The organism is Microbispora rosea (genome assembly GCF_900156315.1).
GTDB lineage: Bacteria > Actinomycetota > Actinomycetes > Streptosporangiales > Streptosporangiaceae > Microbispora > Microbispora rosea.
Genome location: NZ_FTNI01000006.1, coordinates 227,273 through 333,805 on the forward strand (window position 1 = coordinate 227,273; position 106,533 = coordinate 333,805).

Genomic DNA, 106,533 nt, shown 5'->3' on the forward strand with positions numbered 1-106,533 from the left:
CCGGGCAGGGCCCGCCGGGCCAGGCCCGTCAGCGTGCCGCCGGGCAGCAACTCGATCATGGCGGTGACGCCGCGCTCGGCCATCGTCGCCATGCAGGAGTCCCAGCGGACCGGGTTGGCCACCTGGTTCACCAGCCGGTCGAGGAACTCGCCTCCTCCGGAGACGGCCGCGCCGTCGGAGTTGGACAGCAGCGTGACCGACGGGTCCGCGGGGGCGAGAGCCTCGGCCTCCGCGCGCAGGTGGTCGACGGCGGGGGCCATGTGGACGGTGTGGAAGGCTCCGGCGACCGCCAGCGGGCGCACCCGCGCCTTCTCCGGCGGCTCGGCCGCGAAGGCCTCCAGCTGTTCCCGCGTGCCGCCCGCGACGATCTGGCCCGCGCCGTTCATGTTGGCGGGGGTCAGCCCGTGCTTGGAGATCGCGGCGAGGACGTCCTCCTCCGCGCCGCCGAGCACCGCGCTCATGCCGGTCTCGGTGACGGCGGCGGCCTTGGCCATCGCCCGGCCGCGCTCGCGCACCAGGGCGAGGGCCTGCTCGGGGGTCAGCACCCCGGCGATGGCGGCGGCGGCGAGCTCGCCCACACTGTGTCCCGCGACCATGCCGGGCCGGACCCCGAGCGTCTCGAACGACGCCAGGGCGGCCGCCACGAGCAGGGGCTGGGCCACAGCGGTGTCGCGGATCTCGTCGGCGCCTGCGGTCGTCCCGTACGCCACGAGATCGAGCTCCACGATCTCCGACCACGCGGAGATCCGCTCGCGGAACTCGGGTATCTCGAGCCACGGACTGAGGAATCCTGGGGTTTGGGCGCCTTGGCCCGGAGCGACGATGACGAGCACGTACTCAACCCTGCCCTGTAGAGGTTCACCACACTGATGGAGATCCGAACGAACTTTGTGGCCGCCGCGTTGTGGGGTACCTACAGTTTCGGTGTCGAGCTGATTAAGGCACCCGGCTCAGGTTACGGACAGGCGTCCGAGTATGAGACCCACCTGGAGGGTGAATGCGGACCGCCCCTCCGTGGGCTGGTACCCGGTCAGTTCCGTGATCTTACGTAGACGGTACCGCACGGTGTTGGGATGGACGAACAGCAGCCGGGCCGTCGCCTCAAGGGAGGTCCCCTGCTCCAGATATGTCGCGAGCGTGTCGAGCAGCGGGGTTCCGGCGAGCGGCTTGTAGACGTTCTCCACCAGCTGGGCCCTGGCGTCCTCGTCGCCGTCCAGCGCGCGCTCGGCGAGCAGGTCCTCGGCGAGGACCGGGCGCGGGGCGTCGGGCCAGCCGGCGGCGGCGCGCAAGCCGGCGATGGCGGCCCGGGCCGAGCTGGCCGCCGCGTGCAGGTCGGGCACCTCCGGCCCGATCACGACGGGCCCGGGGCCGAAGCGCGCCACCACGCCGCGCGCCGCGTCCTTGACGCCGTCCGCGCCGCCGACGATGACGATGAGCCGGTCGCCCTGTACCCCGGCGAGCAGCTCGTGGCCGAGGCGCCGCCCCTTGTCGCGCAGCCCGTCGATGACGCTCTGCGGGTCCTCGTCGGGGGCGCACCCGGCGAAGACGACGACCGGCGCGGAGGTCCAGCCGAGCGCGGCGGCCCACGAGTGCAGCCCGTCGTCGACCTGGCCGCGCACCAGCGCGTCCACGATCAGCGCCTCCAGCCGCGCGTCCCACGAGCCGCGCGCCTCGGCCTCCCTGGCGTACACCTGGGCGGCGGCGAAGGCGACGTCGCGCGTGTAACGCAGCATCGCGTGCCGCAGCAGCTCCGCGCCGCCGGGCGCGGCCAGCTCCTCGACCTGGGCCTCGACGACCTCGACGACGATGCGGACCAGGTCGACCGTCTGCTGGAGCGACACGCTGCGCTTGAGCTCGCGCGGCGCGGTGCCGAAGAACTCGATGCTCGGCGTCGGCCGCCCCTCGCCCGCGTGGCCGAACCACTCGACGAAGGCCGCGATACCGGCCTGCGCCACCAGGCCGACCCACGATCTGTCCTCGGCCGACAGCGCGCGATACCAGGCCAGCCGCTCCTCCATCCGGGCCATGGCGGCCGTCCCGAGGCTGCCCATGGCCCGGTCGAGCCGCCGCGCCGTATCCTCCCGGATCCTGTCGTCCTCCCGGGTTCCGGCGTCCTCCCAGGTCCCGGCGCCCTCCCGGACCCCGTCGCTCATCGGCACACCGTCTCCGGCCACCCGGACGACGTCGTCGCTCTGCCCGTCCGTACGCACCTGTCCGCCGTTCCACGCGCCCCGCTCGCTCACGCCCTCTAGCGTGCCAGGTCATGCCGTTGATCGTGCCGTACGGGGGTGTGGACGGCGTCTCCGCAGGTCGGAGCCGCGGCTCGCGGCCTCAGGCGCCGATGCGGTGCAGGACGACGATGTCGTCCCTGTCGAGGCGCAGCTCGTAGCCCTCGGTCAGGTAGCTGTCCACCACGCCGCGCAGGTCGTTGTTGACCGAGGCCACGATCCAGGGCGTGCCGCGCTTCTGGTAATCCCACCACAGCACGGTCGTCCGGCCGGACAGCCGTGCGCCGAAGTCGTCGGTCGCCTCCACCACCACGCCGTCGGGGACCATGCTCATGGCCTGCTCCCTGGCCTCCGTGCGGGGGTCGGGGTGGTAGAAGTCCGGGCTCATCAGGTTGTCGAACGGCCGGTAGGGGACCGTGGTGACCGCGACCGCGAAGACCGCGGCGGCGTAGGCCAGCCGCAGGCCGTGTCCGGGACGTGGCACCCCGCGCCGCTCCAGCCAGCGGATGAGCCGGGCGGCGCCGTCCACCCCGGCCATCAGCAGGATCACCACCACGAACGCGTCGTAGTGCCAGCCGGTCGACCACCAGTTGTCGGAGTCGGCGAGCAGCCGCTCCAGGATCAGCGGCAGCGCCGCCAGGAACAGCGGGGACAGCAGGCACACGAACAGCGCCGGCCACAGCAGCAGGCCCCAGGTGTCCCACTTCGAGTGGTCGTCGAAGAGCATGGCCACGAACTGGTGCGGGTGCGTGACGGCGCTCCACACCATCTGCGGCAGGTCCGCGCCGAGCTTGGAGTAGCGCGTGTAGTACGCCGGGTTGCCCCCCGCCAGGGGGATCACGAACTTGCGCACCACCTCGAACACGGCCACGCCGGTGAACACCAGCCCGGCGCCGAGCCTGCGCTGCCCGGTGAAGAACAGCCAGACGCCGAGGCCCGCCACCATGAGGCCCAGGTCCTCCTTGGTGAGCAGCAGGCCGAGCACCGCGAGCAGCCCGGGCAGTCGCCGCCCTGCGTGCAGCCGCTCGACGGCGATCGCGCTCAGCAGCGGCACGAAGGCCACCTCGTGGAACTCCACCGCCGTCGCCTGCGCGATGGGCCAGGAGATCGCGTACGCCACGGAGACGAGGTAGGCGTGCGGCGTGCCCAGCACGCGGCGGGTGAACATCCACACGAACGGGATCGCCAGGGCGAACAGCACGGCCTGCGCGACGAGCAGCGTCTCGGGCCCGTCGTGGAGCCAGTAGAGGGGCGCCAGCACGGCCAGGATCGGCGAGAAGTGGTCGGCGAGCTGCATGTAGTCCATGCCGAAGCCGCCGGTGACTCCGCGCAGCGGCACGGTGGGCGCCGAGAAGTGCGAGTATCCGCGCACCGCCTGGTCGAAGATGACCAGGTCGTAGGTGGCCACCTGGAAGTGGGCGAACCTGAGCAGTGAAAGAGTCCAGTTCAGGGCCGACGACAGCGCGCAGAGCACGGACAGCGCGATCAGGTGCCGGTGGGACCTCAGGAACCGCGCGGCGGGGCCTCGCGCGTCCGCCTCGCCGGTCGGCCGCTCCTGCGGTTCGGCGGCGGCCGTGGCGGCGGCGGTGTCCGCGGGCTCCGCCTCGCCGCTCGGCCTGGTGCCTGCGGCGTCTCCGGGCTCCGCGACGGCCGTTCCGTCCACGGCGGCTGCCTCCAGGGTGTCGTCGGGGTCGTTGCCTTTCCGGGGCGGCTCCTCCGCCGGTTGCCCGGACGTCGTGGTCCCCGTGATCACGAGGAGGAGAGTAGGCCCTTCGGGAGGGAACGGTCTATACGGGCGTATCTCCGGAAACCCCTCGGCGGGACGCCCGGCGCTCCCACCTGGGCCTCCTCGTGCGCGCCCATGAATCTTTCAGCGGCGCGGGACGACGACGTCCGTACGGGTCAGATGACGGCGACGGCCGTGATGAGGCCGATGAAGAAGTGCGTCACGCCGAGGAGGACGGCGGCGGGCTGCAGCGTGGTCTCCCGGACGAGCTCGCGCACCGAGATGCCGGCGACCTTGTCGAAGGCCACCATGCCGAGCGTCTGCACGGCGATGCCTACCAGGCCGAACACGAGCGTCGCCAGCAGCCCCTCCTGCAGGGCGCCGCCCGACGACCAGATGGAGGCCGCCACGACGAGCCCGACGCCGGCGACGCTGGAGGCGGCCAGCGCCGTGGCGTTGGGATTGCGGTCGGTGCGGATGATCTTGCTGAGCCGTCCGGGCGTCGCCAGGTCGATGACGTAGAACCCGGCGACGAGCAGCAGCACGCCCAGGATGGCGTACGCGAGGATCGCCAGGGCGCCGTGCGCGAGCACGTCGGCGATGGAGGTTGTCGTGTTCACGGGGGCCTTCGCTTTCAGCCGTGGATACGGTGGGGGATTTCAGCCGCGGATGCGGTGGGGGACGAAAGAGGACGTGTCGTCGGTGACGAGGCCGGAGGTCTCCCGGATGCCGAGCCCGGCCGACTCGTCGTCGACCACCCACGCCCCGAGCACCGGACGCCAGCCGTCGAAATCCGGCAGCGGCAGGAACTCCTGGTGGACGAAGCCCTCCCTGCCGTAGTCGCCGTCCGTCTCCACCTCGACGCCCGGCGCGGCGATCCGCATCGAGGCGCCCTCGCGGCCGAGCAGCGGCTTGCGCACGTAGCCGGGGCCGGCGGCCAGCTCGCGGGGACCGTCGAGGTAGGCGGGCAGCAGGTTCGGGTGGCCCGGGTAGAGCTCCCACAGGATCGCCAGCAGGGCCTTGTTGGACAGCAGCATCTTCCACAGCGGCTCGATCCATGTCATGGAGACCTGCTGGGCGAGCGCGTGCGGCGCGAACGGCTCGGCGACGATCCACTCCCAGGGGTACAGCTTGCACAGTGTCCGGACGACCCGGTGCTCCATGTCGACGAACCTGTGGTTGAGCGCGTCCCAGCCGATGTCCTCCATGGCGATCGCCGCCGTGACCAGCCCGGCCTGCTCCGCGGTCTCCTGGAGGTAGCCGATGGTCATCGCCTCCTCGCCCGTCTCGTCGGCGCTGGTCCACGCGAAGTGGGCCGGGCCCGTCTGGAGCGTGAGGGACTTCCAGCGGTCGACCAGGCGCTCGTGGATCGAGTTCCACTGGTCGTCTTCCGGATACACGTCCTTCAGCCAGAACCACTGCACGACGGAGCTCTCGACCAAGCTCGTCGGGGTGTCGGCGTTGTATTCCAGCAGCTTGGCCGGCCCTGTGCCGTCGTAACGCAGGTCGAACCGGCCGAAGACGTGCGGGTCGCGCCGCCGCCACGACTCCGCGACGGCCGCGCGGCAGTGCGGGGGGATGCCGAGGTCGGCGAACCGGCCGGAGGTCACGATGTGGTCGGCCGCGGCCAGGCACATCCGGTGCAGCTCCTCGACCTGCTCCTCCAGGGCCAGGACCTCGTCCATGGTGAAGACGTAGTGGACGCTCTCGTCCCAGTAGGGCCGGGTGAGGCCCTCGGGGTGGGCGGAGCGGTGGAACGCGAGCCCCTGTGACTCGACGAGGGCGGCCCAGTCCTCCCTGGGCGCCGAGCTCAGCCTGCGCATGTGCCGGCCCCGCTCAGCCGCCGCCGCGGGAGTGGAAGCCGAAGCCGCCCCGCTGCACGACCCGCCCCGACCGGGTCGAGATGTGGGCGTCGGCCGGCCGGACCGTCGTGCCGTGGTAGACCCGGCCGCCGTTCCGGGTGCCGCCGTAGTACCAGCGGTACGCGCCGTGCGAGCCGTAGTAGTGGCTGCCACTGCCGCCGTCGTCGTCGCAGAGGTCGTCGTCGACGACCAGATACGACCCGTCCGGGTTGAGCGTCGAGGTGTCCACGCAGTCCGCGCCGACCTCCTCGTAGTCGTCCTGCGCCGCGCAGAAACCGACGACGAGGACGGACAGCACACCCAGGGTGCCCAGTTTGATCGCCGTGGAGGACTTGATGCCGCGCGACGGCGGCGGCGTTCCCGGCGGTGGCGTGCCCATGGCCATGGGGTGCGGGGGCACGGAGGAGCCGCCGGGTGGCGTCGTCGGTGGGGGGCTCTCCCCGGGCTCTGCCAATCGGGCTCCTGCTGTCGAGATCGGCACACATTATCGTCTGGTTGGACGAACGGGACAGGCAGGCGCGGGGTTCCTGATGACTCTGTTATCCGCGTTCCCGGCTGAGATTCCGTACGCCGGGTAGCGTGCGCATGTGGATCCCGTCGAGGCGCTGAAGCGCATCGCCTTCCTGCTGGAACGGGCCGGCGAGCCGACCTACCGCGTGCGCGCCTTCCGGGGCGCCGCCGCCGCGATCGAGGACCTGCCCAGGGGGGAGCTCGTACGGCTCGCGCGCACCGGCGGCCTGACCGAGCTGCGGGGCATCGGCAAGGTCACGGCTCTGGCCGTCACCGAGGCGCTGGACGGCGCCGTGCCGACCTACCTGCGGCGGCTGGAGGACACCAAGGACGTCGACCTGGACGAGGCCGCGCAGGCGCTGCGGTCCGCGCTGCGCGGCGACTTCCACAGCCACTCCGACTGGTCGGACGGCGGTTCGCCCATCGAGGAGATGGCCGACGCCGCCCGCTCGCTCGGTCACGAGTACCTGGCGCTGACCGACCACTCGCCCCGGCTGACCGTCGCGCACGGCCTGTCCGCCGACCGGTTGCGGCGGCAGCTCGACGTGGTCGCCGAGCTCAACGAGCGGTACGCGGGGGACGGCGGCCCGCCGTTCCGGATCCTGACCGGCATCGAGGTGGACATCACCGCGGACGGCTCGCTCGACCAGGAGCCGGAGCTGCTCGAACGGCTCGATGTCGTGGTGGCGAGCGTCCACTCGCTGCTGCGGATGGAGGCCGCGGACATGACCCGGCGGATGGTCGCGGCGGTGGCAGACCCCGACGTGGACGTCCTCGGGCACTGCACCGGCCGCGTCGTACGCGGGCGCGGGCGGCCGGAGTCCCGGTTCGACGCCGAGATCGTCTTCGAGGCGTGCCGGAGGTTCGGGGTCGCGGTGGAGATCAACTCCAGGCCCGACCGGCTCGACCCGCCCAAGCGCCTGATGCGGCTGGCGTACGAGATGGGCTGCGAGTTCGCGATCGACTCCGACGCCCACGCACCCGGCCAGCTCGACTGGCAGCGGTTCGGGTGCGAGCGCGCGGCCCTGTGCGGGATACCGCCCGAGCGCATCCGCAACACCCGCCCCTGGGGGATTGCCGCGGACGTGGGGTGATAGTGCTGTGGCGTCCGAGTGAGGCGTGTTGTGTGGGTTTCGCCGGACTGATCGACGTAGCGTCGAATCATGAAACGCCGCGACGCGCTGGTGAAGGAGCTGGAATCCGCCGGATGCCTGCCGGCCCGCGAGCTCGCCTCGCGTCTCGGGGTCAGCAAGAGCACCGTCGTGCGCGACGTCGCGAAGCTTCGGGAGGCCGGCGTCCCGATCCGGCTCGACCAGGGCGGGTACGCGCTCGCGGGCCCCGACTCCGTGAAGCGCGCCATCGACAGGGCGCTGCGCGGGCGGCACGTGCTGCGCCTGGAGTACGTCAACAGCAAGGGCGTGCCCACCGTCAGGGACGTCGAGCCGAGCATCTGCCTCGGAGGCAGGGGCGGGCACTGGTATCTGGTGGCCTGGTGCCGGTTACGCGACGACGTGCGCGTCTTCCGGCTCGACCGCATCTCCTGGGCCGAGGTCATGGACGAGCGTTTCCCCGAGCCGGGCCGCGACCGTCTCGCCGAGCTCGCCGAGGCCGTCGGCGGCTGACCCTGCCGTCCGCCGACCGGTCCGCGCGCCGTGCCGCGGGTTCGTCCGGCCGAACCCCGGCCGAACCCCGGCCGAACCCCGGGAGGCGCCGCCGGGAGCGGCGGAGTCGTGCCGGCCCGCGAATCCACGCGCCGCTGTGACGTCTGCGCCGACCTGCGCCGACGGGATGTAGTCGAACGCGTCAGCGAGAAATGTCGGTGGGGTGGCCTACCCTCTGCGGCGTGAACCGTACCGACCGGCTCTACGCGATCGTCGAGGACCTGCGGGCGATCTCCCCGCGCTGCCGGTCCGCGCGTGAGCTCGCCCTGCGCTTCGAGGTGAGCTCGCGGACCATAGAGCGGGACATCTCCGCGCTGCAGCAGGCAGGCGTGCCGATCTACGCGGAGGTCGGGCGCAGGGGAGGGTACGCGCTGGACAAGAGCATGTCCCTGCCCCCGCTCAACTTCACCCCCGCCGAGGCCGTGGCGGTGGCGATCGCCCTCAGCCGCACAGAACAGCAGCCCTTCGCCGACGAGGCGCGCAGCGCGCTGCGCAAGCTCGTCGCCGCCATGCCCGGCCCAGAGGGGGACCGGGCCCGGCAACTGGCCGCCCGCGTGCAGATCCTCACCGACGACAAGCCGGAGTCCCGATACACCGGGTCGATCGGCAGGGTCATCGAGGAGGCCCTGCTCAAGGGGGTCGTCTTACGCATCCACTACGGCGACGCTCAGAGCGTGCTGACGACCAGGGAGGTGGAGCCCGGGGCGTTCGTCGGCGGGCGGAGCGGGTGGTGGTATCTGGTGGCCTGGTGCCGGCTGCGCGACGCCGTCCGCGTCTTCCGGCTCGACCGCATCGTCGAGGCCGTCCTCACCGAGGACCCGGTGCCCGGCCGGCCCCTGGAGGCGTTCGACGCCTGCGTGCCGGACATGATCGCGCGCACACCGGTGCTCGACTGACCGTTGTTTCGAAAAAATGTTCGTGAGTTTCTGGAAACGCCGACAGGGGGGTGTCGCCGGAGAGCGGGAGGCTCTACTCACACGACGAGGAACCGGCCGTGGCCCACCGAGCACCTTCCCCGCTCGTCACGCCGCCGCCGGAGCCGTCGCCCAGGAGAGCAACGCCCGCAGAGGCAACAGAGAAAGAGACCGATGATGACCACTCCCGCCGCCCCCGCCGTCAACACCGTCGCGTGGTTCGAGATCGCGAGCGACGACCCCGAGGGTGTCCAGCGCTTCTACGGCGACCTGTTCGGCTGGCGGTTCCGCACGGACGAGGGCTCGGCCGCCATGGGCATGGACTACCGGCTCATCAGCTACGGCGGTGACGACGGGGTGCGCGGCGGCGTGTTCGGCACCCGCGGCGACATGCCCGGTCACGCCGTCTTCACGGTGCTCGTGCGGGATGTGGCCGAGACCTGCCGCACGGTGGAGGCCCTGGGCGGGAAGGTGCTCAGCCAGGTCGTGGGCAACGAGGGCGGCCCCGACTTCGCCTACCTCCACGACACGTCCGGCAACCTCTTCGGCGTCTTCGCTCCCGCCGGTTCCTGACCGGCCGGAGCGCACCCAGGCCGTCCGAACGCCCGCCGGGATCCCCCGTGCTTCCCCTGCGGCGCCTTTCCCTCCGGGCCCTTCCCCTCCGGGCCGTCAGGGCGCTCGGACGGCCGTACCCCGCCCCCGCCGGCCGGGTGGGGTCCGCCGGCCGCCCGTTCGAGGTGCCGAACGGGCGGCCGGCGGCGGCGCGTCGCCACGCCTGCGGTGGCGGTGCCTGCGAGAAAGGCCGGCGGCGGTTGCGTCGTGCCCGGTTGCTCCGTCTGCGGTTGCTTCGTCTGTCCGGTGGAGACACGCGGACCGATACCGACGGGCGCCGAGGCGGGCCTCGTCACGCCTCCGGCTGCCGGTGCTGCAACTGGCGGCGCAGCTCGGCGATCTCCCGCTCCAGGTCGGCGACGTCCGGAGCGCCGGACTCGCCCGGGCCCTGTCCCGCCGCGGCCTGCGACCGCTGCTGCCCGTAGGGCGAGGGAGCGGGACGCACGTACTGCGTCGCGCCGTCGGGCCGCTGGGGATCGTAGCCCCCGCCCGGCCGCTGGGGATCGTGGTCGTGCGCGCGTGCGGCCTCGTAGCCTCCGCCCGCCCGCCCGGGCTGGTGGCCGTTGGCCGGCGGCAGGCTCTGCGGCTGCCAGCCCTGCGGCAGCCCGGGCAGCTCGTGGAGCACCTGGCCGTTCACCGCCTGCCGGTCGTAGCCGCCGCCCGCCTGCGCCGGGAAGCCGCCGCCGTTCACGCCGGGATACGGCCCGCCGTACGCGGGCGAGGGCGACCGGCCCTGCGGAGAGGAGGAGCTCTTCCTGCGCCTGCGCATGAGGAGCAGCAGCAGGACGCCGCCGCCGATCACGATCAGGACACCGGCGCCGGCGGCGGCCCACAGCCACACCGGCTGCGGGGTCTCGTCCTTGCCGGACGAGATCGCCTGCTGCGAGTCGGTGATGTACTTCGCGACGTAAGGGTGGCCCGGGAACAGCGCCTGCACCTCGCGGAACTTCGGCAGCGCGTCCTTGTAGTGCCGCTGGAAGAAGTCGTCGAGCGCCTCGTTGTACTTCGTCGTCGTCAGCGACGCGGCGGGCTTGACGTTCTTCTCGTTGAGCTTCTCCTTGATGATCGAGACCGGGAGCACGAAGCTCTCGTTCTCCGACGCCTCGCCGTTCTCGCTCACGGTGCCGGCGATCAGCATGCCGACGACCTTGCCCGCACGGCTGAAGACGGGACCCCCGGAGTTGCCGTGGTAGGAGGGCGCCTGCGTCTGGATGTACGGCACGCCTTCCTGCGTGCTGCGCTTGGCGTTGTACGGTCCCTCGGTCAGCGCGGGGTCGAGTTTCGACTCGATGCTGAACCACGGCGTGTTTGTCACCAGGCCGGGGAAGCCGCTGATGTAGAGCGTGTCGCCGGTCTGCACGTCGGCGTCGTCGCCGAGCGGCACGGTCGGCAGGTTCTGCTGGCCGTTGACCTTGAGCAGCGCGAAGTCCTTGCCCGGGTAGCTCTCGCCGACCGACACCAGCTCGGCCGGGACCTCCTTGGCCGTCTTGTCGACGCCGCCGCCGGGCAGGCTCTGCAGGACCGACAGGCTCTTGCGCAGGCCGCGGATCTCCAGGTGGGTGCTGTTGAAGGTGACGTAGATCTGCTGGACGAGCTCGATCATCTCCTTGTCGGCCTCGAAGTTCCGCAGGGCGTTGATCATGTCCTTCGCGTCCTGCTTGTTGAACTTCTCCAGCGCCTGCTGCGCGAAGGTCTGCGACAGCTCCTCGTTGCTCATCTCGACGCAGTGCGCGCCGGTGACCATGTAGCCGTCGGGGGTCACCCACCAGCCCGTGCACATGCCGCCGACCTGCGCCTTGACCGTGCGCTCTGGGCCGACGGGCTGGAGATACCGGTCGACGTCGGCCGCCACGCGCTGGAAGAGGAACTTGGCGATGCTCCGCTCGTCGGAGGGGATCTTGCCGGCGAGCACGGCCCGGGTGGCCTCGTTGGTCAGCTGGTCCCACGCGGCTTCCTTGGCCTGGCTGCTCGGGACGACGACCTCGCCGGAGTAGGTGATGCTGGTGAGCTGCACGGCCGGGTGGGTGCGAGCGGCCAGCCGGGTGCCGACGGGGACCTCGTCCCCCGTGTCCGCCGAAGCGGGAGCGGCCACGACGAGCAGGGCGAACGCCGCCGTCGCGGCCATCCCTCCGGTCAGTCTGCCGAAGTATTTCCTGAGATTTCCATCCACGGCCGCAAGAGTGATGGAACGGTCTTGTCTCTTGCTTGGAGGTGGCTTGGGACCGGCCGGTGGCGCGCTGCAACGCCGCATCCGCGCCGCTCAGGTGGGGTGAGGGCGCCGGAGACGACCCGGAGACGACGGCGGCCCCCGCCGGAGCGGGGGCCGCCGGACGATCCGCGGATCAGACGCCCATCGACTGGGTGTCGTTGGTCTCCGGGGTCTGCTGAGCCACCACCTCGGTCACCCCGTTCTTGAGGTGATAACGGGCGACGGCCTCCTGCAGCGTCTCGGCCTTGATCTCGCCGCGCCGTACGAGCTGCGTCAGCACCGCCAGCGTGATCGAGGCCGCGTCCACGTGGAAGTGGCGGCGCAGCGCAGAACGCGTGTCGGACAGGCCGAAACCGTCGGTGCCGAGCGAGGTCCAGTCGCCGGGCACCCACTGGGCGATCTGGTCCGGGACGGCGCGCATGTAGTCGCTGACGCCCACGAACGGCCCCGGCACACCCGACAGCTTGGTGGTCACGTACGGCACGCGCTGCTCGGCGTCGGGGTTGAGCAGGTTGTGCTCCTCGACGTCCAGGGCGTCCCTGCGCAGCTCGCTCCAGGAGGTGGCCGACCAGACCGAGGCCGACACGCCCCAGTCCTCCGCCAGCATCCGCTGCGCCTCCAGCGCCCACGGGCCGGCGACGCCGGACACCAGGATGTTCGCCTTCGGCCCGTCGCCCGTCGCCGGGGCGTAGAGGTAGAGGCCCTTGAGGATGCCCTCCACGTCCACGCCCTCCGGCTCGGCCGGCTGCGGATAGGGCTCGTTGTAGACGGTCAGGTAGTAGAAGACGTCCTCGGGGTGCTCCCCGTACATCCTCCGCAGGCCGTCCTTGACGATGTGCGCGATCTCGAACGCCCACGCCGGGTCGTACGCCACGGCCGCGGGGTTGGTCGAGGCGATCAGCGGCGTGTGGCCGTCCTCGTGCTGCAGGCCCTCGCCGTTCAGCGTGGTGCGGCCGGCCGTCGCGCCGAGCAGGAAGCCCCGGCCCATCTGGTCGCCGAGCTGCCACATCTGGTCGGCGGTCCGCTGGAACCCGAACATCGAGTAGAAGATGTAGACCGGGATCATGTGCTCGCCGTGGGTGGCGTACGACGAGCCCGCCGCGAGGACCGAGCCCATCGAGCCGGCCTCGCTGATGCCCTCGTGCAGGATCTGACCCTCGGTCGACTCCTTGTACGACAGCAGCAGCTCGCGGTCGACCGCCTCGTACGTCTGCCCGTGGGGCGAGTAGATCTTGGCGGTCGGGAACATCGCGTCCACACCGAACGTGCGGGCCTCGTCCGGGATGATCGGCACGAACCTGGCGCCGATCTCCTTGTCCCGCATGAGGTCCTTGAGCAGGCGGACGAACGCCATCGTGGTGGCGACGTTCTGCTTGCCGGAGCCCTTGCGCAGGCCCGAGTAGACGGGGTCGCCGGGAAGCTTGAGCGGCTTGGCGCGTACGACCCGCTTGGGCAGGTAGCCGCCGAGCGCCGCCCGGCGCTCCTTCATGTAGGCGATCTCGTCGTTGTCCTCGCCCGGGTGGAAGTACGGCGGGAGGTCGGCCTCGAGGTCCTTGTCCGGGATGGGCAGGTAGAGCCGGTCGCGGAACTCCTTGAGCTCGGCCTTGCTCATCTTCTTCATCTGGTGCGTGGCGTTGCGCGCCTCGAAGTCCTTGCCGAGCGTCCAGCCCTTGATCGTCTGGGCCAGGATGACGGTCGGCTGGCCGACGTGCTCGCGGGCCGCCTTGAACGCGGCGTACACCTTGCGGTAGTCGTGGCCGCCGCGCGACAGCTTGCGGATGTCGTCGTCGGTCATGTGCTCGACCATCTTGCGCAGGCGCGGGTCGCCGCCGAAGAAGTTCTCGCGGATGTAGGCGCCCGACTCGACCGAGTAGGTCTGGAACTGCCCGTCGGGCGTGGTGTTCATCTGGTTGACCAGCACGCCGTCGACGTCGGCCGCGAGCAGCGGGTCCCAGTCACGGCCCCAGACGACCTTGATGACGTTCCAGCCGGCGCCGCGGAAGTACGACTCCAGCTCCTGGATGATCTTGCCGTTGCCGCGTACCGGCCCGTCGAGCCGCTGCAGGTTGCAGTTGATGACGAAGGTGAGGTTGTCGAGCTCCTCGCGGGCGGCCACGCCGATCGCGCCGAGCGACTCGGGCTCGTCCATCTCGCCGTCGCCGAGGAAGCACCAGACATGGCTGCGGCTGGTGTCCTTGATCTTGCGGCTGAGCAGGTAGCGGTTGAACCGCGCCTGGTAGATCGCACCGATCGGGCCGAGACCCATGGAGACCGTGGGGAACTCCCAGAAGTTCGGCATCAGCCGCGGGTGCGGGTAGGACGGCAGGCCCTTGATCCCGTGGGACAGCTCCTGGCGGAACGCGTCGAGCTGCGGCGCGTCGAGGCGGCCCTCCAGGAAGGCGCGGGCGTAGATGCCCGGGGCCGCGTGGCCCTGGATGAAGATCTGGTCGCCCGACTCCCCGTGGTCCTTGCCGCGGAAGAAGTGGTTGAAGCCCACCTCGTAAAGCGAGGCCGCGGACGCGTAGGTGGCGATGTGGCCGCCGACGTTGGTCCGCGCGTTGGCACGGGTCACCATCACCGCCGCGTTCCAGCGGATGTAGGCCCGGATGCGGCGCTCGACGTACTCGTCCCCGGGGAACCAGGGCTCGCGCTCCGGGGGGATGGTGTTGATGTAGTCCGTGCTGCGCAGGCCGGGCACGCCGACCTGGTGTTCGCGGGCGCGCTCGAGCAGCCGGAGCATCAGGTAGCGGGCACGAGTGCGGCCCTCGGTCTTGATGACGTTGTCGAGCGATTCGAGCCATTCGTTGGTCTCGCTCGGATCGACATCAGGCAACTGGCTGGGTAGGCCGTCACTGATGATCGAATAACGCTGGCGTCCGGAAGCCACTGGGTCTCGCCTTCCGAGAATGGACTTTGTCTCGTCGGATCTGTTACGTCTGTGTTGCCTGCTGCGATGCGGTCAGCGCATGATCGCGGCGTTGCGGTCTTCTTCCATCCTGTCTCGTCCCACCGGAAAGTGCATCTCTACCGCCCGGTAACCGGACCGTCCGCGCTGGCTACGGGGCAGGTCTTGGCCTAGACCACCGATGGTAGGACGATTTTTACCAACCATCCATTCCCGACCTCCGCCGGGGGCGTCGCGAGATCGCGGACGTCACATCATGCCTGGTCGGAGGCTCCCTACCCGGCCTGACCGCGCCCTACCCGGAAGCGCGGGCGAAGTCGCCGCGCGGTCGCGGTCCTCGCCATTCCGTAATCGTCTTCGGTGCCCTTTCGCCTCGCCTGTCTCCAGGTCCACGGCATGTCGCAGGAAACGGCCGTACGGGGCCGGTGGTGGTGGGACGGCCACGTAACGTTTTGGTATGAGTTGTCCCTTCCTCTGAGGAGAGGGGGGTTTCTGCTCTTTCCAGGTGGCGATAGCCGTACAAGGCTCTGGAGAGAGGGGGACCGAGATGCACGCAACGGTTGGGGACCGGCTGGTGGTGCACGGTGCCGTCGTGGGCGACCACGAGAAGCACGGTGTGATCGTCGAGGTCCGCGGTCCGGAGGGCGGCCCGCCGTTCCTGGTGAAGTACGAGGATGGGCACGAGGCGCTCGTCTTCCCCGGCCCGGATGCCGTCGTCCTCCCAGCTCAGCGCGAATCGTAATATCGCGGATGTGAAATCGACGGTGATCGAGGTGCGGACCGGCGCGCGCGAGCGCGTGCACGACATGACGAAGGAGTGCGCCGATTTCGTGCGCGAGTGCGGGGGAGACGGGCTGCTGCACGTCTTCGTCCCGCACGCGACGGCGGGCGTGGCGCTACTGGAGCTCGGCTCCGGCAGCGACGAGGACCTGCTGGCCGCTCTGGGGGACCTGCTGCCGGCGGACGACCGGTGGCGGCATGCGCACGGCTCCCGTGGGCACGGGAGGTCGCATGTCATGCCCGCCTTCATTCCGCCGTACGCGACCGTTCCCGTCCTCGGGGGCAGGCTGGCACTGGGGACCTGGCAGTCGGTCGCCCTGATCGACCTCAACGTCGACAACCCCGACAGGCGTGTACGTTTGTCGTTTTTGACCGATTAAGAGATAACGGTGCGGGTCACCCGCCGTGGCGACCGTTGACGACGAAGGGTCGCAGCGTGTGGACTGTGCCGAAGCATGGCTCTCAACGAGCCGGGACAACCGCAAACATCGGCGGGGTCACCCAAGCAGGAGGGATAAACGTGAGCGCGACCGCGGGTCAGGCGCAGGACGAGCGCGGCCTGGCCGAACGACTCGGCCTCAAAGCCGGTCAGGTGGTGCAGGAGGTCGGCTGGGACGAGGACTGCGACGAGGCGCTGCGCCAGTCCATCGAGGAGCTGACCGGCAACGAGCTGGTGGACGAGGACTACGAGGACGTCGTCGACGTGGTGCTGCTCTGGTGGCGTGACGGCGACGGCGACCTCTTCGACGCGCTGAGCGACGCGATGACCGCACTCGCCGACGGAGGCCAGATCTGGCTGCTGACCCCCAAGGCGGGGCGCGAGGGCCACGTGGAGCCCAGCGACATCGGTGAGGACGCGGCGACCGCCGGGCTGTCGCAGACGAGCAGCGTGAGCGCCGCCAGGGACTGGTCGGGCACGAGGCTCGTCGCCCCGAAGGCCCGCCGCTGAGTATTGCCCTGCCGTACGGCCTGGGGATGCCGTACGGCAGGATGATGGGCGGACACCTGGGGAGGGACTGCTCATGGCGATAGAGGTCGGGCAGCGGGCTCCGGATTTCACGCTCAAGGACCAGCACGGCGTTCCCGTGCGCCTGTCCGGCCTGCGGGGCAGAACGGTGATGCTCGTCTTCTATCCCCTGTCCTTCAGTCCCGTCTGCCATGGCGAGCTCGCGGCCATTCGCGACGAGCTCGCCCGCTCGCTGCCTTCGCACGTCCAGGTGCTGGCGGTGTCGGTCGACTCGATGTTCAGTCAGCGCGCCTGGGCCGACCAGGAGGGCTTCTCCTTCCCCCTGTTGTCGGATTTCTGGCCCCACGGTGAGGTCGCCCGGGCGTACGGTGTCCTCGATGAGGACAGGGGCCTCGCGCTCCGGGGCACGTTCATCATCGACGGCGAAGGCGTCGTGCGCTGGAAGGTCGTCAACCCGATCGGTTCCGCACGCGATCTCGACGAGTACCGGAAGGCGCTCGCGGACATCTGATCGTTTCATTGCCCGCCCCCGGGCACTGACATATTCGACTCCGACTCCGACTCGCCCCATTGGAGGCCACGATGCCCTGCTACAGGTGCGGGGCCCGGCAGACCGACCCCGTCCGCGGCGCCAGCCCCTGGAAGCGCGGGGTGCGTCGCGAAGCGCAGGTCCTCGTCTGCCCGGACTGCCAGCGTGTGCACGACCTCGATCTCGACACGTGCGCCTCGTGCGGCTCGATCGCGCTGATCTGCCGCCTGGGGGAGATCGAGTGCCGCTCCTGCGGTGAGGTGCGGCTCGCCCGCGCCGGCGAGCCGCTCGTCACGGCCGGCTCGCCGGGTTCCGCCCGCATGCCCGGCCTCGCCGCGGAGGTGGAGGCGGCACTCGACCGCGTCCTGGGCCGCTCGTGACGTACGTCGTCGCACTGGACGTGGGCGGCACCTCCATGAAGGGCGGCCTCGTCACCCGGTGGGGCGAGGTCACCGTCCTCGCCGGGCGCCCCACGGGGCGTGAGAACGGCCCCGGCGCGGTCGTGGACGCCGTGCGCGCCTACGCCGGCGAGATCGCCGACCTCGGCCGCTCCCGGTACGGCGCCGAGCCCGCCGGGGTGGGCCTGGCCGTCCCGGGCATCGTCACCGCGTCCACCGCCGTCTACTCGGCCAACATCGGCTGGCGGGACGTGCCCGCCGAGGCGTTCACCCCTCCCGGCGTTCCGGCGCGGCTCGGCCACGACGTCCGCACGGGCGGCCTGGCCGAGAGCGTCTTCGGCGCGGGCCGCGACGTCGCCGACTTCCTCTTCCTGCCCATCGGCACCGGCATCGCGGGAGCGGTGGTGCTCCGCGGCGAGCCGTACGGCGGCGCGCACGGCTGGGGCGGCGAGATCGGGCACGCGTCCGTCTGGCCGGCGGGGGACAAGTGCGCCTGCGGGCAGATCGGCTGCCTGGAGACCTACGCCTCCGCCTCGGCCGTGGCCCGCCGCTTCACGAGCCGCTCCGGCCGTACGGCGACCGCGAAGGAGGTCGTCGAACTCGCGGTCGCGGGAGACCCGGTGGCCGCCGAGGTGTTCGGCGAGGCGATCGAGGCCCTGGCCATCGCCCTCGCGTCGTACGTGCTCGTGCTCGACCCGGCCCTGATCGTCATCGGCGGCGGCCTGGCCGAGGCCGGTGCGGCCCTGTTCGACCCGTTACGGGAACGGCTCGCCGGCCGGCTGGCCTTCCGGGAGCCCCCGCCCGTACGCCCGGCCGCCCTGGGCCCTCGGGCGGGCATGCTGGGTGCGGCCCTCCTCGGCTGGCAGGCGGCGGGAGACGGCGACGCGGGCGCCGGCTGGTCACTCGATGTGCTGAGAGGCGGGTCGGTGTCGTAAGGTGTAGTCCGGTCCGGGCGGTTAGCTCAGCGGTAGAGCACTCGCCTTACAAGCGAGGGGTCACTGGTTCGAACCCAGTACCGCCCACCAGCCGAAACAAGCCCCGTAGCGATCACGGTACGGGGCTTCGTGCGGTCAACGTGCCATTAGCTTTGGGTTCTGACCCGTCTGATCTCGCCGCCACGGCTTCCTCTCGACACCGTAATCATGGTCGGCGTCCCTCAGTGACAACAGACTGGGAGCGTGAGTGTCATCCGCGAGGAAGTGCAGCACCGGAGGAATCAGTTGCCGTCCGCTACGGAGCAGGTTCGAGAGCGGCTGACCGAGTCCGCCCCGGCGGAGCGTCACCTCCCCTTCGTTGCGTCGTTCGAGGCGGAGCCGGACCTTGCCGAGAGGCATGAAGAGATCCTGCGCTCGGACATGGGGTGCTGACACGGCCCCTACGACACTGGTCTTCATCTCGATCTTCGTCAGGCGGTGGGGCGCTCGTGCGCCCCAGTAGTCGGGGAGTCACGTCCTGGACTGAGCACTCGTCAAGACCTGTGGATCACGAGTTCCTAAGCAGCTGCTGGTGAGGGCTGATCGTCGGGGCGTTCGAGGAGCTTGCCGTTGATGAAGGTCGCTCCGGCGCGGACCAGGGCAACGAGGTGGGGAGCGTTGACCGCGCGCCAGCGGGCCTGGGCCGATTCGATCAGCTTGAAGGCCATGGCCAGCCCGGCCGCCTGGGATCCGGGGCCTTTGGTGACCTTGGTGCGGTGCCGGACCGTGGCGAACATCACTCGATCGGGTTGGTCGTGCGCAGATGCACGCGATGCACGCGGCGCGCGGACCTCGATGGCGCCGGCCGCGGTAAGCACCTCGCGCGCCTGGTGGTAGCCGTTGCGGAGACCTACATGATCATCGGGAAGGCACACCCCTTCCCTGAAGATCTACAGGTTCTAAGCATTGCTCTCCTGGACTTGCACGTCGGTCCGCGTGCGATCACTTCCTCAAGTCCTGTGTTTGCCTGGGCCGCATCGAGTGCCTGTACGTAGACTGACGGCATGAGCGCGCAACCGCAGGAGTTCACCCCCGAAGGTCCTCTTCCGGAGAAGAATCTGCGTGCCATCCGTAGAGCGTTGGTCGTGCCCCAGGACCGAGAGGGGTTCGACGCAGGTCTTGACGTCGTCCTGGCTGAGGTCCGCGCCAGTTTGGACCTCGGTCGGTTGAGCGAGTTCATCCACACCTGGTGGCTGATCGCGTGCGACTCCGTCAAAGATCCGCAGGGCCGCAGAGACGTCTACGAGCGGGCTGCCCACGTCCAGGAACTGGCCGACGCCGGCCAACCGATTCCTCGGGGCGGCAAGACGTGGCGCCAACTGCTGGCGGAGCGCGGGGTCGAGCGGTAGGTGTACTCGATTGTCGAACCCGATCCTGTCGCTCAAGAACAGATCGCGGCCCTGCCGGACGATGCCTTGCGGTATCTGGCCGGGGTACTGGACCTGATTGAGCTTGAGCCCTGGGCCGGTGGACCGCAGTCGCCAAGCAAGCCCGACGGCAACATGCGGGTCATGCCGTTTGGGGAGCGTGGGCTGGTGACCTATTTCGCATTGGAGCCCCAGCGCGAGGTGTACATCGTTCGTGTGCAGTGGATCTAACCGTCCGGCTGCTCTCAGGCATGGCCGCACTGGGTGACTATCTGGGTGACAATCGCCGTGGACGAGCCTGGATGGCGGTGGACAACGGTGAACTGTACGCCCAGGTCGGCGCGGGTGCCGCTGGTCCCGCCCTTTCCTGGGTTGACTTACAAAGGGAGGGGTCACTGGTTCGAACCCAGTACCGCCCACCTGCGAAAAGAGCCCCGTCTCCCTCAGGAAAACGGGGCTCGTGCCATTGACGTGCCATCAGCGAACGTAATCGATCTTGTTCAGTGACCACTCGCCTCGGTCGGTAGGACCTGTGCGATCTTGCCGTTCATGACATCGGCGATCTTGTGGTCCGCCTCAGCCGTGCGGTGCTGGTAGATCATCGCGACGCGCACGTTGTCATGGCCCATGCGGGCCATCAGGTCGCGGAGGGAAGCGGCACTGGCCGCGATCGTGTTCCCGGTGTGGCGAAGATCGTGAAAGTGGAGCCCGGGAACACCGAGCTTGCGGGTCGTCTCGCTCCACTTGGCGGCCCCCCGGAAGTTGCTGCGCCGCAGGATGCCGCCGTTCGCACCGGCGAAGACGAGCGCGGTCGGTTCCCACTCGGTGAACTGGTCGAGGTGCTGTCGCAGCGCCGGAATGATCGCCTCTGGGATCGCCACCGTCCGCAGACCGGCACGGGACTTGGGCGGCCCGGCGAGGAGTTCGCCCGTGTCCGACTCGACGTGCTGTTGCCGAACGCTGACGGTCCCGGCGTTCAGGTCCGGGTCCATCCGCCGCAGCGCCCGCGACCTCGCCCCACCGCAGGCTTGCGAGGGTGGCGAGCAGGATCAACGCGCGCAGCCGTACCGGCACCAGGTCGGCGAGCTGGAAGACCTGGGCCACCGTGAGGACCGGCCGCTCTTCCGACTTCTCCTCGCCGGCACCCCGAATGCGGCAGGGGTTGCGCGGGATGAGCTGGTCGTCCGTCGCGGTCATGAGCACGGCCCGCAGGAACCGGTACGCCTTCGCGATCTCCGTTGCCCCGATGCCGCTGCTCGCCAGGGTCGCGCGCCACTCGCGGACCATTTCCGTATTGATCTTCCCGAGGGGGACGCTGCCGAAATACGGAGCGACGTGCCGCCGGAGAAGCGCCTGGAGCTGGTTCATGTGGTTGCGCCAGCGCTGTCGTCCGTGGACCGAGCGGAGCAGCCGCACGCCGACCGGGGCCAAGTCGGGATCACCGGGCTTGACCGGTCGCCAGATGTAGCGGTGGGGATCGACCGCTCGTCAGGCAGGCCAAGGGCTTCCAGGACCCAGGTACGCCGGTCCTGCTTGTGCTCGGTCAGCGTCTTGTTCGACCACTTCCGGGAGACGAGCACGCGGCGGCCCGCGTAGCCGAGGTGATCGGGCGTGTGCGCGAGCTGGCTCGCTTTCGCGGAGCTGTCTTCGAAGATCCCGAGTCCGGATAGCTACGCTGGATGCGCAAGCTGGGGGAGGTTGCGATTTGTATGGGTGACGGGCACGGGCCCGGACGGTCTGAGCAGGAGGACCCGCTCGGAGCCGAATGGGAGAGGCACCGGCCCGCGGTTTTCGGTGTGGCCTACCGGCTGCTGGGGAGTGTGGCCGATGCCGAGGATGTGACCCAGGACGTGTGGCTGCGGGCCACCGGAGCGGATCTGCGAGACATCGGTGATCTGCAGGCCTGGCTGGTGACGGTGGCCGCGCGGCGGTCGTACGACATCCTCAAGAGTGCCCGTTTCCGCCGGGAGACCTATGTCGGGCCGTGGCTGCCGGAGCCGCTGCTGACAGGGCCGGACGCGTCGCAGCCGGTTCTCGTCGACGAGTCCATCAGTTCGGCGATGCTGCTGATCATGGAAGAGCTGAGCCCCCCGGAACGGGTGGCCTTCGTCCTGCACGATGTCTTCGGCCTTGAGTTCGCCCGGATCGCCGAAGTGCTGGACGTCTCCGGGCCCGGTGCCCGGCAGCTCGCCTCGCGGGCACGACGGCGGGTGGCCAAGGCGAAGCAGTCCACGCCGCAGGCGTCGGAGGCGGAGCGCGAACGCGTCCTCACGGTCTTCCGCGCCGCCTACGAGGCCGGGGACCTGGCCGGCCTGGTCAGGCTGCTGCACCCGGACGCCGTATACGTCACCGATGGCGGCGGCAAGGTTTCCGCGGCACGCAAGCTCATCCACGGCGGTGAGCGCATCGCCGAGGTGATGGTGCGTGTGGGGCGCCAGTGGCACCTGGACCGCATCGACGTCGTCGAGGTCGGCGGCGAGCTCGCCCTCGTGTTCCACCGGGAGGGCCGGGTCTACTCCGTCGACACGGTCCAGATCGCAGACGGTCTGATCACCGCGTACCGCAGGGTTATCAATCCCGACAAACTCGTGCGCGTCTGAGCTGTCACACCCGGAGGGGCTACCTCGTCTCCCTGATGAGAACGCAAAACGGGCGACGAAGGAATACACGACAGCAGGTGGGTCGATCCTGCAGAACGGCATACATCCACCTGCTGCGTCACCCCGATGACGAGCCGCTGTGAGTCCTGCGTGTGAACAGGCTGTGCGCTCGAGTCGCCCCTCCCAGTAAGGACCTGTATGCAAGCCATCACTGTGCGAGACCGTAACGCCGGTCTTGCCGGGATGTCCCTGACGGACATGCCCTACCCCCATGCGGCCGAGAACGACGTCATCGTGCGGGTGCACGCCGCCGGCTTCACCCCTGGCGAGCTGGACTGGCCCGCCACGTGGACCGATCGCGCCGGCCGCGACAGGACGCCGAGCGTGCCCGGGCACGAGCTGTCCGGTGTCGTCGTAGAGCTGGGGTACGGCACCACCGGCCTGAGCGTCGGACAGCGGGTGTTCGGCCTGGCCGACTGGACCCGCAACGGCACGCTCGCCGAGTACACCGCGGTGGAGGCACGCAACCTCGCCCCGCTGCCGGCGGACATCGACCACACCGTGGCCGCCGCGCTGCCGATCTCCGGGCTGACCGCCTGGCAGGGCCTGTTCGACCACGGCCGCCTCACCACGGGCCAGACCGTCCTGATCCACGGCGCCGCGGGCGGAGTCGGCTCGATCGCGGTACAGCTCGCGCGCGAGGCCGGCGCCCGAGTGATCGGCACCGGCCGGGCCGCCGACCGGGACGGGGTACTCGGTCTCGGCGCCGACACCTTCGTCGACCTGCAGACTGAGAAGCTCGAGGACGTCGGCGAGGTCGACGTCGTGTTCGATGTGATCGGCGGCGACATCCTCGACCGCTCGGCCGCGCTGGTGCGCGCCGGCGGCACGCTCGTCACCATCGTCCTGCCGCCCAAGGTCCAGCCCAGGGACGGGCGGGCGGTCTTCTTCGTCGTCGAACCCGACCGCGCCCGGCTCGCCGACCTCGCCACACGGCTGAGGGACGGCCGGCTCAAGCCGCTCGTCGGTGCTGTGCGGCCGCTCGCCGAGGCACCCGCGGCGTTCGCCCCCGGCAGGCGCATCCCCGGCAAGACGATCATCCGTGTCACGGAAGACTGAGTAGGAGAGCCATCGTGATTGGAACGCGGATTGCCGGTGGCCTTCTGGCTGTCGGCCTGGTGGCCACGGTCACCGGATGCGCTTCGACAGCAGAGCCCGCAATGAGCAAGGCGTCAGTCGCCGCCGCGAAACCTGTGACTGCCAAGGCGCCGTCCGCCGCCGCGGTTTCGAAGCCACCGTCCGAAACCCTGACGCCTCTGCTCACACAGGCGCTTCCGAACGTCAAGGGCAAGACGTTCACCTCGGCGATCGTCACCCTCCCACCGACTGCACGCGCGATGCCGCACCGGCACGGCTCGGCGTTCGTCTACGCCTTCGTGCTCGAGGGCACTGTTCGCAGCCAGGTCACCGGCGAGCCGGTGCGTACGTTCCATCAGGGCGAGAACTGGGTCGAGCAGCCGGGCGCCCACCACCAGCTCACGGAAAATCCCAGTCAGACGGAACCGGCGAAGCTGCTGGTCGTCTTCGTCTCCAACACCGGAGAAGAGCTCAAGGTCAACGACCCGGGCTCATAGCCCTGGGCACGCAGCGGGCGGCAACACTCCGCACGAACTCTGCCCCTGCCAGAACACACACCACCCGCCACCAAGACGCGCCCGAAGGGCGCGGCGCAGACCACCAAGGAATCAAAGAAACCATGACCAACCACCAGCGCGTCAACATCGGCGAGCAGCACCCGGCCGCCTACAAGGCCCTCATCGCCCTGTCGTCGGAGGTGGAAGAGGCCGCTGCCGCGGCGGGCCTCAACCCGCTCCTGGTCGAGCTGCTGAGGATCCGCGCCTCCCAGATCAACGGCTGCGCGTTCTGCCTGCGCATGCACACCCGCGCCGCCCTGAAGAAGGGCGAGAATCCCGACCGGATCGCCGTGCTGCCCGCCTGGGCAGAGACCGACTACTTCTCCGAGACCGACCGCGCCGCCCTCCGCCTGACCGAGGCGATCACACGCGTGCCGGACGGACACGTCAGCGACGAGGACTTCGACGCCGCCGCGGCCGTACTCACCGCAGACCAGATCTCGGCAGTCGCCTGGCTGGCAACCGTGATGAACGCCTTCAACCGCGTCGCGATCACGAGCCGGTACCCCGTCGGCGGCTGACCTCCACGGTGACACCGGCCCGTCCGGTTGTCTCGGCTCCGGAATATTTGCACTAGTAACAGGATGTATGTAATGACTTTCGACGATTCGTCCCTGCCGCCGGTCCTTCCGGAAGATGCCGCGGCCCTCGTGGCCGCGGTGGCAGGTTCGGTTCTGCTGCCGGGCGACGCGGGATACGACGAGGAACGCGCCGTCTTCAACCTGAATCACGAGCTGGTGCCCGCGTTGATCGTGGTGGCGGAGAGCGCTGCCGATGTCCAGGCAGCCGTCGCGTTCGCGGCGGGGCAGCACCGGCCGGTCCTGGTGAAGACCACCGGCCACCAGATGGTCGGCCCGGCGCACGGCGCCGTCGTGATCGCGACCCATCGGATGAATGACGTGGCCATCGACTCGGTCGGCCGCACTGCCCGGGTCGGCGCCGGAGCGATATGGTCCGAGGTCGTCGAGAGGGCGGCCAAGGACGGGCTGGCCCCGCTGAACGGGTCGAATCCCACGGTGGGAGTCTCCGGTTACACCCTGGGCGGCGGCCTCAGCCCGACCCTCGGCCGCTCCCAGGGCTACGCCGCCGACCATGTGCGCTCGCTCGAGGTGGTGACCGCGGACGGCGAACTGCGGCATGTCGACGCGGAGTCCGAACCCGAACTGTTCTGGGCGCTGCGCGGCGGCAAGGGTAACTTCGGAGTGGTCACCGCGCTGGAATTCGCCTTGTTCCCGGTGCCCCGCCTCTACGGCGGCGGCATCTACTTCCCCGGTGAGCGGATGGCCGACGTGCTGCGCGCCTGGACCGCCTGGCACCCCGGCACACCGGAGACCATGATCTCGTCGTTCGCCGTGCTGCGGCTGCCACCGCTGCCCGAACTGCCCGAACCGCTACGCGGGGCGTTCGTGGTGTCTCTGCGGTTCGCCTACAACGGCACGGCCGAGGACGGTGAGCGGATGATAGCGCCGCTGCGGGCGGTAGCTCCGGCGGTCCTGGACACCGTGAGGGACATGCCGTACGCCGAGGTCGCGTCGATCCACGACGAGCCGACCGACCCGTTGCCCTACTACGAACGGGGCATCATGCTGCGGGAGTTCCCCGCGGAGGCGCAGGACAAGCTGGTCGAACTCGTCGGCCCGGGCTCCGAAACGACCCTGTGGATCGCCGAACTGCGTGCCCTGGGCGGGGCGTGGGACCGGGAGCCGGCGGTGCCCAACGCCGTGGCGACCAGGGGCCTGCCGTACAGCCTGTTGGGCGTCGAGGTCGGTCCGCTGTCGGAGGAGCAGCGGCTCAAGGAGTCGGTCGCCGCGCTGCTCGACGGAATGGAGCCCTGGCGGGGCGACCGGCGGCTGGTGAACAACCTCGCGCCGGATGAGGCTACCGACGCCGCCGCGATCTACGGCCCGGAGCGCTACGAGCGCCTGGCGGCCGTCAAGAAGACCTACGACCCGGCCAACATGTTCCGGATCAACCACAACGTGGCGCCGGCCGCCTGATCAGACACTGGCCGACCGGGCGGGGCCGGACGTGATCAATTCGTCGATCATGTCCGGCACCACCGCTCTCGAGTAGAGCCAGTCCTGCTCGGTGTCGCAGCCGATCCGGCGCCGGGCGGCCACCAGCTCGGCCAGGTCGCTGGAGGTGATCCCGGGCTCCGGACCTGCGTCGATGCGGTCTTGTCTGCGCCAGTTGCAGCTGGTCTGGTCGCTGATCTGCAGATCGGCGGCCACCTGCTGCACGGTGCGGTCCGCCTTCAGCAGGTCCAGGACTCTGCGACGGAACTCGGGGGGTGGGATCTGACCGCCTTGAAGTGGCACGATGCCTGCATGCAGCTTGATCAAACCCTTGTCGACGCAGCCATCGCACAGATGGATCGACGATGGCCGGCTGATGAGCCAGGTGGTGCTGCCGCCGTCTACTTGGAGGACGGGAAGATCCGCTGCGCGACCTCTACGCGGGCACCGGCGTACAGGTCCGGACCGCGCGGGTCACCGCTGTCGATGTGGAAGGCAAGACCGTCGACCTCGGCGGTGAGACCCTCGCCTATGACACCCGCGTGTACGCCCTGGGCAGCGCCGGCGCCGATCACGGCGTCCCTGGTGTCGCGGAGCACGCCTACAACGTGGCCGGCAAGCAGGCCGCTCTCCGGCTGCGGGCGCGCCTGAGCGAGGTGAAGCCCGGTGGGACCGTGCTGATCGTGGGCGGCGGCCTGACCGGTATCGAGGCGGCCACCGAGATCGCCGAAGCCCACCCGGACCTTGAGGTGGCCATCGCCGCCCGCGGCCGCGTCGGCGGCTGGCTCAGCGACAAGGCGCAGCGCCACTTGCGCGGGGCCTTGGACCGCTCGGCATCACGGTTCACGACCATGCCGACATCACGCGCGTCGAAGCGGACCGCCGCCCGCATCAAGGAGATGATCTGCGCCAGCGCGGCCTGGAGCGTCTCCCACCCCACCATGATGCTGCCGAGCCGCCGCCACCTCGCGGTCACGGGCGCAGTGGACACCCGACGACCCCTCAAGCGGTCATGACGAAGGGCGTTGCGATTGCCTGAGTCGCGCCGGGCCCCGTGCGTACGCTGGTGGCATGAGCGCGCAACCACAGGAGCTCACTCCTGCAGGTCCTCTTCCAGAGCAGAATCTGTGCGCAATTCGTAGGGCTTTGGTCGTGCCGCAGGACCGAGATGGGTTCGACTCAGGTCTCGACGTCGTCCTGGCTGAGGTCCGCGCGAGTCCGGACCTCTGGGGTCGAGCGGAAGCCGATCGTCAGCATGGTCTCCCCCTGGTCCGAGAGCACGGCGATGAATGCTGATGGCAGAGTGAAAGTCTGGTACCGGTTCGTACCGCGTGAGGGATGGCCGCAGTTCGACCAGGAAGGCGTGTGGGCGACCCCGCTCGGCGGGGATCTCGCACAGGTGGACAACGTCCCGTTCTTCGTCGACGGCGCTGCCGAGGGCGACATCGTGCGGTTCATCATGGACGCCGATGGCGTCCGATGGGTCGAGGAGCGCGTCGAATGGTCCGGTAGGTGCACAATCCTCGTGCTGCCGGTCAGTGGGGGGCCGAAGGCGACCGCCAGGGCGGTGCACGAGGTATTCGCTCCGTTGGGCATCGGAGCGGAGGCGTACAGCGCGGAATTCCCACTCGTCGCTCTCAGCGTGCCTTCCGATGCCGACGTCCGCGCCGTAAAAGCAGAGCTGAACCGAGGCGTGGAGGCGGGATGGTGGGACTACCAAGAGGCCTGCGTCGGGGATGCTTGGCGTACGGCATAGCAGCCGGGCACGTCCTCTCATCCAGGGCGGTCACCGGGTGACGACCGGAGTGGACGAGGCCGGACGGCGGTGGACGATGAGGACCTCAGGCCCAGTCCGGGGCGGGTGGCGCGCTCACGAGGCCGTCCCGGTCGACGACGGCGGGACGTGGCCGAGTCCCGGGTGTCCCGGCCACGTCCGGCCGCCCGCTCGGATCGGGACGGCGGCGCCGGGGGTGTGATCAGCTGGCCTCGCCGGTGGGCATGATCGTGACTTGCTGAAGGTTGACCCGTGCCGGCTGGGAGGCGAGGAAACCGACGGTGTGGGCGACGTCCTCCGACGTCAGCCACTCCATCGTCTGCTTGGAGCCCTCCAGCCACTCCAGCGCCCCGGCGTCGGTGACGTGGCTCTGCAGTTCCGTACCGACGATGCCCGGCTCGATCGCCGACACCCGCACCTTCTTCGGGCCCAGCTCCATACGCAGGTGCCGGGACAGGTGCGAGACATAGGCCTTGGTGGCCGAGTAGACGGCGAAGTTCGGGAAGAGGTTCTGCGCGGCGATCGAGGAAGTGTTGATCAGGTCGCCGACGCCGCGTTCGGCGGCCGCCTCGACCAGCTGGGGAACGAACGCCCCGATGGCGTTCATCAGGCCGGTGATGTTCAGGTCGATCTGGCGCTGCCACTGGTCGCCGGCCAGCTCCTGAATCGGAGCCGGGAGCATCACGCCTGCGTTGTTGAACAGCAGGTCCGCGCCGCCCAGGTCGTTCTTCACGCGGCTGGCGGCGGCGCGTACGGCTCGGGCGTCGGTCACGTCGGCGGCGATCGCCAAGGCGGTGCCACCCTTCTCTTCGATGCGGGAGACCAGCTCGGCGAGCCTGTCTTCGCGCCGGGCCAGCACGGCGACCTTCGCTCCCAGCGATGCCAGGTGCTCAGCGGTCGCTTCACCGATGCCGCTGGATGCGCCGGTCACGACGGTGACACGGCGGGCAAGCGGGGCGACAGAGGTCTGCGAGGTCATGGAGGTACCTTCCGTGGAACTTTCGGGCGGTGGTCCGTTCATCCGGGCCGCCCATCCAGCACACCACCGCCGGACCCACCGCCAAGAGCACCTGCCGTACCCTGCCGAGACTGGTACCGGCAGGGCCACCCACACCGGAAACGCCGCACATGCGAGACGTCACACTGGGGGTATGGACAGCCGAAGCGAGCTCGCCGACTTTCTTCGTATCCGGCGTGGCCGCCTGAAGCCTGACCAGGCAGGGCTGCCCGAGGACGGCCGCACGCGCCGGGTTTCGGGACTGCGTCGCGACGAGGTCGCCCGGCTCGCCGGGGTGAGCACCGAGTACTACACACGGCTCGAACAGGGCCGGGCCGGCAACCCTTCGCCCGAAGTCCTTGAGGCTCTTGGCCGGGCCCTGCACCTGGACGCGTCCGAGACGGAACATATGCGTGATCTGCTGAGCCGGCCGAACGCCGCCGCTCGCCGCGCCCACACCGGCCCACAGCGTGTCCGTCCAGGCCTTCACCTGATGCTGCGGACGTTGCAGCACGTGCCGGCATTCGTCCTCGGCCGGCGGACCGACGTCCTGGCCTCCAACCGACTGGCCCGGGCCGTCCTCACCGACTTCGACGCCCTGCCCGTGCCGGCCCGCAACCTGGCCCGCTACTACCTGCTCGACCCCTCTGCCCGGCAGACCGTCGGCGACTGGGAACGCATCGCTGCCGAAACCGTGGGAATCCTTCGCCTGGAGGCCGGTCGCCGGCCCCACGACCGGCAACTCGCAGACCTGGTGGGCGAGCTCATGCTGCGGTCACCGCACTTCACCACCTGGTGGAACGATCACCGGGTGCTACGGTGCACCCACGGTGCGAAGCTCCATCATCACCCTGTCGTCGGTGACCTGCATTTCGTCTTCGAGTCCTTCCCGGTTCCCGGAGACGCGGAACAGACCCTGTACGTCTACAACGTGGAACCGGACTCGCCCACCGAACAGGCGCTGCGCCTGTTCGAGTCCTGGAACGCACCCGCCCCTGACCGAGAATCGGCCCGGCCCGCGCCGCCCTCAGGCTGATGCCGCACAAACCCTCGGCCTCGGCAGGGGCTGTCATTCCCAGTGACGCTTTCCGCGACGCTCGATTATGTGAGCCGGGCCGGGGTCTCGCTACTTCGAGGCGGCCCGCACATGCTTGCGAATGTGCTCCGCCCAGGTCTCCGGAGAGTCGACGGGGCTGAAATGCCCTGTGTTCTCCATGATGTGCAGGTCGTAGTCGCTGTAGTAGTCGTCCAGCGTGTCGTTCCATTCCACGGGGAAGAGCGCATCGCTGTCCGGCCACAGGATGGTGACATTCTTCGAAAACCTGTCACCCGGCGCCGGTTTGGTCTCGTTGGCGTAGTAGGTGATGGGGTTGCCCTCGGGGTGGCGGAACCACATCGCGCTGGCCAGGAATGCGCCTGGTTCCGAGTGATTCCCGGTGAGATGGTCGAGGAGAGCGTCGACCGCTGGGGAGCCGGGGGGCGACCAGCTCACCAGATTCTCCCGCAGCACGGCACGGACGGCTTCCGGCTTTCCGTCGATCAGGTCCTCGACCAGTCTGGTCTTGTACATGATCGCGTGGAGGAAGGCGTTGACCGCCTTCTCCTCCAGGATTCGCCGCCCGACGCCCATGGTCGGCGGTGCGATGACCAGGGAGTGCGCCAGGTCCGGGCGCTTCATGGCGAGCGTCTGGACGGTGAAGCTGCCCACGTCGTACCCGCACAGCACCGCGTTGCCGATGCCCAGTTCGTCGATGAGCGCGATGACACCGTCGACCTGGCCGCTGAGTGAATAGGCGTTGCCGACGTCCTTCAGGTGTTTGTCGGATTTCCCGTACCCGCGCAGGTCCGGGGTCACCACGTCTACGGTGTCACCCAGAAGCGGCACCACGCGGGAAAACTCCATGTGATCTCCCGGGTTGCCGTGTACGAGCAAAACAGGTGTTCCGTGGCCCGAGCGTTCGTAGAAGATTCTGAAGCCCTGTGTCGGCTGCGAAAAAGGCATGGCAAACGCCTCCAGTCGCCTATCGGCCGACTACCCGGAGATCAGCGCGGCCTGAGCGTGAACGCTGCTCCTCCCGTCGTGTTGTCCCCTTGCGAACACTGTGGAGTGTGCTGCCGTACCACACATCGGGGGGTTCCTCGGGATTTTGACGCCTTGGAAGCCGAATCATGGGCATATGGAGACCCCGGAGTCCCTGGTTCTCCGAAACCTCATCGCATCGAAGGTCATGGAATCTGATCGGCGGGACCGTTCGTTCTGCTGTGTCCCGCTGTGCGGGCGGTGCCCCACTAAGATCGCATCCCGTGCCTCCGAATGGCTTCTGGCGGATTATCAGGATTGTTTTAGTAGGTCTGGTTCTTGCGGCGGCGGTCGTGGGGCTGGTGCTCGGCGACGCTTGGCTCTGGGCTGCCGTCGAATGGTCGCCGCCGGCCGTTGCGGAGTTCTACATAGGCGGCGGGTTCGACACCCCGACGGTTGTGGCGCTGCTCGTGGCCGCTCTCGTGAAGGCCGCGCTCCTGTGGCTGATCCTGCGTGCTCCCGCGCCGGGACCGCTGGACCGCCGGGCGAAGGCACTGCGCCGGCTGCTGTATCTGGCGGTGGCGTACGCCCTCGTGCTGCGGTATCCGATCGCGCTGCTCCCCGACGCGGTCGATGCGGCATTCCAGCTCGCGTTGTGGACCGCGATCGACGTCCTCTATCTGCTCGTCATCCGCTGGCGGTCCCGCATGCTGCGCGCGGCGGCCGGAGCCGTGTTCGCGGTCGAACTGGCCGCGATGGCCGACGTACTGCTCGACGAACTCGACCTCCCGGAGCTTGGATCGGGCTACATCGTCGAACTGGCCTTGATGCTGGGCGGAGTGGCGGCGACCCTCATCACGCTCGTCGGGCAGCGCCGCGACGGCCGCTGGAGCCGCGGCACGCAGACGGCCGGGTGGCTGTCAGTGGGTGTCTACGCGCTGGTGTTCCCGCTCGACGTCTTCGGAAGAATGTCCGGCGGCGATATGACGGTGCCGGTCATGATGGACGCGCTGGGATACGTCGGCACCGTGTGGATCGCGGCGACCGCCCGTGAACTGCCCGCCGAGGGCCGCCCGGCGGACCTGCCGCCCGCGCGGCGGCGCGTGATCCGCGTCGCGGTGACGGCCGTGGCCGTACTGCCGATCATCGCACTGATCCACCCGGAGGCTACCCCGCACCTCACCTACACCGGCTGGTCGATGGACTGCTACGACCGGCCCAGCTTCGGCGACCTGAAACCTGCGGAACGCGACGCCGCGTTCCTGTGCCGGGCGCGGAGCACAGAGGGCGGAGTCCCGCCCATGTTCCCGGACAGCCTGTCGGACCAGGAGATCCTCGCGTACGGGCGGGCGCTGTGCCGGGCGAAGGACCGCGACGAGCAGCGGGCGCTTCTGACGCGGGCCGGGAGCGCGTCCGCGCGCAGCGCGGACCAGTGGGACCTCGTCTACGTCTGCCCGGAGATCGTCGGCGCAGCCCATCCCGAGCTGCTGTGGTCGACCACGGAGGCGGAGGCGGCGAACGCCGCCTACATCGCCGAGAAGAACGCGAAGTGCCGCGACCCGTGGCCCCGGACGAAGGGCGTCGTCCAGGCCACGGCCAACTACTTCCTGTTCGTCGACGGCGATCCCGGCTATCTGGTCCACGACCCCGAAGACGAGGCGGCCGACGAGGCGGCGGAGCAGGCGATGGGCAAGGTCTACGACGACAGCACCCGCGTCGGGGTGACCGACAGCGCGGTGCTCATCGGCCATGTCGCAGACGTCGCCGACGTTTGTCTCACAGTGAAGGCCTTCCGCACCCCGCCGCCGCAGCGGACGGCCGGATGGGATCAGGTCAACGAGGTGCCGATCGTCAGCCGCAGCGGCCAGCTCACCGTGCCGGAGATGGGCGAGGGCGGAGAGGTGGGCGCTGGTGCCCCGATGCCGAACCTGGCGATCGCGGGGAAGGGCCGATACCGGCTCCGTGTCTACGTGCGGGTCGACGATGCAGAAGAGGAGCAGCACCTGGTCGTCGTCTTCCCGGGCGCGTCGAGGAAGAGGCTCAAGCTGAAGCCGCGACCTGTTGCGGGGCGCGCGCTCTCCTTCAACAGCCCTTCTTCGGGCGGTCGGAGGGCGGTGGCCCGCGGCGCCGGCGGCCGATCACAGGCAGAGCTGTGGTCGTGAGTGCCATACGCCGCGAGCCGGGGCCGGGGCCGTTGGTGCGCGGCCGTGTCAGCGGCCGGGGTGGACGAGGCCGCATTCGTAGGCGAAGACCACGGCTTGGACGCGGTCGCGGAGACCCAGCTTGCCGAGGATGCGGGTGACATGGGTCTTGACCGTCGGCCCGCTGAGGAAGAGTTCCGCGGCGATCTCCGCGTTGGAGCGGCCTCGAGCGATGAGCCGCAGTACCTCGAGTTCGCGTGGGGTCAGCGTCTCGAGTCCGGCCGGGCGGTCAGAGCCCGGCCGCGGGCGGCGGACGTAATCCTCGATCATCCGCCGGGTGATCTCCGGTGCCAGCAGTGCCTCGCCCGCGGCGACCGTACGGACGGCCCCGGCCAGCTCGCGCGGCGGAGCGCTCTTGAGCAGGAAGCCGCTCGCCCCGGCCCGCAGCGCCTGGTAGACGTACTCGTCCTCATCGAATGTCGTGAGGATGAGGATGCGCGCCCGGCAGGTGCCGCCGTTCAGCAGATGGCGCGTCGCCTCGATGCCGTCCAGGCGTGGCATGCGGATGTCCATGAGGATGACGTCGGGCTGCAGCACCGACCCTCGGTCGATGGCCTCGATGCCGTCGACCGCCTCGCCCACCACCTCGATGTCGTCCTGACCCTCCAGAATCGAGCGGAAGCCGCCGCGTACGAGGGCTTGGTCGTCGACGAGCAGGACTCTGATCATCGCTGGCCCGCCTCCAGCGGCAACCGCGCCGTCACGGTGAAGCCACCGCCGGGCGTGCCCGCCGTCTCGAGTGAGCCGCCATAGAGCCCGACCCGTTCGCGCATCCCGATCAGGCCGTGCCCGACGCGGTTGGCGCCTGCTCCGCCCGACCCGCCCGCTCGCCCGGTGTCGCGGACGCTCACCTGTACGGACTGGTCGTCGTAGCGCAATCTGACGTGCGCGGTGGTCGGCGCGGCGTGTTTCAGCACGTTGGTGAGCGCCTCCTGCACGATCCGGTAGACGGTCAGGTCCACACCGGGTGGAAGCGGGCGGCTCGAACCCTCCACGGTGAGCTCGACGGGCAGGCCGATCGCGGCCATGTGGCCGACCAGTTCGGCCAGATCGGCCGTGCCTGGCTGCGGCTTGAGCGCGAGCCGGGCCCGTTCCCCGCGCAGCAGGCCGAGCATGCGCCCGAGTTCCCCGACGGCCTGCCGTCCGGTCTCCTGGACCGAGCGCAGCGGTGCTCGCGCCTTCTGCGGGTCACGGTCGAGCAGGTCCTCGGCGGCGCCCGCCTGGACCACCATGACGCTGACGCAGTGGGCCACGATGTCGTGCAACTCGCGCGCGATGCGGGCGCGCTCCTCGGCGAGCGCGGCTCGGATCGCTCCCTCGCGCTCGGCCTCCAGCCGCCGGGCCCGGGCGCGGTCGTCGGAGTGGCTGCGGGCGCGGGCACGCAGCACCCGGCCGGCGACGAAACACACCGCCAGAGGCACCGCGACGAACGGGATGTTGCCGACGGTGCCGGACTCGGGGTTGCGCAGAAACACGACGACCAAGCCCACGCCGACGGCCGCCAGGCCGATGAAGGCCCGCGCCGGCTCGCTGTGCCGGGCCACCGAGTAGGTGGCGACCAGGATGGGCAGGAAGTCGCCCCACAGTGTGACCGTCAGCGGCGTCACCAGCATCGGCCCGGCGATCGCGACCGCGATGATGACGGCCGTGGCGAGCGGCGTCACCCGGCGCAACGCCAGGATCGAGGTCGCCACCAGCGTGGAGGCGACCACGGCCGGCATCGGGCCGTACGGCGTCGAGTTGTCGAGATGGAACGAAAGGTCGGCCTGGGCGAAGCCGGTGATCACAAGGGCGAGCAGCGCGTCGGGGAGCAGCCCGGCCGGTCTGTGCCGCAGCCACGCACGCGTCGGCGACTCCACCCGCGACTGGGCCGGGTTCGTCACGTCCATCACAACCGCAAGTTACCTACGGGCGCGCTCGCGTGGCGTCATCCGCAGGTCGCATTTCCGGTCGCGTGGTTCGCGACCGGGGTATCGACCGGTGCCGACCCCGGTACGACGACGCCGCGGGTGCGCAGGGCCGACGCTGAGGACGCGCAGCCGGCGGACGGCCTTTGCGCACAGCGCCTGGCGCTGCGAACCATGGAGGAGACCATGACCGTGAACATGAGACGCCTCGCCGGGTGGGCGCTCGTCGCCGGCACGATCGTCGCGTTGGCGGGTTACCTCGCCGCCAACCTGCTCGCGCCGGGCAACGGCGACGAGGTGTTCCGATACCAGAACTGGCCGCTGTTCGAGGGGATCGCGCTGGTCGGGGACGTCGTCGTCGCGCTGGGACTGCCGGTGATCCTGACCTTCGCCGGGCGTGCGCCGAAGCTGCACATGGCCGGCTACGCCGGGGTGTTCGCCGCGCTGGTGATGCTCAATGTCGGCGAGGGCACCACTGAGGCGTTCGTCAAACCGTATCTGGCCGGCCACGGCGGCATCCCCGCGCAGGAACCGCCGGGTTTCGCCGCCTTCGAGGGTGTCGCGCTCCTGGCGCTGGTCGTCGGCTCGATCTGCCTCGGCATCGCCGTGCTGCGGGCGCGGACGCTGCCGTGGTGGATCGGGGTGGCGTTGATCGTCTCGTGCCTCCTCGGCGCCCTTGGGCTGCCCGGGGCCTGGTTCCTGGTGCCCGACGGCGTCTTCTTCGCGGCGCTGTTCGCCATCGGCGTCTTCGCCGTGCGGGGACGGCCGGACCATACCCCCGCGACGGCCGGGCAGCCGGCCGCCGGGACCCGGAGCTGATCTTCTCGTTTCGCTGTGGGGGCACTTCGCGGTACGGCTGTCCGGGCGTGAGCCACTGATACGTCCTCAGTCGTAGGTCGAGATCTCGATGAGGTTGTGGTCCGGGTCGCGGATGTACAGGCTGGTGATCGGGCCGAGCGCGCCGGTCCTGGGAACCGGGCCCTCCTCGATGGTTACGCCCGCGGCGGTTAGATGGGCGGCCACCTGATCCAGAGGCGAGTGGGTGATCAGGCAGAGGTCGGCGCTGCCCGGCACGGGGCGGAGGGCGTGTGGCCGAATCTCGTTTCCGGCCTGGTGCAGGTTGATCTTGCTGGAGCCGAAGACGAGCGCGTGGCGGCCGCCGCCGAAGGTCACCGGCTCCATGCCCAGGGCGTCCCGATAGAAGTCGATAGTCCGGGGGATGTCGGCCACGGTCAGGACCAGGTGATCGAGGCTCGCGATGCGGACGGCGAAGGTCTCCTTGACGGCCTCCCAGGCGGCCGGTGGCAGCAGGTCCCGGTTGCGGGCGAAGAACGCGTGGAGCGCGGTCCCGTGTTTCGCGCGGATCTCCGGGTTGTGCCGGGCGACGTCGATCTCGTTCGCGGCCGTGATCAGGATGAACGCCCGGAGTTCGGCGGCGGAGGGGTCGACCCGCCGGCCCGTGAACCGGTCCGTGAAGCGCAGGGCGGGATAGGTGGCCGCGCGGTCGCACGAGGCGTAGAGGTACACCAGCGCCTCGGCCGGGGCCCCGATCACCTCGGCCAGCGCGGCGCGATCGGCGAGGTCGAGGAGCCGGTGGCCGAAGCCGTCCGTGCCGTAGGCCGCGTGACACAGGCCGGCGAGCTGCACCTCTTCAGGCGCGTCCCAGTCCTTGAGCTGGGCGGCGACGCGGTGCAGGTGCTCCAGGAGCGTGCCGCCGGGGTGAGGGAGCCCGGCGGCGCCCTTGGAGGCGAGGAATGCGGTCGAATCCGTAAAGGTATCCGCTGACATATTCGCCTTGTATACACCGGCGGGTGAGACCGTCCCCGGCGCGGGGCCCTGATGCGGAGGTCCGTTTCCGCGGTCCCCGGGGCGGCAGCGGCCGCCACGAGGCCGAGCCGGAGGAGAGCACGGCGGCCGCCGATCTGATCCTTTCAGACGAGGACCTCCCCGCCGTGGACACGCGTGCCTGGTCAGGCGCCTCCGCCGGACGGAGCGGGCCGCGACCGGTACCGGGTCCGATCAGCGCGGGCGTACAGTCCGAGGCGGTCCAGGATTTCCGGGAACGCCCGCCTTCGGCCTCGTCGCGGACGACCGGAAAGCCGGCCGAAGAACGCCGGCGGGACTGGGACGCCCGACAGCGACGACGCTCACTGGAGGCGTGTGATGACGCCCGCTCATCCGGCCGTTCACCACGGTGCTCGTTATGCCGCCGCACGCGGAAACACGGCCCGAACGCGGGATCCTGCCCTGCACCGGCAGATTCTGTTCCTGATCGTCGCGGGAGCGTTCGCCGTGCACGCCAGCGGGCTCGGCAACGGCTTCATCTATTTCGACGATCCCGAGGGCGTGGTGGACAACGTCTCCATCCGGGATTTCAGCACGACCAACATCGGCCACTGGTTCACCACGCCGCTGCAGTTCATGTACACGCCGCTGGTGTACGTGTCGTACGCGATCGACTATCTGTTCGGCCAGGGCGCGATCGGCATCTACCACTTTTCGAACCTGATGCTGCACCTGGCCAATGTGGTGCTGGTGTTCCTGCTGTTCCGCCGGCTCACCGAGCGCGCTTTCGTGGCCTGCTTCGTCGCGGGGGCGTTCGCGATCCATCCCGTGAACGTCGACACGGTCGCCTGGATCTCCGCCCGCAGCAACCTGCTGGCCACGCTCTTCTCCCTGGCCGCGATCCTGGTCTACCTGCGATATGTCAGGTCGCTGCGCCGGCAGCCGCTGGCCTGGTCCGTGGTCCTGTTCGGGCTGGCCGCGCTGTCCAAGTCGACCGCCGTCGCGCTTCCCCTGGTGCTGTTCCTCGTGGACCACGTGCAGGGCCGCAGGCCAAGCCGGCGCCTGTTCCTGGAGAAGATCCCGTTCGCCGTCATCGCCGCGGTCACGGTTCTCGTCGCGCTGAACGTGCGGCAGGACGTGATCCCCCCGCAGGGATACACCGTTGCCGACCGGATCCTCCTGACCTGCTCGGCGGTGGTCAACCACCTGGTGCAGGCGGTCTATCCGTTCCACCTGTCCCTCGCCTACGCCTACCCCCACAAGCCCTTCCCCTGGTACCTCTACGCTTTCCCGCTGGTGCTCGCAGCCGGGGGCGCCGCTTTGTGGCTGGTGAGGCCGGCGCGCAGAATCGTCGTCTTCGGGCTCGGGTTCTTTGCGGTCACCATCGCGCCGACCCAGGCCGTGCTTCTCATCGACGGCTACCACGCGAACCGCTACGCGTACCTGCCGTATCTCGGCCTGTTCTTCATTTGCGGATATCTCGCGGACGCGGCGCTCCGGCACCGCGATCGCCGGCTGCGTGCCGGCGCGATCGGGGCGATGGCGGTTTTCGCGGTCCTCTTCACCACGCTGACCGTCATCCGGAACACGGCCTGGCGGAACACGGAAACCATCATGAGCGACGCCATCGCCAAAGAGCCGGGCGTCGCATTGGCGTACAGCAGCCGGGGCATCGCGAGATTCCGCGGCGGCGACTACACCGGCGCCACAACGGATCTACAGCGCACCGAGGAACTCGACCCGGACTTCGTCCTGGCGCACCACTATCTCGGCCTGATCAAGTACTACAACGGCGACTACACCGGGGCGCTCGGCGAGCTCGACTACGAGGTGTCGCGGCTTCCGACCTTCGCGGTCGCCTACAGCGAGCGCGGCAAGACCAAAATCGCGCTGAAGGACTACTCGGGCGCGTACGCGGACCTTTCCACGGCCATCGCCTACGACCCGCAGCTGACAGAGGCCTACTACTCCCGCGGAGTGGCCGCGATCGGACTGGGTGACCCGCGCGGCGCGATATCCGATCTGAACACGGCGATCGGGCTGATCCCCCAGTACGCCGACGCGTATCACCAGCGTGGAGTGGCCGAATCCCGGCTGGGTGACATCGGCGCCGCCTGCGCCGACTGGAACACGGCTATGTCGCTCGGCAGCCCGGACGCGAACACGTCCCTCGCCGAGAACCACTGCGGCGGTTGACCGGATCACCCCGGGGCGGACTCCGCTTGACCTTGACACAGTGGCAGGGTCTTCACTGTGGCCGAGGAGGTGGCGGTCACGATGACCATGCCGGAAGACGACACGAACACGTTGCGCGCTCTTCGAGGATTGGAGGACGGCAACTCGTCGGTGCGGCTCAAGGCGGTACTGGCGGTCGGCACGAACCCGGACCCGCGGTTCATCGACAAGCTCATCGAACGATGCGCGATCGAGCCGGATTTCTACGTGCGCGACATGCTCACGTGGGCGCTCACCCGCCACTCGTCGTCGATGACGGTTCCGAAGCTTGTGGACGAACTTCGTTCGGAGCGTGCGCAGGCGCGGAGCCAGGCGTTGCACACGCTGTCCAAGATCGGAGATCGGCGGGCGTGGCCCGCGATCACACGGGCGCTGCTGACCGACGCCGACGACGAGGTGGCGCGGAGCGCCTGGCGGGCAGCGGTCGTACTCGTGCCCGAGGAGGAAGAATCCGAATTGGCCGAGGTGCTGGCGGCACAGCTCGGACGCGGCGAGCGTGAGACGCAGTTGAGCCTGAGCCGGGCGCTTATCGGGCTCGGTGAGGTGGTCGTGCCGTTCCTGCGCGGCGCGATGCAGAATCAAGACCCTCGCGTGCGTCGGCACGCGATCGCCACGGAACGGCTGCTACGCGATCCGGATGCGGGATTCGAGTTCGCGATCGAGGAGGCGAAGCGCGTCGCGGTCCTCGGCACGGCCGGCCAGGAGGGGTGACAGGCGGTGTTGATCGGTGAGGTGGCGAGACGGTCCGGGGTCAGCGCCCGCATGCTCAGGCATTACGAATCGCTCGGCCTGGTGCGGCCGACCGGTCGCAATGAGGCCGGCTATCGGGAGTACTCCAGCGAGGACATCCGGCGGATCTTCCATATCGAGAGCCTGCGGTCGTTGGGGCTGTCGCTGCGTGAAGTCGGGCGTGCGCTGGACGATCCCGGCTTCACGCCCTCGGAACTCGTCGACGACCTCATCAGCCGTACGCGGGAACGCATCGCGGCCGAGACGGAGCTGCTCACGCGGCTGCGCCGGATCGGTGCCGCGGAACCCACCGGGTGGGAGGACGTTCTCCGGATCGTGGCGCTCCTCCAGGCCCTGGGATCGGAGAGCGCCGGCAAGCGCCAGCACGCGGCCCTGTCCTCGGCCGAGGAGGTTTCGGCGCCCGTGGAAGCTCTGGTCGAGGCGGCGTTGAGTGAGACGGACCCGAACGTCGCCGGAACCCTTCGATGGGCTCTGGCGCGATCGGGCGAGGGCGTGGTGGCGCTACTGGCGGAGGGCCTCGGCTCACCCGTGGCCGAGGTGCGCAAACGTGCCGTCCAGTCCGTCGCCGAGATCGCGGGCGATTCGGCGACCGCACTCCTGCGGGACGCTCTCACGAACTCCGACGTCGTGGTCCGCAGGTGTGCGGCTCTGGCGCTGGGGGCACGCGGAGTCGCCGGCGCGGTCCCGACGCTCATCGACATGATCGTCGAGGGCGCGAACGACGTCGACGCGGCCGATGCGCTGAGCGCGCTGGCGGCCGATCCCGCGCTGGCGGATCAGATCGCCACCGGGCTCGTCGGCCGCCTCGCCAAGGGCGGCGTCGAATCGTCCGCACGCCGGCGGCTGACACAGGCGCTCGCGGACATCCCGGGGGTCACGACCTCACGAGCCCTGGCGGACCTGTCGAACGACGACGACCGTGCCGTCGCGCTCACCGCGACATACCTGCTCACGCTGCGCGGCACGCAATGACGGATCTTGTCTGGGGACCCGTGGAACAGAGGGAAGGTGTTGTTGTCCCACGCGTCCGCGACCTCGTTGATCGTTCGCCGGTCGTACGTCCGTGCGTCTGCCGAGGCCTCCGCGATCTGTACGAGCGACCTGTCCAGCAAGGATCCCAGGGCGCCCAGTGCCGTTCCCCTTCTGATCATCTTTTGCCGGTGTACCGATGAAGGACCGGTTCAGGGCGGGGGGTGGGGAAGTCGCGTAGGGGGCGGAACGGGCTGAGCAGCAGGATCGCGACCGAGAGGAGCTGGATGACGGCCATCAGGATCATGGTCTCACGTACGCCGATCGCGTCTCCGAGCAGTCCGCCGAGCAGCCCGCCGAGGGGGATCGCGCCGTAGTTCAGGGCCGAGGTGCTCGCGGTGATCCGTCCGAACATGCCGGCTGGGCAGTAGTGCTGGCGGAAGGTGCTCGTCAGGATGTTCGAGGCCACGATGCCGAGGCCGGTGCCGAAGCCCGCGGCGCCGAACAGCACCAGACCCGCGCCGCCGGTGCCGATCGGCCCGAGCAGAGCCATCGGTGCGGCGAGCGCCTCGCACAGCAGGAACCCCCGCGCCGTTCCGAACCGCGTGGCCATCCGGCCGGACAGTGCGGCGCCGAACAGCCCGCCCGAGCTCGCCACCGCCAGCACGACGCCCACCTGTCCCGCGCCCGCGCCGAGATCCCGGGTGAGAAACACGATCTGGATCGACGAGTAGCCCATCAAGGCGATGTTGGACATCGCGCTGAAGGCGGTGAGCGTGCGCAGGTACGGATCGTGCGCGACGAACCGTAGCCCGTCGCCGATCTCCGCGCGCAGCCGCCGTTTCGCGTCGGTCTCCCGGCGGGTCTCGCGCGTGCGCACCGAACGCAGGCACACCACGGCGATCGCGAAGCTGGCCGCGTCGGCCAGCACGCCGCTGACCGCGCCGAACCACTGCGCGAGCAGCCCCGCCAGCCCGGGGCCGGCGATCTGCGCGGCCGATTCGCTGCCCTGGAGCTTGGCGTTGGCGTCCAGCAGCCGCTCACGCTCGACCAGGACGGGCAGGTAGGCCCGGTAGGCGAGGGTGAAGAACACCTTCGCCGCGCCGGCGGTCGTCGCCGCCACGAGCAGGTGCGTCGTCGTCAGCACGCCGAGCCATGCCACGATCGGCACGCTCGCGAACACCACCGTCGACACGGTGTTGCACACCAGCATCACCGGCCGTTTCGGCATCCGGTCCACCCACGCGCCCGCGGGCAGCCCGACCAGCAGCCACGGCAGCCACGCGGCCGCGGTCAGCAGCCCGACCGTCAGGGGGCCTGCGTGCAGTGTCACGACGGCGACCAGCGGAAGCGCGATGCCGCCGACGGAACTGCCGAGCGTGCTCGTCGTCTCGCCGATCCACAACAGCCGGAAGTCGCGAGTCGCCGGCAGCCCGCCGCGTACGTCCGGAGTGGTGGTCACGGCCGGCCCGGCACGGCGCGGACGGTGAGGAAGACCAGATTGCGTTCTTCCCCGTCGTCGGGGATCTCCCGGTCGGCCAGCGAGGAGAAGAGGGCGAAGATCTTCTCCTCCAACTCGGCGAGCTCGGCGACCGACAGCCTCGCCCAGTGGTCGGTGGTGAACGCCGCGCGCCGCCACGCCTCCGGATAGCCGTCGCGCTCGGCGAACCACTGCCGTACGAGCGCGGTCTGCCGGTCGAGGACGAGGGATTCCGCCGCCGCGGCCACGGGATCGTCGGGGAAGTCCGACGCCGACCAGCTGAGGACGTCCGGCGACCTGCGCCACCAGCGCTCCCGGCGGTCGCGCGCGAGCTCGGGCACCTCCTCGACGAGTTCGCTCGCGGCGAGGACCTTCAGGTGATGGCTGATGTTGCCGACGGCCTGCCCGGTCCTGCCGGCGAGCACCGACGCCGTCGAGGGCCCGTCCACCCGCAGGATGTCGAGCAGCCGCCGGCGCAGCGGGTGGGACATCGCGGCCAGCACCTTCGAGTCGCGCACTTCACGCGTCGGACGATCGCTCACCCGCTCACCCTAGACATACAAGAGTTATTGTGCAATGGCTCTTGTGCATCTGGGCGCCCTGTCGCGTGGCCACCTGGACACGCCGCGTTCGCACGTGGTGGGGGACGCACGCGAGCCGTCTTTTGCCAAGGCAAGGCCCTACGGGAACCACGAGAAAACCACTCTTTGCGTAGGTTGAATACCCGAGATTCGACGTATCGAGGGCGCCCTATGGCTACTTTCTGGGACCTCAAGCACTGGTTGACCGACGCGATCAACATGCACGACATCCGGGGAATACTCTCCTGCTACAGCCCCAACGCCGTGTATGTGACGCCGTCAGGCGTGGCGGAAGGCCACGAGCAGATCGCCTGGATGTACCAGCAGTTCTTCACGGCCTTTCCGGATTTCCATGTGACGGCCTGGTTCGAGCTCGGCGACTGTGAGAACCCCGCCGTCACGGAGTGGACCTATACCGGCACCCATAAAGGTCCATTCCTGTTGCCGGACGGGCGCGAGATAGAGGGAACGGGCCGTCACATCGCCCTGCGCGCCACCTGCTCGACCTTCGTCAGGGACGACAAGATCGTCACCCACCGCGAATACTTCGACCAGCTGGAGCTCTACAGCCAGCTCGGCTTCGGGCTGACGAAGATCGAGCACAGGTGACCTCGGCCGGGAGGCGTCGTCCTCCCGGCCCGGATCGTCGTCCGCCGGCAGGCGGTCCCGTGTCAGAGCGCGGCGACGATCTCCTCGACGCGCTGCCGGGCGTCGCCGAAGAGCATCCTGCTGTTGTCCCGGAAGAACAGGGGGTTCTGCACCCCGGCGTAGCCCGTGGCCATCGACCGTTTGAAGACGATCACGTTCTCCGCCTCCCACACGCGCAGGACGGGCATCCCGGCGATGGGGCTGCCCGGGTCCTCGACGGCCCCGGGGTTGACCGTGTCGTTGGCGCCGATGACGAGGACGACCGACGTGGTGGCGAAATCGTCGTTGATCTCGTCCATCTCGAGGACGATGTCGTACGGCACCTTGGCCTCGGCGAGCAGGACGTTCATGTGACCGGGCAGGCGGCCGGCGACCGGGTGGATGCCGAAGCGCACCTCGACGCCGCGCTCCCGCAGCCTGCGGGTGAGTTCGGCGACCGGATACTGCGCCTGCGCGACCGCCATGCCGTACCCGGGGGTGATGACGACGGACTTGGCCTCCGTGAGCAGGTCGGCGGTCTCGACGGCGGTGATCTCCCTGTGCTCGCCGTAGTCGTGGTCGCCGCCGGGGCCCGCCTCGATGCCGAAACCCCCGGCGATCACGGAGATGAACGACCGGTTCATCGCCTGGCACATCACGTACGACAGGTAGGCGCCGGACGAGCCGACGAGGGCGCCGGTGACGATCAGCAGGTTGTTGTCGAGCAGGAACCCGGACGCCGCGGCCGCCCACCCGGAGTAGCTGTTGAGCATCGAGACGACGACGGGCATGTCACCGCCGCCGATGGAGGCGACCAGGTGCCAGCCGAGCAGCAGCGCCACGGCGGTCAGCGCGACGAGCAGCCCGAGGTTCGGGGAGACCACGAAGAGCACGGTCAGGACCGCGAACGCCGCGAGCGCGCCCAGGTTCAGGGAGTTCTTGCCCGGCAGCATCATCGGGCGGGAGTCGATCCGGGCCGACAGCTTGAGGAACGCGACGATCGACCCGGTGAAGGTGAGCGCTCCGATGAACACGCCGATGGACACCTCGGCGTGGTGGACGCCCAGCAGCGAGCCGGACACCTCCGCCTGCGCCCCGCCCCCGTTCTCGACCTCCAGGAAGCCGTTCCACCCGACCAGTACGGCGGCGAGACCGACGAAGCTGTGCAGGATGGCGATGAGCTCCGGCATGGCGGTCATCTCGACGATCCGGGCCCGCCAGAGCCCGACGGCGGCGCCGATCGCCATCGCGACCAGGAGCAGGACCACCGCGAGCGTTCCGCTGCCGTCGGCGGTGAGGACGACCGTCGCGGCCAGCGCGATGACCATGCCGGAGATGCCCAGGACGACGCCGGAGCGGGCGGTCTCGTGCTTGGACAGGCCGGCGAGGCTGAGGATGAACAGGAGGGCGGCGACGATGTAGGCGGCCTGCGCGGCCGTGGAGAGGGTCACGGTCAGCTCCTCGTGAACATGCCGAGCATGCGCCGGGTAACGGCGAAGCCGCCGACGATGTTGATGCTCGCCAGCAGGATGGCGACGAATGACAGGACGGCGACGACCGCGCCACCCTGGCCGATCTGGAGCAGCGCGCCGACCACGATGATCCCGGAGATGGCGTTGGTGATCGACATCAACGGCGTGTGCAGCGCGTGGTGGACGTTGCCGATCACGTAGTAGCCGATCACGATCGACAGGACGAAGACGGTGACGTGCTCGATCAGCGCGTTCGGCGAGAAGGCGGTCAGGAGGAACAGCGCGACGGCGACGGCGGCGGTGACCAGATGGCGTCGCCGTCCGGGCGGCGAGGGCGGTCGCCCGGCGGGAGCCGCCGCCGTTTCCCGCACCGGGGCGGAGGCGGCGCTCCCGGCGGGGGCGGTGGGCGCCGCGCTCACCGGCACGGGCGGCGGCGGCCAGGTCTTCTCGCCGTCGCGGACGACGGTCATCGCGCGCTGCACGACGTCGTCGAAGTCCAGCACGAGCCGGCCGTCCTCGCCGGGGGTGAGCAGCTTCATGAGGTTGACGACGTTGGTGCCGTAGAGCTGCGAGGCCTGCGCCGGCAGCCGCCCCGCGAGGTCGGTGTAGCCGATGATGGTCACGCCGTTCTCGGTGACGACCGCCTCCCCGGGCCGGGTGCCCTCGACGTTCCCGCCCTGCGCGGCGGCCATGTCGACGATGACGCTGCCCGGGCGCATGCGCGCCACGTGCCCGGCCGTGAGCAGCCGGGGGGCGGGACGCCCGGGGATCAGGGCGGTGGTGACGACGATGTCCACGTCGGCGGCCTGCTCGGCGTACATCTCGGCGGCGCGGCGGTCGTAGTCCCGGGAGGTCTCCCGGGCGTACCCGTCCGTGCTCGCCGCCTGGGCGACACCGACGTCGAGGAACTCCGCGCCCAGCGACCGCACCTGCTCGGCGACCTCGGGACGGGGGTCGGTCGCCCGCACGACCGCGCCCAGGCTGGTCGCCGTGGCGACGGCCGCCAGCCCCGCCACGCCCGCGCCCGCCACCAGGACCTTGGCCGGGGGGACCTTCCCCGCCGCGGTCACCTGGCCGGTGAAGAACCGCCCGAACGCGTGCGCCGCCTCGATGACGGCGCGATAACCGGCGATGTTCGCCATCGAGCTCAGCACGTCGAGCGACTGCGCACGGGAGACGCGCGGCACGGCGTCCATCGCGAGCACGGTGATCGGCCGTCGCGCGAGCGCGTCGACCAGGTCGGCGTCGGCCGCCGGGCCGATCAGGGAGACGAGCGTGGATCCGTCGTGCAGCGCCGCGATCTCGTCCGCCGACGGCGCGTTCACCTTGAGCACGACGTCGGCGTCCCAGGTCTCCTCGCGGCCGGCGATCCGCGCCCCGGCTGTGGCGTACGCGTCGTCGGTGAAGCCCGACCGTCTGCCCGCGCCCGATTCGACGATCACCTCGTAGCCGAGCGAGACCAGCTGCGGGACGGTCGCCGGGGTGGCCGCCACGCGCGTCTCGCCCGGCGTCGATTCGGCGACCACGCCCAGGCGTTGCGCTGAGTGACTCATCACGGTCCTTTCTGTCGGACGGGTCGGGTTGGCCGACCCTGCGGTCGCCGCCGTCCTCCGCTCACTCGTGGGTCGCGGTGGTATGGAACGGCGGCATGCCACGCGCCGCCGTACGGGCGGCGGTGAAAGGGATGCATGCGATTTGACGTGAATATCGGGAAAATTGTCCCGACTTTCCGGCGTACGGATCAAGGTGTACCTGCCGGCGGCTGTCCACACGGCATGAGTTCTCGATTCTCCCAGTTCAGTGACGCTGTTCAGTGGCGCTCTTCAGTGAGCATTGTTCGGCGGGTGCTGTTCGGCGTGCGCTGTTCGGTGGGTGCCGTTCAGGGGAGTTCGGTCCTCCGCGCTGCAACTTTCATCAGAAGCGCCGGTCGCCCCGGCTCGTCAGGGCGGAAACCCGAGGTCACCGCGGCTCGCGCGGGCGGCCCCCGGAGCCGCCCTGGCGCGAGGCCTCGGGCGGTTGGCATCATTGGCGATCATGGGCGCGGCCGCCGCTCGCCGTGTGGGGCCCAGGGGGAGTAGCAGGTCCGGGATGGACCCCGCTTCGAGCCGTAAGGACACGTGCTCCGAAGCGACAGGACCCCGCGCGGCGAGGACCGGCAGGTGCGAGAGGAGACGGCACGTGACGGCTTTCGTCGAGGAAGCTGAGCACGACCCCGAACGCGGGGAGCGAACCGGGCCGGACGCGGAGGCCGCCGGGCACAAGGCTCTCCCCGGTGGCGAGACCGCCGCCGAACCGCTGCGGCGCAGCGCCACCGTCCGGGACGCCCTGCTGCTGTGGGTGGGCACCAGGGCGGGCATGCTCCTCGTGGCGGTCTACGGAGCCCTGATCGTCTCCGGTCAGAACCACGCCCCGCTGCTGGAGCGGTGGAAACACTGGGACGTCGGCCTGTTCCGGAAGATCGCGGAGTTCGGATACGACGGCGATCCGAAGCTGGAGCCCGATCCCGGGCTGCCGGCCATCTTCCCCGGCATGCCGCTGGCGATGCGCCTGGTGCATCTGGTGGTCGGCGACTGGATCCTGGCCGGCCTGATCATCTCGTTCGTGGCCGGCGCGGTGGCCGTGGTGGCGCTGGCCCGGCTCGCCGACGTCGAAGGGCCCGTCGGCGCGGGCCGCTGGGCCGTCGTGGCGCTGCTGCTGTGCCCGCCCGCCGTCTTCCTGTTCGCCGGTTACTCCGAGGCGCTGTTCCTCGCCTTCGCGCTGCCCGCCTGGCTGGCGGCCCGCCGCCGTGCCTGGCCGCTGGCCTGTGCCCTGGCCGCCGGGGCGTCCTGCGTACGGATCACCGGCCTGTTCCTGGCCGTCGCGCTGATAGTCGAGTTCGTGGTGAGCCGCATCCGGAGGGACGGCTGGGCGGGCTGGCGGCGGGGAGTCTGGCTGGTGCTGCCGTTCGCGCCGCTCTTCGCGTACGCCGCCTATCAGTACTCCCGTACGGGTGACTGGCTGGCCTGGAACAACGCGCAGCAGACCGGATGGGGACGGACACTGGTCTGGCCCTGGGAGGCGTTCCGCACGACCTGGGACTCGACCGGCGGTGACGAAGGGTTCGGGCCGATGTTCCGGCTCGAGATCGCGGCGGCGATCGTCGGGGTGCTGCTGCTCGTCTGGCTGCTCGTCACCCGCCGCTGGGCCGAGTTCGTCTACGTCGGGCTGCAACTGGGCGCGCTGGTCACCTCCACGTTCTACATGTCGATCCCCAGGTCGGCGCTGCTGTGGTGGCCACTGTGGGTGCTCGTCGGCAGGGCGGGCGCCCGTCGCCGTTCGGTCATCATCGTCTACGCCACGGTGATCGGGCCGCTCATGGTGCCGATGCTGATGTCCTTCCTCAACAGCTCCTGGACCGGCTGAACCGCCGCCCTGACGACAGCTCGACACGGTGGTGCCGCCGCCATGGCCACTCCGGGGAGGCGTACGGGTTCGGTGACGTGCGGGCGGGCGAAGACAAATGCAGATGCGGATGTTTCATCCGGCTTGACAGGATCGCGGGGTGGATCGACAACTGCTCAGCGCCATCGCCCATCGTGATCACCCCATCGCCGCGCCCGTCTCGGCCGCCAACCTCGACCGGCTGCTACGCCGGGCCGCGCTGCCGGAGGGTGCGCGCATCCTCGATCTGGGATGCGGCGCGGGCGAGTGGTCGCTCCGGGCGCTCGAACTCGTCCCGTCCGCCGGCGCCGACGGCGTGGACATCTCGCCGCACGCCGTGGCGTCCGCGAACGAGGCGGCCGTCGGACGGGGGCTGGCCGACCGGCTGACGCTGCACACGACGCCTGCCGACGCCTTCACGCCCGCCCAGCCGTACGACCTGGCGCTGTGCGTGGGGTCCACGCACGCCTTCGGCGGGCTCGCGGATACGATGGAGGCGCTCACCCGGTTCGTACGGCCCGGCGGTCTCGCGCTCGTGGGGGAGGGCTACTGGGAACGCCCTCCCGCTCCCGAGGTCGTCGAGGCCGTCGGCGAATATCCGGATCTCGCGGGCACGGTGGAGGCCGCCGAGTCCAAGGGGTGGCTGACCGTCTACGCCCACGTGAGCGACCTGGCGGAGTGGGACGAGTACGAGTGGTCGTGGACCGGCACGCTGGCGCGCTGGGCCGCGGACAACCCGGGCCCCGACGGTGAGCAGGCCCTCGCCGTGATGAAGGAGCATCGCGACATGTGGCTCGGCGGCTACCGGGGCGCCCTCGGTTTCGTCACCCTGCTCCTCCGCCGGATGTGACCCCCGGCGGTCAGCGGCGCAGCAGCCGTACCAGGCGGAACCCCGCGAGGACGCCGACTCCGAGGTGGGCCGTGACGAGGGCGATCTGGAAGACCCGCTGACCGGCCGTGAGGTCGGCGACGTAGCCGCCGTCGTAGAAGCCAGACATGAAGGCGAGCACTCCGGCGACGATCAGGAGGGCCGAGGCCGGGACGGCGACGCCGCGGCGACGCCGGGTCGCGCCGACGACCAGCAGGACCTGCGCGATCATCATGGGAATCGGCGCCGACAGGCGCGCCTGCGGCCCGAGGGCGTCGAGCAGGGTCGGGCTGAGGCCGGCGGACAGGGAGATGATCGCGCCGGCGACGTCCATGGCGATCAGCAGGCCCACGCCGGCGACGAGCGCGGACGCGAGCGGGCGGGCGGCGGGCACGGTGGCGGGTGTGGCGGTGGGTGCGGACATGTCTTCTCCTCGAAGAACGCAGTGAATGGTTGCGGGTTCGAGAGTCCGGCGGGGGACGTCCGGCCGGCATGAGCCGCCGGTCCCGCGCACGACGGGACATCTCGTCCCGTGACGACGGGACACGCGGATGGCAATATCCCCCTCATGACGGACAGATCGGCCAGGCGTGCCGCCGTGGCGGCGGGCGCGCTGCTCGTCCTGGTGCTCGGGACGCTGGTCGTCGAGCCCCGGCTGCGGCAGCTGGGCGTGACGGGGATCGTCGAACGGTTCGACGCCTTCCGCGCGGTCGCGGCGCTGTCGTTCGGCGTACCCGGCCTGTTCGTGGTGGCGCAGCGGCCGGGCAGCCGGGTGGGTTGGGTGATGGTGGCCGTAGGAACGGCTCAGGGGCTCGGGCTCGCCCTCGGCGCGTACGGCCTGCTCGGCATCAACGACGGCGTCAACGACGGCACCGGCGGCATCGACGACGGCGCGGCCGGCGGTGGCGCCGGCCTGCCGGGGGACGACTGGGCGATGTGGGTGTCCAACTCGGTGTGGATCCCCGCCTACCTTCTGGTCCCGACGATCTTCTTGCTGATCTTCCCGGACGGCAGGCTCCCCTCGCGCCGTTGGTGGCCCGCGCTCGCCGCGGCGTACGCCGGCATCGGGGTGCACACGCTCGACTGGATGCTCCGCCCGGTGACCTACGAGCAGGTCCCCGGGCTCTTTCCCAGGGGGTACGCCGGCGTGCTGGCCGGACTCACCGGGGTTCCTGACGCCCTCAGGACCGCGGGCACGGTGTGCACGGTCGGCGCGGTGCTCGCCGCGGTCGGCTCACTCGTCGCCCGCTACCGGTCGGCGGACGAGGAGGTGCGACGGCGGCTCCAATGGGTGCTGGCCGCCGCGCTGCTGACGGTGGGCCTGCTCGGCGTCGCCCTGTTCGTGCCGTGGGGGCCGGTCATCGTGGCGCTCGCCGCCGTGCCCCTGCCGGTGGCGGTGTCGGTGGCCGTCGTCGCGCACCGCCTCTGGGATCTCGATCTCCTGCTGTCGCGTGCGCTCGCGTTCGGCGCCGTCAGCGTCGCCCTGCTGGCCGCGTACGCCCTGGTCGCGGCCACGCTCGGAAACGCGATCGGCTCCGGCGCGTCCGCGCTGATCGTGGCGCTCGCGGTGCACCCTCTCTACCTGCGGGTGTCCGCCGCCGCGAACCGCCTCGTGTACGGCGATCGCGACGACCCGGCGCGTGCGCTGCGCCGCCTCGGTGTGCGGCTCTCGGACGCGGGTGCGCCCGGCGACCTCCTGGAGCGGATGGCCGCGGAGGTCGGGCGGGTCCTGCGCATCCACTACGTGGCCGTCGAGGAGCCGGGTGGGGTCGTGGCCTCCTGGGGCCGCCCCGGCGGCGCCGGCGCCGACTCGACTGAGAGTGTCCCGCTCCTCTACCAGGGCGAGCGGGCCGGCACGCTGGTGCTGGGGGAGCGGCTGCGCCCCAAGGACCGTGCGCTGCTGGCGCAGCTCGCGCCGCACGTCGCGGTGGCCGTGCGGGCGCACCGCCTCGGGGCCGATCTCGAGCGTTCGCATGGGCGGTTGCTTGCGGCCCGGCAGGAGGAGCGTGACCGGCTGCTCTACGAACTCCACGACGGGCTCGGCCCCACGCTGGCGGCCCTCGCTCTGCAGGTGGACCGCGGCCGGCGCCTGGTGGACATCGACCCCGACGGCGCCAAACGGGTTATGGACGAGCTGTCGGGCCGCATTCGCGGCACGGTCGAGAACGTCCGTGCGATCGTCAACGACCTGCGCCCGCCGCCCCTGGACACCCTGGGGCTCACCGGCGCGCTGGCCGAGCTCGGCAGGGGCTTCGCGGGCGACCTCGCGGTCGAGGTGGAGGCCCCGCCCGACCTGCCCGCCCTTCCGCCGCCGGTCGAGCTGGCCGCCTACCGGATCGCGGCCGAGGCCATGACGAACGCCGTACGGCACGCCATGGCGTCCCGGTGCACGGTCAGCCTGCGGGCGAGCGGCGCGCCCGGCGTTCTGGAGTTGCGGGTCGACGACGACGGCGTCGGGGTGGGGGCTCCCGCCCGCAACGGGTTCGGCCTCGCCTCCATGCGGCGCCGGTCCGAGGAGCTCGACGGCACCTTCGAACTGCTCGACCAGGCAGGGGCGGGCACGCACCTGGTCGTACGGCTCCCGCTGGCGGTCCGGTGATCCGCGTCATGGTGGTGGAGGACCACCCGGTGTTCGCCGAAGGGCTGGTCGCGCTCTTCCGCGATCTGCCCGAGGTGGAGGTCGCGGGTGTGGCGGGCACCGGCGAGGCGGCCGTCGAGCTGGTGGACCAGGTCGTTCCCGACGTCGTCCTGATGGATCTGCATCTGCCGGGCATGAGTGGGATCGAGGCGACGTCCCGCATCACGGCCCGGCATCCCGGCGTGGCTGTGCTGGCCCTGACCATGCTGTCCGACGACGCGTCGATCCTCGCCGCCGTACGGGCCGGCGCCCGCGGCTACCTGCTCAAAGAGGCGACACCCGCCGACATCGTGCGCTCGCTGGAGGCGGTGGCCTCGGGGCAGGTCGTGTTCGGCGCGGCAACCGGAAGCAGGGTGCTGGCCGCTCTCACCGCGTCGGCCGTGCGGCCCCGGCCGGTGCCCGAGCTGACGGAACGCGAACTGGAGGTGCTCGACCTCGTCGCCGCCGGTCTCACCAACCACGCCATCGCGCGGCGCCTGTATCTGAGCGAGAAGACCGTACGCAACCACGTGTCGAACATCTTCGCCAAGCTCGGCGTCTCCGATCGTGCCGCGGCGGTGGCACGCGCCAGGGACGCCGGCCTCGGCGGGCGGTAGCGGCCGGCGCCTGTCACCTCCTCACTTCCTCTTGACCGCGATGACGGATTTCACCAGCATGCTGGAGAGTTCCGGAAAGCTTGCGGCGAACCAGCGCCACCGCCGGAGCCGTGTCCTCGCCGCGAACTGCCGGGGGCGTCGACGAAACGGCTTCTCAAGGCGTGCAGTCGGCTCACGCACTCTCCTCGGTGCACACGGAAATTCGGAGTTTCTGGCGGGGCTTCTGAAATACCGCCGAATCGGCTGCGGAATGTCGCGGGACTTCAGCGCGAAGAGCACCGGAAACCGGCGCGGCATGCCGTCGCGGCGGGTGCGTACAGTGAAGAGGTGCTGATCCACCCCTGGGACGCCGGCACGGACGAGGAGGCGCTGGCCTTCGTCCGCGCGAACGAGTTCGGCCACCTCATCGCGTCCGGACGTGACCGCGACGTGCCGGTGGTCGTGCCGACGCAGTTCCTCCTCACCGACGCGTCCACGATCCTGCTGCACCTCGCCCGGCCGAACCCCGTCTGGGCGGCGATCGAGGAGAACCCCGCCGTGGTCATGGCCGTGGCCGGCGACTGGGCGTACGTCGAGGGGGCGTGGAAGGCGCTGCCCGGCGCCGGCGAGGATCCCCGGCTCGGCGTCCCCACGACCTACTACGCGGCCGTCCAGCTGGTCTGTCACGCGGAGATCGTCGACGACCCCGATGGGAAGCTCGGCATCCTGCGTGCCCAGCTCGCCCGCCTGGACCACGATCTCGCCGACCCCGCCGAGCATCACCGGCGCCTGCCGGGCATCCGCGGCCTCCGGCTGATCGTCCAGAAAATCAACGGCAAGTTCAAGTACGGCGGGAACGTGGACGAGGACCACCGCCGATACGTCGCGGAACGCCTCGCGGAGCGGGGCGGCCCCGGCGACCGCGCCGCCCGCGAGCAGCTCCTGCGACGGCTCCGCTGACCCCGCAGGAGGCCGGCGCGGTGCCGCCACAGGCCCGTTGCGGATCGGCGTATCCCGTGCCGCCATGGCCGGCATTCCCCACCGCCCGCGGAGCCGATACTCGGTGTAGGTCGCGCGGTGAGTAGGAGACGGTATGTGGCAAGAGGGGTGCCGGGCGGCTATCGGATCTGGGACAACAAAGCCCGCCGATGGTGGGGAGACCTCTACGAGCTGTGCCCCGACGATCTGCTGAACGAACTGAACGGCGGCGCGAACCACGAGAAGATCACGGCACTGCTCAAACGGTACCGAGCCCTCAAGCGCTGATCCGTCGCCTGCGTTGTGGTGGGCATACGCCCGATCCGGCCGTGCGCGTGCTAAGAACTCGCACGACCGCGCCGGGGTGCGCGACTTGTCGTACCGGAGGTGTAGAAGTGTGGCGTGGCTGCTGAGACGACCTGGGCGCAGGTGCTCGCCTGGAGGCTGAGACGGCAGTTCGTCGAGCCCGCGGGCGGCGGCGACGCGGTGACGATCGCCCGGCGGCTGTGCGGGGTGCAGGCGCAGGTCGCCTCGTCGGCGGCGCTGGCCGTGGCCGTACGGCACGCGAGCCCGCGTCCGGGAGAGATCGAGGACGCCCTGTGGCGTGACCGCACGCTGGTCAAGACCTGGACGATGCGCAGCACGCTCCATCTCCTGCCCGTCGACGAGTTCCCCGCCTACCGAGCGGCCCTCGGGGCGCTCCGGTTCTGGGAGAAGGCCTCCTGGCAGCGCGGTCACGGAGTGTCCGCCGCGGAGATCGAGGCCGTCGTGGACGCCGTTCCGCGCGCGTTGTCCGGCCGGGTGCTGACCCGCGAGGAACTGGTCGAGGCGGTCATCGAGGTGACCGGGGACGCTCATCTGCGCGAGGCCCTCACGTCCGGCTGGGGCGCGCTGCTCAAGCCGCTCAGCTTCCTGGGCGAGCTGTGTTACGGCCCGCCGCGCGACCGAAGGGTCACCTTCACCACCCCGGCCGACTGGCTTCCGGGCGGCCGAGGGGAGGTGCTCTCGCCGGAGGAAGGGGGAGCGCGGGTGCTCCGCGCGTTCCTCGGCGCCCACGGCCCGGCCACCCCCCGGATGTTCGACGCCTGGCTGCTGCGCGGCGTCACACCGAAGGCCGTGCTGCGCGGGTGGTTCGGGGAGCTGGAGGATGAGCTCGCGCAGGTCGAGGTGGACGGCATGCCCGCCGTGCTGCCGGCGGAGCTTCTCGACGACCTGCTGGCCTGCCCGCCGTCGGAGGACGTGCACCTGCTGCCCGGCTTCGACCAGTTCATCCTGGGTGCGCCGCGCGACCTGGAACCGCTCCTGCCGGCGTCCGCGCGGCCCAAGGTGAGCCGGGCGGCGGGGTGGATCTCGCCCGTGGTGGTCTACCGGGGCCGGGTGGCGGGGGTGTGGGAGGCCAAGGAGGGGCGTCCCGTCGTCGAGCTCTTCGAACCGGTGCCGGAGCACCTCCTGGCCGCGGAGACCGACCGCGTCACCACGCTCCTCGACGGGCTGTAGCCCGCGGCCGGGGTCGCGGCCGGTCAGGTCACCTCCTTGCGGAGCAGGCGGACCAGGCCCGCGGCCATGGGGATGACGATCCAGAAGACGGCCGACGTGGCGAGCCGGGCTCCCTCACCCCAGGTCATGTCGCCACTGGTCAGCGGAGCACACGTGGTGTTGAGGTCGAGCCACTCGGCGAGGGCGGCGCCGACCGGGCCGAGCCTGCCGACGACGGCCCACAGGACCGGCGTCGTCAGGCTGATCACGATCGCGGCGGGTGCGTTGAGGAGCAGCGCGCCGAGGGCGAGGCCCTGCGCGGCCACGAGCACGTTCACTCCGGTCCAGCCGAGCAGCCAGATCGGCTGGACGTCCCAATCGGCGGGAATGCCGCCGACCTCGGCCACGACGGCCGTGACCGGCACCGCGACCAGCATGGCGAACAGTGAGAGCGCCACCGCCGCGACCAGGGGCGGCACGCTCTTGGCGGCGAGGACGCGATGGCGGCGCGGTTCGAGCACGAAGGTGGTCAGCGCCGTGCGGTGCGTCCACTCGCCGGTCATGGTGAGGATGGCGAGCACCGGGAGCAGGGTGCCGAGGGCGATCCCGGCGGTGCCCGCCAGGGTCTGCGGCTTCGGCCTGACGACTGCGCCGCGCGCGACGACCGACGCGACCACCAGCCCGACCATGACCAAAGTGATGATCATTCCGCTGCGGGTGTCGACGAGCTTGCGGGCTTCGACCGCAAGCAGCCTGCGGAACGGGATCGGCCGGTCGGCGTTCGCTGTGCCGTTCACTGTGCCGTTCACTGTGGCGTCCAACGTGTCGTCTTCCGTGACGGGGCTCGGCGTGGCCCGCGTGATGTCGTGGGGGTGGTGGCCGGCGCGGGTCATGCGGCGCCCCGGCCCGCGTCGACGCCCGGGAACGTGCCGGTGCCCGGGCTCCGGTCGGTGTGCGCGGTCAGTTCGAGGAAGGTCTGTTCGAGGCCGCGGCCCCGGCTCAGCTCCTCGACCGTGCCCTGGGCGAGCACCCGTCCACGGCCGATCATCACGATGCGGTCCGCCACCTGTTCCACCTCGTGCAGCAGGTGCGAGCTGAGCAGCACGGCGCATCCGGAGTCCGCGAGGTGGCGCAGCAGCAGGCGCATCCAGTGGATGCCCTGAGGGTCGAGGCCGTTGGCGGGTTCGTCCAGGATGAGCACCTCGGGATCGCCCAGCAGGGCGTGGGCGATGCCGAGCCGCTGCCGCATCCCGAGTGAGTAGCCGCCGATCCTCCGCCGGCTCTCCCGTTCGGTCAGGCCCACCAGGTCGAGCACCTCGCCGACCCGCGTCCTCGGCAGTCCGAGGGTCATCGCGCCGAGGGTCAGGACCTCCCTGCCGGTGCGGCCCGGGTGCCGGGCCCCCGCGTCGAGCAGGGTGCCGGCCCGCAGGCCCGGGCAGGCCATCTCGGCGTACGGCAGGCCGAGCACGGTCGCGGAACCGGAGGAGGGCCGAGAGAGCCCCACCAGTACGCGCAGGGCCGTCGACTTCCCGGCGCCGTTGGGCCCGAGGAAGCCGGTGACGCTCCCGGGCCCGACGGCGAAGGTGACGTCGTCGAGCGCCCGCACCTTCCCGTAGATCTTGCTGACGTGTCTGAACTCGATCATGCCACTCAGTGCACCGCGCGGGCGGGCGCCGCCGCATCGGACCGGGGTCCGGTGCGTCTCGACGCGGGGCGCGGCCTTTCGCGTCTCGGCGATACCCGCGGCTGTCCACAGGTCGACCCAGGTCGCTAAAACCTGTCCGGTGCGGTCCATAAGCTGTGGGGCTGTGCACGGCCGACCGGACTACCAGCCACCCCTGGACAGGTGGGGTGTCGCGCTGCGTTACCTGTGTGCCGTGGTGCCGATGCTCTTCAACGGCATCGTGCTGGCCTGGCTCGTCTTCCGGGACGGCGACCGTCTTCCGCAGGTGCTGATCGACACGACGCTCGGCCTGACCGGGCTGGTCCTGATGGGGTGGCGGCGCCGGTGGCCGTGGCAGATCGCTCTGGCGACCGCCCTGCTGACCACGGTCTCGTCCACGGCGACCGGCCCCGCGTACGTCGCGTACGTGTCCCTGGTGACCCATCGCCGGTGGAGCCGGACGATCCCGATCGCGGCCGCGTACGTGGTGTCCCTGCTGGTCGGCGGATCTCTGGGCGGCATCGACCAGGCCACGGTCGTCTCCTCGGTGACGGGGCTGACGATTCTCGGCGGGCTGACCGTGTTCGGCCTCTACCTGCGCGGACGCCGCGATCTGGAGCTGTCGCTGCGCGAGCGGGCGCGGGCCGCCGAGCGTGAGCAGCGGCAGCGCATCGACCAGGCGCGGCTGGCGGAACGCGTCAAGATCGCCCAGGAGATGCACGACGTGCTCGCGCACCGGATCTCCCTGCTGGCGATGCTGGCCGGCGGCCTGGCCTACCGGACCGACCTCGGCCCGGAGCAGACGCGCGAGGCCGCGCTGGCCATCCAGGAGAACGCGCACCAGTCGCTCAACGAGCTGCGCACGGTGCTGCGCACGCTCCGCGACGACGGCGCCGTGGAGGCGCCGCAGCCCGGCCTGAGCCATCTGGAGGCGTTGTTCGGCGAGGTCCGCGCCGCCGGCCAGCGAGTCGAGGTGGACGACAGCATCGACGGCCGGGAGTCGCTGCCCGCGCACACGGGCCGGCACGCCTACCGGATCGTGCAGGAGGCGCTGACCAACGCGCGCAAGCACGCGCCGGGCGCGAGGGTCACCGCCGAACTCGGCGGCCGGGCGGGGGAGGGCCTGCGGATCCGGGTGACGAACCCCACGCGCCCCGGCTCGGCCCCCGGCCCCGGCGGCAGGCTCGGCCTGGTGGGCCTGGCGGAGCGGACGAGGATGGCCGGCGGCACCTTCAGCCATACGATCCAGGACGGGCGCTTCATCCTTGATGTCCGATTGCCATGGGAGGCTGCGGATCGTGACCCGGCTGGTGATAGTGGATGACGACGCGATGGTGCGGACCGGGCTGCGTCTGATCCTCGGCGGCGAACCCGACTTCGACATCGTCGGGGAGGCCGAAGACGGGCTGCGCGCGATGGACGTGATCCGCGACCTGCGTCCCGACGTGGTGCTGCTGGACATCCGGATGCCCAACCAGGACGGGCTGACGACCACCGAGCTGCTGCGGGCCCAGCCCGGCCCGCCGCGGATCCTCGTGCTCACCACGTTCGACGCCGACGACATGGTGCTGCGGGCCCTGCGGCTCGGCGCCGACGGCTTCCTGCTGAAGGACACCCCGCCGCCCCGGATGATCGAGGCGGTCCGCGCTGTGGCGACGGGGGAGCCGGTGCTGTCTCCGAGCGTGGCCCGGCAGGTGATCGCCGCGGCGACCGGCGGGCCGGGACCGGCACTCCCACAGGCGAGGGAGGAGCTGGGCCGGCTCACCGAGCGCGAACTCGAGGTCGCGGTCGAGGTGGCGCACGGCAGGTCGAACGCCGAGATCGCCGAACGTCTCTACATGAGCGTCGCCACCGTGAAGGCGAACATCACCAGGATCTTCGCCAAGCTCGGCACGGACAACCGCGTCCAGGTGGCGATGAAGGTGCGCGACGCCGGTCTCCTGTGAGCGCACCCCTCGACCGCCGGTTCGGCTGTGACTGCCCGCGCCCGCGTCCGCCGTCCGGCTGCGCCGGTCCGCGACGGCATTCGGCGTCGGGGTGGCGTCGGGGTGGCGGCAGGGTGCGCGGCCCGTCACGGGGACGGCGACCGGGAAGCCGGGCCGGCGATCAGTCCAGCCAGGCGGCAGGGGAGGGCAGGCGCCGGTCGAGTTCGTCCCACAGACCCGCCGGGATCGGGAGGGTGGCGAGGCGCACAGTCTCCTCGATCCGCTCGGGCTCCGAGACGCCGACGATGGTGGACGTCACCCGGGGGTCGCGCAGCGAGAACTGCAGCGCGGCGGCGGCGAGTGGCACGCCGTGCTCGTCGCAGGCCCGTCGCATGGCGCGGACCGCGTCCCTGACGGCCTCGCCGGTGTCCCGGTAGGCGTAGCGGGGCTGGGCGTCGGGTCCCTTGACCAGCATCCCGCCCCCGTACGGCGCGCCGTTGACGAAGGCGACGCCGCGATCGCGGGCCTCGTCGAGCAGCGGATCGGCCTCGCGGTTGACCAGCGTCCAGCGATTGTGGCTGATCACGGCGTCGAACGCGCCGGTCGCGACGTAGTCGCGCAACAGGCCGATCGGGCCGCCCGCGATGCCGATGTGGCCGGCGACGCCGGCGTCCCGCAGCGCCACCAGTGCCTGCACCGCCCCGCCGGGGCCCATGGCCTCCTCGAACGTGATGTGGAATTCGGGGTCGTGCAGGTACAGCAGCGGCACGCGATCGACGCCGAGCCGCTCCAGGCTCTCCTCGGCCGACCGGCGCACGCGCTCGCCGGAGAAGTCGCCGGTGTCGGGGTCCGCGTCGACCTTGGTGGCCAGGACGAACCCGGCGGGGACGCCGCCGCGCTGCCGGACCACGGCGCCGATGCGTCGTTCCGCGCTGCCGCCGCCGTAGTTGTTCGAGGTGTCGAGGAAGTTGAACGGCCCGTCGAACACGGCTTCCACGGTGGCCCGCGCGCGCTGCTCGCCGACCTCGTAGCCGTACAGTCCCGGCATGCTCGCCAGGGGACTGGTGCCGACGCAGATCGGCGTCACCGCCAGGCCGGTGCGTCCGAACGGCCGGCGCACCGAAGGGCCGGGGACCGGCAGGTCGTCGAGGGGCATCAGGGGTGTCCTTCCGTCAGGAGCCGTCGCCCTGACCGGGCGCCAGCCGGGCCACGGCCGCCGAGGCGAGCCGGTGTCCTTCCGCCAGCCGGGCCAGCACCGCGTCGGTCGCGGCGTCGGGCCTGGTCTCCTCCGGATGGGCGGACCGCCAGGCGTGCAGCCGCCTGGCCCCTTCCGCCCAGGTCACGACCGGCCGGAACGACGGGACGAACCGCCTGATCTTCGTGGTGTCGAACAACGCGGTGTGCTGGAGGTCGCCGACGATCAGGTCGGACCAGAACCAGTCCGGCGCGATGACCGGCAGGAACTCCGCGGGCAGGTGGAGGAGCCGGGCCGGCGTCGCGGTCGTCCGCCCGATGACCTCGTAGATCTCGTTCCAGGTCAGCGCCTCGTCGGAGGTGATGTGGAAGTCCTCGCCGACCGCCTGCCAGGCGCCGATCAGACCGACGAGGCCGACGGCGAAGTCGTCCGCGTGCGTGAGGGTCCACAGGTTGGTGCCGTCGCCGGGCACCACGATCTCGTCGCCGCGTGCGACCCGGTCCCACGCCGTCCAGTCGCCGGGCAGCGGCGGGTGCGCGTCGTCGTAGGTGTGCGAGGGGCGGACGATCGTGACGGGGAAGTCGCGCTCGTCGTAGGCGCGGCGCAGGACGTCCTCGGCCGCGATCTTGTCCCGGGCGTACGTGAGGTAGGGGTTGCGGCGTGTGGTCGACTCCGTGAACGGCGCCCGCCGCACCGGCTTGTGGTAGATGGACGCGCTGCTGATGTAGATGTACTGGGCGGTGTGGCCGTCCAGCAGGTCCACGGCCGCCGCGGTGTCCTCGGCGGTGAAGCCGAGGAAGTCGACGACGCAGTCGTACGTCGTCCCGGCCAGGGCGCGGCGCAGCGCGTCGCGGTCCCGCACGTCGGCGGTGAGCGACGTGACGCCCTCGGGCAGGGGACGGCGCCGGGCGGTGGTGCCCCGGTTGAGCACGTGGACGTCAAGGCCCCGGCGCACCGACTCGGCCACACAGGCCGAGCTGATCGTCCCGGTGCCGCCGATGTAGAGGACCTTCACGCGGACTCCGAATCGTGTGGCGGTTGACGGGCCGTGCCGCACCCGGTCGTGCGGGTGCCGGCCAGCCCAAAACTTTCGGGAAATTTGTGAAAATTGTCGGGTTCGGCAGCAACTTAGGACGCGACGTCATCCCACGTCAAGAGCGCCTGCCACCCCACACCTCGGGGCCTGCCCGCCGTCGGTGACGCCGTCCCGCCGTCATCTGGAAAGAGATCGTGTCGCGTCGTTCAGCCGGCCAGGAGCTCGCGGATGCGCGCGGCGTACGCGCGGGGGTGGGTGGTGTTGCCGTTGTGCCCGCCCGGGAATTCCCGCGCCTCGACCCCGAGGAGCGTGGCGAGCTCCCGCGCGCACCGGTAGTCGAAGACATGCCGGGGCGTGGTGCGGCCGAAGGCCGGGATGACGCGGACCGGGGTGTCCCCAAGCGCGGCGGCGTCCAGCGTGTCGTGGGCGATCGCGGTGAAGTCGTTGCGGATGAAGAAGTCGAAGCCGGCCCGCCGCCGGTCGTCCAGCGGATGCGGGGTCAGCCCGGGCTCGGTGTCCTGGGCGACGGGGTCGATCCCCAGCGTCTCCGCTATCTTGACGAACGCGTCGGCGAGCCCGCGCTCACGATAAAGGCGCTGCAGGTCCTCCAGCTCCCGCACGTGACGGGCGCGTTCGGAGGCGCGCAGGAGCCCCGGGGTCACCGGCTCGTGTGCGATCAGGGTGCCGAGCTGTCCGGGATGCTCGACGGCGAGGTGCAATCCGATGGCCGCGCCGAAACTGCATCCGAGCATGTGCGCCGGTCGGTCGGTCACGGCGGAGAGCAGGCGGTGGACATCGTCCACGTGGTCGGCCATGGTCGCGCCGCGGCCGGGGTCGTCGAGGCTGCTGCGCGACAGGCCGCGCCGGTCGTAGGTGACGACGGTGTGGTCCCCGGCGAGGTGGCGGACCAGGTCGGTGGCGCGGTCCGCGTCGCCCTCGCCGCTCTGTGAGATGAGGAGCACGGGCCCGGCGCCGTGCATCTCGTAGTAGATGGCGGCGCCGTTGGTGCGGAGCATGCCGTTCATGAGGTCGTCCTCTCGGATCGGGTGATCCGGACGATATTCCATCAAACCTGATACATCAAATCTGATGTATTGTGGAGTGATGAACGGAGTCGACCTCTTCCTGCTCGGCAGGACCCTCATGAAGATCGGCGAAGAGGCCATGCCGGTCGCGGACATCGCGCCGTCGGGTGCGACGCAGGCCGCGGGCGTCCGGACCGTGCTGGTGGTCGTCGCCGACCTGCGCGCTCATCCGGAGACCTCCGTCGGGGAGATCGCGGCTCGCACGGGGCTGCCGCAGAGCGCGGTGTCGGGGGCCGTCGCCCGGCTCAAGGAGGCCGGGGCGGTCGTGACGGCCCCCGATCCGGCCGACCGCCGCAGGGTCCTGATCAGGCAGGCGCCCGGGCGGCCGGCGCGCGTGGAGGCGGTGCGGGCGGCCGGGATCGAGGAGCCCCTCGCGGCGGCTCTGGGCACCGACGACCCGGCGCAGGTCGCCGAGGTCGTCGCGGCGCTCGAGTTCCTCGCCCGCCGTCTCGCGCCGGGGTCGGCCGCCCGCCGTCCCTGAGCCCGGGGGCCGCCCGGATCGGCTCCGGGTTCAGAGGGACACCGGCACCTCGGCGTTTCCGGGCTCGTCGAGAGTGAAGGTGACGGACCGGCCGCCGGCTGTGACCTCGTACTCGCCGAGGAAGCCGTCGAACCGCACGCGGCCGTCCGCGTCGGTGACCATCGTCGTCGGGGGCAGCCACCACTCGCCCTTGACGAGCGAGTGCAGGGCGTCGTACGACGGCTTGGGGGTGCCGTCGGCGCGGACGAAACCGCCCGGCGCGCCGAGCCAGCCACCGTCCGAAAGGCCCCAGTACGTCATGGCCTCCACGGCCGGGTGGGACAGCAGGGTCTTGTAGTGACGCACGACCTCGTCGGCCTGGCGGGCCTCGCCTTCGGGCGTGGTCGGCCACTCGGGGATCTGGTAGTCGTTCAGGTCGACGATCTCCTCCGGCATGATGTGGCCGGAGACGATCGTCGTCTCGGTGAAGTGGATGGGCAGGCCGTACCGCGCGAAGCGGTCGATCGTGGCGAGCGTCTTCTCCTCGCCCCAGTAGCCCTGGTGCATGTGGCTCTGCAGGCCGAGTACGTCGATCTTGATGCCCGCCTCCAGCACGCCCTCGATCAGGCACTCGTACGCCGCGGACATGTCGAAGTCGTTGAGCAGCAGCGTGGCGTGGGGATTGGCCTCGCGGGCCGCGTCGAAGACCATCCGGACCATCGGGATCCGGCCCATCTCCCGGCAGATCCGGGTGATGCCGTTGTCGTACTTGTCGAAGATCGGCATGATCACGACTTCGTTGATGACGTCCCACATGTCGATGACGCCGGCGAAGTCGGTCATGTCGCGCCGGATCCGCTCCACCTGGGCCTTGGCGATCTCGGCGTTCGACAGGTCCATCAGCCAGTCGGCGGTCTCGGTGTGCCAGGCGAGCGGGTGCCCCTTGACCGGGACGCCCCGGTCGGCGAACCACCGCGCCGTGGTGAGGAGCCGCTCGGTGTGCGGCCGGCCCCGGACCGGCTCGAACTGCCCCCAGTAGAAGGGCAGCGTGGCGAAGTTGAACAGGTCGAACCACAGGTCGGCGACCTGCTGGGACCCGGCCGCAGGGGCCTCGCCGAGCGACCGTCGCCCATCGGCGTCCGTCGTGGTCTCGCCGTTGGCCAGGGGGATGAAGTCGAACCCGATGCAGCCGAACAGGAACTTGTGCCGGCGCTGCGCGACGACGACCTCCTGACCGGCGAGGGGCGTGCCGTTCGCGGTCACGGTGAGCGTCGCGGCGGCGGTGCGGTGCTTCCTGATCAGCGGGTCGGGGGCGACGGCACCGGAGTCGGAAGCGAGGTGGGACGACATCGAGCGGCCTCCAGGGATCTCAAGGCGGTGAAGTCCCCTCCGGGAGCCTCTTCGCCCCGGCCGGAGAGGTCTGTGATCTCGAGCACATTAACGCTCGTGATGCACGAAAGTGCACAGACATCTCCTTCGGCGCGATCAACGGCGGAAGTGGCGCGTTCAGCGGATGAAATGGGTGAAGCGGTCAGCGGGCTCGCCGCGCAGCCGTCTCTCGGGCAGCCGGCGGCCGCACAGGACCAGCACCAGGTCCTGCGCCGCGCCGGACAACGGGGTGCCCGTTCCGAGCGACCAGTCGACGTCGTCGGCGCGCAGTTCGACGCCGTCCAGGTCGACGCCGAAATACCTGCGGCTCCGCGGGGACAGCGCGTTGCCGAGCAGGACGCGCAGACGGTCGCCGGGCACCCGCCGGTCGATCCCGAGCGCCACGGTGATGTCCATGCCGTGGATGACGTCGTGCGAGAGCGCGCCCGCGTAGCCGCCGCCCGGAGGCCGCCAGGGATGCTCGGCGTTGTCCCGCAGGCACGCGGTCAGCTCTCGCGGGCCGAGCGCCGCCGCGTCGCCGCGGGCGAGGCGGTCGGCCAGCCGGTCGAAGTTCCCCCGGGCCCTGACGAGACCGGCCAGCACGCTCGGCCCGGAGTGCCGGTAGGGCATCGTCATGTGGGCCACCACCTCCCGCACCCGCCACCCCGCGCACAGCGAGGGCGCGTCCCACGACCGCGGCGGCAGTTCGCTCAGCAGGTCGGCCAGTTCGCGGCGTTCCGCCGCGATCTGCTGCCGGATGTCGGTGTCCATTCGTTCGTCGCCCTTCCGGTCGTGTCCGTCCGTACGCCCCACCGACGAACGGGCCCGCGCCGGATGGACACCCTTCGCACGCACACTCGGATTGCGTGACGCGCATCTTGTGCGTGCCGCGCAATATCCCGTAGGGTCGCCGCGTGAACGATGACGACGATGACGACAGGGACCTTCGAGCGCGCAACAAGCAGGCCACCCGGGAGGCGATCGGCCGGGCCGCGCTGCGCCTGGCCATCGAGCGGGGTCCCCACGGGCTCGCCCTCGTCCGGGTCCACGACATCGCCACGGCGGCGGGCGTGTCGCCCCGCACCTACAACAACTACTTCTCCAGCAGGGAGGAGGCGATCTGCGCCTTCCAGGCCGACCAGTCCAGGCGCGCCGGGCGGGCGCTGCGGTCGCGGCCCGCCGGCGAGCCGCTGGACCAGGCCGTCACCGCGGCCGTGATCGGGCTCTACACCGACCCCGAGCCCGACAAGGCGGGCCTGCGAATGATCATGATGACGCCCGAGCTGGAGGGTGAGGCGCTCAAGGCGTTCAGCATGGCGGAGGGGCCGCTCGCCGAGGCGATCGCGGCGCGCACCGGCACCGACCTCGCCCGCGACGTGTACCCCGCCGTCATGGCCGCCGCGGTCACCGGCGCCGTCCGAGTGGCGGGACGGCACTGGCTCGCACCGGGGAACACCGAGTCGTTCGCCGCCGTCCTGCGCCGCACCCTGTCCTGCGTCTTCTCCGCCCAGCCGCCCGAGCCGCCGGAGCCACCCGTGCCGCCCGCACCCTCTGTGCCGCCGGTGCCTCGCGGGATCTCTGAACGTGAGGAAAGGAACAGCGGGAAATGAACGGCAAGGGCATCAACTTCGACACCGGCTTCGCGGACGCGGCCGCCCGCGCCGCCGGGCGCAGCACCCGGGAGCCCTTCGACCTCGATGTGGTCGAACGGGAGATGCGCGTCATCCGCGAGGACCTGCACTGCACCGCCGTACGGATCACGGGCGGCGACCCCGGACGGCTCAAGGCCGCGGCCACCCGCGCCGCCGAGGCCGGCCTGGACGTGTGGTTGTGCCCGTTCACCTGCGACATCACCACCACCGAGCTGCTCGCGGTGATCGCCGACTGTGCCGAGCACGCCGAGCGGCTGCGCCGCGAGGGCGCGGAGGTCGTGCTGACCACCGGTTCGGAGATGAGCCTGTTCACCGACGGGTTCCTGCCCGGCGCCACGTTCGGGGACCGGATGCCCCTGCTGGCCCGGCCGGAGGCCCTGCGCGAGGTGCTCCCCCTGCTGCCCGGCCGCGTCAACGCCTTCCTCCGTGAGGCGGTCGCGGTCGCCCGCGAGCGGTTCGGCGGCCGGATCGGCTACTGCTCGATCCCCTTCGAACAGGTGGACTGGACGCCCTTCGACGTCATCGCCACCGACGCCGGCTATCGGTCGGCGGCCACCGCGGCTCACTATCGGGACAACATCCGCGCCTTCGTCGCGCAGGGGAAGGCACAGGGCAAGCCGGTGGCGATCACCGAGTTCGGGTGCGTCACCCACCGCGGCGCGGCCGACCTGGGCGAGCGCGGCGACTCGATCGTCAAGTGGGGTGAGGACGGCGCTGCGGCCGGCCTGATCGGCGACCACGTCCGCGACGAGCACGAGCAGGCGGCCTACCTGCGTGAGGTGCTGGGGATCCTCGACGAGGAGGGAGTGGACGCCGCCTTCTGGTACACCTTCGCCCGATACGACCTGCCCCACCGGGACGACCCCCGTGAGGACCTCGACATGGCGAGTTGCGGCGTGGTGAAGGTGCTGGAGGGCCGTCCGGGCACAACCTACCCCGGCATGCCCTGGGAACCGAAGGCCGCGTTCACGGCCCTGGCGGACTGCTACCGAACCTGACGCCGGCTCCGTCAGCCGAGGGCGGCGAGGCGGCGGGCGAGGTAGCGGCGCTCGGCGTCGGTGGCGGCCAAGCCGGCCGCCTCCCGGTAGGCGTCGGCGGCCTCGGCCGTACGGCCCAGGCGGCGCAGCAGGTCGGCTCGGGCGGCGGGCAGCAGGTGGTAGCCGGCCAGGGCGCCCGTCTCCCGCAGGGCGTCGACCAGCGCCAGGCCCGCGGCGGGGCCGTACGCCATGCCGACCGCCACCGCGCGGTTCAGCTCCACGACGGGCGAGGGGACCAGCCGGGAGAGCCGCGCGTACAGCACGGCGATCTGCGCCCAGTCGGTGTCCTCGGGGCGGGCCGCGGTGGCGTGGCAGGCGGCGATGGCGGCCTGCACCTGGTAGGGGCCGGGCCGTCCCCGCCGCAGCGTGCCGTCCAGCAGGGCCACGCCCTCGGCGATCTGGCCGGCGTCCCACAGGCCGCGCTCCTGGTCCTCCAGCACCACCAGGTCGCCGGCCTCGTCGAGGCGGGCGGCGCGGCGCGCGTGGTGCAGCAGCATCAGCGCGAGCAGGCCCGCCGCCTCCGGCTCGTCCGGCATCAGCCGCACCAGCACCCGGGCCAGCCGGATCGCCTCGTCCGCGAGGTCGTGCCGCACGAGGTCGGCGCCGGCCGTCGCCGAGTAGCCCTCGTTGAACAGCAGATACAGCACGGCGAGCACCGCCGGGAGGCGCTCGGGCAGCAGGTGGGCGGGAGGCACCCGGTAGGGGATGCCCGCGTGCCTGATCTTCTGCTTGGCCCGGGCCAGCCGCTTGGCCATCGCCTGCTCCCCGACCAGGAACGCGCGCGCGATCTCGGTCGTGCCGAGCCCGGCGAGGGTGCGCAGGGTCAGCGCCACCCTGGCCTCCAGCGCGAGCGCCGGATGGCAACACGTGAAGATCAGCCGTAACCGGTCGTCCGGCACGCCCGGCTCGTCGCCGCCGGCGGCGTCCTCAATCCTGAGCACGCCCGCCACCTCCCGCAGTTTGGCGGCGCCGGTGGCCTCCCGGCGCAGCAGGTCCACGGCCCGGTTGCGCGCGGCCGTGGTCAGCCACGCCCCGGGCCGGCGCGGCACGCCGTCGCGCCGCCAGGTCCGCAGGGCCAGGGCGAAGGCGTCCTGCGCGCACTCCTCTGCCAGGTCCCAGTCGCCCGTCCAGCGGATGAGGGTGGCCACGACCTGCCCCCACTCCTCCCGGAAGGCCCGGTCGACGGCTGCCTCGACCGGCGGTGTCACAGGTCGATGAGCGGACGGATCTCGATCGTGCCGTACGCCGCGGCGGGGTGGGCGGCGGCGATCTCGATGGCCTCGTCCAGGTCGGCGCACTCGATCAGGCAGAACCCGCCGAGTTGCTCCTTGGACTCGGCGAACGGCCCGTCCGACAGCAACACCTCGCCCTCGCGGACCCGCAGCGTGGTGGCGTCGCTCGGCGGGCGCAGCCCGGCCCCTCCCCGGAGCACGCCGCGCTCCGCCATCTTCTCCGACCACCCGCCGCACCCTTCATCGGCGTGCTCCGCCGCCGACTCGTCGCCGCAGATCAGCAGCACGTACTTCATGCGTCCTCCTCGGGCTGGAATCTCATCATGTCCCTACGACGAACGGCGACGGCCGTGATGGACGCCCCCAAGGATTTCGCGCGATGTCGTGGGCGTTCTCCACCATGATCTGTTCCTGCCGATCGTCGGAGGGAGAGCGGCATCGACCGGACCCGCCCCTTCCACCTCCCGCGCCGGCTCGCCTCGTGACGGCGTACGGGGAACCGGGCGGCGGGGACGGGTCGTTGGCAGCGGTGAACGATCCGCGACCGAGGGAGTGACCGGTGTTCCGCAAGCTGATGGCCGCGCTCGGGGCCGGCGTGGAGGTCGACACGGTGCTGCGCGACCCGCATGTACGCCCGGGGGAGACCCTGTACGGCGAGGTCCGCTTCAGGGGCGGGTCGTCCGACCACAAGGTGGACGGGATCACCGTCGACTTCACCGCCGTCGTGGAGGTCGAGCACGGCGACCAGGAACACCACGCGACCTACAGCTTCCTGCGGGCGCCGGTGTCCGGGCCGTTCGACCTGCGGGCGGGGGAGGCCCACGCGCTGCCGTTCGCGATCCCGGTGCCGTGGGAGACGCCGGTCAGCACGGTCGGCGGGCGCCCGCTGCCCGGCATGCGGCTCGGCGTGGCCACCGAGCTGGCGCTCGCGGGCGCGCTCGACAAGGGCGACCTCGACCCGCTGCACGTCAACCCGCTGCCCGCGCAGGACCACCTGCTCGGGGCGCTCGTCCACATGGGCTTCCACTTCAAGCGGGCCGACCTGGAGCGCGGCACCCTGCGGGGCTCGACCATGCCGTTCTACCAGGAGATCGAGTATCACGCCGGGCCGGAATGGCGCCGCCACTTCAGCGAGCTTGAGCTGACCTTCATCGCCGGACCGCACTCGATGGACGTGATCCTGGAGGCCGACAAGAGGGGTGGCTTCCTCAGCTCCAGCCGCGACGTCTACAACCGGTTCCGCGTCGGGTACGGCGACCACCCCGGCCGGGTGGAGCAGGCGCTGCGCGACGGCCTCGCCGCGATGGCCCGGCACCGCGGCTGGTTCTGACCCGGGTCAGGAAAAGGGGCCCCCGGACGCCGGGCGTCTCGTGCTCGGGTCAGCCGGCGCGATGCCGGACGATGTCGGCCGGGGGTTGGTCGTGCCGGTGGCCGTCGATGTCGGCCGGGGGTTGGTCGTGCCGGTGCCCGTCGAGGACGGCGTGGTGGTCCACGCCGTCGTGAGGCAGCGGATCGGCGTGCACGATGGCGGCCGTCAGCCGGGGGATGGCGTGGATCAGGTTGTGCTCGGCCTCGGCCGCGACCCGATGGGCCTCCACCACCGTGGCGGCCGGGTCGACGACGACCTCGCACTCGGCCCTGAGCCGGTGGCCGATCCAGCGCAGCCGCACCTGGCCCAGGCCGAGCACGCCGGGTGTGCCTCGCAGGGTCGCCTCGGCGCGGTCCACCAGAGCGGGGTCGACGGCGTCCATCAGCCGCCGATACACCTCCCGCGCCGCCTGCCGCAGCACCATCAGGATCGCGACCGTGATGAGCAGGCCGACGGCGGGGTCGGCCCAGGTCCAGCCGAGGGCCGCCCCTCCGGCTCCGGCGAGAACGGCCAGTGAGGTGAAGCCGTCGGTGCGGGCGTGCAGCCCGTCGGCGACGAGGGCGGCCGAGCCGATCTCACGTCCGACCCGGATGCGGTGGCGGGCGACCAGCTCGTTCCCGGCGAAGCCCACGAGCGCCGCCGCCGCGACGGCCCCCAGGTGGGAGACCTCTCGCGGCTCCAGGAGCCGCCCGATCGCGGCGTACGCCGCGGCGATGGAGGAGGCGGCGATCGTCACGACGATGACGACACCGGCCAGGTCCTCGGCCCGTCCGTAGCCGTAGGTGTAGCGGCGGTTGGGCGGGCGGCGGCCGAGCAGGAACGCGATCCCGAGCGGTACGGCGGTCAGGGCGTCGGCCGCGTTGTGCAGGGTGTCGCCCAGCAGCGCCACCGACCCCGACAGGGCCACCACGGCCGCCTGGACCAGCGTGGTCGCGCCGAGAACGGCCAGCGACACCCACAGCGCTCGCATCCCCCGGGCGGACGACTCCATCACCGGATCGATCCTCTCGGCGTGCTCGTGCGAGTGAGGGCGCAGCAGGTGCGCCACCCGCGCGCGAAGCGCCGCCACACTGCGCCCATGCCCGTGCCGGTCGCCATGCCCGTGCCCATGCCCATGCCCATGCCCATGGCCGTGGCCATGCCCGTGCCCATGCCCATGGCCGTGGCCGTGCTCGTGGCCGTGCTCATGCCCGGGGGCGGCCTGTCGCTGGCTCATGACACTCACGATGCCGTGGAAAGTCCGTCGCAGCATCTCGACAAGAGCGGGTGCGGCGCAGTTGCGAACGCCCCGCACCTGTCGAGCCTGCGGAACTCCCGTGCGGCGTCCCCGGGTCAGGCCGGCGCGTCGCCGGTGCGGCCGGCATCCCCCACGGCTCCGCGGATCTCGCGCAGGAGCGCCTCGCTGCGGGTCACGAGGTGGGGCAGGCCGAGCCGCCGGTGGGCGTCCCGTCCGGCCTCCGCGTGCGTCAGGGCGGCCGGAACATCGCCGACCCGGTGCTGGAGCCGGGCGACCACGTGGTGGAGCGTTCCCCACGACAGGCAGCCCGTGCCCATGGTCATGAGCTCGCCGGCGATCGGCCGCAGCTCGCCGAGCAGCTCGTGCGGGTCGGGCCGGCCGAGTTCCGCGGCGACCAGGGCCCACTGCCAGGCGACGAACTGCCACGTCCAGTCCCGTGGCCGCGCCGCGCCCCAGCGGTCGATCAGGCGATGGGCCAGCTCGCGGTCGCCCGCCCCCAGCGCGGCCAGGACCGCCGTGGGCCGCACGATCAGATCGGACTCGTCGGCCGCCGCCTCGACCAAATCCGTCAGCAGTGGGCTGGGCCGTCCCTGGCACCAGTCGGCGAAGAACGCGTAGATCAGCTTGAGGACGTCCGTCCCCCACAGACTGGTGCGGCGGTAGCTGCCGGTGCCGATGACCGCCTGCCGGTCCATCTCCGCCCAGTCGCCGGCCAGCATCGCCCGCCCGGCCGCGGCGTACGCGACCTGCGTCTCGATCTCCGGCATCCGCACCTCGGCGGTGAGCCGCAGGCATCGGGCCAGTTCCGCGTCGTAGTCGGCGAGCATGCCCGCCTTCAGGAACTTGGGCATGCGGTGCAGGCGGGCGACGATCTCGGTGGCCCTGGGGAGGCCGGGCAGGCCCAGCATCTCCTCGGCCGCCCGGTAGCGCTCCTCCTCGTGCTCAGGCGTCCAGGCCGCGATGACGAAGTTGTTCAGCGTGCGCGCCAGCAACAGGGGGTCGCCGGTGCGCCGGGCCAGTTCCACGGCCTCCAGGGCGTGGCGGCGGCCCTCCTCGCGCCGGTCGCCGTAGTACAGCTCGACGCCGAGCGTGCCGAGCAGCTCCGCGCGGGTGCGCACGGCGTCCGGGGCGAGCCGGGCGAGCTGGTCCTCCAGCACGGTCACCATGCGCTGGTCCACCACCCCGTACGAGCGCCAGTTCCACAGGGTGACGCCGCCGAAGACGGTGGCCGCCTCGATGACGGCCGCGTCGTCGCCGATGCCGGTTGCGAGCGTCACGGCCTCGTCCAGCGCGCTCCGGGCCCCCTCCACGTCACCGGTCACCCGCCGAGCCTTGCCCAGGCCGATCAGCAGGCCACACCGGGTGGCGGCGGGACCGGGGCCGCAGGCGTCGAGGGCCTGCTCCCAGTGCAGCACGGCCTCGTCGTAGGCGAGCCGGGCCGTCGCCTGGCCCGCCGCCTCCACGGCGTACGAGACGGCCTTGTCCGCGTAGCCGACCCGGGCGGCCAGCCCGAAGTGGTGGGCCAGGGTGGGCAGACGCGACCCGGCCTCACCCCACCGCAGGGTCTCGATGGCCTCGCCCACCCGGCCGTGGAGCTGGGCCCGCTGCCTACGGCTGAGCCCGGAGTACAGCGCCTCCTGCACCAGCGCGTGGGAGAAGCGGTAGTCCCAGCCGCCGTCCACCTCGACCAGCAGTCCGGTCGCGACGGCCGGTTCGAGCAGCATCATCACCCGGGCTCCGCCGACTCCGGTCGCGGTCTCCAGCACGTCGGCGTCCACGTCCCTGCCGATCACCGCGGCCGCCCGCAGCAGGGTCTGGGAGTCCTCGGGCAGCCGCGACACCCGCTGACCGATCACGTCGCGCACGCCGTCGGGCACCGCCAGCGCGAGCACGTCCGCCACGCCCACCCCGCCGTCCGGATGGGTGCTGGTCAGCAGGCGCAGCAGCTCGCCCAGGAAGAACGGGTTGCCGCCGGTCCTGTCGTGCAGCGCGGAGGCGAGCTCGGGCCCGGGGCCGGCCCATCCCGTCTCGCGCAGGTAGTCGGCGATCTGCTCGGGAGTGAGCGGAGCGACGCTCATCCGTTCGGTGCCGCGCTGGCGGGTCAGCTCGCCGAGCGCCTCGGTCAGGGCCTGCCTGTCCACCGCGGGCTCGGGCCGTACGGTGGCCAGCACCAGGAGCGGAACGCGGTGCAGGTCGGCGCCGAGGAAGGTGAGCAGCTTCAGCGAGGCGGCGTCGGCCCAGTGCAGGTCCTCCACCACGACCAGCACGGGGGCGTCCGAGGCCCGCCGCGTCAGGGCCCGCGCCACGCTGTCGTGCAGCAGGAACCGGGCGGTGTCGGGGTCGGCCGTGTCCGTACGGTCTCCGTCGGAGAGGCGGTGGGCGAGCCGGGCGAGGTCGCCGCCCGCTTCCCCGGACTCTCCGGCCTCGCCGGTGCCCGGGGCGCCATCCGCTGACGAAGCTCGGGACGTGTCCGGGGCATGGGCCGCCGCCGCGCCTCGGGACGTCTGCGGAGCCCGGTCGGCGCCCAGGGCGTTGAGCGTCTGGATCCAGGGCCAGAACGCGGGGGCGCCGCTGCCTTCGACGCACCTGCTCCAGGCCACCCCGACCCCGCGCTCGGCCGCCATACCGGCGGTGGCCTCCGCGAGACGGGTCTTGCCGACGCCGGACTCCCCGCTCACCAGGAACACCCCGCCCACGCCCCGGCGCAGGTCGTCGAGCCGCCCGGCGATCCGGCGCAGGTGCGGTTCGCGCCCCACCAGTCCCGGAGCGGCCGAGTCCCCGGCGCTCCTGTCCCCGGTGCTCCTGTCCCCGGTGTTCCCGCCGGCTGCGCCTACCCCGGCGCCTGCGCCCGTGCCTTCCCGGCCGCCTATCCCGCCGCCTTGCCCGGTGACTTCCCGTGCGCCCGCGGCCGTCTCCGGCGGCACGGCGGCCACGGGGGCCCACACGCCCGCCAGGGACTCGTTCTGGAGGAGGATGGCCTGCTCGAGCCGCCGCAGTTCGGGGCTCGGGTCGAGGCCCAGCTCATCGCCGAGCAGCGTGCGGCAACGCTGGTAGGCGGCCAGCGCCTCGGCCTGCCTGCGCTCCCGGTAGAGGGCCCGCATGAGCAGCGCCCACAGGCCCTCGCGGTAGGGGTCCAGTTCGAGCAGGCGCTCGACCTCGACCGCCACCTCGGCCGCCCGTCCCAGCGCGAGCCACGCCTCGGCGCGTACGGTCAGCGCGTGCAGGCGGGTTTCGCTCAGACGGGCGATGGTGGACCGGGCGAACGGCTCGTCGGCCAGGTCGGCCAGCGGCTCGCCCCGCCACAGCGCCAATGCCGGGCCCAGGATCCGCTCGGCCTCCTCGGGACGGCCCGCGGCCAGCGCGGCGCGCGCGGCCTCGGCCGCCCGGCCGAACCGCTCGGCGTCGACCTGGTCCGGCTCGATGTCCAGCAGGTAGCCGGGCTCCCGCGTACGCAGCACCCGGGCCGGGGAGCGCGGGCTGCGCCGGGGTTCGAGCGTTCTGCGCAGATGCGAGATGTACGCCTGGAGCGTTCCCGTGGCGCTGGAGGGCGGCTCATCCCGCCACAGCCGGTCGATGAGCTGGTCGAGCGGCACGACATGGGGCGCGTTCAGCAACAGCAGCGCCAGCACGGCCCGCTGCTTGCGGGGCCCGAGATCGAGGATCGTCCCCGCGCCGTCGGCGACCTCCAGCGTGCCGAGGAGGCGGAAGTCGAGAGCGGAGCCCTGGCGGCCGTCCAAGCCCGGGGGCGGCGCCGGTAATCGCGCGCCGTCGATGCTCATGCGCATCACAACTCCCGAAAGAGCCAGGTGGCCCAGGGCCGGATTTCTGGCTCATCATACCCGTATGTCCGCTCGTTCTCACGGGAGAAACCACGGTTCGTCGCGGCCCTGAAACCGGCGTTCCCCAGCAGGGAGCGCAGGCCGTCGTCCCGGGGACCGGGGAGGAACCACACGGCCCGCACGCCGTCCGCGCGCAGCTCCATCAGCAGGTCGTCGAGCAGGCGGCGGCCCAACCCCTGGCCCGGCCCCCGGCCGAGGCACGGCTCGGCCACGGCGAGCACGTGCAGCAGGGCCGACTGCGGGACCTGCCGGGGCGCCCCGGTCTCCAGCAGCGCGGCGGCGAGCGGGGCGGCACCGGCCGGCCGGGCGAGGTCGGTCAGCACGTAGAGACGGCACCGGGCGGCCGGGACCTCGCGCAGGACGTGTTCCAGCGCCGGGCCGATGATGCCGGCTCCCGGCGCGCCCGGGTGCGCCGGCACCTCGCGCAGCAGCAGTGTTCCCGGTGACGTGCCTGGTGACGTTTCCGGTGACGTGCCTGGCGACGTTTCCGGCGACGCGGCGTACCGCGGCGGGCGCTTCTTCGACGGCGACGACATCGCCCCAGCGTGGGGGCACCGTCTTGGACTTTCCTAGTGCGTCTCTAGGATCCCTTGGGCGCGTCGCCGAACCCCCGGCCCGGCAGGCGCAAGAAAACACCAAGGCCCGGCTGCGACAACTGTCACCGTCACAGCAGACGACATCCGAAGGACGGACATGCACAGCACCATCGAAGACGCACTGCGGGCACAGGTCGCCGGCCGGGTCCTGGCGCCGGGACAGGACGGGTTCGAGGAGGAGGCCGCCGGGTTCAACCTCGCCGTGCGCCACCGGCCCGCCGTGATCGTCGCGGCGCGGGACGCCGGCGACGTGGCCGCGGCCGTACGGCTCGCCGCCGCGCACGGGCTGCCCGTGGCCGTGCAGTCGACCGGCCACGGCGCCGTGCAGGCGGCCGACGGCGCGGCCCTGATCAGCACCCGCGCGATGCGGGAGGTCGTGGTGGACCCCGCCGCCCGCACCGCCACGATCGAGGCCGGCTGCACGTGGGGCGAGGTCATCGCCGCCGCCGCGCCGTACGGTCTGGCTCCGCTGTGCGGCTCGGCGACCGGCGTCGGCGTGGTCGGCTTCACGCTCGGCGGCGGCATCGGGCCGATCTCGCGGACCTTCGGGTTCGCGGCCGACCACGTGCGGGAGCTCACCGTCGTCACCGGGGACGGCGTGGCGCGCACCGCCGACGCGGTCCGCGAGCCCGACCTGTTCTGGGCGCTGCGCGGGGGCAAGGCCGGGTTCGGCGTCGTCACCTCGATCACCCTGGACCTGCTGCCGCTCACCGGCCTGTACGGCGGCGGCCTGTTCTTCGCCGCCGAGGACGCCGGGCGGGTCCTGCACGCCTACCGAGGCTGGGCCGGCACGCTGCCGGAGACCACCACCACGTCGGTCGCGCTGCTGCGCCTGCCTCCGCTGCCCGAGCTTCCGCCGCAGCTCAGCGGCAGGTTCGTCGTCCACCTGCGGGTCGCCCACGTGGGGGAGGGGCAGGAGGCCGAGGCGCTGCTGGCCCCCATGCGGGCCGTGGCCGAGCCGGTGCTCGACGCCGTCGGGCCTCTGCCGTACGCCGCGATCGACTCCATCCACCAGGACCCGACCGGGCCCATGCCGGTCGCGGAGCGGGGCGCGCTGCTGCGCGAGCTGACCGCGGAGACCGTGGACGCGCTGCTCGCGGTCGCCGGCCCGGCCGCGCAGGTTCCGCTGGCCGTGGTCGAGCTGCGTCAGCTCGGCGGCGCGCTCGCCCGTCAGCCCAAGGAGCCCAACGCCGTGGGCGGGCGCGACGGCGCCTTCACGCTGCTGGCCATCGGCGCGCCGGTGCCCGAGCTGATGGACACGGCCGTCCCCGCGGCCGTACGGGCCGTGATCGAGGCCCTCGCGCCCTGGTCGACCGGCGGCGCACTGATCAACTTCCAGGGCGGCGCCCTGGCTCCCGAGCAGATCTCCCGGGCCTGGCCGCAGGAGACGCTGCGGCGGCTGGCGAAGCTGCGCGAGGTCTACGACCCGGCGAACCTGTTCCGCTTCGGCCACGTCGTCCCCCGCCAGGGCTGAGCATGGTCCTGTGACGGATGCTCGTGTGCTCGGCGTCGACGCATGCAGGGCGGGCTGGATCGGGGTGGTCCCGCCCGCCTGCCCCCGGGACGGGGGTGCGGCGCGTGCCTACTTCGCGCCCCGCGTCGCGGACCTGGTCGCCCTGGCGGACGCGGACGGCGAGGTCGCCGTCGTGGCGGTGGACATGCCGATCGGCCTGCCCGACGGTCTCCGCGATATGTATCCGGATGTCCACCCCGATGCTCGCCCCGGCGGCCCTGCGTCCCCTGGAGGCCCTGTGCCCCCTGGGGGCCCTGGAGACCCTGGAGGCCCTGGGGGCCGCCGCCGGGCCGACGTGCTGGCGCGCCAGGCGCTCGGCCCTCGGTGGCGGTCGGTGTTCATGACCCCGGTGCGCGCCGCGATCGAGGCGGACGACTACGCCACGGCCGTGGCCGTCAACCGCCGGCTGACCGGCGAGGGCGTCTCCCGCCAGGCGTTCGGGCTCAAGGAGAAGCTGCTGGAGGTCGAGCGCTGGGTGCGGGAGGCGGGCAGGCGCGTCGTGGAGATCCACCCCGAGCTGAGCTTCGCCCGGCTCGCCGGGGCGCCCCTGCCACACCCGAAGACGACGTGGGCGGGCGCCGAGCGGCGGCGTGAACTGCTGGCGGCGGCGGGCGTCGTGCTCGCGGGCGACCTCGGCCCGGCCGGGGCGGCGGCGGGAGTGGACGACGTGCTCGACGCGGGCGCCGCCGCCTGGACGGCCCTGCGGGTGGCATCCGGGGAGGCGCGGCCCCTGCCCGATCCTCCCGAGGTCTTCTCCGATGGCATCCCCTGTGCCATCTGGGCCTGACCACGCCCGGCCGGGGCGGTGAGACAACCCGGACATGGAGCCGTACGCCGCGTCTCCGGGAGGTGCGGCGTACGGCCGGGGGAGCTCAGGCGAGGTGCTCGGCGAGCCGGTCGAAGAACTGGAGCCAGCCCGCCTTGGCGGCCTCGGCGTGCGCCTCGTCGGTGTTGTAGCCCTCCTGCGTGAACCTCATCTCCGTACGGCCTCCCAGGTCGGTGAGCGTGACGGTCGCGACCGAGGCCACGGCGCCCTCCTGGTTGTCCGGGTCGCCGGTGGTGAACACCAGCCGCTCGGGGGCCGTGATCTCCCGGTAGACCCCGCTGAGAGGGGCCTTCGCGCCCTCCGGCGACACGAGGCACGCGCTCCACTCCCCGCCGGGACGCAGGTCGATGGTGATCAGCGAGACCGGGGTGGTGAAGCCGCGCGGGCCGAACCACCGGCTGAAGCGCTCCGGCTCGGTCCACGCCTGGAAGACGGTCTCGCGGGGAGCGTCCAGGACGCGGGTGATGGTGTATTCGAGGTCGGGGGTGTTCGTCATCGTCATGCCCTTCGTGGTCAGGAATCCGGACGTGCGGTCTCGCAGGGAAGGTCAGGGGAAGAGCCGGGAGAGCCAGGACCGCCAGGCGGCCTCGACCTGCTCCTGGTCGGCGTCCTCGGCGAAGACGTGGTGTCCGAGGACGACCACGTTCCCCCGCTTCGGGCCGGAGTGGATGAACCGATAGAGCCCGTCGGCGGTCCGCAGGCCGAGGAAGGCCGGGAAGCCGGTGTAGTCGACCACCCCCTCCTCGGGCGGCAGCCCGTCCACCGCGAGTCGTACGGGGTCGCCCTGCCGGACCGTGGCCGGCAGCCCAAGCGCGTCCCTGATCGCCGCCCAGGCCGGCTCGCTCTCGGCCGCCTGGGGGCGTGCGGCGGACACGACCGTGACCGGGCGGCCGCGGAAGTAGGTGAGGTACTGGGCGAGCTTGTGCAGGTACATGTCCCAGCCGACGCCCATCGCCTCGAACTCGGTCTCCCAGTCGTCGCCGAGGAACCCGTGCTGGACCAGGCGCAGGACCGTGCTGCCGTGATCGCGTCCCTCGACGAGGTACTCCATCGCCATGAACGTGCCGTCGGGGTTCTCGTCGCTCCGGAAGGCGAACCGCTTGCCGGGCTCGTACCCGGTAACGGTGGTGCTCTCACTGTTGCCGAACATGGTGAACCGGCCGCGGCCGCCCTCGGCGGACGGGATCTCGGTGCGTCCCATGAACCAGGAGTCCACCCCCGGGCCGGTGGCGATCGCCTCCCAGACCTGCTCGGGGGTCGCGTCCAGCTCGATTTCCTTGCGTAGCTCGAACTCGTGGGGCACGCTTCAGCGCTCCTCGGTGTCGGCCGTCCGGGGGACGGCGGGATGGACGGCGACGACCAGCCGGTGCTCGCGCCCGCCTTCGGCCGAGTCGTCGTGGTACTTGCTCACGAGCGCGGCCACGGCGGCCGACAACTCCTCGGCGAACGCGGCGCGGTCGGCGGCCGAGGCGAAGCGCACCCGGCCGTCGATGGCGAACGTCGCGAGCTTCTTGCGTGCCTGGGACGCCCCGACGATCAGCGTGCCCACGTCGCGTACGAGCTGGGCGGCGAGCGCCAGCAGCCACCGCGCCGACAGCCGGTCGGGGGCGCGCGACGGGTCGGGCGCGACCGACGCCAGCGCGGCGGGGGAGATCACGAACGACGCCGCGGTCGCCCGCATCACCCGCTCGTTGACGTTGCCCTTGCGGCGCTCCTCGACCAGCTCCACGAGGCCGTGCCGCTCCAGCGTCTTGAGATGGTAGTTCACCTTCTGCCTCGGCAGCCCCACCTTGGCCGCCAGCATGGTCGCCGAGCTGGGTTCCGTAAGCTCGGCGAGCAACCGTGCCCGCATCGGATCCAGCGATGCCTCCGCCGCCGCCGGGTCCTCGATCACCGCCACGTCTTTCATGCCTCAAGGATGGCTCCCGACAAACAAAATTGTCAAGGCAAATAGAGATGTCGGCGCTGAACTCGTACTGGCGCGGGGCCGGACAGGGCCCCGCGCGGTTGGCCGCCGCTCGACGGCGCGGCGCTCAGTGGCCGAGGGTGAGGAGCCCGACCAGGATCCGGTGGTCGGAGCAGGACTTGCCGCCGCAACTGTGCGGGGAGGACCGTGCGTCGCCGGTCGACGCGGAGGCCACGTAGTCGTCCTCGTGGCTGAAGATCATGTCGATCTTCCCTCCGGTGCCGCACGGGCCGCCGCCGCCGGCCCCTTCCTCCGTCGTCTCGCCGTACCCGGTGCAGTAGACGGGGTCGGCGTCGTCCACTTCGCGGTAGTGGCCGGTGTTGTTGTGATTGTTGGGGGTATTCACCTGGGCGGAATAGTACGGGTCCATCCGCGCCCAGTCCGGACCCACGTTGAAGTCACCCGCGAGGATCACCTGATCGCCGTCGGCGTGATAGTCGTCGACGTGACCGAAGATCGCCTTGAGCTGCGTCGCTCGATAGGCGTCGACGAAGGTGGCGTGGACGGTGCAGAACCGCAGCTGCGGCTGGCTCTTCAGCGGTGCGCACAGGAGATGGCGCGGCTCGTTCCCGTCGTAGGGCAGGGTGAATCGGTCGGCCGGCCCGAGCGGCTGCTTGCTGAACAGCGCGATGCCGTAGTCCTTGCCGCCGCACGGGCCGCCCGACCGGCCGGGGATGGTGGTCTCGAACCGGGCGAAGTTGGCCGGGTCCACCGGCCAGTCCACCGCCCGCAGCTGGTTGATCATCGCGGTGAACTGCTGCGCGCACACCTCGTTCAGCGAGGCGAAGACGGCGCTGTTGTCCTGGATCGACTGGACGGCCGCGGCCACGAGCCCGTCTGTGGTGGAGCCGTGGTGCATGGTGTTGCCCGCGATGTTCCAGTGCCAGGCGCGGTACGAGGTCGTGGCCCGCGCCGCGTGCGCCGGCGGGGACGCCAGCGCGGGCAGCAGCGCAACTGCGGCTACCGCGGCCCATCTCAACCGTTTCACGTCACTCCCAGGAGTCGTCGGCTGCCAGGGAGGTGATCATGCCAGATCGGGTGCACCACTACGGCCCCGGCGCTCCCGGGATGGGCACGGCGCCGGACTGTCCGCCCGCTTGGGCGACTCCAGGCGGAGGCACGGTCCTTCGCGGCACCCAGCCCGAGTGCCAAATCGGCCTTATCCACTCATTACGCCTATAACGTTGTGCGACCGATCTGTCACGCGATGTAATCACATCGGCGATGGGTCGGACCTACTGGCTCCGAAGGAGTGAATATGACGTTCACAGCTATGAACCCCACGACCATGGCGACCACGCTGGGGTACGGCGCTCAGCACCAGATCTCGCCCCTGCAGCAGCTCGGTCAGCAGATCCCGGGGGTGCAGCACCAGCTGTCGCCTCTGGCGATGATCCAGCAGGAGGAGCACATCCTCCCGCAGGAGCACCTGGTGAGCCCGGTGACCTTCTGGACCAAGGTCGCGCGGTGCAGCGTGCGTTACGGCGCTCCCGCTGCCCGTCAGATGCTGGAGGGCGTGCTCTACCAGCACCAGGTCCGCGAGCAGATCCAGCAGCAGGTTCAGCAGCAGGTGCTTCCGCCGCAGGTTCTGCAGGCCCTTCAGGCCATCCAGGCCCAGGCCCAGCAGATCCCGCAGGTTTACGGCCAGCCGTACGCCACCCAGGCGTACGCGCAGCACCCGGCTCAGCAGGCCCTGCAGCTCGGCATGCAGCCCGTCATGCCCCAGCACATCCAGGCGGCGTACGGGCAGCAGGTCCCGCTGACCATGCAGCCGCTGTCGCAGGTCTACGGCCAGGCGTATGGCCAGGCCTATGGCCAGGGTTACGGCCAGATGCACCAGCAGGCCGCTCAGCAGGTCCCGGTGCCGGCCGGTGCCGCACTCTGATCGGAGGAACACCGTGGAGTCGATGGGTCCCGGGATGAGTCCGGTGACGCCCCCTGCCATGGGAGTCGCGACGGGGCATCCGGCGCAGGCCGCGCCGTTGCAGGCGCACTGCGCCGCGACGCTCCAGCGGCTGTACGGCTGGCTGCAGGCGTCACTCCCGCAGGCGCCCCAGGTCGCGGGGATCATCCCGCTGCTGGTGCAGGCGGTACAGCTGTACCGGGCCGGGCGGTACGACGCGTGCCTCGCGCAGATCCAGTTCGCGCTCGGCGCCGTCGCTCCCGGACGGCCCACGGTTCCACTGCTGTGACGTGATCACCTCGGTGGCCCGGACCGGTCGGCGGCCGGTCCGGGCCCCCGCCGTCCCGAGACCGGCGAAATGTGATGACAGAGCCTGAGCTGCCGTCCGCGCCGTACGAGGCGTGGCCGGCCACACCAGCCTGAGCTGGGGAGAGTCGAGACGTTTGTGACCAGTAACGACAAGCCCAAGGACGGAAGCGAGGAGCCGCGCCCGGCGTCACCGCGGGGGCGGCAGGCGTCCCGCCAGGCGCCGCAGCCGGTGGAGCCCAGGCCACGGCGCTACATGGTGGCCGCGCTGCCCCAGCCGCATCCGGCGGTGCCGGGAGCAGCCGTGCCGGCTCTCGACGGCGACACGGTGCGCAGGCTGCTGGAGGACGACCCCGAGGTGCGCGTGCTGCGCCGCCTGCGGGGAACGGCGGGGAACCCGGGGGCTCAGGCCCCCGGGTTCCCCGCTGTGGTCGTGGCGGAGATGACCGCCGAGCACGTCGAGGCGCTGCGGCGGCAGTATCCGCAGCTCTACTTCGAGCGCGATCGGCTGCTCACCTACAGCGACGTGCCCCAGCCGCCGCGCAGGCGGCGGTCCGCCCCGGCCGTGGTGCCGCCGGGCGTGGAGAGCACGTTCGCCTTCCTGGTCAGGGATGCGGACGGCACGCCGCTGCCCGGCGCGAGCGTCCTGGTGACGGGGCACGGCTGGCCCGCCCAGACGTCCACGGGGACCGACGGCCGTGCGGTGGTCACGATGGTCGGGGAGACTCCGGAGTCGATCAACGGGGTGACGGTCCGGCCGCGCTCCGGCTACTGGAGCGTCCACATCGACCGCCCCGCCCTGTCCACGACCCGGGACAACCTGATCGAGCCGATGCGCCTGTCGGAGACCTTCAACGGTTTCCCCGGCAGGCAGGTCTTCGGCTGGGGTCAGCAGGCGATGAACCTCGACCGCCTGCCGCCCACGCTGCGCGGCGCGGGGGTCAGGATCGCCGTCATCGACTCCGGGGCCGACATACGGCACCCCGACCTGCGCGACCGCGTCCACGCCGGCGTCGACCTGGTCGGCGGCGAGCCGGACGGCTGGTCCGTCGACGCCGCCTACCACGGCTCCCACTGCGCGGCCGTCGTCTCCGGCGCCGACGACGGCCGCGGTGTCGTCGGCTTCGCCGTCGAGGCCGAGGTGCACGTCTGCAAGATCTTCCCGGGCGGGCGGTTCAGCGACCTGATCGAGGCGCTCGACTACTGCGTCGAGCAGCGGATCGACGTCGTCAACCTGAGCCTGGCGAGCAGGCACCACTCGCCGCTCGTCGCCGCGAAGATCGAGCAGGCGCGCGAGGCGGGGGTGGCGTGCGTGGTGGCCGCGGGCAACGACGGAGGACCGGTCGGCTTCCCCGGCATCCTGCCGGGCGTGCTGACCGTCGCGGCCGTCGGCAAGTCCGACGCGTTCCCGCCCGGCACCGCCCACGAGGCGGAGATCCGCGGGCCGGTGACCGGCGACGGCTTCTTCTCGCCGCGTTTCACCTGCCACGGCCCGGAGATCGACGTGTGCGCCCCGGGCGTGGCCGTCCTGTCGGCCGTGCCTCCGGACGGGTACGCCGCGCTGGACGGCACCTCCATGGCCGCGCCGCACGTCGCCGGCCTCGCGGCACTGGTGCTCGCCCACCACGGCGACTTCCGGGGCCTTTTCAGCGGACGGGACGCACGGCGGGTCGATCACCTCTTCCACATCATCAGGTCGAGTTGCGTCCCGCTGAACCTCGGCGACCTCCACCGCACCGGTGCGGGGATGCCGAACGCGCTGCGCGCTCTCGCGCCGGCCCTCGCGCAGATCACACCGGAGCCGGTCGAGGCCGACACGCTGCTCGGGCAGCTCACGGCCGAGATGACCGGCGCGGGACTGCTCGTGCCGGCGGGCGGGGGCCCGGACGGCGACTCCGGGCATACGGGCCGGGGCGGCAAGACGGGCCCCGGGGCGCAGCCCGGCATGACCCCGCAGGCGGCGTACGGCGCGGGCGCGACGGCCAACGGGCCGGTGCCCGGCGGTCTCGTCACCGGTGGGCGGCGCGGGCGCGCCACGTCGACCGGCGGCGCCTCGCCGGCCGGCCAGGGCGGAGCGCCCGGCGGCACGGGAACACGGGGCAAGCGAGGGGGGACGGCCGCCGACCGGCCGTACGCCACCGGGCCCGGCGGGGGCCGGACGCCCGGCGGCGCGGCGGACGACGCCCCGATGGCTCCCCGTACGGCGAACGGCATGCCGGCGGGCGGGATCGGCCCGTCCGGAGGCGAACAGGCCGCCATGGCCTGGCTGAGGGAGGAGATGCGGGCCGCGGGGCTCCTCGGCGAGGACCCGGCCGACCCCACCGAATGAGACAGAGGACGCGGTGGACTGAGGACACCGTCGCATGGGGTCATGGAGCGTGGCGTGGACTCCCGGGGGCTCCGGTGGAGCCCCCGGGCGCGCGGCGCTCTCCGCTACCGGTCCCGTCCCGGGCGCTCCGGTCTCCGGCCGGCGCGGGCCGCCGCCCGTGTCGCCGCCGGAGATCGGGTCACGGTTTCAGTACGCCTCGTAGGCGGGACCGGCGAGCTGGGCCACGTCCTCCGCGCCGTCCCCGATGAGTTTCGCCCCCAGGTCGGCGAGGGCCCGTCCGGCCGCCAGCTCGTCACCGATCTCGGGCACGGGCCTGTCGGACGGGTTGCGGCGAGCTCGGCCGACGCTCTCGTGGCGTTGCCCCGCGGGCGTGTAGAGCACGGCGGTCGCGGTGGTGACGTCGTCGTTGTCGTCCTCGTTCACGAAGATCTCGACGGTCCAGCGCTTCGATTCCATGTCGGACCACCTCCAGGACTCCAGCATCCCTCCCGGCCGGGGGGCCTCGACACCGGCCCCGGGCTGAGGACCTACGACCCTGGAGGGCCGTGGCCGGCGGTGGTCACATGGAGGAGGGCTCCTGGCAGGAAAGGCCAGTGAGGAAGGAAGGAGCGTCCATGCCCGGCCCGATCATCGTCGGCACCGACGGTTCGCCCGCCGCGACGGCCGCCGTGCGGTGGGCCGCGGACGACGCCGCCCGGCGCGGCTGCCCGCTGCGCTTCGTCTCGGTCGTGGACCACTGGGCCTACGGCATCCCGAAGTTCCCCGTCTCGGGCGGTGACCCGCTCACCGCGCACGCCGAGCGGGCGCTGTCCGCCGCGGAGGCCGTGGCCCGCGAGCGGCAGCCGGACGTGAAGATCAGTACGGAGATCATCGAGGGCATCCCCTCCCGCGTCCTGCGGGACAAGGCCAAGGAGGCCGTCGAGATCGTGCTCGGCAGCAGGGGACTGGGCGGCTTCGCCGGAATCGTCCTCGGGTCGGTCAGCACCAACGTCGCCGGGCACGCCTCGTGCCCGGTCGTCGTCGTACGGCCCGGGTGGAGCGGCGAGAGGGGGGAGATCGCGGTGGGCGTGGACGACTCGCCCGAATGCGAGCCCGCTCTGGCCTACGCGTTCAAGCAGGCCAGGGCACACGCCGGCACGCTTCGGGCCGTGCACGCCTGGCATCTGCCCGCCCATCCGCTCGCGCCCGAGATCACCTATGACGTGGAGGAGGTGCGCGAGGCCCACCAGCGCGTCACGCAGGAGAAGCTGGCGGACCCGCGGAAGCGGTATCCCGAGGTGCCGGTGCGCGAGGAGCTCGCCTACGGGCATCCGGTCGACGCGCTCGTCCAGGCGTCGCGCGCGGTCGGCCTGCTCGTGGTCGGGTCCCACGGCAGAGGCGCGGTGGGCTCGGCGATGCTCGGCTCGGTCAGCCGGGGGGTGCTGCACCACGCCGAGTGCCCCGTCGCCGTCGTACGGTCGCCGTCGGCGCCCTGAGCCGACCAAGCTCGGGCCGGGCCCGTCCGCGCGGCGCGGACGGGCCCGGCGTGGGCCGCCTCAGCTCTGCTGCTGCTGCCCGCCTCCCGGCTTCTCGATGGGGATTCGCCTGCGCTCCTCCCGCTCTTCGGCGAGCCGCACGCTCACCTCGAGGATGCCCTTGTCATAGGTGGCCTTCACGTCGTTCTCGTCCACGTTCTGCGGCAGCACGACCGACCGGGTGAAGGCCCCGTACCGGAACTCGGTGCGGTGCGCCTGCCGCTCCTCGTGGCGGCGTTCCGCGTGAATGGTCAGCATGCCGTTCGACACGCTGATCTCCACGTCCTTGTCCGGGTCGATCCCGGGCAGTTCGGCGCGCAGCACGTACCGGCCGTCCTTCACGTAGTCCTCAAGCCGCATCTGCTGTCCGGCCATCGGCCGGAGCGCGGCCATCGGCGCCTCCAGCAGGTCGAACAGGTCGGGAACGAGACCTCTGGACTCCCGTCGCATCGGAGCGCTCATGCCTGTCACCTCCGTCCGGCAGAACTCATCACTGACGAAATACCCGGAAGAAATCGGACAAATCACCACGACTGGGCCGCTACCTTGTGCGATGTTCTTTCGATATCCACCATCGCCGGCCAGCTCTGACAGCGGGCTGTCGCCGTCCTGACGCCATCGTGGATCACGTGAGCCTGCCCCCGCCGAAGGTGCACCTCACGCGGCTGCGCCTGCTACACCCGGGCCCGCACCACAAGGTCACCCTGCAGGTAGGCATCAGACCGCCGGGACAACGGGAAGACCGCGCGCAGCCTCGCGCCCGGGCTGTGCGGGACCACCTGGAGGGTCCCTCCGTGAGCCCGGGCGATATCCCGGGCGATGGGCAGCCCCAACCCCGAGCCCCCCGTGTCCCGGGCGCGGGCGTGGTCCAGGCGGGTGAAGCGGTCGAAGACGCTGGTGTGGTGTTCCGGGGGGATACCGGGGCCGTCGTCCACGACGTCGAGGACGGCGTGGTCGCCCGGAGACGTGAGGGTGACGTGGACTGACGTGGAGGCGTGACGGACCGCGTTGTCGACGAGGTTCGCGACAAGGCGGCGGAGTCGGTCGGCCGAGCCGTTGACGAGCAGGTCGGGGGTGAGGTCGAGATACACGTGGACGTCCGGACGGGGGCGCTTGCGGACGGCCTCCTCGGCGACGACCTGGGCCAGGTCCAGTTCCTCGGCCCGCAAGAGGGGTTCGCCGGCGTCGAGCCGGGCCAGCAGGAGGAGGTCGGCGGAAAGGGACTGGAGGCGTGCGACGTCGTCCAGCGCCGCAGTCGCCAGCGGCTTCTCGGCGGGCCGGGCCAGCTCCAGCCGGGTTCGCAGGACCGCCAGTGGGCTGCGGAGTTCGTGTGCGGCGTCGGCGACGAACTGTCGCTGCGCGTCGACGGCGGTCTGCAGTCGGTTGAGGGTCGCGTTGACGGTGCGGGCCAGTGCCGCGATCTCGTCTCGGGTATCCGGTTCCGGTACGCGTTCGTGCAGGCCGTACGCGGTGATGTCGGCGACCTTCGCTCTGATCGCGGAGACCGGTCGCAGCACTCGGCCGACCGCCAGCCAGGTGAACAGCGCGACCACTGCGAGGAGCGCCGGAACCCCCGGGATCAGCAGGTTCCTCAGCGTGGTCATCGCCGCCAGAGCGGGTACCTTGGAAGCCTTTCCGAGGACGGTGACCGGGCCGTCCTCGGTCTCGAACGTCCGTTGGACCACGAGCACGGCCTCGCCGGATAACGGGGGGCCGTCGGCTTCGCCAGTGGCAGCCGAGCCCGGCATCGGTCCCTTCCCGCCCGGCGGCACCGGTCCCTTTCCACCCGGCGGCACCGCTCCGTCTCCGTCCACCGGTTCACCCGGCCCCGACTCCGCCTTCAGGTGTTCCATCTTCGCCTTGGCGTCGTTCGCCGCCAACTCCTTGGTGGAGGTCGTCAGGCTCGAGTCCAGCGCGGCGAACAGCGCGATCGAGGCCAGGCAGAGCGCCGCCGCCACCGCCGCGGTGGCCGTCAGCGTCGTGCGCAGGCGTACTCCCATGTCAGCCCTCCAGCCGGTAGCCCACGCCCCGCACGGTTTTCAGCGTCGTCCGTCCGAACGGTTTGTCGATCTTGCGGCGCAGCGCGCTGATGTAGACCTCGACGACGTTCGAATCGCCGTCGTACGCGAAGTCCCACGCCTGGGCGAGCAGCTCGGACTTGGTCACCACCTCGCCCGTGTGCCGCGTCAGGCAGTGCAGGATCGCGAACTCCTTGGGTGTCAACGCGATCTGTACGTCCCCGCGACTGCACCGCAGCCCCGCCGGATCGACCCGGAGATCTCCGACGGTCAGCACCGTCGGCCGCTCCCGCACCTTGCGCCGGGCCAGTGCCCTGAGTCGCGCCAGCAGTACGACGTACGAAAACGGCTTGGTCAGATAGTCGTCCGCGCCGGTGTCCAGTGCCTCCGCCTCGTCGTACTCTCCGTCCTTCGCGGTCAGCATGAGGATCGGCGTCCAGTTCCCGGCCTCCCGCAGCTTCGCGCAGACCCCATAGCCGTGCAGCAACGGCAGCATCACGTCCAGCATGATCACGTCGTACGAATGCTCGGTCGCCATCCACAGGCCCTCGCGCCCGTCGTAGGCGAGATCGACCGCGAAGCCCTCTTTGGTCAGGCCGTCTTTGAGCAGCTCGGTCAGCCTGCGTTCGTCTTCCACCAGAAGTAGGCGCACGTCAACAGGGTGAAGGCACGCACCTAAGGTAAACATGAAGATCGTCTTTTACCTCTTCAGGGTCGCTTCAGGTGTAGGGGCCCAAACTGCTGAGCGTTTCGTCAACCGATCATGGGCAGCCGATCTAGGGAGTGACCAGAGAGTGAAGAAGAGGAGCATGATTCTCGCGGGGGTCGTCATGACGGTGGGCCTCGGCATCGGCGGCGCCACGGCCGCGTCCGCGACCTCCACCGGCGCCCCGAAGCCGGGGGTCGCCTGCGTCGTGAAGGGGAAGCCGACGACCGCGGAGGAGGGCAAGTCCACCGTCAAGGTCGACCGCGACGGCAAGGTCTTCGTGGACGGCAAGGAGGTCCCGAAGGGGAAGCTGAGCACCCTCTGCAAGCGGCCCCCGCTGCCCGGCAAGGGCGTCGTCTGCATCATGAAGGTCAAGGCCGACAAGGGAGACATTCACCGAGGGGGCGGGGTCAAGGTCCGCAAGGTCAAGGGCGGCAAGGTCTTCGTGGACGGCAAGGAGGTCTCGAAGAGGAAGCTGAGCACCCTCTGCAAGCGGCCTCCGCTGCCCGGCAAGGGCGTCGTCTGCATCGTGCACGTCAAGGCCGGCGAGAGCGGTGGGTTCGGCACGAGCGGCGAGAAGGTCTACGTCGACGGCAAGCCGGCCCCGAAGGGGAAGGCGGGTATCAAGTGCCCGATGCCCAAGAAGCTCGGTGAGGGCATGAAGGACGTGCCCGCCGAGGACGGCGCCCCTGTGACCGTCACGCCGAACTGACGCACAACTCGCCGGAGGCGCTGACCACTCCATGCGAACGTCCCGCCGGCCACCTCGCCGGCGGGACGTTCCGCCGGTCAGCCGCGTGCGAGCCGTTCGAGCGTGTCGACGACGCGGTTCGAGAAGCCCCCACTCGTCCTCGTACCAGGCGACCACCTTGACCTGCTTGCCGTCGCCGCGGGTGAGGGCGGCGTCGAACATCGGTGAAGCGGGATGACCGGTGAAAACGCCGGGGAGGGCGGGAGCAGCCCCGACACCGGGCCCCGTGCGGGCAAAATGGGGATATTCGCCCGGAAACGGGCGAATCAGCGAGGACCGCCGATGCCCAGTGAACGGAGTGCGCGATGAGGTTCGTACGCGAAGGTGAGATCAAGGCCACCCGGCCGGGAGCGGACAGGTTCACCGACGGCGTGTGGGAGGCGTCGGCGCTGGAGGAGCTGGAGCCGGACGGCCTGCGGGCCCAGCGTTTCTCCTACGAACCGCAGGCCCGCTCGGGCTGGCACACCCACGACGGGGAGCAGGCGCTGTACGTGCTGTCGGGGCGCGGGGTGGTGACGCGCTGGGGCGAGACCGCGGGCACGCGCATCGGGCCGGGCGACTGGGTCCACGTGCAGCCGGGCGAGAAGCACTGGCACGGGGCGGCCGCCGACGACACGCTGGTGCACATCGCCGTCACGGCGAGCGGCGCGACGCACTGGCACGGGCCGGTGACCGACGAGGAGTACCGCGCCGGTCTGGGCTGAGCGGCGGCCGGACGGCTCCGGCTGCCGTCGTCTTCTAGACGACGCGCGGATCAAGGAGGCGGCGCGGATCGGGGACCTGCGGCGGGCGGGTCCAGGAGGCGGCGCACGGATCGGGGATCTACGGCGGGGGCACGCCGAGGCGTGCCCGGCCGGCGCGATGCGGCTCAGCCGGTGACGATGACGAGGTCGGCACGGGAGCGCACGTCGTGGCGGGCGTAGTACCGCTCCTCCTGCTCGGCCCAGCGCCGCCAGTGGGGCGCGTACAGCTCGCCGTCGCGGGCGAGCGCCCGCGCCCTGCGGACCTTCTCGCCGGCCTCCAGCCACACGAGCCCGCTGAGGTACGGCCCCGCCTCGCGGGCACCGCAGCCCACGCCCTCGATCACGACGGCGTCCGCCCTGGGGGTCTCGCGCCATTCGGCGTACCGGCCCCGCGTCCAGTCGTAGCGCCGCCAGCGTGCCCGGTCCCCGCGGCCCAGGGGACGCAGCACCCACTCAAGCAGGGCGTCCACCCCGGCCTCCAGGCCGTCCCAGCCGTCGTACAGGTCGTCCATCCGGACGACCGGCGCGGTGAGCGCCGCGGCCACGGCGGCGGCCAGCGTCGACTTGCCCGCGCCCGAGCGCCCCTCGACGGCCAGGACGCGGGTGCCGGCGGCGCGGGCGGACCGCGTGCGCAGCCAGCGCGCGACGGCGGCGGGATCGGGGGTCACGCGGGCCGAGCCTAACGGAGCCCCGGCGCGCCGCTCTCTCTGGCCGGGGCCGGCCCCCGCACTGATCAGGTCCCCGGGCACGATGCGGGAGCGGTCACGAAAAGGCCCCGGAGAGACCCGAGGTCACGAGAACGGCCCGGAGAGACCGGCCGATCCCTCCGGGCCGCTCGTGAGGCCCGTGCCCGCCCCGCTACACGCCGGCGCGGGTGGGGCGGCGGATGTCGCTGCTCTGCTCCTGCCACTCGGGGGTCTCCGGCCCCTTCTCCTCGGCCATCTCCTCCATGCGCAGGGCGATCCCCATCGCGAAGAAGGTCGGCGCCCACTCGCCGACGAACAGCGCCCAGCGGTCGGCGCGCTCGATGCCGGCCGCCTCGTATTTGTTCGAGATGATCCAGGAGGCGATCGACATGCCGATCGACCCCATGGCGGCGCCGTACATCATGCTGGAGCGCAGTCCCATTTTGTGGAGTGTGGTGATCATACGTGTCCCCCTTGTGGTGTTTTGCCCCGATTCCGGGCGTACCCGGCCTGTCCTTCCGTAACCCGGACGGTCCCACGACGCCGTGCGATACTCGCGACCGCGCATGAGGCGGGGACGGCCGGGTAGCCGTCCAGTCGGACCAGGAGGGGCGTCAATGGAAGTTCTGGGCATCGACATCGGCGGCTCCGGGATCAAGGGCGCCACGGTGGACACGGCCGCCGGCGTGCTCACCCGGGAGCGCCTGCGCATCCCGACGCCGCGGCCCGCCGTGCCGGTGGCGGTCGCCCAGGCCGTACGCGAGATCGTGGCGCACTTCTCCTGGACCGGCCCGATGGGCGTCACCTTCCCCGGAGTGGTCCTCGACGGGGTCGTCAGGATGGCGGCCAACCTGGACAGGTCGTGGATCGGCGTGAAGGGCGCCGACCTGTTCGGCGAGCAGACGGTCGTGCTCAACGACGCGGACGCGGCCGGCGTCGCCGAGATGGCCTTCGGCGCGGGCCGGGACCGGCGCGGGGTCGTGCTCATGCTGACCTTCGGCACCGGCATCGGCAGCGCGCTGTTCGTGGACGGCGCGCTGGTGCCCAACACCGAGTTCGGCCACATCGAGATCCGCGGCAAGGAGGCCGAGCACCGCGCCTCCGACCGGGTGCGCGAGGAGGAGGACCTGAGCTGGGACAAGTGGGCCAGGCGGGTGGAGGAGTACCTCAGGCACATGCGCGACCTGCTGTCGCCCACCCTGATCGTCGTCGGCGGCGGCGTGAGCAAGAAGGCCGGCAAGTTCCTGCCGTACATCGACCTCGGGGACACCCCGGTGGTGCCCGCCGAACTGCGGAACGAGGCCGGGATCATCGGCGCGGCGATGGCCGCCACGGGGGCCGCCACGGGGGCCACGCGCCTGCCCTGAGCTCCCCGGGGCGCCCCCAGGGCGTCCCCCGGGGCATCCTTGAGCATCCCCGGGTGTCTCCCGGGCGATAGAAGTCCCTTATTCCTACCTGGACAGCGGGTAATATCGCTGCCATGATGACCCCATGAACTCCTCGGGGAGGTTGACCCAGCGCCGGCACATCGACCTGCTGCGCGTCTGCGCCGCCGCCTGTTGACGACCGCGGTCACCACCGTCCGGTACGCCACGAGGCAAGGAGAGGGGCATGTCCCACCAGAACGTGATCGACTTTGTGGAGCGCAGGCGCGAGCAGGGCCATGAGCCCCCCGATCTCGGGCAGGGGTCCGTGCTCGGCGTGCTGCCGGTGCCGGAGACCGGCGCCGTGCTGATGATCGTGGGCTATCTGGTGCCCGCCGGGGGCGCGGCGGACGCGCCGGAGCAGCCGGTCGCCGCCCTGCAGAGGCGGGCGGCCGCCGGCGAGGAGGAACTGGTCCTGGACCGGGCCGCGCGGGTGGCCCGGGCCGGCGGCGAGGAGATCGAGCTGACCTTCCGGGAGTTCGAGCTGCTCGACTACCTCAGCTCGGCCCCCGGCCGGGTCTACAACCGCCGCCAGCTCATGGCCGCCGTCTGGGACCGGTACGACGACGAGGGCGGCCGTACGGTCGACGTGCACGTCCTGCGGCTGCGCCGCAAGCTGGGCGGGCACGCGGGCCGCATCGTGACCGTCCGCAACGTGGGGTACAAGTACCAGCCGGCGCGCCGCCGCTGACACCGCTCGAAAGGGCCGCCGGAAAAACGGCTGGCAGATCGGCGGGGTGCGTTGCCTATCCTTGAGCATGGAATGAACACGCTCGCCGATCTCCAGGCCCGCCTCCCCGACCTGATGCTGCGCGACCAGCGCAGGCTGCGCCGCCGTCTCGACGGCATGCGCCGGGTCCGCGACCGCGCCGCCCGCCAGTCCGTCGTCCAGGAGATCGCGGGGGACGTGGAGGCCGCGGAACTCCGCGTGGCCGCGCGCCGCGCGGCCGTCCCCGCTCTCAGTTACCCTCCCGAGCTGCCGGTCAGTCGGCACAAGGACGACCTGCTCACCGCGATCAGGGACCACCAGGTCGTCATCGTGGCCGGTGAGACCGGCTCGGGAAAGACCACCCAGATCCCCAAGATCTGCCTGGAGCTCGGCCGAGGGGTCCACGGGCTCATCGGCCACACCCAGCCGCGCCGCATCGCCGCCCGCACGGTCGCCGAGCGCATCGCCGAGGAGCTGTCGATCGAGCTGGGGGAGGCGGTCGGCTACAAGGTCCGCTTCACCGACCACTCCAGCGACGGGACGCTGGTCAAGCTCATGACCGACGGCATCCTGCTCGCCGAGATGCAGACCGACCCGCTGCTGCTGCAGTACGACACGCTGATCATCGACGAGGCGCACGAACGCAGCCTCAACATCGACTTCATCCTCGGTTACCTCAAGCAGCTCCTCCCCAAACGGCCCGACCTGAAGGTGGTCATCACCTCCGCCACCATCGACCCCGAGCGGTTCGCCCGGCACTTCGCCCAGCCGGGCGGGGAGCCGGCGCCCGTGATCGAGGTGTCCGGGCGCACCTATCCCGTGGAGGTGCGCTACCGCCCCGTCGACGAGGACGACGACCAGACCCAGGCCATCGTCGACGCCGTGGACGAGCTGTGCGCCGAGGGGCCGGGCGACATCCTGGTCTTCCTCAGCGGCGAGCGGGAGATCCGCGACACCGCCGACGCGCTCAAGGGCCGTCCCGAGGAGGTCCTCCCGCTGTACGCGCGGCTGTCGGCCGCCGAGCAGCACCGGGTCTTCCAGTCTCACCGGGGCCGTCGGATCGTGCTGGCGACCAACGTCGCGGAGACCTCGCTGACCGTGCCGGGCATCAAGTACGTGGTCGATCCGGGCACAGCGCGGATCTCCCGCTACAGCCACCGGCTGAAGGTCCAGCGGCTGCCGATCGAGCCGGTCTCCCAGGCGTCGGCCAACCAGCGCAAGGGCCGCTGCGGCCGTACGTCGGACGGCGTGTGCATCCGGCTCTACTCGGAGGAGGACTTCCTCGCCCGGCCGGAGTTCACCGACCCCGAGATCCTCCGTACGAACCTGGCGAGCGTCATCCTGCAGATGACGTCGCTGGGCCTGGGGGACATCGCGGCGTTCCCGTTCGTGGAGCCGCCGGACAGCCGTCAGGTCAGGGACGGCGTCAACCTGCTGCTCGAACTCGGCGCCCTGGCGGACAAGGGCGCGGGCCGGGAGGCGGGTAAGGGCGCGCAGCTCACGCCGCTCGGGCGCAAGCTGGCCCAGCTCCCGGTCGACCCGCGCCTCGCCCGGATGGTGCTGGAGGCCGACAAGAACGGCTGCGCCCGCGAGGTGATGATCATCGCGGCCGCGCTGTCGATCCAGGACCCGCGTGAGCGGCCGGCCGACAAGCAGCAGGCGGCCGACGAGAAGCACCGCCGCTTCGCCGACAAGGAATCGGACTTCCTGACCTACCTCAATGTCTGGAACCACCTGCGCGACCGGCAGAAGGAGCTGTCGTCCAGCGCGTTCCGGCGGCTGTGCAAGGCCGAATACCTCAACTACCTGCGCGTGCGCGAGTGGCAGGACATCGACAGCCAGCTCCGTCAGGTGGCCAAGACGCTGGGCATCGTGCCCAACACCGTGCCGGCCGACCCCCAGCGGATCCACCAGTCGCTGCTGGCCGGCCTGCTGTCGCACATCGGCGTCAAGGACGTCGTCGAGAAGCGCAGGCAGGACGGCCGCAGGCCGATCACGGAGTACATCGGCGCCCGCAACGCCCGCTTCGCGATCTTCCCCGGCTCGGCCCTGGCCAAGGCGCAGCCGCAGTGGGTGATGTCGGCCGAGCTGGTCGAGACCTCCCGGTTGTGGGCGCGGGTCAACGGCAAGATCGAGCCCGGCTGGATCGAGCCCCTCGCGCAGCACGTGGTCAAGCGCACCTACAGCGAGCCGCACTGGGAGAAGGACCAGGCCGCCGTCGTCGCGCTGGAGAAGGTCACGCTGTACGGCGTGCCGATCGTGACCGAGCGGAAGGTCAACTACGGCCGCATCGACCCCGAGCTGAGCCGGGAGCTGTTCATCCGGCACGCCCTGGTCGGCGGCGACTGGCGCACCCACCACAAGTTCTTCCACGAGAACCGCAAGCTGCTTGAGGAGGTCGAGCGGCTGGAGGAGAAGGCCCGCCGCCGAGACATCCTCGTGGACGACGAGACACTGTTCGACTTCTACGAGCAGCGGATCCCCGCCGACGTGGTCTCGGGCAGGCACTTCGACAGCTGGTGGAAGAAGGCGTCGCGGGAGACGCCCGACCTGCTGACGTTCTCGCCGGACATGCTGGTCAACGACAGCGCCGGGGTCAGCGCCGGGGACTACCCCGACGCCTGGCGGCAGAACGGCCAGCGGATGCGGCTGACCTACCGCTTCGAGCCCGGCGCGGTGGAGACGGGTGAGGCCGACGGCGTGACCGTCCACATCCCGCTCGCGGTGCTCAACCAGGTCGACCCGGCCGGCTTCGACTGGCAGATCCCCGGCCTGCGCGAGGACCTCGTCACCGCGCTCATCCGGTCGCTGCCGAAGAACCTGCGCCGCAACTTCGTGCCCGCCCCCAACTACGCCAAGGCCGTGCTGGAACGCGTACGGCCCGGCGGCGAGCCGATCCTGGAGGCGCTGGAGCGCGAGCTGCGGGCGCTGACCGGGGTGGAGGTGCCGCGCGACGCGTGGGCCCTCGACCAGCTCCCCGCGCACCTGCGGATCACCTACCGGGTGGTCGACGACCGCAAGCGCACGGTGGACGAGGACAAGGACCTGGAGGCGCTCAAGCGGCGGCTCGCGCCGAAGCTGCGCGCCACGCTGTCGAGGGCCGCCGACGACCTCGAACGCGACGGCCTGCACGGCTGGACGATAGGTACGCTGCCGAAGGTGTTCGAGCAGGGCAGGATGCGGGCCTACCCGGCCCTGGTGGACGAGGGCACGAGCGTCGCGGTCCGGATGTTCGAGACCGAGCGCGAGCGCGACAGGGCCATGTGGGCGGGCACGAGGAGGCTGCTGCTGCTCAACGTGGTCAGCCCGGCCAAGGCCATCCTGCGGACCCTGACCACCGCGCAGAAGCTCGCGCTCAGCCGCAGCCCGCACGGCGGGGCGGCCGCCCTGTTCGACGACTGCACGGCGTGCGCCGCCGACAAACTCATGGCCCAGGCGGGCGGGCCCGTCTGGGACGAGGCCGGGTTCGAGCGCCTACGCGACCACGTGCGCGCCTCGCTGTTCGAGACGACCGAGGAGGTCGTCTCCCGCGTGGAGCGCGTCCTGGCGGCCTGGCACGCCGCGCAGAACCGGCTCGGCGCGCTGGGGGGCGGCGCGGCCGACCTCAGGGCCGACATCGCCGACCAGCTCGACGGGCTGGTGCACGACGGGTTCGTCACCGAGACGGGCTACGACCGGCTGCCCGACGTGCACCGCTACCTGCGGGCGGTCGAGCGCCGGCTCGACAAGCTCCCCGACGATCCGCGCCGGGACCGCGAGTGGATGCACCGCGTGCACGACGTCGAGGACGAGTATCGCGACCTGCTCGACCGGCTGAAGCCCGAGGAGCGGGACGCCACGGCCGTACGGGACGTCCGGTGGATGATCGAGGAGTTGCGGGTGAGCTTCTTCGCCCAGCAGCTCGGCACGCCCACCCCGGTCTCCGAGAAGCGCATCCGCAAAGCCCTCCACAACCTCCCCACCCCCCACCCCTCGTGATCTTGTAGTCCGTCGCAGTCATGCCCTCTGAGCTGCGCTTCATCGCTCCGTGATCATGCGGGCATTCGCGTCCTGCCGCGCCTGGTTATGCGTGGAGACCGGCATTTCCCTGCAAGATCACAAAGTGAATAGGCGCAGGTCACGGCACCTGCGTGCAACATAATCCAAGATCACGCGGGGGGTGGTGGGGGTTAGTGGCCGAGGGCGGCTCCGATCAGCGCGCGGGGGTCGGCCGCCCCGGCGAGCACGCCCGACGGGAGCAGGTCGATCAGGTGGGCGTGGCCGAAGTTGGAGCCCCACTCCACCGGCTGGACCGTGTGCCCGCGCTCGCGCAGGCCGTCGGCCCACGGCGCGCCCTCCTCGACCTCTACGACAGGGTTGGATCGCCAGGTGTCGAAGCCGGTGCCGCTGCCGAGCGCCCAGCGCGGGGCGCCGATCGCCTCGCCGGGCGTCTGACCGTGCGCGAGCAGCCGGGTGACCAGCTGCAGCAGGATCTGCGGCTGCGCGTCGCCCCCCATCGTGCCGAGGACCGTGCGCAGCCCACCGTCCGGCCGGGTGATCAGTGCCGGGCACAGCGTGTGGGGCGGCCGGCGGCCCGGGCCGTACTCCGCGGGATGGCCGGGCGTGAGCGAGAAGCCGATGCCGCGGTTGTGCAGGTTGATCCCGGTGCTGGGCTCGAAGAGCAGGCTGCCGAAGCCCGACGCGTTCGACTGGATGAGCGAGACGCCCATGCCGTCCCCGTCGACCACGCACAGGTACGTCGTGTCGCCCGGCCCGGCGGGAGCGTCGGGCAGGGGGGAGCGCCGCTCGGGGTCGATCAGCGCGCGGCGGGCGGCGGCCGTGCCGAGCGGCGCGACGGCGTCCTCGTGGAGGACGTCCAGCCGGTCGTGCCCGGCCGCCCTGGCCGCCTCCACCAGCAGATGAGCCCAGCGCGGATCGGCCGGGTCGGCGGGCGGGCCGAGCTCGGCGAGGATCTCCAGGGCCAGCAGGAGCAGGTAACCCTGGGAGTTCGGCGGAACGGTCCAGATCCGGTGCCCGAACACCTCGACGCTCAGCGGCTCCACCCAGTCGGCGTTCGGCCGGGCCAGGTCCTCCTCCGTGTACTCGCCGCGGCCCAGTTCCAGCAGGCCCTTGCCGAACTCGCCCTGGTAGAACGCCGCGCGGCCGCCCTCGCCGAGCGCGGTCAGGGCCCTGGCGACGCCGGGCCTGCGGATCACGTCACCGGCGCGGCGGGCGGCGGCGAAGTCCCCGGCTCCGGGCAGCGAGCCGATGAACTCCCCACCCGGGGCGAGCAGCGGCGAGGCGGGGAAGCCCTCCGCCGCGAGGCGGATCGCGGGGGCGAGCAGGTCGGCGAGCGGCAGGCGGGCCCACCGCTCGTGCAGCGCCAGCCATCCGTCGGCGCAGCCGGGCACCGGGACCGAGCGGATGTCGTACAGGTGGGGCATCCGGTCGAGGCCCTCGGCCCGCAGCCGGGCGGGATCGGCTCCCGAGCCCGCCCGCCCCGAGGCGTTGAGCGCGCTCACGGTCCCGTCGTGGACGAGGGCGAACAGATCGCCGCCGAGACCGCACATGTGCGGAGCGGTGACCGCCAGTACGGCGTTGGCGGCGATGGCCGCGTCCACCGCGTTTCCGCCTTTGTCCAGCATGGCGACGCCCGCCGCCGAGGCCAGATGATCGACCGTGCATACCATGCCGTTCGGGGCATACCGAGTCTCGCTCACGTTGGGCGATGTTACGGCACACCATAGAGTGGCTGCCGTAACAGGACGAAGGGGAGAGACGGTCATGGTCCGGGCGCTCGTGTTCGACGTGGGGGAGACGCTCATCGACGAGACCCGGATCTGGTCTCGATGGGCCGACCGGCTGGGCGTGCCGCGCCTGACCTTCATGGGGGTGCTCGGCGGCATGGCCGCGCTCGACCGGAGCCACCGGGAGGCGTTCGAGCTGATCAGACCGGGGATCGATCTCGACGCCGAGATCGACGCGTGGCGGCGCGAGGACCCGGACGGGTTGCGCGAGAACTTCGACGCCGACGACCTCTACCCGGACGTGCGGCCCGGTCTCGCGGCCCTGCGGGAGGCCGGCTACGACCTGGTCGTCGCGGGCAACCAGCCGCCCCAGGCGTACGACGCGCTGGTCGCGATGGACCTGCCGGTGGACGGGATCCACACCTCGGCGGGATGGGGGCTGGAGAAGCCCGACCCGGCGTTCTTCGCCAAGGTCGCGGCCGTCTGCGGCCATGAGCCCGGGCAGATCCTGTACGTCGGCGACCGTCTCGACAACGACGTCCTGCCGGCCGTGCGCGCCGGGATGCGGACGGCCCTGCTGCGCCGGGGGCCCTGGGGCTACCTGCACGCCGCCCGTCCCGAGGCCGCGGAGGCCGACATCGTCGCCGACGGCCTCACGGACCTCGTCCGTCTGGCGCCCACTCTCGGCTGAACCACCGGGCCGCCGTGCTCGCCGGTCATCTCGTCCGGAACTGTCCGCGTCATGCGGCCCGGCGCCGCGGCGGGCGCGCCCGAGGGCTCGGTCCGCACGCCCGCGCTCGGCCGATCAGGGGCGCAGCCGGCGGGCGAGGAGCTCGCGCAGCGCGCCGGTCTCCTTGCCGAGCCGGTTGAGGGAGGCCAGGAACTCCTCCGGCGCGTCGAGAAGGCCGAGCATCCGGGCGGACACGGCCTCGCGGGCGGCGCGGCCCGCCTCGATCGCCGCCCTGCCGTGCGGCGTCAGCTCGATCATCCGGGCCCGCTGGTCGCCGGGGTCGGTCCGGCGGGCCACGTAGCCGACGCGCTCCATCTCGGCCGCCACCTTCGAGGCGCCCTGCGGGGTCATGCCAAGCAGCCCGGCCAGGTCGGAGACCCGTACGGGACCGGTGAGCAGGTGCTGGAACACGTATCCGTGCACGGTGCGCACCTGGTCGTGTCCGGCGGTGGCCATCTGGGCGCGCACCTCGGCGTCGCACGCCGCGGCGAGAGCCGTGAACAGCAGGGTCAGGTCGCTTGACACCACTTCGGGATGCTCCAATACTCAACCATGGTTTCGCAACTTTGGTTGAGTAAGTGGAGGGCCATCCGATGTGGTGTGATCCGGCCTTTGCGCGCGTCGCGGACGCGTTCAGGGAGACGGGCGGCGGGGAAGGAGGCGCCGCCCTCGCCGTGTACGCGGACGGGCGCATGGTCGTGGACCTCTGGCAGGGCACGGCCGGCCCCGGCGGCGTACGGCCCTGGGAGTGGGACACGGTCGTCAACGTCTTCTCGGTGTCGAAGGGGGTGCTGGCGACGCTCGCGCACCTGTACGTCCAGCGCGGGCTGCTCGACCTCGACGCCCCGGTGGCCCGTTACTGGCCCGGGTTCGCCACCGCCACCACCGTCGCCGACCTGCTCGCGCATCGGTCAGGGCTGCCCGCCGTCCGCCGGGAGCTGCCGCCGGGCTCCCTGTTCGACTGGGACGCGATGACCGCCGCGCTCGCGGCCGAGCGCCCGTGGTGGACGCCGGGGGAGCGGCACGGGTATCACGCGGTGACCTTCGGCTGGCTCGTCGGCGAGGTGCTGCGCCGGGTGGGTGGCCGGCCGGTCCGCGACCTGGTCCGCGACGAGCTCGGCGTCCCCGACCTGTGGATCGGCCTGCCGGCGTCCGAGGCGGGACGTGCCGCGTACCTCGCCCCGCCGCAGGCCGGGCGGGACGCCGCACCGTCATCGCTGACCATCGCCATGTCCGAGCCCGGCTCGATCACGATGAGGGCCTTCTGCAACCCGGCCGAGCAGCTCACGCCCGGTCTGGCCAACACCGCGCGCTGGCGGGCCGCCGAGATCCCCGCGTCCAACGGGCACGCCACGGCCAGGGCCCTCGCGACGCTGTACGGCAGGCTCGTGTCGTGCCGGGGGCGCGCCGCCGACGGCGCCGGCCCGCTCCTCGGCCGTGAGGTGCTCGGCCGGGCCGTCGCGCCCAGGAGCGAGGGGTGCGACGAGGTCCTGCGGGCGCAGACCAGGTTCGCGCTCGGCTACATGCTGCCCTGCGAGATCCGGCCGTTCGCGCCGAACCCGCGCGCCTTCGGGCACAGCGGCTCGGGCGGGGCGCTCGCCTTCGCCGACCCGGACGCGCGGATCGCCCTGGCCTACACGCCGAGCCGCCTCGTCGTCAGCGCGGCCGGCCCCGACCCGAGGTGGGAACCCACGGTGGCGGCGCTGTACGCCTGCCTGTGACGGTCCGCAGGGGGGACGGACAGCGTCGCGACGGGGGCGCGTTCAGCGCTGCGCCTGCTTCTTCCGCCTGATGGCGGCGACCAGCTCGTCCTTGGTCATCCCCGACGTGCCCTCGACGCCCAGCTCCCCGGCCTGGTGCAACAGCTCGTCCTTCGTTCGCGAGCGCGGCTTGATCGGAGCGGCGAGCACCTCGGCCTTCCGCTTGCTGAAGGCCTTGCCGAGCTGCACCCGCTCCTCGAAGGGGACGGCCTTCTCCAGGACCGGGAGGATGTCGTTCTCCTCCTCCTCGACGTGATGCGTCACCGCCTCGATCAGCTCGTGCAGCAGCGTGTCGAACTCGGGGCTCTCCGGGGCGGTCTCCAGGAGCCGGGAGAGCATCTCCTCTGCCTCGTGGTGCTCCTCCGTGCCGTGGTGGACCTCCTCCTTCTCCTCGGGCTGCCGCCTGGCGAGCACGGGGTAGACCTCGTCCTCCTCGCCCTCGCTGTGGGCGATGAACTTCGCCGCCAGCTCCGCGAGAAGGGCCGGCCGGTTCTCCGGCATCTTCCGGAGCCGCTCGAACAGCGACTCCACGTCGCGGTGATCTTCCTTGATCAGGCTGATGACGTCGGTTGCCATGGGTTTCCTCCTGTGCGTGGACGCGCTCGCACTACCCGGAGGCGCCGTGCCCACACCGTCATGGCCGGTTGCGGCCGTTCGTTCGCGGATGGCGGCGAATCGTGTCCCGTAGACTCGGCTCATGATCGAGGGAGGCCGGTCGCGGAGGCTCCGAGGTCCTCGGCGCGGCGACCTGAGCGTCGCCGAGATCGCCGAGCTCGCCGGGGTCTCACCGCCGACGGTCTCGAAGGTGCTGCACGGCCGGACCGGCGTGGGGGAGAGCACCCGTCAGCGGGTGGAGGCGCTCCTGCGTGAGCACGGGTTTCGCAGGGCGGTGCCCACCGGGTCGGGCTACGGCCTGGAGGTGGTGTGCAGCAACATGCTGGGTTCGATCGCGATCGAGATCATGCGGGGCGTCGAGCAGGTCGCGGCCGCCCGTCAGCTGGCCGTCGGCTTCACCGACGTGCGCTCGTGCGACACGGCAGGCCTGCCCTGGGTGGAGCCGTTGTTGCTGCGGCAGCCGGTGGGGGTGATCGCCGTCGTCTCCGGAGTGACCGTCGCGCACCGCGACCTGTTCGAGGCCGCCGGGGTCCCCCTCGTGGCGCTGGACCCCACCGGAGACGTGCATCCCACGCCGGCGGTGGGATCGACCGGCTGGAGCGGTGCGCTCGCGGCCACGCGGCACCTGCTGGACCTGGGGCATCGGCGGATCGGCGTGATCACCGGGCCGGCCGGCTTCCTGGCCTCGCGGGCGCGGCTGGACGGCTTCCGCGCCGCTCTGGACACCGCGGGCGTCCCGTTCGACGAACGGCTCATGCGCGACGGGCCGTTCCTGTTCGAGCACGGCCGGGACCTCGGGGCCGAGCTGCTGGCCCTTCCCGACCCTCCGACGGCCATCATGTGCGGAAACGACCTGCAGGCGTTCGGCGTCTACGAGGCCGCCAGGATCGCCGGTCTGCGCATCCCCGACGACCTCAGCGTCGTCGGGTTCGACGACATCGAGCACTGCGCCTGGGTGGCGCCGCCGTTGACCACGGTGCGCCAGCCGTTCTCCGAGATCGGCGCCACCGCGGCGCGCATGGTGCTGGCGCTGGCCGACGGGGAGAGACCGTCCGAGAGGCTCGTCGAGCTCGGCACCACCCTCGTGGTGCGCGACAGCACCGCCCCGCCCCGCCGGAACCCGAGGATCAGGAGTCCCTGGTGAGGGTGCCCTCGTAGGCGAACAGGCCGAGGTCGTCGGTGTGGCGATAGGCGAGGGCGTCGCCCCGGAGGGTGAGCGTGACGTCGCCGGGGACGCACTGCGGGACGTCCTCCAGCCGGAACCTGAGCGCCGGGCCGGACGCCGCGGTCAGCCGCAGCGTGCCGTCGCACGAGTTCGCCGGCTCCTTCCACCTGCCGGACGGCTTGCCGGCCTTCAACTCGATCTCGATGTCGTACTCGCTCGTGAGGAGGCCGGCGGTGGGCGCGATGTGCCCCCGCCACTTCCCCTCGAACGCCTGCGGGATGCCCGCCGGCGCGGAGGCGGTCGCCGGGTCCGCCCCGCCCGTGGTTCCGGCGGCGGTCGGCGTCGGGCCCGCCGTGTACGTGCTCTGGGCGGGCGCGCTCGCCAGGGGAGTGGGGGACGGGTCGCCGCCGGACATCGCGGCCAGGCGGGGGACCAGCAGCGCGGCGGTGATCCCGAGAGCCGCCACGGCGGCGCCGGCGCCGGCCAGGACCCGGGTGCGCGATCCGCCTCGGCCGCCCCCGGGCACGGTGTCGGCCGCACCGCTCCCGGCCGCACCGCTCCCGGCCGCACCGCTCCCGGCCGCACCGCTCCCGGCCGCAGTGCGCCCCCCGGTGGGCCCGTGCTCGCGCGCGGGTCCGTGTTCCCCGGCGGGACCCGTCGGCGGCGAGGTCGCCGGCCACGAAGTCGGCCCGTACGGCTGCGCGGGCCCGCCGGGAGAGACGCCGTTCGCCGCCGCACCCGTACGCACCGGGCCCGTCGAGGTGCCGACGAGTTCGAGCAGCAGGTCGCGGGCGGCGGGACGGGCGGAGGGATCCTTGGCGAGGCAGCGTTCGACCGGCGCGCGCAGGGGTGGGGGCACCGGCGTCAGGTCGGGGAAGGTCGTCATGATCCGGTGCAGCACGGCGGCGACGTTGCCGGCGCCGAACGCCGCCCTGCCGGTGGCGGCGAAGACGATCGTCGCGCCCCACGCGAACACGTCGGAGGCGGGGGTGGCCGGATGCCCCGCGATCTGCTCGGGCGCCAGGTAGGCCGGGGTGCCCACCGGGCCCGCGGTCATCGTCTCGCTCTCGTCGTGGCGGGCGATGCCGAAGTCGACCACGCGGGGACCGTCCGGCCCCAGCAGCACGTTGCCCGGTTTGAAGTCGCGGTGCACGATGCCCGCGCCGTGGATCGCCGCCAGCGCGGTCGCTGTCCCCACCGCGAGCCGTTCCAGCTCGCCTCCGCGCAGCGGCCCCGACGCGGTCACCCGCTGCTGCAGCGAGGGGCCGTCGACGAACTCGCTCACGACGTACGGCTCGCGCCCGTCCACCATCGCCGTGATCACCCTGGCCGTGCAGAAGGGAGCGACGCCCCGCAGGACGTCGAGTTCGCGCGTCAGCCGGGCCCGGACGACGGGATCGAGCCCGGTCTTGAGCACCTTGACCGCGACCGGAGCGCCGTCCGGGGCATGGCCCAGGTAGACGACGCCTTGGCCGCCCTCGCCGAGACGTCCGCTGATGCGGAACCCGCCGAGCGTGCGCGGGTCGTCTGGTTCAAGGGGGGCGACCATGGTCACACGGTAGCGACCCCGTGGCCGTCACGGGATCAGAGCATGCGGAGGTTCACCGCGTCGGCGAGCGCGAGCCGCCCGGCGTCGCTCAGGTGCAGGTGGTCGCCCGAGTCGTACGAGACGGCCAGCTGCTCGGGGAACTCGGGGTCGCGTACGGCCCGGTCGAAGTCGAGGACGCCGTCGAACGCCTTGCTCGTGCGGATCCACTCGTTCAGCCGCTGCCTGATCTCCTCGCGCTCCGGAGTCCAGGTGCTCCAGCCGTAGAAGGGGGTGAGCGTGGCGACCAGCACCTTGACCTTGCGGGCGTGCGCCTCGCGGATCAACCTCTTGTATCCGTAGGCGAGCGGCTTGATCGAGGTGTAGTCGCCCCGGGCGATGTCGTTGATCCCCTCGTAGACCACCACGGTGCGCACCCCCGGCTGGGACAGCACGTCGCGGTAGAACCGGCTGAGACCGCTCGGGCCGACGTTGGAGTGCAGCAGCCTGTTGCCGGCGATACCGGCGTTGAGCACCCCCATCCGCCGCGACGCCGACTGGCGGGCCAGCCGCTGCCGCAGGTAGTCGGTCCAGCGGCGGTTGGCGTCGACGGCCTGGCCCGCACCGTCGGTGATCGAGTCGCCGAACGCGACCACCGAGCCGACCGTGGCCCCGCCCGCCTCGACCGCGATCCGGTCGAGGAAGTACCACTGCGTGCTCGTGTAGGTGAAGCCCTCGCCGCTCTCCTCCGCCGCGTGGTCCCCCGGGCCCGACAGGTACGTGGTGCTGTAGGCGCGTTCGTGCCCGGTCACGCCCCTGACCGTGCCGGGCAGGTGGACGCTGACGACCAGGGCGGATCCGCCGGCGATCCGGCCCGGGATCGGATCACTCCAGACGGCCTGGCCCGGCGGCACCTTCACCGAGGTGCGCTTGTGGAAGGTCACCGGCCGGTTGGTGCCCGCGATGATCTCGGCGCCGTACGCCTGGACGCCCACGTGGACGTCGGCGAATGTCACGGGCGCCGCACCGAAGAGGTTGGACAGCCGAAGCCGCGTACCGCCGCCGCCGACGCTGGCACGCACGATCATCCGCACGGTCTGCCCGCCGAGGGCCGCCGTGATCCGGTCGGTCGAGGTGGTCCACGCGCCGACCAGACGGTGCTGTGCGCGTGAGTCGCCACCAGGCCTCGGCGCGGCCGTGCGGCGTGTGCTGCCGGTCGCCGCGGCGAGCCCTCGGGCGGCGGACGGCGAAGCGGCCGCGGTACGCGCGGCCGTGAGGGACTCCGCGTGGACCGGCGTCATGGGAAGCGCGGCGGCCGCGCCGCTGACGGCGAGGGCGAGAGCGGCCATGGTCAACCGGTGAGCCGGCCGTGCCATCCGGGGTCCTCCATCTGGGGTGTGGCTGCCTGAGGCAAGTCCGTTCCATGCGGCCCCGCTTCCGATCGCTCCGCCGAGACCGTTGATCGAAAAGCGTCCGCGACGCCATACATTACGACTGTTTGGGGAACGCGGGGTGAGAAGTTGACCGTCAGTCGTAAGAGTCGACCACATTCCGGCTGAATACCGGCTGTCGCCTTGCCCGATCGCCGCGCCGTCCCACGTCGGCCGCGGCCCGCGTACCAGGCGCTTCGCCCGCCTGGGAAGGGACGCGGAGGTGAGTAGCGGGATCGATGCGACAGTAGGTGCGGTTCTTCACTCTGCACTCATTTCTCCGTCATAGAGGGACGGATAGGCTCGGAACGATGAATGCATACGAGCGTTGGATCGTTCTGGAAGGCGCGGCGAACGTACGGGACCTCGGCGGCCTGCCCACCGCCGACGGTGGGACCACGGTGCCCGGCCGGATCCTGCGGGCCGACAACCTGCAGGGCCTGACCGAGGGTGACATGGCACTGCTCGTGGCCGACCTCAAGCTGCGGCACGTGGTCGACCTGCGGTCGGAGACCGAGGTACGCCTGGAGGGCCCCGGTCCGCTGACCCTCCTGCCGGAGGTCGGCATCCACCACCACAGCCTGTTCGCCGAAGGCGGGCACCTCACCGACGTCGAGGCCGACACCATCGACGACCGGGCCCTGCCGTGGCAGGGCGAGCGGGACGAGGAGGACCTGGCCGAACTTCGCGTGACCGGCTACTACTACGGATATCTGCGCGACCGGCCCGACTCGGTGGTGGCCGCCCTGCGGGTGCTCGCCCGCGACGACGGCATGGCCGTGGTCCACTGCGCGGCGGGCAAGGACCGCACCGGAGTGGTCTCCGCCCTGGCGCTCGCCGTCGCCGGCGCCACTCGGGAGGCGATCATCGAGGACTACGTCGCCACCGGCGAACGGCTGGAGGGCATCCTCGCCCGGCTGCGCGCCAGCCGCACCTACCGCGAGGACCTCGACTCGAAGCCGGCCGACAGCCACCTGCCGCGGCCCGAGTACATGTCCCAGTTCCTGTCGACGCTGGACGACCGGTTCGGCGGCCCCCTCGGCTGGCTGCGCACCCACGGCTGGACCGACGCCGACACCGAGGCCCTGCGCGGCCGGCTGCGCGACTGACAGTGATGATGTAGGTGAGCGCCTTCCGGTGGGGTTTGACCCAGCGACTGACTGACCTTGGGTCCTCAACCGGATCTGTCGGCCCTGGCCGGGAGGCGCTCACGTGCACTCACCGGACCTGGCGGAGTGACCTAATAAGAGCCTGGCCAGAGGCCCCATCACTGTCTTGTCCGCATCGCCCGGCTGGTGCGTGCCGCCCTGCCCCGGTCAAGACGACAGGACGACGATGGCTTCCATTACACCGCATGACACGGCGATCATTGAGATAGCCGCCGGCGTCGACACCCATCAAGACATCCACACCGCAGCCGTCATCGACATGGTCGGGCGGGTGCTGGGCAGCGAGCAGTTCCCCGCCACCGCGGCCGGATACCGGGCGCTGCTGAGCTGGATGCAGGGATTCGGGCACCTGGTGCGGGTCGGGGTCGAAGGCGCCGGTGTCTATGGCGCCGGCCTGGCTCGGCTGCTACGCAAGCGGAACATCTGCGTGGTCGAAGTCGATCGCCCCGATCGCAAGGCCCGCCGGTTCCAAGGCAAGTCCGACCCCATCGATGCCATCGCCGCCGCCAAGACGGCCCTGGCCGGACAACGGACCGGCACGCCCAAACAGCGCGACGGCCGGATCGAGGCGCTGCGTAATCTGCGGGTGGCACGCCGGTCGGCGATCGATCAGCGCGCCGA

105 protein-coding genes, 1 tRNA gene and 1 pseudogene (1 of these 107 running past the window's edge) are annotated in these 106,533 nt (G+C 71.4%); 57 read left to right on the top strand and 50 right to left on the bottom strand.

Annotated features, from left to right (window positions below):
• From BXA11_RS11430 to BXA11_RS11455, 6 genes are all read right to left on the bottom strand, one after another.
• Window positions 1-833, bottom strand: partial view of an ACP S-malonyltransferase gene (locus BXA11_RS11430; RefSeq protein WP_076434473.1) — the 5' portion only. 64 nt of this gene lie to the left of the window's left edge; 833 of the gene's 897 nt are visible here — the first part of the coding sequence; the start codon lies at window positions 831-833; the stop codon falls past the left edge of the window.
• 117 nt (window positions 834-950) lie between these two features.
• The gene (locus BXA11_RS11435; RefSeq protein WP_030505673.1) at window positions 951-2,153 is read right to left on the bottom strand and encodes a PucR family transcriptional regulator; all 1,203 of its coding nucleotides are present in this window, start codon (window positions 2,151-2,153) and stop codon (window positions 951-953) included.
• Window positions 2,154-2,331: 178 nt separating this feature from the next.
• Window positions 2,332-3,981, bottom strand: a complete 1,650-nt coding sequence (locus BXA11_RS11440; protein WP_143734198.1) for a DUF2079 domain-containing protein — start codon at window positions 3,979-3,981, stop codon at window positions 2,332-2,334.
• A 149-nt stretch (window positions 3,982-4,130) separates the two neighbouring features.
• Window positions 4,131-4,574, bottom strand: coding sequence for a DUF350 domain-containing protein (locus tag BXA11_RS11445; protein WP_030505671.1), 444 nt, complete (start codon window positions 4,572-4,574; stop codon window positions 4,131-4,133).
• Between the two features lie 39 nt (window positions 4,575-4,613).
• Window positions 4,614-5,777: a glutathionylspermidine synthase family protein gene (locus BXA11_RS11450; protein WP_076434474.1), complete on the bottom strand. Its 1,164-nt coding sequence runs from the start codon at window positions 5,775-5,777 to the stop codon at window positions 4,614-4,616.
• 13 nt (window positions 5,778-5,790) lie between these two features.
• Window positions 5,791-6,270, bottom strand: coding sequence for a hypothetical protein (locus BXA11_RS11455; RefSeq protein WP_239104931.1), 480 nt, complete (start codon window positions 6,268-6,270; stop codon window positions 5,791-5,793).
• A 133-nt stretch (window positions 6,271-6,403) separates the two neighbouring features.
• Here BXA11_RS11455 and BXA11_RS11460 point away from each other — a divergent pair, with 133 nt between their 5' ends.
• The 4 genes from BXA11_RS11460 (at window position 6,404) to BXA11_RS11475 (ending at window position 9,474) form a co-directional block, all read left to right on the top strand.
• A complete protein-coding gene (locus BXA11_RS11460; protein WP_076434475.1) occupies window positions 6,404-7,420 on the top strand; it encodes a PHP domain-containing protein in 1,017 nt (338 codons plus the stop codon).
• Between the two features lie 69 nt (window positions 7,421-7,489).
• A complete protein-coding gene (locus BXA11_RS11465; RefSeq protein ID WP_076434476.1) occupies window positions 7,490-7,948 on the top strand; it encodes a helix-turn-helix transcriptional regulator in 459 nt (152 codons plus the stop codon).
• Between the two features lie 221 nt (window positions 7,949-8,169).
• Entirely contained in the window at window positions 8,170-8,883 is a 714-nt protein-coding gene (locus BXA11_RS11470) for a helix-turn-helix transcriptional regulator (protein ID WP_204053578.1), read from the top strand.
• 195 nt (window positions 8,884-9,078) lie between these two features.
• Complete coding sequence (locus BXA11_RS11475; protein WP_076434562.1) at window positions 9,079-9,474, top strand: VOC family protein; 396 nt, start codon at window positions 9,079-9,081, stop codon at window positions 9,472-9,474.
• A gap of 331 nt (window positions 9,475-9,805) precedes the next feature.
• Here the strand turns inward: BXA11_RS11475 and BXA11_RS11480 are convergent, their stop codons facing one another.
• Complete coding sequence (locus BXA11_RS11480) at window positions 9,806-11,683, bottom strand: S1 family peptidase (RefSeq protein WP_239104929.1); 1,878 nt, start codon at window positions 11,681-11,683, stop codon at window positions 9,806-9,808.
• Between the two features lie 172 nt (window positions 11,684-11,855).
• On the bottom strand, window positions 11,856-14,609 hold the full coding sequence (gene aceE / locus BXA11_RS11485) for a pyruvate dehydrogenase (acetyl-transferring), homodimeric type (RefSeq protein ID WP_076434479.1): 2,754 nt from the start codon (window positions 14,607-14,609) through the stop codon (window positions 11,856-11,858).
• A gap of 565 nt (window positions 14,610-15,174) precedes the next feature.
• Here aceE and BXA11_RS11490 point away from each other — a divergent pair.
• From BXA11_RS11490 to BXA11_RS42025, 8 genes are all read left to right on the top strand, one after another.
• On the top strand, window positions 15,175-15,369 hold the full coding sequence (locus BXA11_RS11490) for a DUF1918 domain-containing protein (protein WP_030505662.1): 195 nt from the start codon (window positions 15,175-15,177) through the stop codon (window positions 15,367-15,369).
• A 64-nt stretch (window positions 15,370-15,433) separates the two neighbouring features.
• Entirely contained in the window at window positions 15,434-15,787 is a 354-nt protein-coding gene (locus BXA11_RS11495) for a YjbQ family protein (RefSeq protein WP_223867350.1), read from the top strand.
• Between the two features lie 140 nt (window positions 15,788-15,927).
• Entirely contained in the window at window positions 15,928-16,356 is a 429-nt protein-coding gene (locus tag BXA11_RS11500; protein WP_030505660.1) for a DUF3052 domain-containing protein, read from the top strand.
• 73 nt (window positions 16,357-16,429) lie between these two features.
• Window positions 16,430-16,885 (top strand): peroxiredoxin, encoded by a 456-nt coding sequence (locus BXA11_RS11505; protein ID WP_076434480.1) that lies wholly within the window; start codon window positions 16,430-16,432, stop codon window positions 16,883-16,885.
• A gap of 71 nt (window positions 16,886-16,956) precedes the next feature.
• Window positions 16,957-17,283: a hypothetical protein gene (locus BXA11_RS11510; RefSeq protein ID WP_076434563.1), complete on the top strand. Its 327-nt coding sequence runs from the start codon at window positions 16,957-16,959 to the stop codon at window positions 17,281-17,283.
• The gene (locus BXA11_RS11515; RefSeq protein WP_076434481.1) at window positions 17,280-18,236 is read left to right on the top strand and encodes an ROK family protein; all 957 of its coding nucleotides are present in this window, start codon (window positions 17,280-17,282) and stop codon (window positions 18,234-18,236) included. The genes BXA11_RS11510 and BXA11_RS11515 overlap by 4 nt, the downstream gene beginning before the upstream one ends.
• A 15-nt stretch (window positions 18,237-18,251) precedes the next feature.
• Window positions 18,252-18,326, top strand: a tRNA-Val gene (locus BXA11_RS11520).
• 153 nt (window positions 18,327-18,479) lie between these two features.
• Window positions 18,480-18,668 carry a hypothetical protein gene (locus tag BXA11_RS42025; RefSeq protein ID WP_143734199.1) on the top strand — a complete coding sequence of 63 codons (189 nt, stop codon included), beginning with the start codon at window positions 18,480-18,482 and terminating at the stop codon, window positions 18,666-18,668.
• A gap of 125 nt (window positions 18,669-18,793) precedes the next feature.
• Here BXA11_RS42025 and BXA11_RS11525 read toward each other — a convergent pair.
• Window positions 18,794-19,050: pseudogene (locus tag BXA11_RS11525) on the bottom strand (IS256 family transposase); the annotation flags it as partial.
• Between the two features lie 229 nt (window positions 19,051-19,279).
• Between BXA11_RS11525 and BXA11_RS11530 the strand changes: the two are divergent.
• Together BXA11_RS11530 and BXA11_RS11535 are read left to right on the top strand one after the other, a co-directional pair.
• On the top strand, window positions 19,280-19,624 hold the full coding sequence (locus BXA11_RS11530; protein ID WP_076434482.1) for a DUF6247 family protein: 345 nt from the start codon (window positions 19,280-19,282) through the stop codon (window positions 19,622-19,624).
• Window positions 19,625-19,873 carry a hypothetical protein gene (locus BXA11_RS11535; RefSeq protein WP_076434483.1) on the top strand — a complete coding sequence of 83 codons (249 nt, stop codon included), beginning with the start codon at window positions 19,625-19,627 and terminating at the stop codon, window positions 19,871-19,873.
• Window positions 19,874-20,142: 269 nt separating this feature from the next.
• Here the strand turns inward: BXA11_RS11535 and BXA11_RS11540 are convergent, their stop codons facing one another.
• Both BXA11_RS11540 and BXA11_RS44475 read right to left on the bottom strand, forming a co-directional pair.
• The gene (locus BXA11_RS11540) at window positions 20,143-20,634 is read right to left on the bottom strand and encodes a tyrosine-type recombinase/integrase (RefSeq protein ID WP_076434484.1); all 492 of its coding nucleotides are present in this window, start codon (window positions 20,632-20,634) and stop codon (window positions 20,143-20,145) included.
• A 372-nt stretch (window positions 20,635-21,006) separates the two neighbouring features.
• Window positions 21,007-21,222 carry a hypothetical protein gene (locus BXA11_RS44475; RefSeq protein ID WP_342201284.1) on the bottom strand — a complete coding sequence of 72 codons (216 nt, stop codon included), beginning with the start codon at window positions 21,220-21,222 and terminating at the stop codon, window positions 21,007-21,009.
• Window positions 21,223-21,351: 129 nt separating this feature from the next.
• Between BXA11_RS44475 and sigJ the strand changes: the two genes are divergently transcribed.
• The 5 genes from sigJ (at window position 21,352) to BXA11_RS11570 (ending at window position 25,933) form a co-directional block, all read left to right on the top strand.
• On the top strand, window positions 21,352-22,242 hold the full coding sequence (sigJ, locus tag BXA11_RS11550; RefSeq protein WP_076434485.1) for an RNA polymerase sigma factor SigJ: 891 nt from the start codon (window positions 21,352-21,354) through the stop codon (window positions 22,240-22,242).
• Between the two features lie 258 nt (window positions 22,243-22,500).
• The gene (locus BXA11_RS11555) at window positions 22,501-23,361 is read left to right on the top strand and encodes an NADP-dependent oxidoreductase (protein WP_239104928.1); all 861 of its coding nucleotides are present in this window, start codon (window positions 22,501-22,503) and stop codon (window positions 23,359-23,361) included.
• A 14-nt stretch (window positions 23,362-23,375) separates the two neighbouring features.
• Window positions 23,376-23,876, top strand: coding sequence for a cupin domain-containing protein (locus BXA11_RS11560; RefSeq protein WP_204053577.1), 501 nt, complete (start codon window positions 23,376-23,378; stop codon window positions 23,874-23,876).
• Between the two features lie 122 nt (window positions 23,877-23,998).
• Window positions 23,999-24,457 (top strand): carboxymuconolactone decarboxylase family protein, encoded by a 459-nt coding sequence (locus tag BXA11_RS11565; RefSeq protein ID WP_076434488.1) that lies wholly within the window; start codon window positions 23,999-24,001, stop codon window positions 24,455-24,457.
• Window positions 24,458-24,529: 72 nt separating this feature from the next.
• Window positions 24,530-25,933, top strand: coding sequence for an FAD-binding oxidoreductase (locus BXA11_RS11570; RefSeq protein WP_076434489.1), 1,404 nt, complete (start codon window positions 24,530-24,532; stop codon window positions 25,931-25,933).
• Here the strand turns inward: BXA11_RS11570 and BXA11_RS42035 are convergent, their stop codons facing one another.
• Window positions 25,934-26,254: a transposase gene (locus tag BXA11_RS42035; RefSeq protein WP_204053576.1), complete on the bottom strand. Its 321-nt coding sequence runs from the start codon at window positions 26,252-26,254 to the stop codon at window positions 25,934-25,936.
• A 185-nt stretch (window positions 26,255-26,439) separates the two neighbouring features.
• Here BXA11_RS42035 and BXA11_RS11585 point away from each other — a divergent pair, with 185 nt between their 5' ends.
• Window positions 26,440-26,967 carry an FAD-dependent oxidoreductase gene (locus BXA11_RS11585; RefSeq protein WP_076434490.1) on the top strand — a complete coding sequence of 176 codons (528 nt, stop codon included), beginning with the start codon at window positions 26,440-26,442 and terminating at the stop codon, window positions 26,965-26,967.
• 269 nt (window positions 26,968-27,236) lie between these two features.
• On the top strand, window positions 27,237-27,707 hold the full coding sequence (locus BXA11_RS11590) for a DUF4265 domain-containing protein (protein WP_239104927.1): 471 nt from the start codon (window positions 27,237-27,239) through the stop codon (window positions 27,705-27,707).
• A 220-nt stretch (window positions 27,708-27,927) separates the two neighbouring features.
• Here BXA11_RS11590 and BXA11_RS11595 read toward each other — a convergent pair whose 3' ends face one another.
• Window positions 27,928-28,704 carry an SDR family oxidoreductase gene (locus BXA11_RS11595; RefSeq protein WP_076434491.1) on the bottom strand — a complete coding sequence of 259 codons (777 nt, stop codon included), beginning with the start codon at window positions 28,702-28,704 and terminating at the stop codon, window positions 27,928-27,930.
• Between the two features lie 172 nt (window positions 28,705-28,876).
• On the opposite strand from BXA11_RS11595, the gene BXA11_RS11600 reads away from it, so the two are divergent.
• Window positions 28,877-29,758 carry a helix-turn-helix transcriptional regulator gene (locus BXA11_RS11600; protein ID WP_076434492.1) on the top strand — a complete coding sequence of 294 codons (882 nt, stop codon included), beginning with the start codon at window positions 28,877-28,879 and terminating at the stop codon, window positions 29,756-29,758.
• Window positions 29,759-29,848: 90 nt separating this feature from the next.
• Here the strand turns inward: BXA11_RS11600 and BXA11_RS11605 are convergent, their stop codons facing one another.
• The gene (locus tag BXA11_RS11605; protein ID WP_076434493.1) at window positions 29,849-30,724 is read right to left on the bottom strand and encodes an alpha/beta fold hydrolase; all 876 of its coding nucleotides are present in this window, start codon (window positions 30,722-30,724) and stop codon (window positions 29,849-29,851) included.
• 371 nt (window positions 30,725-31,095) lie between these two features.
• Between BXA11_RS11605 and BXA11_RS11610 the strand changes: the two genes are divergently transcribed.
• Window positions 31,096-32,904 carry a hypothetical protein gene (locus BXA11_RS11610; RefSeq protein WP_076434494.1) on the top strand — a complete coding sequence of 603 codons (1,809 nt, stop codon included), beginning with the start codon at window positions 31,096-31,098 and terminating at the stop codon, window positions 32,902-32,904.
• A 48-nt stretch (window positions 32,905-32,952) separates the two neighbouring features.
• On the opposite strand, the gene BXA11_RS11615 is transcribed toward BXA11_RS11610, so the two are convergent.
• Window positions 32,953-33,612, bottom strand: coding sequence for a response regulator (locus BXA11_RS11615; RefSeq protein ID WP_030505639.1), 660 nt, complete (start codon window positions 33,610-33,612; stop codon window positions 32,953-32,955).
• On the bottom strand, window positions 33,609-34,832 hold the full coding sequence (locus tag BXA11_RS11620; protein ID WP_076434566.1) for a sensor histidine kinase: 1,224 nt from the start codon (window positions 34,830-34,832) through the stop codon (window positions 33,609-33,611). The genes BXA11_RS11615 and BXA11_RS11620 overlap by 4 nt, the downstream gene beginning before the upstream one ends.
• Before the next feature lie 204 nt (window positions 34,833-35,036).
• Between BXA11_RS11620 and BXA11_RS11625 the strand changes: the two genes are divergently transcribed.
• On the top strand, window positions 35,037-35,669 hold the full coding sequence (locus tag BXA11_RS11625; protein ID WP_143734201.1) for a hypothetical protein: 633 nt from the start codon (window positions 35,037-35,039) through the stop codon (window positions 35,667-35,669).
• A gap of 66 nt (window positions 35,670-35,735) precedes the next feature.
• Here BXA11_RS11625 and BXA11_RS41280 read toward each other — a convergent pair whose 3' ends face one another.
• Window positions 35,736-36,638 carry a VOC family protein gene (locus BXA11_RS41280; RefSeq protein WP_083744155.1) on the bottom strand — a complete coding sequence of 301 codons (903 nt, stop codon included), beginning with the start codon at window positions 36,636-36,638 and terminating at the stop codon, window positions 35,736-35,738.
• Between the two features lie 504 nt (window positions 36,639-37,142).
• Here BXA11_RS41280 and BXA11_RS11635 point away from each other — a divergent pair.
• From BXA11_RS11635 to BXA11_RS11645, 3 genes are read left to right on the top strand one after another with little or no spacing between them, the layout of a single operon-like run.
• Window positions 37,143-38,831 carry a glycosyltransferase family 39 protein gene (locus BXA11_RS11635; RefSeq protein ID WP_159454763.1) on the top strand — a complete coding sequence of 563 codons (1,689 nt, stop codon included), beginning with the start codon at window positions 37,143-37,145 and terminating at the stop codon, window positions 38,829-38,831.
• Window positions 38,832-38,888: 57 nt separating this feature from the next.
• Window positions 38,889-39,581: a HEAT repeat domain-containing protein gene (locus tag BXA11_RS11640; protein WP_308441031.1), complete on the top strand. Its 693-nt coding sequence runs from the start codon at window positions 38,889-38,891 to the stop codon at window positions 39,579-39,581.
• Between the two features lie 6 nt (window positions 39,582-39,587).
• Window positions 39,588-40,592, top strand: coding sequence for a MerR family transcriptional regulator (locus BXA11_RS11645; protein ID WP_076434497.1), 1,005 nt, complete (start codon window positions 39,588-39,590; stop codon window positions 40,590-40,592).
• A 175-nt stretch (window positions 40,593-40,767) separates the two neighbouring features.
• Here the strand turns inward: BXA11_RS11645 and BXA11_RS11650 are convergent, their stop codons facing one another.
• Both BXA11_RS11650 and BXA11_RS11655 read right to left on the bottom strand, forming a co-directional pair.
• Window positions 40,768-42,051 (bottom strand): MFS transporter, encoded by a 1,284-nt coding sequence (locus BXA11_RS11650; RefSeq protein ID WP_076434498.1) that lies wholly within the window; start codon window positions 42,049-42,051, stop codon window positions 40,768-40,770.
• The gene (locus BXA11_RS11655; RefSeq protein WP_083744156.1) at window positions 42,048-42,611 is read right to left on the bottom strand and encodes a winged helix-turn-helix domain-containing protein; all 564 of its coding nucleotides are present in this window, start codon (window positions 42,609-42,611) and stop codon (window positions 42,048-42,050) included. Before BXA11_RS11655 ends, BXA11_RS11650 begins: the two co-directional genes overlap by 4 nt.
• A gap of 210 nt (window positions 42,612-42,821) precedes the next feature.
• Between BXA11_RS11655 and BXA11_RS11660 the strand changes: the two genes are divergently transcribed.
• A complete protein-coding gene (locus BXA11_RS11660; RefSeq protein WP_076434499.1) occupies window positions 42,822-43,259 on the top strand; it encodes an ester cyclase in 438 nt (145 codons plus the stop codon).
• Between the two features lie 62 nt (window positions 43,260-43,321).
• Here the strand turns inward: BXA11_RS11660 and pntB are convergent, their stop codons facing one another.
• Together pntB and BXA11_RS11670 are read right to left on the bottom strand one after the other, a co-directional pair.
• Window positions 43,322-44,728, bottom strand: coding sequence for a Re/Si-specific NAD(P)(+) transhydrogenase subunit beta (pntB, locus tag BXA11_RS11665; RefSeq protein WP_076434500.1), 1,407 nt, complete (start codon window positions 44,726-44,728; stop codon window positions 43,322-43,324).
• A 2-nt stretch (window positions 44,729-44,730) separates the two neighbouring features.
• On the bottom strand, window positions 44,731-46,302 hold the full coding sequence (locus tag BXA11_RS11670) for a Re/Si-specific NAD(P)(+) transhydrogenase subunit alpha (protein ID WP_076434501.1): 1,572 nt from the start codon (window positions 46,300-46,302) through the stop codon (window positions 44,731-44,733).
• Between the two features lie 625 nt (window positions 46,303-46,927).
• On the opposite strand from BXA11_RS11670, the gene BXA11_RS11675 reads away from it, so the two are divergent.
• Together BXA11_RS11675 and BXA11_RS11680 are read left to right on the top strand one after the other, a co-directional pair.
• Complete coding sequence (locus tag BXA11_RS11675; RefSeq protein WP_239104926.1) at window positions 46,928-48,151, top strand: hypothetical protein; 1,224 nt, start codon at window positions 46,928-46,930, stop codon at window positions 48,149-48,151.
• 139 nt (window positions 48,152-48,290) lie between these two features.
• Window positions 48,291-49,019, top strand: a complete 729-nt coding sequence (locus BXA11_RS11680; protein ID WP_076434502.1) for an SAM-dependent methyltransferase — start codon at window positions 48,291-48,293, stop codon at window positions 49,017-49,019.
• A gap of 10 nt (window positions 49,020-49,029) precedes the next feature.
• Here BXA11_RS11680 and BXA11_RS11685 read toward each other — a convergent pair whose 3' ends face one another.
• The gene (locus tag BXA11_RS11685; RefSeq protein WP_076434503.1) at window positions 49,030-49,461 is read right to left on the bottom strand and encodes a hypothetical protein; all 432 of its coding nucleotides are present in this window, start codon (window positions 49,459-49,461) and stop codon (window positions 49,030-49,032) included.
• 144 nt (window positions 49,462-49,605) lie between these two features.
• Between BXA11_RS11685 and BXA11_RS11690 the strand changes: the two genes are divergently transcribed.
• The 5 genes from BXA11_RS11690 to BXA11_RS11710 all read left to right on the top strand — a co-directional run bounded on the left by BXA11_RS11690 (window position 49,606) and on the right by BXA11_RS11710 (window position 54,725).
• The gene (locus BXA11_RS11690; RefSeq protein WP_076434504.1) at window positions 49,606-51,636 is read left to right on the top strand and encodes a GAF domain-containing sensor histidine kinase; all 2,031 of its coding nucleotides are present in this window, start codon (window positions 49,606-49,608) and stop codon (window positions 51,634-51,636) included.
• A complete protein-coding gene (locus tag BXA11_RS11695; RefSeq protein WP_030505623.1) occupies window positions 51,633-52,271 on the top strand; it encodes a response regulator in 639 nt (212 codons plus the stop codon). The genes BXA11_RS11690 and BXA11_RS11695 overlap by 4 nt, the downstream gene beginning before the upstream one ends.
• Window positions 52,272-52,598: 327 nt before the next feature.
• Window positions 52,599-53,210 carry an FMN-binding negative transcriptional regulator gene (locus BXA11_RS11700; protein WP_076434506.1) on the top strand — a complete coding sequence of 204 codons (612 nt, stop codon included), beginning with the start codon at window positions 52,599-52,601 and terminating at the stop codon, window positions 53,208-53,210.
• A 135-nt stretch (window positions 53,211-53,345) separates the two neighbouring features.
• The gene (locus BXA11_RS11705; RefSeq protein WP_142560045.1) at window positions 53,346-53,516 is read left to right on the top strand and encodes a hypothetical protein; all 171 of its coding nucleotides are present in this window, start codon (window positions 53,346-53,348) and stop codon (window positions 53,514-53,516) included.
• A 114-nt stretch (window positions 53,517-53,630) separates the two neighbouring features.
• Window positions 53,631-54,725: a winged helix DNA-binding domain-containing protein gene (locus BXA11_RS11710; protein ID WP_239104925.1), complete on the top strand. Its 1,095-nt coding sequence runs from the start codon at window positions 53,631-53,633 to the stop codon at window positions 54,723-54,725.
• 23 nt (window positions 54,726-54,748) lie between these two features.
• Here BXA11_RS11710 and BXA11_RS11715 read toward each other — a convergent pair whose 3' ends face one another.
• Together BXA11_RS11715 and BXA11_RS11720 are read right to left on the bottom strand one after the other, a co-directional pair.
• A complete protein-coding gene (locus BXA11_RS11715; protein WP_083744157.1) occupies window positions 54,749-55,597 on the bottom strand; it encodes a hypothetical protein in 849 nt (282 codons plus the stop codon).
• A complete protein-coding gene (locus BXA11_RS11720) occupies window positions 55,594-56,349 on the bottom strand; it encodes an ABC transporter ATP-binding protein (protein ID WP_076434508.1) in 756 nt (251 codons plus the stop codon). Before BXA11_RS11720 ends, BXA11_RS11715 begins: the two co-directional genes overlap by 4 nt.
• Before the next feature lie 163 nt (window positions 56,350-56,512).
• Between BXA11_RS11720 and BXA11_RS11725 the strand changes: the two genes are divergently transcribed.
• Entirely contained in the window at window positions 56,513-57,691 is a 1,179-nt protein-coding gene (locus BXA11_RS11725; RefSeq protein ID WP_076434509.1) for a sensor histidine kinase, read from the top strand.
• Window positions 57,666-58,313, top strand: coding sequence for a response regulator (locus tag BXA11_RS11730; RefSeq protein WP_239104924.1), 648 nt, complete (start codon window positions 57,666-57,668; stop codon window positions 58,311-58,313). Before BXA11_RS11725 ends, BXA11_RS11730 begins: the two co-directional genes overlap by 26 nt.
• 160 nt (window positions 58,314-58,473) lie before the next feature.
• Here BXA11_RS11730 and BXA11_RS11735 read toward each other — a convergent pair whose 3' ends face one another.
• From BXA11_RS11735 to BXA11_RS11745, 3 genes are all read right to left on the bottom strand, one after another.
• Window positions 58,474-59,448 (bottom strand): aldo/keto reductase, encoded by a 975-nt coding sequence (locus BXA11_RS11735; protein WP_076434511.1) that lies wholly within the window; start codon window positions 59,446-59,448, stop codon window positions 58,474-58,476.
• Window positions 59,449-59,464: 16 nt separating this feature from the next.
• Window positions 59,465-60,502 (bottom strand): NAD-dependent epimerase/dehydratase family protein, encoded by a 1,038-nt coding sequence (locus BXA11_RS11740; protein ID WP_076434512.1) that lies wholly within the window; start codon window positions 60,500-60,502, stop codon window positions 59,465-59,467.
• Window positions 60,503-60,729: 227 nt separating this feature from the next.
• A complete protein-coding gene (locus BXA11_RS11745) occupies window positions 60,730-61,548 on the bottom strand; it encodes an alpha/beta fold hydrolase (RefSeq protein ID WP_239104923.1) in 819 nt (272 codons plus the stop codon).
• A gap of 79 nt (window positions 61,549-61,627) precedes the next feature.
• On the opposite strand from BXA11_RS11745, the gene BXA11_RS11750 reads away from it, so the two are divergent.
• The gene (locus BXA11_RS11750) at window positions 61,628-62,089 is read left to right on the top strand and encodes a MarR family winged helix-turn-helix transcriptional regulator (RefSeq protein ID WP_076434513.1); all 462 of its coding nucleotides are present in this window, start codon (window positions 61,628-61,630) and stop codon (window positions 62,087-62,089) included.
• A 30-nt stretch (window positions 62,090-62,119) separates the two neighbouring features.
• Here the strand turns inward: BXA11_RS11750 and BXA11_RS11755 are convergent, their stop codons facing one another.
• Together BXA11_RS11755 and BXA11_RS11760 are read right to left on the bottom strand one after the other, a co-directional pair.
• Window positions 62,120-63,418: an endo-1,4-beta-xylanase gene (locus BXA11_RS11755; protein ID WP_076434514.1), complete on the bottom strand. Its 1,299-nt coding sequence runs from the start codon at window positions 63,416-63,418 to the stop codon at window positions 62,120-62,122.
• Between the two features lie 156 nt (window positions 63,419-63,574).
• The gene (locus BXA11_RS11760; RefSeq protein ID WP_076434515.1) at window positions 63,575-64,207 is read right to left on the bottom strand and encodes a maleylpyruvate isomerase family mycothiol-dependent enzyme; all 633 of its coding nucleotides are present in this window, start codon (window positions 64,205-64,207) and stop codon (window positions 63,575-63,577) included.
• A 143-nt stretch (window positions 64,208-64,350) separates the two neighbouring features.
• Between BXA11_RS11760 and BXA11_RS11765 the strand changes: the two genes are divergently transcribed.
• Together BXA11_RS11765 and BXA11_RS11770 are read left to right on the top strand one after the other, a co-directional pair.
• A complete protein-coding gene (locus BXA11_RS11765) occupies window positions 64,351-65,046 on the top strand; it encodes a TetR/AcrR family transcriptional regulator (protein ID WP_083744159.1) in 696 nt (231 codons plus the stop codon).
• Entirely contained in the window at window positions 65,043-66,086 is a 1,044-nt protein-coding gene (locus tag BXA11_RS11770; RefSeq protein WP_076434516.1) for a glycoside hydrolase family 113 protein, read from the top strand. The genes BXA11_RS11765 and BXA11_RS11770 overlap by 4 nt, the downstream gene beginning before the upstream one ends.
• Window positions 66,087-66,097: 11 nt before the next feature.
• On the opposite strand, the gene BXA11_RS11775 is transcribed toward BXA11_RS11770, so the two are convergent.
• Together BXA11_RS11775 and BXA11_RS11780 are read right to left on the bottom strand one after the other, a co-directional pair.
• Window positions 66,098-67,333: an RNA polymerase sigma factor gene (locus BXA11_RS11775; protein WP_076434517.1), complete on the bottom strand. Its 1,236-nt coding sequence runs from the start codon at window positions 67,331-67,333 to the stop codon at window positions 66,098-66,100.
• Window positions 67,330-67,653, bottom strand: coding sequence for a YciI family protein (locus BXA11_RS11780; RefSeq protein WP_076434518.1), 324 nt, complete (start codon window positions 67,651-67,653; stop codon window positions 67,330-67,332). Before BXA11_RS11780 ends, BXA11_RS11775 begins: the two co-directional genes overlap by 4 nt.
• Before the next feature lie 263 nt (window positions 67,654-67,916).
• Between BXA11_RS11780 and BXA11_RS11785 the strand changes: the two genes are divergently transcribed.
• Window positions 67,917-68,687: a sporulation protein gene (locus BXA11_RS11785; RefSeq protein WP_239104922.1), complete on the top strand. Its 771-nt coding sequence runs from the start codon at window positions 67,917-67,919 to the stop codon at window positions 68,685-68,687.
• Window positions 68,688-68,736: 49 nt separating this feature from the next.
• Here the strand turns inward: BXA11_RS11785 and BXA11_RS11790 are convergent, their stop codons facing one another.
• From BXA11_RS11790 to BXA11_RS11800, 4 genes are all read right to left on the bottom strand, one after another.
• Entirely contained in the window at window positions 68,737-69,717 is a 981-nt protein-coding gene (locus BXA11_RS11790) for a cation diffusion facilitator family transporter (protein ID WP_239104938.1), read from the bottom strand.
• Window positions 69,717-69,914 (bottom strand): hypothetical protein, encoded by a 198-nt coding sequence (locus BXA11_RS44480; RefSeq protein ID WP_239104921.1) that lies wholly within the window; start codon window positions 69,912-69,914, stop codon window positions 69,717-69,719. The genes BXA11_RS11790 and BXA11_RS44480 overlap by 1 nt, the downstream gene beginning before the upstream one ends.
• Before the next feature lie 144 nt (window positions 69,915-70,058).
• Window positions 70,059-73,742: a BTAD domain-containing putative transcriptional regulator gene (locus tag BXA11_RS11795; RefSeq protein WP_204053574.1), complete on the bottom strand. Its 3,684-nt coding sequence runs from the start codon at window positions 73,740-73,742 to the stop codon at window positions 70,059-70,061.
• Window positions 73,743-73,747: 5 nt separating this feature from the next.
• Complete coding sequence (locus BXA11_RS11800) at window positions 73,748-74,338, bottom strand: hypothetical protein (RefSeq protein ID WP_143734202.1); 591 nt, start codon at window positions 74,336-74,338, stop codon at window positions 73,748-73,750.
• A gap of 157 nt (window positions 74,339-74,495) precedes the next feature.
• Between BXA11_RS11800 and BXA11_RS11805 the strand changes: the two genes are divergently transcribed.
• Both BXA11_RS11805 and BXA11_RS11810 read left to right on the top strand, forming a co-directional pair.
• Window positions 74,496-75,872 carry an FAD-binding oxidoreductase gene (locus BXA11_RS11805; protein ID WP_076434521.1) on the top strand — a complete coding sequence of 459 codons (1,377 nt, stop codon included), beginning with the start codon at window positions 74,496-74,498 and terminating at the stop codon, window positions 75,870-75,872.
• A gap of 10 nt (window positions 75,873-75,882) precedes the next feature.
• Window positions 75,883-76,698, top strand: coding sequence for a DUF429 domain-containing protein (locus BXA11_RS11810; RefSeq protein WP_076434522.1), 816 nt, complete (start codon window positions 75,883-75,885; stop codon window positions 76,696-76,698).
• 85 nt (window positions 76,699-76,783) lie between these two features.
• Here BXA11_RS11810 and BXA11_RS11815 read toward each other — a convergent pair whose 3' ends face one another.
• From BXA11_RS11815 to BXA11_RS11830, 4 genes are all read right to left on the bottom strand, one after another.
• On the bottom strand, window positions 76,784-77,239 hold the full coding sequence (locus BXA11_RS11815; RefSeq protein WP_143734203.1) for an SRPBCC family protein: 456 nt from the start codon (window positions 77,237-77,239) through the stop codon (window positions 76,784-76,786).
• Between the two features lie 45 nt (window positions 77,240-77,284).
• Window positions 77,285-78,040 (bottom strand): SRPBCC family protein, encoded by a 756-nt coding sequence (locus BXA11_RS11820; protein WP_030505594.1) that lies wholly within the window; start codon window positions 78,038-78,040, stop codon window positions 77,285-77,287.
• Window positions 78,041-78,043: 3 nt separating this feature from the next.
• Window positions 78,044-78,646 (bottom strand): ArsR/SmtB family transcription factor, encoded by a 603-nt coding sequence (locus BXA11_RS11825; RefSeq protein WP_204053573.1) that lies wholly within the window; start codon window positions 78,644-78,646, stop codon window positions 78,044-78,046.
• 124 nt (window positions 78,647-78,770) lie between these two features.
• A complete protein-coding gene (locus BXA11_RS11830) occupies window positions 78,771-79,691 on the bottom strand; it encodes an endonuclease/exonuclease/phosphatase family protein (RefSeq protein WP_143734204.1) in 921 nt (306 codons plus the stop codon).
• Window positions 79,692-79,961: 270 nt separating this feature from the next.
• Between BXA11_RS11830 and BXA11_RS11835 the strand changes: the two genes are divergently transcribed.
• The 3 genes from BXA11_RS11835 to BXA11_RS11845 all read left to right on the top strand — a co-directional run bounded on the left by BXA11_RS11835 (window position 79,962) and on the right by BXA11_RS11845 (window position 83,241).
• Window positions 79,962-80,588 (top strand): hypothetical protein, encoded by a 627-nt coding sequence (locus BXA11_RS11835; RefSeq protein ID WP_076434524.1) that lies wholly within the window; start codon window positions 79,962-79,964, stop codon window positions 80,586-80,588.
• Window positions 80,589-80,646: 58 nt separating this feature from the next.
• Window positions 80,647-80,895, top strand: coding sequence for a hypothetical protein (locus BXA11_RS11840; RefSeq protein WP_076434525.1), 249 nt, complete (start codon window positions 80,647-80,649; stop codon window positions 80,893-80,895).
• Window positions 80,896-81,051: 156 nt separating this feature from the next.
• Window positions 81,052-83,241 (top strand): S8 family serine peptidase, encoded by a 2,190-nt coding sequence (locus tag BXA11_RS11845; RefSeq protein ID WP_143734205.1) that lies wholly within the window; start codon window positions 81,052-81,054, stop codon window positions 83,239-83,241.
• A gap of 186 nt (window positions 83,242-83,427) precedes the next feature.
• On the opposite strand, the gene BXA11_RS11850 is transcribed toward BXA11_RS11845, so the two are convergent.
• A complete protein-coding gene (locus BXA11_RS11850) occupies window positions 83,428-83,697 on the bottom strand; it encodes a DUF1876 domain-containing protein (RefSeq protein WP_030505589.1) in 270 nt (89 codons plus the stop codon).
• Window positions 83,698-83,855: 158 nt separating this feature from the next.
• Here BXA11_RS11850 and BXA11_RS11855 point away from each other — a divergent pair, with 158 nt between their 5' ends.
• A complete protein-coding gene (locus BXA11_RS11855; RefSeq protein WP_076434527.1) occupies window positions 83,856-84,716 on the top strand; it encodes a universal stress protein in 861 nt (286 codons plus the stop codon).
• A 60-nt stretch (window positions 84,717-84,776) separates the two neighbouring features.
• Here BXA11_RS11855 and BXA11_RS11860 read toward each other — a convergent pair whose 3' ends face one another.
• From BXA11_RS11860 to BXA11_RS11870, 3 genes are all read right to left on the bottom strand, one after another.
• Entirely contained in the window at window positions 84,777-85,217 is a 441-nt protein-coding gene (locus BXA11_RS11860) for an Hsp20/alpha crystallin family protein (protein ID WP_076434528.1), read from the bottom strand.
• 212 nt (window positions 85,218-85,429) lie between these two features.
• Window positions 85,430-86,755, bottom strand: a complete 1,326-nt coding sequence (locus BXA11_RS11865) for a sensor histidine kinase (RefSeq protein WP_076434529.1) — start codon at window positions 86,753-86,755, stop codon at window positions 85,430-85,432.
• A 1-nt stretch (window position 86,756) separates the two neighbouring features.
• Window positions 86,757-87,425: a response regulator transcription factor gene (locus tag BXA11_RS11870; RefSeq protein WP_076434530.1), complete on the bottom strand. Its 669-nt coding sequence runs from the start codon at window positions 87,423-87,425 to the stop codon at window positions 86,757-86,759.
• 157 nt (window positions 87,426-87,582) lie between these two features.
• Between BXA11_RS11870 and BXA11_RS42040 the strand changes: the two genes are divergently transcribed.
• On the top strand, window positions 87,583-88,191 hold the full coding sequence (locus BXA11_RS42040) for a hypothetical protein (protein WP_076434531.1): 609 nt from the start codon (window positions 87,583-87,585) through the stop codon (window positions 88,189-88,191).
• Window positions 88,192-88,535: 344 nt separating this feature from the next.
• Complete coding sequence (locus BXA11_RS11880) at window positions 88,536-88,934, top strand: cupin domain-containing protein (protein WP_030505583.1); 399 nt, start codon at window positions 88,536-88,538, stop codon at window positions 88,932-88,934.
• 164 nt (window positions 88,935-89,098) lie between these two features.
• On the opposite strand, the gene BXA11_RS11885 is transcribed toward BXA11_RS11880, so the two are convergent.
• Both BXA11_RS11885 and BXA11_RS11890 read right to left on the bottom strand, forming a co-directional pair.
• Window positions 89,099-89,641, bottom strand: a complete 543-nt coding sequence (locus BXA11_RS11885) for a nucleoside/nucleotide kinase family protein (RefSeq protein ID WP_030505582.1) — start codon at window positions 89,639-89,641, stop codon at window positions 89,099-89,101.
• A gap of 190 nt (window positions 89,642-89,831) precedes the next feature.
• The gene (locus BXA11_RS11890; protein WP_239104920.1) at window positions 89,832-90,101 is read right to left on the bottom strand and encodes a hypothetical protein; all 270 of its coding nucleotides are present in this window, start codon (window positions 90,099-90,101) and stop codon (window positions 89,832-89,834) included.
• 175 nt (window positions 90,102-90,276) lie between these two features.
• Here BXA11_RS11890 and ppgK point away from each other — a divergent pair, with 175 nt between their 5' ends.
• The 3 genes from ppgK to hrpA all read left to right on the top strand — a co-directional run bounded on the left by ppgK (window position 90,277) and on the right by hrpA (window position 95,770).
• The gene (ppgK, locus tag BXA11_RS11895) at window positions 90,277-91,026 is read left to right on the top strand and encodes a polyphosphate--glucose phosphotransferase (RefSeq protein ID WP_076434533.1); all 750 of its coding nucleotides are present in this window, start codon (window positions 90,277-90,279) and stop codon (window positions 91,024-91,026) included.
• Between the two features lie 244 nt (window positions 91,027-91,270).
• On the top strand, window positions 91,271-91,774 hold the full coding sequence (locus BXA11_RS45305; RefSeq protein WP_051761168.1) for a winged helix-turn-helix domain-containing protein: 504 nt from the start codon (window positions 91,271-91,273) through the stop codon (window positions 91,772-91,774).
• 72 nt (window positions 91,775-91,846) lie between these two features.
• Window positions 91,847-95,770: an ATP-dependent RNA helicase HrpA gene (gene hrpA / locus BXA11_RS11905; RefSeq protein ID WP_076434534.1), complete on the top strand. Its 3,924-nt coding sequence runs from the start codon at window positions 91,847-91,849 to the stop codon at window positions 95,768-95,770.
• Window positions 95,771-95,961: 191 nt separating this feature from the next.
• On the opposite strand, the gene BXA11_RS11910 is transcribed toward hrpA, so the two are convergent.
• Window positions 95,962-97,491 carry a gamma-glutamyltransferase family protein gene (locus BXA11_RS11910; protein WP_143734206.1) on the bottom strand — a complete coding sequence of 510 codons (1,530 nt, stop codon included), beginning with the start codon at window positions 97,489-97,491 and terminating at the stop codon, window positions 95,962-95,964.
• Between the two features lie 64 nt (window positions 97,492-97,555).
• Between BXA11_RS11910 and BXA11_RS11915 the strand changes: the two genes are divergently transcribed.
• The gene (locus BXA11_RS11915) at window positions 97,556-98,209 is read left to right on the top strand and encodes an HAD family hydrolase (protein ID WP_076434536.1); all 654 of its coding nucleotides are present in this window, start codon (window positions 97,556-97,558) and stop codon (window positions 98,207-98,209) included.
• 114 nt (window positions 98,210-98,323) lie between these two features.
• On the opposite strand, the gene BXA11_RS11920 is transcribed toward BXA11_RS11915, so the two are convergent.
• A complete protein-coding gene (locus tag BXA11_RS11920) occupies window positions 98,324-98,776 on the bottom strand; it encodes a MarR family winged helix-turn-helix transcriptional regulator (protein ID WP_204053572.1) in 453 nt (150 codons plus the stop codon).
• A 65-nt stretch (window positions 98,777-98,841) separates the two neighbouring features.
• Between BXA11_RS11920 and BXA11_RS11925 the strand changes: the two genes are divergently transcribed.
• Complete coding sequence (locus BXA11_RS11925; protein WP_083744163.1) at window positions 98,842-99,969, top strand: serine hydrolase domain-containing protein; 1,128 nt, start codon at window positions 98,842-98,844, stop codon at window positions 99,967-99,969.
• A 42-nt stretch (window positions 99,970-100,011) separates the two neighbouring features.
• Here BXA11_RS11925 and BXA11_RS11930 read toward each other — a convergent pair whose 3' ends face one another.
• A complete protein-coding gene (locus tag BXA11_RS11930; RefSeq protein WP_076434538.1) occupies window positions 100,012-100,584 on the bottom strand; it encodes a hemerythrin domain-containing protein in 573 nt (190 codons plus the stop codon).
• A gap of 121 nt (window positions 100,585-100,705) precedes the next feature.
• On the opposite strand from BXA11_RS11930, the gene BXA11_RS11935 reads away from it, so the two are divergent.
• Window positions 100,706-101,767, top strand: coding sequence for a LacI family DNA-binding transcriptional regulator (locus BXA11_RS11935; RefSeq protein WP_076434539.1), 1,062 nt, complete (start codon window positions 100,706-100,708; stop codon window positions 101,765-101,767).
• Here the strand turns inward: BXA11_RS11935 and BXA11_RS11940 are convergent.
• Entirely contained in the window at window positions 101,751-103,337 is a 1,587-nt protein-coding gene (locus BXA11_RS11940; protein WP_076434540.1) for a serine/threonine-protein kinase, read from the bottom strand. The two genes, BXA11_RS11935 and BXA11_RS11940, sit on opposite strands and share 17 nt — an antisense overlap.
• A gap of 35 nt (window positions 103,338-103,372) precedes the next feature.
• Window positions 103,373-104,689 carry an SGNH/GDSL hydrolase family protein gene (locus BXA11_RS11945; protein ID WP_159454764.1) on the bottom strand — a complete coding sequence of 439 codons (1,317 nt, stop codon included), beginning with the start codon at window positions 104,687-104,689 and terminating at the stop codon, window positions 103,373-103,375.
• 365 nt (window positions 104,690-105,054) lie between these two features.
• On the opposite strand from BXA11_RS11945, the gene BXA11_RS11950 reads away from it, so the two are divergent.
• Both BXA11_RS11950 and BXA11_RS11955 read left to right on the top strand, forming a co-directional pair.
• Window positions 105,055-105,852: a tyrosine-protein phosphatase gene (locus BXA11_RS11950; RefSeq protein ID WP_076434541.1), complete on the top strand. Its 798-nt coding sequence runs from the start codon at window positions 105,055-105,057 to the stop codon at window positions 105,850-105,852.
• A gap of 226 nt (window positions 105,853-106,078) precedes the next feature.
• Window positions 106,079-106,533, top strand: a 455-nt coding sequence (locus tag BXA11_RS11955) for an IS110 family transposase (RefSeq protein WP_208865561.1), incomplete at its 3' end; no start/stop codon positions are given.

Bases quoted from the DNA above. Each gene is read 5' to 3' on its own strand.
- BXA11_RS11805 (WP_076434521.1), top strand. From the start codon at position 74,496: ATGCACAGCACCATCGAAGACGCACTGCGGGCACAGGTCGCCGGCCGG.
- BXA11_RS11750 (WP_076434513.1), top strand. From the start codon at position 61,628: ATGAACGGAGTCGACCTCTTCCTGCTCGGCAGGACCCTCATGAAGATC.
- BXA11_RS11670 (WP_076434501.1), bottom strand. From the start codon at position 46,302: ATGAGTCACTCAGCGCAACGCCTGGGCGTGGTCGCCGAATCGACGCCG.
- BXA11_RS11835 (WP_076434524.1), top strand. From the start codon at position 79,962: ATGACGTTCACAGCTATGAACCCCACGACCATGGCGACCACGCTGGGG.
- BXA11_RS11540 (WP_076434484.1), bottom strand. From the start codon at position 20,634: ATGGACCCGGACCTGAACGCCGGGACCGTCAGCGTTCGGCAACAGCAC.
- BXA11_RS11780 (WP_076434518.1), bottom strand. From the start codon at position 67,653: ATGAAGTACGTGCTGCTGATCTGCGGCGACGAGTCGGCGGCGGAGCAC.
- BXA11_RS11935 (WP_076434539.1), top strand. From the start codon at position 100,706: ATGATCGAGGGAGGCCGGTCGCGGAGGCTCCGAGGTCCTCGGCGCGGC.
- BXA11_RS11435 (WP_030505673.1), bottom strand. From the start codon at position 2,153: ATGAGCGACGGGGTCCGGGAGGGCGCCGGGACCTGGGAGGACGCCGGA.
- BXA11_RS11660 (WP_076434499.1), top strand. From the start codon at position 42,822: ATGGCTACTTTCTGGGACCTCAAGCACTGGTTGACCGACGCGATCAAC.
- BXA11_RS11930 (WP_076434538.1), bottom strand. From the start codon at position 100,584: ATGGCAACCGACGTCATCAGCCTGATCAAGGAAGATCACCGCGACGTG.
- BXA11_RS11490 (WP_030505662.1), top strand. From the start codon at position 15,175: ATGCACGCAACGGTTGGGGACCGGCTGGTGGTGCACGGTGCCGTCGTG.
- BXA11_RS11505 (WP_076434480.1), top strand. From the start codon at position 16,430: ATGGCGATAGAGGTCGGGCAGCGGGCTCCGGATTTCACGCTCAAGGAC.
- BXA11_RS11495 (WP_223867350.1), top strand. From the start codon at position 15,434: ATGACGAAGGAGTGCGCCGATTTCGTGCGCGAGTGCGGGGGAGACGGG.
- BXA11_RS41280 (WP_083744155.1), bottom strand. From the start codon at position 36,638: ATGTCAGCGGATACCTTTACGGATTCGACCGCATTCCTCGCCTCCAAG.
- BXA11_RS11880 (WP_030505583.1), top strand. From the start codon at position 88,536: ATGAGGTTCGTACGCGAAGGTGAGATCAAGGCCACCCGGCCGGGAGCG.
- BXA11_RS11795 (WP_204053574.1), bottom strand. From the start codon at position 73,742: ATGAGCATCGACGGCGCGCGATTACCGGCGCCGCCCCCGGGCTTGGAC.
- BXA11_RS11720 (WP_076434508.1), bottom strand. From the start codon at position 56,349: ATGATCGAGTTCAGACACGTCAGCAAGATCTACGGGAAGGTGCGGGCG.
- BXA11_RS11570 (WP_076434489.1), top strand. From the start codon at position 24,530: ATGACTTTCGACGATTCGTCCCTGCCGCCGGTCCTTCCGGAAGATGCC.
- BXA11_RS11615 (WP_030505639.1), bottom strand. From the start codon at position 33,612: ATGATCAGAGTCCTGCTCGTCGACGACCAAGCCCTCGTACGCGGCGGC.
- BXA11_RS11450 (WP_076434474.1), bottom strand. From the start codon at position 5,777: ATGCGCAGGCTGAGCTCGGCGCCCAGGGAGGACTGGGCCGCCCTCGTC.
- BXA11_RS11890 (WP_239104920.1), bottom strand. From the start codon at position 90,101: ATGGGACTGCGCTCCAGCATGATGTACGGCGCCGCCATGGGGTCGATC.
- BXA11_RS11940 (WP_076434540.1), bottom strand. From the start codon at position 103,337: ATGGTCGCCCCCCTTGAACCAGACGACCCGCGCACGCTCGGCGGGTTC.
- BXA11_RS11555 (WP_239104928.1), top strand. From the start codon at position 22,501: ATGCCCTACCCCCATGCGGCCGAGAACGACGTCATCGTGCGGGTGCAC.
- BXA11_RS11945 (WP_159454764.1), bottom strand. From the start codon at position 104,689: ATGGCACGGCCGGCTCACCGGTTGACCATGGCCGCTCTCGCCCTCGCC.
- BXA11_RS11825 (WP_204053573.1), bottom strand. From the start codon at position 78,646: ATGAAAGACGTGGCGGTGATCGAGGACCCGGCGGCGGCGGAGGCATCG.
- BXA11_RS11510 (WP_076434563.1), top strand. From the start codon at position 16,957: ATGCCCTGCTACAGGTGCGGGGCCCGGCAGACCGACCCCGTCCGCGGC.
- BXA11_RS44480 (WP_239104921.1), bottom strand. From the start codon at position 69,914: ATGAGCACGGCCACGAGCACGGCCACGGCCATGGGCATGGGCACGGGC.
- BXA11_RS11865 (WP_076434529.1), bottom strand. From the start codon at position 86,755: ATGGGAGTACGCCTGCGCACGACGCTGACGGCCACCGCGGCGGTGGCG.
- BXA11_RS11565 (WP_076434488.1), top strand. From the start codon at position 23,999: ATGACCAACCACCAGCGCGTCAACATCGGCGAGCAGCACCCGGCCGCC.
- hrpA (WP_076434534.1), top strand. From the start codon at position 91,847: ATGAACACGCTCGCCGATCTCCAGGCCCGCCTCCCCGACCTGATGCTG.
- BXA11_RS11465 (WP_076434476.1), top strand. From the start codon at position 7,490: ATGAAACGCCGCGACGCGCTGGTGAAGGAGCTGGAATCCGCCGGATGC.
- BXA11_RS11605 (WP_076434493.1), bottom strand. From the start codon at position 30,724: ATGCCTTTTTCGCAGCCGACACAGGGCTTCAGAATCTTCTACGAACGC.
- BXA11_RS11735 (WP_076434511.1), bottom strand. From the start codon at position 59,448: ATGCCCCTCGACGACCTGCCGGTCCCCGGCCCTTCGGTGCGCCGGCCG.
- BXA11_RS11600 (WP_076434492.1), top strand. From the start codon at position 28,877: ATGGACAGCCGAAGCGAGCTCGCCGACTTTCTTCGTATCCGGCGTGGC.
- ppgK (WP_076434533.1), top strand. From the start codon at position 90,277: ATGGAAGTTCTGGGCATCGACATCGGCGGCTCCGGGATCAAGGGCGCC.
- BXA11_RS11840 (WP_076434525.1), top strand. From the start codon at position 80,647: ATGGGAGTCGCGACGGGGCATCCGGCGCAGGCCGCGCCGTTGCAGGCG.
- BXA11_RS11620 (WP_076434566.1), bottom strand. From the start codon at position 34,832: ATGGACGTGACGAACCCGGCCCAGTCGCGGGTGGAGTCGCCGACGCGT.
- BXA11_RS11950 (WP_076434541.1), top strand. From the start codon at position 105,055: ATGAATGCATACGAGCGTTGGATCGTTCTGGAAGGCGCGGCGAACGTA.
- BXA11_RS11800 (WP_143734202.1), bottom strand. From the start codon at position 74,338: ATGTCGTCGCCGTCGAAGAAGCGCCCGCCGCGGTACGCCGCGTCGCCG.
- BXA11_RS11530 (WP_076434482.1), top strand. From the start codon at position 19,280: ATGAGCGCGCAACCGCAGGAGTTCACCCCCGAAGGTCCTCTTCCGGAG.
- BXA11_RS11815 (WP_143734203.1), bottom strand. From the start codon at position 77,239: ATGACGATGACGAACACCCCCGACCTCGAATACACCATCACCCGCGTC.
- BXA11_RS11915 (WP_076434536.1), top strand. From the start codon at position 97,556: ATGGTCCGGGCGCTCGTGTTCGACGTGGGGGAGACGCTCATCGACGAG.
- BXA11_RS42040 (WP_076434531.1), top strand. From the start codon at position 87,583: ATGATTCTCGCGGGGGTCGTCATGACGGTGGGCCTCGGCATCGGCGGC.
- BXA11_RS11595 (WP_076434491.1), bottom strand. From the start codon at position 28,704: ATGACCTCGCAGACCTCTGTCGCCCCGCTTGCCCGCCGTGTCACCGTC.
- BXA11_RS11685 (WP_076434503.1), bottom strand. From the start codon at position 49,461: ATGTCCGCACCCACCGCCACACCCGCCACCGTGCCCGCCGCCCGCCCG.
- BXA11_RS11625 (WP_143734201.1), top strand. From the start codon at position 35,037: ATGACCGTGAACATGAGACGCCTCGCCGGGTGGGCGCTCGTCGCCGGC.
- BXA11_RS11690 (WP_076434504.1), top strand. From the start codon at position 49,606: ATGACGGACAGATCGGCCAGGCGTGCCGCCGTGGCGGCGGGCGCGCTG.
- BXA11_RS11850 (WP_030505589.1), bottom strand. From the start codon at position 83,697: ATGGAATCGAAGCGCTGGACCGTCGAGATCTTCGTGAACGAGGACGAC.
- BXA11_RS11760 (WP_076434515.1), bottom strand. From the start codon at position 64,207: ATGGACACCGACATCCGGCAGCAGATCGCGGCGGAACGCCGCGAACTG.
- BXA11_RS11590 (WP_239104927.1), top strand. From the start codon at position 27,237: ATGAATGCTGATGGCAGAGTGAAAGTCTGGTACCGGTTCGTACCGCGT.
- sigJ (WP_076434485.1), top strand. From the start codon at position 21,352: ATGGGTGACGGGCACGGGCCCGGACGGTCTGAGCAGGAGGACCCGCTC.
- BXA11_RS11860 (WP_076434528.1), bottom strand. From the start codon at position 85,217: ATGAGCGCTCCGATGCGACGGGAGTCCAGAGGTCTCGTTCCCGACCTG.
- BXA11_RS11755 (WP_076434514.1), bottom strand. From the start codon at position 63,418: ATGTCGTCCCACCTCGCTTCCGACTCCGGTGCCGTCGCCCCCGACCCG.
- BXA11_RS11745 (WP_239104923.1), bottom strand. From the start codon at position 61,548: ATGAACGGCATGCTCCGCACCAACGGCGCCGCCATCTACTACGAGATG.
- BXA11_RS11790 (WP_239104938.1), bottom strand. From the start codon at position 69,717: ATGGAGTCGTCCGCCCGGGGGATGCGAGCGCTGTGGGTGTCGCTGGCC.
- BXA11_RS11925 (WP_083744163.1), top strand. From the start codon at position 98,842: ATGTGGTGTGATCCGGCCTTTGCGCGCGTCGCGGACGCGTTCAGGGAG.
- BXA11_RS11855 (WP_076434527.1), top strand. From the start codon at position 83,856: ATGCCCGGCCCGATCATCGTCGGCACCGACGGTTCGCCCGCCGCGACG.
- BXA11_RS11715 (WP_083744157.1), bottom strand. From the start codon at position 55,597: ATGACCCGCGCCGGCCACCACCCCCACGACATCACGCGGGCCACGCCG.
- BXA11_RS11475 (WP_076434562.1), top strand. From the start codon at position 9,079: ATGACCACTCCCGCCGCCCCCGCCGTCAACACCGTCGCGTGGTTCGAG.
- BXA11_RS45305 (WP_051761168.1), top strand. From the start codon at position 91,271: ATGTCCCACCAGAACGTGATCGACTTTGTGGAGCGCAGGCGCGAGCAG.
- BXA11_RS11770 (WP_076434516.1), top strand. From the start codon at position 65,043: ATGAACGGCAAGGGCATCAACTTCGACACCGGCTTCGCGGACGCGGCC.